Raw genomic sequence first — 114094 nt, forward strand, 5'->3', positions numbered from 1 at the left:
CGGCTCGGGCCCGGCCGGACCGGCCGGCGTGACCGGCGCGAGCGGCCCGACTGGGGCGACCGGCCCGACCGGTCCCGCCGGCCCGGCCGGCGCGCGCGGCCTCCGCGGCCGCGACGCGAAGCCGAGACGGGCGAAGCCGAGAGCGAAGGCGAAGACCAGACGGGCGAAGGCGAAGCGCGCGAAGCAGCCCAGACGAGCCCGCCGCGCGCACGCCAGACGCACGAGCGCCCGCCGCGCGGCGCGCTGAGGAAGAGCTTGCCAACCAACGAAGGGGGACTCATGTCCAGCTGGAACGGCGCGCGCGGGGCGCGCACACTGCTGACCGCCGCGCTTGCCGCCTCGGCGTGCGCGATCGCGGCGCCGTCGGCGCTCGCCGCCAACGTGACGGTGCGGGTCGAGGGCAGAAGCGGCACGCTGCTGTCGCAGACGACCGTCACGATCGGTGACGGGACGAGAACGGCGCACACGTGGAACAACGTCGGCTCGCTGCCGTACAGATGCGCCGACGACACCGCCTATCAGGCGACCGAGCTGGCGCTGAGAGGCAACTGGGACAAGCAGACGTACGTCGAGACGCTCGCCGGCGAGTCGCACACCTGGTCGCCGAACAGCGAGTACTGGATCCTCTACGACAACAACAACTACGCCGACTGGGGCGGCTGCGACCTGCACCTCGCCGACGGCGACACGGTGCTGTGGCAGGCCGGCGTGTCGGGCGCCTCGCCGGACTTCATACCGGACTCGATCCCGGTCTTCCTGAACCGGGTGACGCCGGCGACGGGCAGCGTCAGACTCGGCAGAACGCTGACGGTGAGACTGACGGCCTACCGTCCGACCGACATCTTCGGCACGCAGGACCCCAACGATCCCAACCACTGGATCATCCCGCCGAGCCCCGCGACCAACCCGGCCGGCTACACGGTCAGCATCGGCGGCGCGACCGCGGTCACCAACTCCAGTGGCGAGGCGACCGTGACGGTGCCGTCGACGAGAGGCGTCTACGACGTCCAGGCGAGCGTGCCGGGCAGCTCGACGAACTGGAGCCGTTCGATCCCGATCCCGATCTGCGTCAGCAACACGACCTGCTGATCGGCTGAGCTGGCGCCGGTGCCGCCGCGACCCGCGGTGGCACCGGCGCCGCTCATCTCGTCACCTTCAGTCTCAGCGTCACGACCGCGCTCCTGGCTCTGGCCGCGTTCGTCAGCCGCAGCTGCAGGCGGTAGTCGCCGCGGGGGAGCGGGTGTCCTTTCGCGCGGCCGCTCAGCAGCAGCGTCACGACGCCCGCTCTGACCCGCTTGGAGTCGCGCGCGATCGTTCTCGTGACCGTGCAGCGTCTGCCGCTGCGGGCGCGGGTCGAGCAGCGATGCGCTCTGCCCGTGCGGCGGCCGGGCAGCACGCGCACGAGCGTCAGCGCGACGGTGCCGGGGTCGCTCGTGCGGAAGCGCAGCCGCGTGCCCGTTCTGCCCGCGCGTCTGGCGATCAGCAGGCCGCCGCGATGGGCCGGTCGCACGCGTCTGGGCGACAGCGACGCGCGCGTGATCCGCGGCGCCGGCCGTCTCGCTCTGCCGCCGCCCGGCTGGCCTCTGCCGGGCTCGACCGGCGGCGCGACGATCGCGATCGTGCGCGTGAAGGAGGCGCCGTTGCCGAGCACGTCGGCGACGGTCACCGTCACCCGCTTCAGGCCCGGCTCGGCGTAGGCGTGCGAGGCGGTGTCGCCGCTCGCGCCGGCGCCGTCGCCGAACTCCCAGGCGGTGGGGGCCAGCGGCGAGAGGCGGTCGTGCGGCAGCACCGACACGGTCACCGGCTCGCCGGCGAAGGCGCGCTCGGGCACCTGCAGCCCGTCCGCCGTCGGCGCGGTCGCGTCGGCGTCGGCGATGTAGGGGACTCTGTCTCTCGTCCAGGCGATTGTCGCGTCGCCGTCGGGCCCGACCGCAAGCTGCGGGTTGTAGGCCGTGACGAGCGTGCGGACCGGCCCGAAGCGCGAGTCGGGACCAGGGCCGCGCGTCGTCAGCTCGGCCAGCGTCTCCGGCTCGGCGTTGAACTCCATCACGAAGCCGCCGCGCGGATTGGCTGTGAGGTGCGGATGGTCGGAGTAGTGGCTCGGGTCGCTGACGTCGACCGCGCCGCCGAAGCTCGCCGCGCCGGCGGCGGCGAAGGCCGTCTGGACCCGTCGCGGCGGGGGCGGTGCGGCGGCGGGCTGGGCGGCGCCGGCCCGCGGCGCCGCGCCGGCTTGCGCTGACGTGCCCGCGCGCACCGCGGTTATGACCAGGCTGCCGATCGTGATGTCGGCGAGCGCGACGTCCCACGCGACGACGGCGTCGCCGTCGGGGTCGACCGCCAGCTCGGCGTTCGCCGCGCCGTTGTCGGCTCTCGGGTCGGAGAGCGTCTGCGCCGGGCCGAACGCGCCGCGCCGGGCAGCCGCCGCGCGACCTGGACGATGTCGGCGAGGCCGCTCGTCAGCTCGATCCAGGCGACCGTCACGCCGCCCTCAGGGCCCGCCGCGATGCGCGGGTGCTCGGCCGTGTCGGTCGTGGAGCTGCCGCCGCTGCCGTCGGCGGAGAGATTCTGCGGCGCCGACCAGGCGCTCTCGCCGGCGTCGCGGTGGGAGGCCTGGACGACGTCTCTGACCGGCTGGTTGGCACCGCCGAGGTCGCGGATCCAGGTCGCGGTCGCGGCGCCGGCCGCGTCGACGGCGACATGCACCTCGTTCGCGTGGCCGCCGTACGGCGCGACGGTCACCGGCGCGGAGAAGGCCGTCGCGCCGGCCGGCAGCGTCGCGGCGAGGACGGTCGACCTGGTGTCTCTGAGGCGGACCTCCTGCCAGACGACCGTGACGTCGCCGCGCGCGTCGACCGCGAGCGCCTCGGAGGCGATGAACTGGCCGGCCGCCTCGGGCGCGGCGGTGATCGGCAGGCCGTACGCCGCCGCGCCGGCCGGCTTCACCCGCACCGCCTCGTCGCCGCTCAGGTACCCCTTGCGGAAGAGGATCGCGCTGTCGCCGCCTGTGCCGGCCGCGAGCGCCTTGAACAGCCCCTGCTGGTCGGCCGGCAGCAGCGTGATCGGCGGCGCGAACGCGGCCGAGCCGGGCGAGCGCACCGTCGCGCTGCCGATCCACGGCGCGCTCAGGTGCGTCCAGGCGACGGTCGTCCCGCCGGCGCCGTCGATCGCGAGCGCGAGCGGGCTGGCGGCGTCGGCGTCGGCCGGCCCGATCGCGACCGGCTCGGCCTGAGCGGCCGGCGCGGCGAAGGCGAGGGCTGCGGCGGCGGCGAGCAGCGGCACGAACGCGGCGCGGCGGGCCGGCGTCGCGTCGCTGGCGGCGGGCGTCGCGCGGGGGCGGGCCGGCGTCGCGCGGCTGGCGGCGGGCATCGCGCGGGGGCGGGCCGGCGTCGCGCGGCTGGCGGGCGTCCGCCGCATCATGCGTCCGGGAAGGTCGGCGTGATCGCGAAGGCGCGCGCGGCGTGGTGGCCGGCGTCGTCGTGGGCGCGCACGTGGACGGTCAGGCGCGTCTGGACGCCGCCCGCGAAGCGGCCGGCGAGCGCGCGCAGCTGCGGCTCGCTCAGCGGCAGTCGCAGCGTGCGCGGCACGTCGCTCCCCAAGCGCACGGTCCGCGCGGGGGTCTGGATCGTGATCGCCGGCAGGCCGAGCCCGGCGCGCGGCAGTCTCGCGCGGGCGCTCGCGACGGCGGTGCACGCCGTCAGCGGGCAGCGCACCCGCACGACCAGCGCCCGCGTCTTCAGCACCGCCTGCCGCGGCGCGCCGCTCACCTCCAGCGACAGCGGCCCGTCTGCCGCCGGGGCCGCCGCCGCGCTCGCGGCCGTCGCGCTCGCGCCCGACCCGGTGCCCGCGGCTCGCGTCGCCGCGTCGGCCGCCGTCATCCCCGCCAGCGCGACGCCGGCGGCCACCGCCGTCGCCACGCACGCGCCCCTGCTCGCAGATCCCATCCGCTCAGCCTCTCAGCGGCGCGGCGGCGGCACATCGGGTGCTTCCCTGAAATCGTCCGCCGCCGCGGGGGCGAGCGGGCGGCGCGTCAGCCCTGCTCGGCGCGCGTCTTCAGCTCTTCGGCGGCCCGCTCGATCAGCACCTCTCTGACGCGATCGACCGCGGGACCTCGCAGCAGCATCCCGAGCATCCGCCCCGGATCGACCTCGAGCGCGTACGTCGCGCGCGTGCGGTCGGGGCCGATCGCCTCGAACGTCCAGCGGCCGACGAGCGCCTTCAGCTCGCCCTTCTCCTGCACCGTGTCGATCCGCTCCGGCGGCGCGTAGCTGAAGCGCAGCACCGCTCTGATCGTCTTCATCTTCGCGTCGGAGACGGTCTCGACCAGCGTCGGGCGGCCCTCGCCGTCGCGCTCCAGCACGTCGACCGAGACGAGCGACGACTGCCACTCGGGCGCCCGCTCCAGGTCGGCGGCGATCTCGTAGCAGCGCTCGCGCGGCGCCGCCACCTCGACGGTGTGCTCTCCAGTCAGGGACATGCGCGGGAGCTTACGACCTCACCCCGCCGCGACCGCGAACCGCTCCGCCAAGGTCGCGAACGCGGCTCTCAGCTCGGGCGGCTCGACGACCTCGAACGGCACCCCGAGCATCACGATCCGCACCGCCAGCCAGTCCAGCTCGTCGCCGCTGGTGCGGAACTCGCAGCCGTCGGCGACGCCCTCGAAGCTGCCCCAGATCGTCGGGAAGCGGGCGTTCATCTCGGCCGTGGTCGCGCGCAGGCGCACGCGCGCCTGCCAGCGCTGCTGGCCCGCCGCGAACCGCTTCGCGGCGCTGAACCCCTCGGTCACATAGGCCGCCGGATCGCCGCCGGGCAGCTCGCGCGGGGCGAAGCGGGCGCCGGCCGGCGCGGGCCGCTCCAGCCGGTCGAGGCGGAAGCTGCGCCAGTCTCTGCGCTCGCAGTCCCAGGCGACCAGGTACCAGCGGCGGCCGAGGTTGACGAGGCTGTGCGGCTCGACTTGGCGGCGGCTCTCTGCCCCGTCGCGGCTGACGTACCTGAAGCGCAGCCGCTCGCGGTCGCGGCAGGCGGCGGCGAGCACGGTCAGCAGGTCGGGGTCGACGGTCGGCCCGGTCACGGCCGGGGTCGCGGTCGCCGAGCGCAGCGCGGTCACGCGCCGGCGCAGGTGCGACGGCAGCACCTGCTCGAGCTTCAGCAGCGCGCGCACCGACGTCTCCTCGATCCCCGCGACCGACGTGGAGGCGGCGGCGCTCAACCCCACCGCGACCGCGACCGTCTCGTCGTCGTCGAGCACCAGCGGCGGCATCGCCGTGCCGGCGCGCAGGCGGTAGCCGCCGGTCGGCCCGGTCAGCGCGTCGACCGGGTAGCCCAGCTCGCGCAGCCGCTCGACGTCGCGGCGGATCGTGCGGCAGGAGACGCCGAGCCGGTCTGCCAGCTCCTGACCGGCCCAGTCGCGCCTCGCCTGCAGCAGCGCGAGCAGCTTCAGCAGTCGTCCCGAGGTCTCCGTCATCCTGCGCCGAACGATGTCAGGTATTGCGGTCACGATCTGGCCTAAACCGGTCATACGATGCGGCGCATGCCATCGCAAGCGCAGAATCAGAAGATGGAGAACCCACCCGTGACGGCCCACTCGGGAGACCTCGCGATCAGCGTCAGAGGTCTTGTCAAGTCGTTCGGGGAGGTGCGCGCGGTCGACGGCGTGGACTTGTCGGTCGAGACCGGCACCGTCCTCGGCCTGCTCGGCCCCAACGGCGCCGGCAAGACGACGACGGTGCGGATGCTGACGACGCTGCTGAAGCCGGACGCGGGCGAGATCCGCGTCGCCGGGCTCGACGCCGTCCGCGACGCGGCCGCGCTGCGCGAGCGGATCGGCCTCGCCGGCCAGTACGCGGCCGTCGACGAGAACCTGACCGGGGCCGAGAATCTGACGATGGTCGGCCGCCTCTACGGCATGTCGCGCGCGCAGGCGAAGGAGCGCGCGGCGGAGCTGCTGGCGCGCTTCGACCTGACCGACGCCGCCAAGCGCGTCGCCAGAACCTACTCCGGCGGCATGCGCCGCCGGCTCGACCTCGCGGCCGCGCTCGTCGCGAGACCGCAGATCGTCTTCCTCGACGAGCCGACGACGGGGCTGGACCCGCGCAGCCGCCTCGGCCTGTGGGGGACGATCGAGGAGCTGGTCGCCGACGGCACGACCGTGCTGCTGACGACCCAGTACCTCGACGAGGCCGACCGCCTCGCCGACAAGATCGCGGTGATCGACCGCGGCACGGTGATCGCCGAGGGCACCTCGGACGAGCTGAAGGACCGCGTCGGCGGCGAGCGGCTGGAGGTGACGCTGGACGACCCGGCTCAGGTCGAGGCGGCGGTCGCGGCGCTGACGCCGCTGGCGGCCGAGCGGCCGGTGGTCGAGGACGGCATCGTGAAGCTGACCGTGCGCGAGCGGCGCGGTGTGATCGTGGACGCGGTCGAGCGGTTGAAGGCCGCCGGCCTCGGCGTCGACGACCTCGGCCTGCGCCGCCCGACGCTCGACGACGTGTTCCTGACGCTCACCGGCCACGCGGCCGAGGCGGCCGACGACGAGGAGAAGCAGCAATGAGGCGGCTCGTTTCCGACACGCTCGTGATCGCCGAGCGCAACCTGGTGCGGCTGCCGCGCTCGCCCGACCTGCTGCTGGCGTTCACCGTCCAGCCGGTCATGTTCGTGCTGCTGTTCGTCTACGTCTTCGGCGGCGCGATCACGACGCCGGGCTACGACTACGTCGACTTCCTGATCCCCGGCATCATCGTCCAGAACATCGCCTTCGGCGGCTTCGTGACGGCGCTCGGGCTGTCGGAGGACCTCAGCAAGGGGCTGATCGACCGCTTCCGCTCGCTGCCGATGGCGCGCGCGGCGGTGCTCGCCGGCCGCACGCTGGCTGACGTCGTCACGAACGCGCTGTCGGTGCTGGTGCTGCTCGTGACCGGCCTGATCATCGGCTTCTCGTTCCACTCCAGCATCGGCGAGGTGCTGCTCGGCTTCCTGCTGCTGCTCGCCTTCGGCTACGCCTTCTCGTGGATCTTCGCGCTGCTGGGCCTGGTCGTCTCCTCGCCGGAGGCGGCCAACTCGCTCGGCTTCATCGCGGTCTTCCCGCTGACCTTCATCTCGTCGGCGTTCGTCCCGGTCGACTCGATGCCGGCGGCGCTGAAGTGGTTCGCGGACGTCAACCCGTTCACGATCGTCGTCGACGCGATGCGCTCGCTGTGGCTCGGCGCACCGGCCGGGAACAGCGTCTGGGGCGGGTTCGTGTGGTCCGCGGTGCTGATCGCGATCTTCGCTCCGCTGGCGGTCGCGCGCTACCGCCGCGCGGCCGGCAGAGCCTAGAAAGCTGGCGCATGGACGCGGCGGCGACTGGCCGCCGCGTCCAACGACCGGGACAAATGTGCAATCAGCGGGACTGGAAGTGCAGTGGCCGTTCTGTTTACGGTCGGGGGATGAGGAGATGTCCCCCCGCGGGGCGCGTGCTCGCATTGAGCGCCGCTGCCCTGCTGTCGCTGCCGGCCGTCGCGTCCGCCAAGGACTACGCCGGCACAGCGTTGAACGTGATCCCGTCGGGCCAGTGGGGCGGGATCGGCGCGCCGCCGGCCTCGTCTGACCAGGCGAGAATGTACGACGGCCTCACGCCGTTGTTCGACCAGGTCACCGACGGCGACCTGACGAAGTACTTCAAGCCGGAGACCTTCGGCACCGCGGGCCAGTGCCCGTGCACGGAGGAGAAGGTGCCGCGCAAGGGCGTCAGAATCGTCCGCGACGCGCAGAACGTCCCGCACGTCACCGGCCGCAACCGGATCGACCTCGACTGGGCCGCCGGCTGGATCCTCGTGCAGGACCGCGCGCTGCTGCTGGCCGCCGGCCGCTACCCGGCCCGCTTCGCCGCGCTCGACGCGCCCGGCATCAGCGCCTTCGGGCTCGTGACGACGCTGACGGCGGTCAAGCCGAGCGCGCAGGCCGACAAGATCATCGACAGAGAGCAGACCTCCGCGCTGCTCAGACGCGGCGCCGAGGGCAGAGCGCTGCTGAGAGACGTCGACGCCTACGTCGCCGGCATGAACGCCCGGCTCAGATTCGAGGGCTCGTCGGTCGAGCCGTACACGCGCGTCGACGTCTACTCGCTCAACGCGCTCGCCGGCCAGATCTTCGGCCAGGGCGGCGGCGACGAGACGCGCCGCGCGATGCTGCTCGACGGCCTGCGCAAGAAGCTCGGGACCGAGAAGGGTACGCAGGTGTGGAACGACCTCAGCGAGCACGTCGACGACGACACGCCGGTGACGATCTCCAAGCGCTTCCCGTACGAGCAGGTGCCGGCCGGCAGAACGCCCGGCAGCGTCGTCGTCGACAACGGCTCGATGACGCAGGCCGGCGTCGCCGCGACCGCCAACGCGACGCGCGCGCACAGAAACATGTCGAACTTCCTGATCCTGTCCGCGAACCGCTCCACGACCGGCCACCCGCTGTTCGTCGGCGGCCCGCAGATCGGCTACTTCTACCCGGGCCTGACGCTGGAGATGGACCTGAAGGCGCCGGGGATCGAGGCGCGCGGCGCGGCGATGCCCGGCGGCGCCGGCAACATCCTGATCGGCCGCGGGCAGGACTTCGCCTGGTCGCTGACCTCGGCCGGCTCGGACACGAACGACCAGTTCGTCGAGACGCTCTGCGGCGGCTCGGACACGAAGTACCGCTACAAGGGCAGATGCCGCGCGATGGAGCGGATCAACGCCGGCACGATCCTGACCAGAGGGCCGGTCGTCTTCTACCGCACCGTCCACGGCCCGGTGCTCGGCTACGCGAGAGCCGGCGGCAAGCGCGTCGCGATCTCGTTCAAGCGCTCCAGCTACGGCCAGGACATCGCCTGGCAGATCGCCTTCAAGCGCTTCACCGACGGCACGGTGACGGGCGTCAGATCGTTCTACGACGCGGCCGCGACCTCGCCGTTCACGTTCAACGTCGGCTACGCCGACGACAAGGACATCGCGATGTACTCGACCGGCGCGCTGCCGCTGCGCGACAAGCGCGTCGACCCGCGCCTGCCGACGAAGGGCACCGGCGAGTACGAGTGGAAGGGCTGGCTGGCCGCGAAGGACCATCCGCACGTCGCGAACCCGAAGTCGGGCGCGCTGATCAACTGGAACAACAAGCCGGCGGCCGGCTTCGGCTCCGCCGACGACAACTGGGAGCAGGGCTCGACCCAGCGCGTCGCGATGCTGCGGGCCGGGATCGCGAAGAGAGAGAAGCACGACCTCGCCTCCGTCACGTCGGCGATGAACGCGGCGGCGACGCAGGACCTGCGCGTCCAGGGCCCGCTGCTCGACGGCGTCCACGCGCTGCTGGCGAACACGCCGGCCCCGAGCTGGCGGGCGCAGCGGATGTACGACCTGCTGCGCGCCTGGCGCGCGTCCGGCTCCAGCCGCCTCGACCGCGACCTCAACGGCCTGATGGACGCCGGCGCGGCGCCGGTGATCATGGACACGTTCTATCCGCTGCTGGCCGACGCGGTCCTGACGCCGGTGCTCGGCGCCGACCTCAACACGCAGCTGATCGGCCTCGCGGGCAGAACGAACGCGACCACCAGCGGCTTCACCGGTGGCCGCATCAACTACGTCGACAAGGACCTGCGCGCGCTGACGGGGACGAGATTCCGCTCGCCGTTCGCGACCAGATTCTGCGGTGGGGGCGATCTCGCCGCCTGCCGCGCCTCCGTCTGGAGCGCGCTCGACCAGGCCGGCGCCGCGCTCGCCGCCGCCAGAGGCAGCGAGGATCCGGACACGTGGACCTCGGACGCGACCGCCGAGCGGATCAGATTCGCGCCCGGGATCTTCACGACGACGATCCGCTACACGAACCGCCCGAGCGGGATCCAGCAGGTGATCTCCTTCGACGGTCACCGCAAGCAGCGCAAGTAGGTACGCGCGTACGCGCCCGCCCTGCACGGGCGGGCGCGCCCGGCGCGGCGCCGCGGGGCGGCTGACCGGCTCCTGACGCGAAGCCGTGCAGCCGCGCGCGCACGGGAGTAGGGTCGGCCGATGAGCCGCACCGCATTCCGGACCTGCCCGCTGTGCGAGGCGACCTGCGGGCTGGAGCTGACGGTCGAGGACGACGGCGCCGTCACGCGCGTGCGCGGTGACGAGCAGGACGTCTTCTCGCACGGCTACGTCTGCCCGAAGGCGCTGTCGCTGCCGCAGCTGCACGACGACCCCGACCGGCTGCGCACGCCGCTGCGGCGCAACGACGCCGGCGAGCTGGAGCCGTGCACGTGGGAGCAGGCGCTCGCCGCGATCGACGCCGGCCTGCGCGGCGTGCAGGAGCGCGGCGGCCGCGACGCGGTCGCGCTCTACATCGGCAACCCGAGCGTCCACAACCTGTCGGCGCCGCTCTACGGCCGCGTGCTGGCGAAGGCGCTCGGGAGCAGAAACGTCTACTCCGCCAGCACCGTCGACCAGTACCCGAAGCAGCTCGCCTCGGCGCTGCTGTTCGGCGGCGGGCTGACGGTCGCCGTCCCCGACCTCGACCGCACCGACCACCTGCTGCTGCTCGGCGCCAACCCGCTCGTCTCCAACGGCTCGCTGATGACCGCGCCGGACGTGCGCGGCCGGCTGCGCGCGATCCAGCGCCGCGGCGGGCGCGTCGTCGTGGTCGACCCGCGCCGCTCCCGCACCGCCGAGGTCGCCGACGAGCACCTCCCGATCCGCCCCGGCGGCGACGCGCTGCTGCTGGCGGCGATGGCGGCGACGCTGTTCGCGGAGCGGCTGGTGAGACCCGGGCGGCTGACGCCGCACCTCAGCGGGCTCGACGAGCTGCGCGAGCTGCTGCAGCCGTTCACGCCCGAGCTGGTCGCGCCGGCGGTCGGGATCGACGCGGCGACGATCCGCCGCCTCGCGCGCGAGCTGGCCGCCGCCGAGCGGGCCGTCGTCTACGGCCGCATGGGCACGACGACGCAGACGTTCGGCACGACCGCCTCGTGGCTGATCGACGTCCTCAACGTGCTGACGGGCAACCTCGACGAGCCCGGCGGCGCGATGTTCCCGCTGCCGGCGACCGGCGGCGCCAACGTCCGCGGCACGCCCGGCAGCGGCCGCGGCGCGCGCGTCGGGCGCTGGGCCAGCCGCGTGCGCGGGCTGGAGGAGGTCTTCGGCGAGCTGCCGGTCGCCTGCCTGGCGGAGGAGATCGAGACGCCCGGCGAGGGCCAGGTGCGCGCGCTGATCACGCTCGCCGGCAACCCGGTCGTCTCGACGCCCAACAGCGCCCGCCTCGACGCGGCGCTCGCGTCGCTGGACTTCGTCGTCTCGCTCGACCTCTACGTGACCGAGACGAGCCGCCACGCCGACGTGATCCTGCCGGCGCCCTCGCCGCTGGAGCGCTCCCACTACGACATCGCGCTGTACGGCTTCGCGGTCCGCAACGTCGCCAACTACTCGCCGCCGCTGCTGCCGCTGCCCGCCGGGCTGCAGGACGAGTGGCGGACGCTGCTGGCGCTGACCGGGATCGTCACCGGCCAGGGGCCGGCGATCGACGTCGACGCGCTCGACGACTTCGTCGCGCTGGAGCTGGTGCGGCGCGACGCGGCCGACCCCTCCTCGCCGGTCGCCGGCCGCGACCCGCAGCAGCTGCTGGCCGCGCTGGCGCCGCGCCGCGGCCCCGAGCGGCTGCTCGACGCGATGCTGCGGACGGGGCCCTACGGCGACCACTTCGGCGCGGCACCGGGCGGCCTGTCGCTGGCGGCGCTGGAGGCGGCGCCGCACGGGATCGACCTCGGTCCGCTGGAGCCGCGGCTGCCGGCGGCGCTGCGGACGGCGAGCGGGACGGTCGAGCTGGCGCCGCAGCGGGTCGTCGCCGACCTGCCGCGGCTGGAGCAGGCGCTCGCCGAGGCGGAGGCCGAGGCCGGCGGCGCGGAGCGCCCGATGGTGCTCGTCGGCCGTCGCGACCTGCGCTCGAACAACTCGTGGATGCACAACCTGCCGCTGCTGGCCGGCGGCCCCGGCCGCTGCACCGCGCTGCTGCACCCCGACGACGCCGCCCGCCTCGGCCTGCGCGACGGCGCCCCGGTGCGCGTGCGCTCGCGCGTGGGGGAGATCGAGCTGCCGGCGCAGCTGGACGACGGCATCATGCCCGGCGTCGTCTCGATCCCGCACGGCTGGGGCCACGGCGTCGACGGCGTCGGCTGGCGCCGCGCCGCGGCCGCCGGCGGCGTCAACGCCAACCTGCTCGCCGACGAGCTGCTGGTCGACCCGCTCTCCGGCAACGCCGTCCTCAACGGCATCCCGGTGGCTCTCGCGCCGGTCGCGGTGGAGCCCGTCGGCTCGGCGGGGTAGGCTGACGAACAGTGGAAGGCGGCACGCTCCAGACCACGCCGGACTTCGCGGCGCTCGAACGCCACCGGCGCGAGCTGACGGCCTACTGCTACCGGATGCTCGGCTCGCCGTTCGAGGCCGAGGACGCGGTGCAGGAGACACTGCTGCGCGCGTGGAGAGCGCTCGACCGCTTCGAGGGGCGGGCGCAGCTGCGCTCGTGGCTCTACCGGATCGCGACGAACGTCTGCCTCGACATGCTCGACGGGCGCAAGCGGCGGGCGCGGCCGATGGATCTCGGCCCGGCCTACAACCCGGAGGGCCCGATCGGCGGGCAGCGCTCCGCGATCGAGTGGGTCGAGCCGGTCCCCGACAGCCTCGTCACCAGCGCCGAGGACGATCCGGCCGCCGTCGCCGAGTCGCGTGAGACGCTGCGACTCGCCTTCGTCGCCGCGCTCCAGCACCTGCCGCCGCGCCAGCGCGCCGCGCTGATCCTCTGCGAGGTGCTGCGCTGGAAGGCGGCCGAGGCGGCCGAGCTGCTGGACACCAGCGTCGCCTCGGTCAACAGCGCGCTGCAGCGGGCGCGCGCGACGATCGACGCGAACGAGCTGCAGCCCGGCAAGGCCGCCGCCGACCTCGACGACGACGATCGCAGGCTGCTGGCCGACTACGTGCAGGCGTTCGAGGCCTACGACATCGAGCAGCTGACCGCGCTGATCCAGGAGGACGCGGCGCAGTCGATGCCGCCGTACGAGCTGTGGCTGCGCGGCCGCGCCGACATCATGACGTGGTGGTTCGGCCCGGGGCTCGGCTGCGTCGGCTCGCGGATGGTCGCGCTGCCGCCGGTCAACGGCTCGCCGGCCTTCGCGCAGTACCGCAGAGCGAGCGACGGCGACGGTCACGCGGCGTGGGGCCTGCAGGTGCTCGAGCTGAAGGACGGCCGCATCGGCGAGTTCGCGATCTTCCTCGACGTCGCCTCGCTGTTCCCGCTGCTCGGGCTGCCGCTGCGGCTGCCGGCCGGCGCGCCCGACCCGGCCCTCTAGGGCGGCCGCGGCTCGGCGGGCGGGCGCGGCTCGCTCACGAGCACGTTCGTCAGCCCCATCAGCGCGACCAGCGCCCGCAGCTCGCCCTCCATCCCCGTCAGCGTGACGGTGCAGTTCGCGCGGCGGGCGGCGAGCTGCATCCGCGCGAGCGCGTCGACCGCGACCGCGTCGGGCGCGACGCCGGCGACGTCGCAGAGGACCCGCGCCGGGGCGTGCTCGCCGACGAGCGCGCAGAAGCGGTCGTAGAGCGCCGGCAGGTCGTCGCGTGCGAGCGGCCCGCGGATCGAGAAGCGCATCGTGCCGGGGGATGCGGGGCCTGTCATCGCAACTAGGACGGCCCCGGCGCGAGAAACTCATCGCCGGGGCCGTCGCGGTCGGGTGCGGCTGATTCAGAGCTGCTGCCACTGCACGTTGACGAAGACGGCGCTGCCGTTGGTGCCGGCGCAGGCGAGGAAGGGGATCCGCTGCGTCAGGCTCGGGCGCGTCGAGCCGTAGAGCGCCGTCATCTGGTCGGCGGTCATCGTCTTGCCGGGGGCGAGCGTGGTGACGGCGTTGTCGCTGCCGCACTCGCTCGTCGAGTGGCCGGGCTTGACGAACGCCAGCGGCGTGCCGTTGGCCGGGTTGCTGACCTTCGTCAGGACGGCGTTGAAGCCGGGGCCGCCGCCGAAGTAGCCGAGGAACGGCACGAAGCCCTGCACGACCGGCTGCGCGCTCATCGTGACGCTCGCGTCGTGGAGCGAGCCGGGCGCGTTCTGCTGCGCGTCTCTGCGGACGTCCTTCAGCCAGCGCAGGTTGATCCCGAGCGGCCGCTGGCCGTAGGCGACGTAGTCGTTCTCGACCGTGTTGAAGAGCGCGGCGTTGCCGGTCGCCGGGTCGCTGCCGATCTTCCACTGGTAGGAGGGGCGGCTGGACCAGGTCAGGTTGATGCCGAACGTCTGGCTGCCGTAGACGAGGTAGCGGCGCGTGCTGCTGTTGTAGATCGCGACCTTCTCGCCGGGGTTCATCGCGCGTCTGCGGTGGTCGCGGATGTTCGGGGAGCCGGTGTCGGGCAGGAAGGTCCACTGCGCCGAGGAGGAGCCCCAGACGAGGTCGACGCCCCAGGTTCGCTTGCCGTAGTCGACGTAGCTGTTGTTGATCAGGTTCTTGAACGAGTAGCTGACGTTGACCGACGGTCTGCTCGTGCCGAGCGACCACTGCGCCGCGTCGGTGGTGGAGACCGCACCAGCGGCGGAGGGCAGGGCCGCCGCGAGCAGGGCGGCGACGACGACGGCGAGCAGGGCGGTGAGGCGGGTGGGGCGCATGAGCTGTCTCCTTGTGCGATTCGGAGGGGCCTTGGACTGCGCTCCACTCTGCTCTCGCCCCGCCCGCCGGTCGTTCGCCTCCGCGACGCTCGCTGTGTCGACTGCGCGACAGTTCGAGTCAGGCCGGCGCGGTCGTCATGCCGAGGCCGTCGAAGGAGGCCAGCTCCTGCTCGACCGCGGCGCGGATCGCTCGCAGCGCCGGCTGGCGTGCGCGCAGCTTGGTCGCGTGGTGGGCGGCCATGTTGAGCTGCTTCAGCTCGCTCGCGGCGGCGAGCGCCTCGGCGCGGACCTGCTCGGGCGCGACGATCCGGTCGAGGAAGCCGGCGGCGACGGCGGCGGCCGGGTCGTAGCCGTGCCCGAGCACGACGGCGCGGTCGAAGTCGGCGGTCGTGAGCCGCTGGCGCGCGAGCGCGATCGCCCACCACGGCACGGTCAGGCCGATCTTGACCTCGTTCATGCCGAGCTGGAAGGCGCCGTCGGCGCCGATGCGGACGTCGGCGGCGAGCGCCAGGAACGAGCCGGCGGCGATCGCGTGGCCGGTGCAGCCGATCACGACCGGGGTGGGGAAGGAGAGGATCCGCTCCGCCAGCGTCGCGCCGAGCCGCAGCATCTCCAGCACCGCCTCGCCGTCGCCGGCCTGGAAGACCTTCAGGTCGAAGCCGGCCGAGAAGCGGCCCTCGCGACCGGTCAGCAGCACGATCGCGCCGTCGCGCTCGGCCGCGTCGAACAGCTCGTGCAGCCGCGTCAGCATCGCGATCGAGAGCGCGTTCGCCTTGCCGTCGTCGAGCGCGATCGTCGCGATCCCGTCGTCGAGCGTGTAGGTCGCCAGCTCGGTCATCGGTTCTCCTCAGGATCGGAGCCCGCCGCGCGGCGGGCCCGGGTCTGCGCCCACGCGGCTCGCGCTCCGCGGGCTCGGGTCGATTTCGTGACAAGGTTACGGAACGCTGTCACGGAATGCGCTAGCCTGCCGCCATGCCGCGCGCCAAACAGCGCACGCCGGAGCTGCGCGAGCGGCTGCTGGCGGCCGCGATCGAGCTGCTCGCCAGCGACGGCCCCGCCGCGCTGACCGCGCGTGCCGTCGCCGCCGCCGCCGGCACCTCGACGCCGGCCGTCTACGAGCTGTTCGGCGACAAGGGCGGGCTCGTGCGGGCGGTCTTCTTCGCCGGCTTCGGCCGCCTGCACGCGCTGCTCGACGCGGTCCCGCTGACCGACGACCCGCGCGCCGACGCGCTCGCGACCGCGCGCGCCTACCGCGCCTTCGTCGTCGCCAACCCGGCGCTGGCGGAGGTGATGCTGTCGCGCCCGTTCACCGACTTCGCGCCTGGGCCGCAGGAGCTGAAGCGCAGCGGCTCGGTGCGGACGCTGATCGTCGCGCGCTGCCAGCGGGCGATCGACGCCGGCCTGATCGCGGGCGACGCGGCCGACGTCGCGCACGCCTTCGTCGCGCTGCTGCAAGGCCTCGCCGCGGCCGAGAACGGCCGCCGCCTCGGCACGTCGAGCGCCTCGATCGACCGCCGCTGGGAGCTGGCCGTCGGCGCGCTGCTCGACGGCCTGGCGCCGCGCTGAGGCCGCCGCGCGCGTCGCGCCGCCGCCCGCCGCCGCGCTGACGCTAGGCCCGCATCCCGCGCAGCACCAGCTCCGCGAGCCGGTGCGCGGCGGGGGCGCCGGTCGGCGACAGCTCGCGCAGGGAGCAGAAGAGGATCCGCAGATCCTCGTGCGTGGTGTCGGCGGCGAGCAGGTCGGCCTCGCGTGCGCGGGCGACCATCAGCGCCAGCGCGGAGGTCGCGCCGGCGCGCGCGGCGGCGACCGCCTCGCTCGCGAAGGCCGCCTCGTCCCAGGCGGTCTGCGTGACGGCGTCGGCGAGGCAGTCGTCGACGGTCGCGTGCGTCGCCGCGACCAGCGCCTCCCACGGATCGCCGGCGTCGAGCGCGGCGAGGAAGCGCTCGCGCAGGATCGTCGCGCGGGCGATCACGAGCGCGGCGATCACCTCGTCCTTTCTGCCGACCTGCCGGTAGATCGAGCCGACGCCGACCCCGAGCGCCTCCGCCAGCGCCGGCATCGGCAGCCCGATCCCCTCGCGGGCGAACAGCTCGCCGGCGACCTCGAGCGCCCGCGAGCGCTTCTCGGACGCGCTCAGCCGCTCCCACGGGGTTGAGGCCGGAATGGGCATTCCGCTAGTCTACGCGGACCGCCCGAGCAGCACCACCAGCCACGAGCGGCCGCCGCGCCCACGGCGGTCACAGCCACAAGAGGAGCCTTGCGATGCCACCGTTGAAGTCCCGCACCGTCACCCACGGCCGCAACATGGCCGGCGCCCGCGCCCTCCTGCGCGCGGCCGGGGTAGCGCGCGAGGACTTCGGCAAGCCGATCGTCGCGATCGCGAACTCGTACACGCAGTTCGTGCCCGGCCACACGCACCTCGCGCCGGTCGGCGAGGTCGTCGCGGCGGCGGTGCAGGAGGCCGGCGGGATCCCGCGCGAGTTCAACACGATCGCCGTCGACGACGGCATCGCGATGGGCCACGGCGGCATGCTCTACTCGCTGCCCTCGCGCGAGCTGATCGCCGACAGCGTCGAGTACATGGTCAACGCCCACTGCGCCGACGCGCTCGTCTGCATCTCCAACTGCGACAAGATCACGCCGGGGATGCTGAACGCCGCGCTGCGGCTCAACATCCCGACCGTCTTCGTCTCCGGCGGCCCGATGGAGGGCGGCACCGCGACGCTCGTCGACGGCACCGTCCGCAAGGGCCTCAACCTGATCACCGCGATGGCGGAGGCCGTCTCGCCGTCGGTCAGCGACGACGACATGGCGCTGATCGAGGAGGCCGCCTGCCCGACCTGCGGCTCCTGCTCGGGCATGTTCACCGCCAACTCGATGAACTGCCTGACGGAGGCGCTCGGCCTGTCGCTGCCCGGCAACGGCTCGACGCTCGCGACGCACACGATGCGCAAGCGGCTGTACGAGGACGCCGGCCGCACCGCCGTCGAGATCGCGCTGCGCCACTACCACGAGGACGACGAGTCGGTGCTGCCGCGCGCGATCGCCACCCGCGAGGCGTTCGACAACGCGATGACGCTCGACATCGCGATGGGCGGCTCGACCAACACCGTGCTGCACCTGCTCGCCGCCGCGCAGGAGGCCGAGCTGGACTTCACGATGGCCGACATCGACGCGCTCAGCCGCAGAGTCCCGTGCCTGACGAAGGTCGCGCCCAACGGCGTCTACCTGATGGAGGACGTCCACCGCGCCGGCGGCATCCCCGCGATCCTCGGCGAGCTGCAGCGCGGCGGCCTGCTGCACGAGGACGTCCACACCGTCTTCGCGCGCACGATGGACGAGTGGCTCGGCGCCTGGGACATCCGCAGCCCGAAGCCCTCGGAGGCGGCGCTCGACCTGTTCCACGCCGCGCCCGGCTGCGTCCGCTCGGCGAGAGCGTTCTCGCAGTCGGAGCGGTGGGAGTCGCTCGACACCGACGCCGCCGACGGCTGCATCCACGACGTCGAGCACGCGCACTCGCTCGACGGCGGCCTGGCGATCCTCTACGGCAACATCGCCGAGCGCGGCTGCGTCGTGAAGACGGCCGGCGTCGACGACTCGATCCTCAGATTCAGCGGGCCGGCGGTCGTGTTCGAGTCGCAGGACGACGCGGTCGACGGGATCCTCAGAGGCGACGTCAGATCGGGCGACGTCGTCGTGATCCGCTACGAGGGGCCCAGAGGCGGGCCGGGCATGCAGGAGATGCTCTACCCGACCTCCTACCTGAAGGGCCGCGGCCTCGGCAAGGAGTGCGCGCTGCTGACCGACGGCCGCTTCTCCGGCGGTACCTCCGGCCTGTCGATCGGCCACGTCTCGCCCGAGGCGGCCTCCGGCGGCCTGATCGCGCTGGTCGAGAGCGGCGACACGGTCGCGATCGACATCCCCGGCCGCACGATCGAGCTGGAGGTCGGAGCCGACGAGCTGGCCTCGCGCCGCGCCGCGCTGGAGACCTCCGGCGGCTACCAGCCGGCCGCGCGCGAGCGCTACGTCTCGCAGGCGCTGCGCGCCTACGCCGCGATGGCGACCTCGGCCGACACCGGCGGCGTCCGCGACGTCGGCGCGATCGAGCGCGCTGCGGCGACGCTCAACAGCGCGACGGCGCAGCCGGCCTGAGCCCGCGCCGCGCCGCGCCCGCCGCTGCCGCGCGCGGCAGCGGGCGCGATCGTGCGGGCCGCGGCGCCGTACGGCGCTAGGGTGCCGTCCATGGCGGAGGAGCGCGAGGTCGAGCTGACCAACCTCGACCAGCCGTTGTTCGACGGCGCCGAGGCGACCAAGCGCGATCTCGTGACGTACCTGGAGGCGGTCCAGGAGCCGCTCCTGAACGGGCTGCGGGGACGGCCGCTGTCGGTGATGCGGGCGCTGCGCGGGCGCAGACCGTTCATGCAGAAGAACGTGCCGAGATACCTGCCGGAGTGGGTGCGGACGGCGACGATCTGGGCCGAGGCGAGCAGACGCGACGTCACCTACGCGCTCTGCGACGACTGGCCGACGCTGAAGTGGTTCGCCAACCAGCGCGCGATCGAGTACCACCCGGCGCTCGTGCGGATCGACGCCGAGCCGCCGCGGCAGACCCACCTCGTGCTCGACCTCGATCCGCCCGAGGGCGCGCCGTTCGCCGCCGTCGTCGCGGTCGCGGAGCTGGTGCGGCAGGCGCTGGCCGAGGCGGGGCTGAGCGGCGCGCTCAAGACGAGCGGCGCGAAGGGCGTCCACATCCTCGTGCCGATCGCGCAGCCGGCCAGCGGCGAGCAGATCGCCGCCGCGACGCGCGCGCTCGCCGCCCGCGCCGAGCGGCTGGACCGGTCGCTCGCGACGACCGCCTACGTGCTCGCCGAGCGCGGCGGGAGAGTGTTCGTCGACGCCACGCGCGCCTACGGCGCGACGATCGCCGCCGCCTACAGCCCGCGCCTGCGCCCCGGCGCGACCGTCTCCTTCCCGCTCGCCTGGGACGCGCTCGCGGACGCCGATCCGCACGAGTTCACGATCAAGACGGTGCCGGCGCTGCTCGACGGCGGCGACCCGTGGGCGGCGCTGCTGCCCGCGCCGCAGCCGCTGCCGGCGGAGCTGGTGGAGGAGGGGCGCGAGATCCCCGTCGCGCGCGTCGCGGCGATGCACGAGGGCAAGCGGCGCGCCCGCGCCAGACGCGAGGCGGCGGCGGACGCTCCCGCGAGAGACGCCTGACCCGCTCGCTAGGATCGCGCTCGTGGCCAGAAGCGAACACACGATGCTCGAGCTGGCGGGACGCGAGGTGCGCCTCTCCAACCCGGCGAAGGTCTATTTCCCGAAGCCCGGCTGGACGAAGCTCGACCTCGTCGAGTACTACGTCGCGGTCGCCGACGCCGCGCTGATCCACCTGCGCGAGCGGCCGACCGTGATGAAGCGGTTCGTCAACGGCATCAACGAGGACCCGATCTGGCAGAAGCGGGTGCCGTCGAGAGTGCCCGACTGGCTGGAGACGACGACCGTCGCCTTCCCCTCCGGCCGCACCGCCGAGGAGCTGGTCGCCAACGACGTCGCCCACCTCGCCTGGGCCGTCAACCTCGGCGTGATCGACTTCAACCCGTGGCCGGCCCGCCGCGCGGAGCTGGACGCGCCCGACGAGCTGCGCGTCGACCTCGACCCGGGCGAGGGCGTCGGCTGGGACGCGGTCCGCAGAACGGCGCTGGTCGTGCGCGACGTGCTGGAGGAGCACGGCCTGCGCGGCTACCCGAAGACGTCGGGCTCGAAGGGGATCCACGTGATGGTCCGGCTGGAGCCGGAGTGGGACTTCCTCGGCGTGCGCCGCGCGGCGCTGGCGCTGGCGCGCGAGGTCGAGCGGCGCGCGCCGGACCTCGCCACCAGCAAGTGGTGGAAGGAGGAGCGGCACGGCGTCTTCGTCGACTACAACCAGAACGCGCGCGACCGCACCGTCGCCTCCTGCTACTCGGTCCGCCCGACCGTCGACGCGCGCGTCTCCTGCGCGCTCGAATGGGACGAGGTCGCCGACGTCGAGCCCGGCGACCTGCGGCTCGACACCGTCCCCGAGCGGCTGAAGACGGTCGGCGACCCGGCCGCGACGATCGACGCGAACGCCGGCACGCTCGACGGCCTGCTCGAGCTCGCCCGCCGCGACGAGGAGGAGGGGATCGGCGACGCTCCCTGGCCGCCCCACTTCCCGAAGCAGAGAGGCGAGCCCAAGCGCGTCCAGCCGAGCCGCGACAAGGACCGCCCGACCCAGCGCGGCCGCGCCGGCGACCCCCAGCCCGGCGGCCCGCCGCCCGGCGTCAGAGGGGGACTCAACAAGGCCCCCAAACCCACCCAGTTCGGCGCCAAGCCCCGCACCGGCCAGGGCTACGCGCACGAGTTCGACGAGGAGTGAGACGGCCGCCGCGCCGCTTGCCTGGCCGCGAAGCCGACAGGGCGACCCGCTACGTTGAGCGGATGCAGGACGAGCTTCCGACCTTCTCGTACACGCTCGAACCGCTTCCGCCGAGCCGGCTCGGCCGCCGCTGGCGCTGGTCGCTCTACCGCGGCGAGCGGCTGCTCGCGGCCGGCTGGCACTACGGCCAGCGCCAGGCGATCGGCGCGCTGCGGACCGCGACCTCGCGAGCCGCGCACGAGCTCGCCGGCCTGACCGCGCTGCGCCCCGAGCGCGCCGCGACCGAGGGCCGCTTCATCGCCGGCGCGACCGTCCAGCTCGACTGCGGCGCGCTGCGCTGCGTGCTGGCGCCGCGCGTCGAGGCGGCCGAGTCGAGCGCGGCGTAGGCAGGTCCCGCGCAGCGCGCCTTCCGGTCGACGCCCGCCCGCCCGCCCGACGCCGCGTCCTACGCCTCCGCGATCGTGTACGCCCGCACGACCGCGAGGAACAGCTCCCGGCGACGCGACCGCACGGCGGGGTCGTCCGGCTCGATCAGGCACTGGATCGCGGTGCCGTCGTGGACGGCGACGAGCGCCGCCGCGAACGCCTCGCGGTCGACCACGCGCCGCCCGACGCGCGCGACCGCGCGGTCGATGAACGGCAGCAGCGCGGCCGCGATCTGCGCCTCGCGCGCCGCCATCGCGGCGCGCAGCGACGGCACCCGCAGCGCGTGCGCGGTGAACTCGGACTCGACCCGCTGCCAGTGGTCGTCGAGCGGCAGCAGCGCGAGCAGCTGGTCGATCCCGTCCTCCAGCGACACGAGCGCCTCGCCGGGGGTCGCGTCCAGCGCGGCCGCGAGCGCACCCAGCATCGCCGTCGAGCGCTGCTCCCACATCGCCAGGAACAGCTCGTCGAGCGAGCCGAAGTTGGAGTAGAAGGCGCCGCGCGTGTAGCCGGCCCGCTCGCAGACCTCCTCGACGCTGGCGCGGCCGAAGCCCTCCTCGGCGAAGACGTGCAGCGCGGCGTCGAGCAGCCGCTGACGCGTCTCGGCGCGCCGTCTGGTGACGCGCCGAGGTCTGGCAGGCGCGGCCTCGCTCACGCCGTCGCGGCTCCCGCGCGCGCCGCGCCCGCGTCGCCCAGCTCCCGTGCCAGCGCCAGCCCGGCCGCCCGCCCCGAGAAGATGCAGCCGCCGACGAACGTGCCCTCCAGCGCGTTGTAGCCGTGCACGCCGCCGCCGCCGAAGCCGGCGACCTCGCCGGCCGCGTAGAGGCCGGGGAAGGGAGAGCCGTCGGCGCGCATCACCTGCGAGTCGAGGTTGGTCTCCAGCCCGCCGAGCGTCTTGCGCGTGCAGACGTTCAGCCGCACGGCGATCAGCGGCCCGTGCTTGGGGTCGAGGATCCGGTGCGGCTTGGCGACGCGCATTCTGTCGCCGCGGATGCGGCGCGCGTTGGCGATCCCCATCAGCTGCGCGTCCTTGGAGTACTTGTTGTCGACCTCGCGGTCGCGCGCGACGACCTGGCGCTCGATCTGCGCGTAGTCCAGCGCGGGTCCGCGCGCGATCTCGTTCATGCCGGCGACCAAGTCGTGGAGATTGTCGCGCACGACGAAGTCGACGCCGTTGCGCTTGAACGCCTCGACCGGCCCGGTCGCGCCCTTCGCCAGCCGCGAGCGGATCAGCAGCTTGATGTCCTTGCCGGTCACGTCGGGGTTCTGCTCGGAGCCCGAGAGCGAGAACTCCTTGCCGATGATCGACTCGTTGAGGATGAACCAGGAGTAGTCGTGGCCGGTCTGGAGGATCCGTCTGAGCGTCGCGAGCGTGTCGAAGCCGGGGAAGCAGGGCGCCTCGAGCCGCTCGCCGAGCGCGTCGAACCACAGCGACGACGGCCCGGGGATGATCCGGATCGCGTGCTGCGGCCAGATCGGGTCCCAGTTGTGGATCCCCTCGGTGTAGTGCCACATGCGGTCGCGGTTGACGATGTTGCCGCCGGCCTCCTCGGCGATCCCGATCATCCGCCCGTCGACGTACGCGGGCACGCCCGAGATCATCGTCTGCGGCGGCTCGCCGAGCCGCTCGCGCGGCCAGTTGCGGCGGATCAGCTCGAAGTTGTGGCCGATCCCGCCGGAGCTGACGACGACCGCCTGCGCGCGCAGCTCGAACTCGCCGGCCGCCTCGCGCGGCGAGGCGACGCCGCGCTCCAGCTCGTCGCAGGCGACCAGCTCGGTGCCGCGCACGCCGACGACGGCGCCGTCCTCGACGACGAGGTCGTCGACCTGGTGGCGGAAGGCGAAGCTGACGAGCCCGCGCCGCTCGGCCTCGAGGATCGGCTCGAGGAAGACGCGCACCAGCTCGGGGCCGGTGCCCCAGGTGAGGTGGAAGCGGGGGACCGAGTTGCCGTGTCCCAGCGCGTCGCCGCCGCCGCGCTCGGCCCAGCCGACGGTCGGCACGACGCGCAGGCCGAGGTCGAACAGGTATCTGCGCTTCTCGGTCGCGGCGAAGCGGACGTACGCCTCGGCCCACTGGCGCGGCCAGTGGTCCTCGACGTCGCGGTCGAAGCCGGCCGAGCCGAGCCAGTCCTGCAGCGCCAGCTCGTAGGAGTCCTTGATCCCCATCCGCCGCTGCTCGGGGCTGTCGACGAAGAAGAGGCCGGCAAGCGACCAGAAGGCCTGGCCGCCGAGGTTTCTGCGGTTCTCCTGGTCGAGCACGAGCACCCGTCGCCCGGCCTTGACCAGTTCATGCGTGGCGACGAGGCCGGCGAGGCCCGCGCCGACGACGATCACATCGGGGTCGTTCATGATGCAAGAACGTATCCGATGCACTTCTGTATGCAAAGCGGGAACCGTCGCAAGGTCTGGCGCGCGCCCGTTCGGGTATGACCACAGGCGGATCGCGTTCCCGTCGCAAGGAGTCCCCGAAGTGAGAGCAGTTCGCTGGAGCCTGCCGATCGCGCTGGTCGCGGCAGTCGCCGTCGTGCCCGCGACAGCGACGGCGAAGTCGGCGGTGCGCGTCTCGGCGCAGCCGCTCGCCGCGAGACTGACGACGAGAGCGGCGAAGACGGCGATCGTCGTCAGCAACCCCGGCAGAGCGCGGCTGACCGGGCTGACGCTCGCGGTCGTCGCGCCGAAGGGCGTCAAGGTGACGCTCGCGGGCGCGAAGCGCGGGAAGACGAGCCGCGCGCTGCCGGCGCTGAAGGGGAGAGGATCGGCGCGCGTGACGGTCGCGCTCAGCCGCACCGCCAGAGGCCCGGCGAGAGGCCGGCTGACGGTCAAGGTGACGCGCGGGGGCAAGACGCTCGGCTCGGCCCGGCTCGCCTTCGGCAGCGGCAGAAGATCGGCCGGCAGAACCGGACCCGCGCAGCCGCCGGCCGACCCGAACGACCTCAGCGGCCGCTACTTCTGGGGCACGCAGTACACGATCAGCGGCATCCTCATGCACACGCTCTATTTCACGAGCAAGCAGTTCGTCTGGGTCGACGACGTCGAGGGCACGTGGCCGTCCTGCGCCGCCGCCAGCGAGCAGTGCAAGCCGTACACGTACGACGCCGCCAGCAACACGCTGACGATCGACGGCAGACCGGCGGCGCTGAAGCCCGACCACTCGATCGACTACGACGACGACAACTACGGCGAGTTCGGCTACCCGGCGCCGGGCACGCGCTGGACCACGTACGTCACCTACGCGAACTCCTCCGGCCTCTGCCCGCTGTACTGCAGCTACTACACGGAGAACCTCGAGTTCCGCCCGGACGGCACGTTCATCCGCGACGCCGTCGCCTCCGGCAGCGGGCCGATAAGCGACTACGCGATCGTCCCGGCCGACAGCAAGGGCACCTACGAGGTCCGCGCCGACAGAACGCTGCGGCTCGCGTTCGCCGACGGCAGAGAGCGGATCGAGACCGTCGCGCTCTACCTGACCGACGACGGCAGAGCGCTGAGACCGGTCGGCGACGGCCTGCTGCTCGACGGCGACGGCTACTTCGACATCCGCGACTAGCTCCCGCTCGTCTGCGCGGCGGCCGGCGCGAGCGTCAGCTCCTCGCCGGTCGCCAGCACGCGCGCCGCGACGCCGGCCTCCTGCGCGGCGGTGAGGAAGCGCTCGGCCGGCTGCTTCACCTGCTCGTAGCGCGGCGGGGAGTCGATCGTGTCGTAGTGGATCGGCACGGCCAGCCGCGCGCCGAGGACCGCGGCCGCGGCAGCCGCCTGCTCCGGCGTCATCGCGGCCGGGAGCGGGCTCGGCGGCTGGCGGTGGGGGAGGCTGACGCGTGGGCCGTTGGCCGGCAGGAAGACGGCGTCGAAGTCGCCCAGCCGCAGCTTCGCCAGCCACCACGCGCCGTGGAAGAGCGTGTCGCCGGCGTGCAGGATCCGCACGCCGCCGGCCGCGACCGCCCACGACACCTGCGGGTCGCCGAAGCCGTCGACGGCCGGCACGGCGGTGAACGTGAACGGCCCGCGCGTGACCGACTCCCACGGCGCGAGCACCTGCGTCGCGAGCCCGCGCTCGGCGATCCCCTGCTCGGCGTAGAGCAGCGCGCCGTCCTCCAGCACGCCGCCGTCGGGCGCCGGCGCGGGACGCAGCAGCAGGCCGTCGGGCGCCAGCGCGGCGGCGATCGCGCCCGGGTCGCAGTGGTCGGCGTGCAGGTGGGTGACGAGCGCGGTCGCGATCGCGCCCGCGCCGGCCGGCGGCGGCAGCGGCCCGTGCACCGGCCCGGTGAACGGCTCCAGCGGCTCGTTGTGCTGGAACAGGTCGACGACGACGTGCTCGCCCTCTGCCTCCAGCTCCAGCCCAGCCCAGCCCAGTCGGCGGATCCGCATCTCTCGCTCCTCGGTAGCCGGCGTCGCGCGGGCGGGTCGGGGCCGCCTCGGGAGCGCGCCCGCCGCGCCTCCGCGACGCCATTTAGCAAACGATCGTTCGTAATCTATACTGCTGCGCCATGAGCCCGCGCCGATCGGCCGCAGCAGCCCTCCAGACGCGCGGCGAGATCGTCGCCCGTGCCGTCGCCGTCGCCTCCACCGACGGTCTCGAAGGCCTCACGATCGGCCGCCTCGCCGGCGACCTGTCGATGAGCAAGGCCGGCGTGATCGGCCACTTCGGCAGCAAGCAGCAGCTGCAGCTGGATGCGCTGGAGGAGGCGATCGCGATCTTCACGCGCGAGGTCTGGCTGCCGATCGCCGACCGCCCCGCCGGGCGCGAGCGGCTGCTGGCGATCTGCGAGGCGTGGATCGCCCACCTGCAGAGCGGCGTCTTCCCCGGCGGCTGCTTCCTGACCGCGGCCTCGATGGAGTTCGACGGCCGCGACGGCCCGGTCCGCGACCGCGTCGTCGCCGCGCTGGAGCTGTGGCGCGATGTGATCGAGCACGACGTGCGCGTCGCGCTCGACGCCGGCGACCTCGCGCCCGACGTCGACCCGGCGCAGGTCGCGTTCGAGTGGAACGCGCTCGCGGTCGGCCTCAACCAGGCGATCCAGCTGTTCGGCGACCCCGCCGCGCCCGCCCGCGCACGCCGCGCGATGCACCGCTCGCTCGGCCTCTGAGCGCGTCTACGCGCCGGCACTCGCCAAAGCTCCATTTTCCGTTGACTCGTTTCCGGTCTCTGGCGTAGCATCGCCGCCGCCGGGGGCCGCTGGCGGCCTCACCTGACGAAGAAGGGGACCCGTGGCGAGAGTCGCGCGTGACGCGCTCGTCCGCAGCTGGACGCGCGCGCAGGAGGACGACAGCGAGGGCTGCCTCGTCTATCGCCCGTCCGACGCCGACCTGCCGCCGGCGCGCGCGCCGCGCAGCGGCCTCGAGCTGGGCGCCGACGGCGCGCTGCGCGAGCTGACGCCAGGCCCGGCCGACAAGCGGGAGGCGACCGGCGGCAGCTGGGAGCTGGACGGGGAGCAGCTGACGCTGCGGGTCGAGGGCGGCCCGTCACGCCGGTACGGAGTGGAGCGGGCCGACGAGCACGAGCTGCGCCTGCGCGAACTGGGCTGAATCGCGAAAGGGACGACCGCATGGCTGACGACGACCTGCCGAGAACACGCAGCTGCGGGACGATGCCGGTGCACGAGCGCCTGCTCCGCACCGACTCCTCCTACCTGCACGCGCGCGCACGCAGCGAGACCAACGCCTGGGAGGTGGAGGCGGCCGGCGGCGCCGTCGCGCGCAGAGGGATCACGGTGATCCCGACGGTCGTGCACGTCGTCTACAGAACGGCCGCGCAGAACATCTCCGACGCGCAGATCCAGAGCCAGATCGACGTCCTCAACAGAGACTTCCGCATGACCAACGCGGACGTCAGATCGCTCCCGGCGGTCTTCGCGCCGCTCGCGGCCGACGCGCGGATCGAGTTCGAGCTGGCCAGAAGAGACCCCAGCGGCAGAGCGACGAGCGGCATCACGCGCACGAGAACGTCGGCCGCGTCGTTCAGCGACGACGACAGAGTGAAGTCGTCGAGAACCGCCGGCGTCAACGCCTGGCCGAGCGACAGATATCTGAACCTGTGGGTCTGTCAGCTCGGCGGCGGCCTGCTCGGCTACGCCCAGTTCCCCGGCGGCGCGGCGGCGACCGACGGCGTCGTGATCCGGCAGAGCGCGTTCGGCACCACCGGCACCGCGGCGGCGCCGTTCAACCTCGGCCGCACCGCGACCCACGAGATCGGCCACTGGCTCAACCTGCGCCACGTCTGGGGCGACGACGGCACCGGCTGCAGCGGCGACGACTTCGTCGCCGACACGCCCAACTGCGCCGGCTCCAACGGCGGCATCCCGGCGTTCCCGCATGTCACCTGCAGAAACGGCCCCAATGGTGACTTGTTCATGAATTACATGGACTACACCGACGACGCCGGCATGTTCATGTTCACCGCCGGCCAGGTCGCGCGGATGCAGGCGTCGCTGGACGCCGACCGCCCGACGATCGGCTACCAGAAGGCCGGGCCGAAGTTCAAGATCGCCGACGACCCGATAACGCTGAAGTTCCGCGACGACATACCGAAGCTGCAGATACTCGACCAGGGGATACCGAAGCTCCCCGCCGCCGACATACCCAGAATACCGATAAGAAGACCGATACCCGAGATACTGATAAACCCGGTGGGCCCGGTCGCAGGCCGCGCCGCGACGCCGTTCGTGCTCTCGACGCCGCACCACTCGCAGGCGTGGAGCCGCTCGTTCCCGGGCGCCTTCCAGCAGCAGCTCGCCCAGCTCGCGGAGCAGATCGGCCAGTACGAGCAGGTGCTGGGGCAGTACCAGCAGGCGCATGCCGCCGGGCAGCTCGCGCCGGCCGACGTCGAGGCGTTCGGCCAGCTGTCGGCCGCGTACGGCCAGCTGGTCGAGGAGTACCAGCGGCTGGCGGCGGGCGGTTGACGCCGTGACCGTCCTGATCCTCGCGCCGGAGACCGACGAGCACGCGCTCGCGGTCGCCGGCCGCCTGCGCGACCTCGGCGGCGAGGTCACGATCGTCGACCTCGCCGACTTCCCCCAGCGGGCGAGCCTGTCGGCCAGCTACGCCTGCTGCGCCGACTGCGGCGGGCGCGGCTTCGCGCTCGAGCTGGAGCGCGGCCGGCTCGACCTCGGCGAGGTCGGGGCGGTCTGGTGGCGCCGGCCGCAGTGGCCGGAGCCGAGCCCGCAGATCGCCGACGACGGCCATCGCCTGTTCGCGGCCAACGAGGCGCAGGAGGCGCTGAGCGGGATGTGGCACTCGCTCGACGCCTTCTGGATCAACGACCCGGCGCGCGACCAGGTCGCGCACCGCAAGGCGTTCCAGCTGTCGGTCGCGCAGGACGTCGGCCTGCGGATCCCGCACACGCTGATCACCAACGACCCGGTGCGGGCGCGCGCCTTCGTCGACCAGCGCGGCTACCGCGCGGTGATCTACAAGTCGTTCTCCGCGACCGAGCGCGACTGGCGCGAGACGCGCCTGCTGCGGCCCGAGGAGCTGGAGCTGCTCGACAACGTCAAGTACGCGCCGGTGATCTTCCAGGAGTACGTCGAGGCGGTCTACGACCTGCGCGTCACCGTCGTCGGCGAGGAGCTGTACGCGGTCGCGATCCACTCCCAGGAGACCGACTACAAGGTCGACTTCCGCATGGACGTCGCGCGGGCGCGGATGGAGGCGGTCGAGCTGCCGGCCGAGGTCCAGCGCGGCCTCAGCGCGCTGATGGCCCGCCTCGGCCTCGTCTACGGCGCGATCGACATGCGCCTCACGCCGGACGGCAGACACGTCTTCCTGGAGGTCAACCCAGCGGGGCAGTGGCTGTTCGTCGAGGAGCCCTCCGGCCAGCCGATCGCCGACGCGATGGCGCGGCTGCTGCACGCGCGCGACCGAGCGAGGAGAGACGTGCGCGCGGTCGCGGTGCGGTAGCCGCCCGCCAGCCCGGTTGCGGCGACGGGCGCCGTCGCGGCATCGGGTCTGGCAGGATTGGCAGATCGTGCGGGTCGTGATCGGCGAGGACCAGGTGCTGATGCGCGAGGGGCTGCGGCTCGTGCTGGAGGGCGCCGGGTTCACGATCGAGGCGCTCGCGGAGGACGCGCGCGACCTCGTCCGCCGCGCGCTCGGCCTCAGGCCCGACCTCGTGATCGCCGACATCCGCATGCCGCCCGACCTGACCGACGACGGCCTGCGCGCGGTCCTGCAGCTGCGCGCCGAACGGCCTGAACAGCCGGTGATGGTGCTCTCCCAGCACGTCCACCGGCGCTACGCGGTCGAGCTGCTGCGCGGCGGCGACCGCGGCGTCGGCTACCTGCTGAAGGAGCGGATCGCCGACCTCGAGTCGTTCATCGCCGACCTCCACCGCGTGCTCGACGGCGGCACCGTCCTGGACCCGGTCGTCGTCGCCGCGATGATCGACCGGCCGCGCCCCGGCGACCCGCTGGCGGACCTCACGAGACGCCAGCGCGAGGTGCTCGCGCTGATGGCCGAGGGCCGCAGCAACGCGGCGATCGCGGGCCGGCTGCACATCACCGAGAAGTCGGTCGTCGGGCACATCTCGCTCGTCTACGACGCGCTCGGGATCGACCAGAGCAGCGACGACCACCGGCGCGTGCTGGCGGTCGTGCGGTACCTGTCGAGCTGAGGCGGCGCTCGCGCCGGCTACTGCGCGGCGTAGTGCGCGCGCGTGTCGCGGAAGAGCGAGCTGAGGATCCGCCGGTTGATCGGCGTCGTCAGCTTCGCCGGCGGCTGCGGCTCGAAGGCGATCGTCCACGTCACCCGCGCCGACCTCTCGCCGACCGGCTCGACCAGGCAGTCCTCCGCGAAGCGACGGAACAGCGGCCCGCTGCTGCGAACGGCGTAGAACGACTTGCGCCGCCGCGAGCGACTCGTCGCCGACCAGCTCCGCCCACACCTCCTGCGCCGCGTCCTGTGCGTGTCACCGTGACATTACTTGCTTAACCCGATCGGGTTAGTGTAGTTTCACGCGCTCTGGCGCGCCGACGGTCCACTGCGCACCCGCCACCGCTGATAGGAGACGGACGAGCAGCATGCGGTTCTATGAGATCACCACGCCCGACGGGTGGGGCATCCCGGGCATCCACGGCAACTGGGCCGAGGACGAGCTGGACGGCAACGTCCAGGGCGCCGTCTTCCTGATCCGCAGCGGCGACGAGGCGCTGCTGATCGACAGCGGCAACCGCGTCCCCGGCAGCGACGTCTCGATGGGGCCGACGATCGTCGAGAAGCTCGAACGCGACGGCGTCACGCTGAAGTACCTGCTGATCTCGCACTTCCACTACGACCACACCGGCAACGCCGCCGAGATCAAGCAGCGCTTCGGCCCGGAGGTGCTCGCGCACGCGCTCGACCGGCCGGTGATCGAGGACCCGCTGATCCTCGCCAGCCCAGAGAACGCGCTGCGCTTCGGCGTCACGCCCGAGCAGCTGCTGGCCGACTTCAACCTCGCGCCCGGCGAGAGCCTCGGCCTCTCCGACCCCGCGGTGATCGACAGATACTGGAACTTCCCCGTCGCGGTCGACAGAGAGGTCGCCGACGGCGACGTCCTGCACGTCGGCGAGCTGGAGCTGCAGGTCGTCCACCTGCCCGGCCACGCGCCCGGCCAGGTCGGGATCTGGAACCCCGCCACGCGCAGCCTCTACTGCGCCGACATCGTCCACTACCCGAGCCCGCTGTCGCCGTATCCGATCGGCAACGCCGCCGACCAGATCGCGACGCTGGAGAAGTGCCTCGCGTTCGGCGCCGAGTACCTGTGGGAGGGGCACTACCTCGGCGCCTACGACGCGCCGGCCGTCAAGCGGCGGCTCGAGCACCTGCTGCGCGCCCAGCACGACACCGCCGACCGGCTGCTGACGCTGCTGGGCCGCGGCGAGGGGCCGCAGACGATCCTCGAGCTGCTGCCGGAGGTCTTCCCGATCAAGACCGACCTCAACTACGAGGTCTCCAGCGGCCCGGGGCACCGCTGGGCGTACGCCGAGGCGTGCATCCAGACGCACCTGCAGCGGCTCGTCGAGCTGGGCCGCGTCCAGCGCGTCAGCGCGGCGGGCGTCGTCCGCTTCGCGCTCGTCTGAGCGGCGAGCAGCACAGCGCAGCGCAGCCAGCCGCGGCGAGCCGCGGCCTGTCACTCCCACCCATCCCGAAGAAAGGCCTCTCCATGTCCGGCAGATCGGACGCGGTCGACGACATCCTGTCGCGGCTCGACACGCGCGGCGTCAGCCGCCGCTCGCTGCTGAAGCTGATCGGCGCAGGCGCCACGGCGGCCGCCGCCGGCGGGCTGCTCGCCGCCTGCGGCGACGACGGCGCGACCGCCACCACCGGCGGCGCCGCGGCCACCGGCACCGGCACGACCGTCGTCGCCGACGGCTCGCTCGCGTTCCTGGTGATGACCAACCAGCTCGAGTACGACGTGCTGCTCGACAGAGCGGCGGCCGGCCTCGCCGAGCAGCTCGGCTTCGACTACGCCAGCTTCGACGGCAGACTCGACGCCAGCCTGCAGCTGACGCAGTTCCAGCAGGCGGCCGCGAGAGGCGTCAAGGGGATCCTGCTGCACTCTCCCGACGGCTCGAACGTCGAGAGCATCGCGAGAGCCTCCCAGCAGCAGAGAATCTGGCTCGCGAACGTCTGGAACACGCGCGCCTTCTACACCCCGTTCGACGTCGGCGACTACTGGACGCTGTACGCGCAGCCGGACGAGTACATGGTGCAGGGCAGAGTCACGCAGCTGCTGATCGACGCGCTCGACGGCAAGGGCGAGATCGTGCGCGTGACCGGCGTCGTCGGCTCCAGCGCCGACACGATCCGCACGGCCGGCGCCAACGCCGTGCTGAAGCGAAACCCCGGCGTCAGACTGGTCGGCGAGCAGACCGGCAGATGGAACCCGGAGGAGTCGCAGAAGGCGATGGAGAGCCTGCTGTCGCGCTTCCCCGGCACGAAGGGCGTGATCGCCCAGAACGACGACATCGCGACCGGCGTGATCGCGGCGATCAGAGCGGCCGGCAAGCGGCCGGGCGAGGACATCCTCGTCGTCGGCGCCGACGGCACCGACCTCGCCGCCGAGCGGATCAAGAGCGGCGAGCAGCTCGGCACGACGGCGAACGTCCCGTCCTACTCCGGCTACCTGCTGCTGGCGCGGCTGTACGACCTGCAGAACGGCTGGAGACCGCGCACGCCCGAGCGGATGCTGCAGTGGGAGTCGGTGATCCTGACGAGAGAGAACGTCGAGCCGTACCTCCAGCGGTACGTCGGCGACCCGAGCGTCGCGCCGTTCTCGATCGACCTGCTGTCGCACGTCAGAGCCGGCGACAGATGGGATCCGCAGGCGAGCCTCTACCCGATCTCCGACCTCGACCAGCTGTGGGAGGGCAACAGAAAGCCGTCCGGCTGGGAGCCGCCGAAGGAGTTCGTCGCGGCGCAGCAGAGCGGCGAGTTCGACGCCGTCAGAGCGGAGTACGTCGCCGCCTACAGAGCCGATGTCCTCGGTCCCTCGCCGGCCGCCTGAGGCGGGCGCCGCGCTCGCGGCGCGCGCCGTCGTCAAGCGCTATCCGGGTGTCGTCGCGCTCGACGGCGTGACCGTCGAGCTGCGCGACGGCGAGGTGCTCGGCGTCGTCGGCGAGAACGGCGCCGGCAAGTCGACGCTGCTCGACGTCCTCTCGGGCGTCGTCGCGCCCGACGCCGGCGCGGTCGAGCTGCACGGCGCGGAGGCCGCCTTCGGCTCGCATCGCGCGGCCAACGCGCGCGGCGTCTTCCGCGTCTTCCAGGAGCAGGCGCTGATCCCGAACCTGCGCGTCGACGAGAGCCTGCTGCTCGGCCACGAGCGGCGGCTGCGGCGCGGGCCGCTGCTGGCGCGCCGCGCGATCCAGCGGCGCGCGCAGACGCTGCTCGACGAGCTGGGCGTGCCGGTCGACGCGCGCGCCCGCGTCGAGACGCTCGACCTCGGCCACCGGCAGGCGGTCGAGATCGCGCGGGCGCTGCTGCTCGCCGAGCTGCTCGGGATCGAGCGCCCCGTCGTGCTGTTCGACGAGGCGACCGCGGCGCTCGACCGCGCGCAGGTCGCCGCCTTCCTCGGCTGGGTGCGCGCGCTGCGCGGGCGCGCCTCGGTCGTGCTCGTCTCGCACTTCCTGCCGGAGGTGCTCGCGACCGCCGACCGGATCGTCGTGCTGAAGGACGGCGCGGTCGTGACGCAGGCGCCGGCCGCGGAGCTGGACGAGCCGCGGCTGCACGCGCTGATGGTCGGCCGCGAGCGCGCCGCCGACCACCACCGCGAGGACCTGCAGCGGCCGGCCGGCGCGCAGCCGCTGCTGCGCGTGCGCGAGCTGTCGCTGCCCGGCGGATCGGTCGCCGGCGTCTCGCTCGACGTCCACGCCGGCGAGATCGTCGGCGTCGGCGGCCTGCTCGGCAGCGGCAAGTCCGACCTCGTGCGGGCGATCGCCGGCGCGCTGCCGGGCGCGACCGGGACGGTCCAGCTGGGGGAGGGTCCGCCGGCGCGCCCGCGGCTGCGGCGCCTGCTCGCCGCCGGCCTCGGCTTCGTGCCGGCCGAGCGCGGCACGGAGGGGCTGGTGCTCGACGCCTCGCTGCTGGCGAACCTGCAGCTGCCGTCGCTGCAGGACCGCTTCGCACCGCGCGGCTGGTGGCGGCGCGGGCGGGCGCGGGCGGCGACGCGCGCGTGGATCGAGCGGCTCGCGATCGCGGCGCCGGGGCCGGGCACGCTCGCCGGCGCGCTCAGCGGCGGCGGCCAGCAGAAGCTGGTGCTGGCGAAGTGGCTGGAGCGCTCGCCGCGCGTGCTGCTGCTCGACAGCCCGACGCGCGGCGTCGACACCGGTGCGCGCGAGGCGATCTACACGCTGCTGCGCGAGCAGTCGCAGCAGGGCCGCGCGGTGCTGCTCGCGAGCGACGACCTGACCGAGCTGATCGGCCTCTCGCACCGCGTCGTCGTGATGGCGCGCGGGCGCGTCGCGGCGGTCGTGGAGGCACCGGCGGAGGCGAAGCCGAGCGAGCAGCGGATCGTGACCCTGATGAGCGCAGCACCCGAGCAGGAGGTCGCCGCATGAGCGCCGAGACGGTCGAGCGACCCGTGCCGGAGCGGCTGGACGACGGCCGCCGTCGCGAGCTGGCGCGGTCGCTGCTGGCGCCGGCGGCGCTGGTGCTGCTGGTGGTCTACTTCTCGCTCCGCAGCGACACCTTCCTGTCGTGGGGCAACGTGACCGCGTTCAGCGGCCAGGCGGGGCCGCTGCTGTTCGTCGCGCTCGGCGCGACCTTCGTCGTCGTGATGGGGTCGATCGACCTCTCCGTCGGCGCCGTCGCGCTGTTCTGCGGCGCGGTCGCGGCGTGGCTGCTGTCGGACGGGGCGCTCGGCGGCTTCGCGGTCCCGGCCGCGATCCTCGCCGGGGCCGGCGTCGGCGCGATCAGCGGCGCCGTCGTCGCCTACGGCGGCGTGCCGTCGTTCGTCGCGACGCTCGGCGCGATGTCGATCCTCAGCGGCGTCGCGCTGAAGATCCTCAGAGGCAGCCCGCTGCCGTTCACGAGCCCCGCGACCTCCGACCTGGCGATCGGGCAGATCGTCCCGCACGTGCAGAACGCCGGCCTGTGGGCGCTGATCGCGTGGGCGCTGTTCGTCGTCGTCGGGCTGCGCACGCGCTTCGGCCTGTACGTCTATGCGATCGGCGGCGGCGAGCCGGTCGCGCGGCTGTCGGGCGTGCGCGTGCGCGCCGTCAAGGTCGCCGCCTTCGCGCTCTCGGGCGCGACCGCGGCGTGCGCCGGCGTGCTGCTGGTCGCGCAGCTCGGCTCGGGCGGCCCGACGGTCGGCTCGACGCTGCTGCTCGACTCGCTGGCGGCGATCGTCGTCGCCGGCACGTCGCTCTCCGGCGGCCGCGGCGGCGTCCATCGCACGCTGCTCGGCGTGCTGCTGATCAGCGTGCTCGCGAACGGGCTCAACCAGATCGGCGCCGACGACTACACCCAGCAGATCATCAAGGGCGCGGTGATCGTCGGAGCGGTCCTGCTCGCGACGGCGCGGCGCCGTGGAGAGGTGACGAAGTGAGCAGCGAGACGAACGAGCGCGACGCGGTGCGGACGACGGTCGAGCAGATCCTGGGGGAGGTGCGCGCGCAGGGCGAGCCGGCGATCCGGCGCTGGTCGCAGCGGTTCGACGGCTGGTCGCCGCCGAGCTTCCGGCTGACCGGCGAGCAGGCGCGCGAGCTGGCGGCGCGGGCGCCGGCCGACGTGCGCGCCGCGCTCGACGTCGCGGCCGCGAACGTGCGCCGCTTCGCCGAGGCGCAGCGGGCGGCGCTGCGCGACGTCGACGTCGAGGTCGCGCCCGGCCTCCATGCCGGTCACCGCCTGGTGCCGGTCGGGGCGGTCGGCGCGTACGTCCCGGGCGGGCGCTACCGGCTCGTCTCCTCGGCGCTGATGAGCGTGCTGACGGCGAAGGTCGCGGGCGTGCCGCGCGTCGTCGCGGTCTTCCCGCCGGCCGGCGCGGAGGGGCCGTCGCCGGCGACCGTCCACGCCGCGCTGCTGGCCGGCGCCGACGAGCTGGTCGTGCTCGGCGGCGTGCAGGCGATCGGCGCGCTCGCCTACGGCGGCCTGCCGGACGTCGCGCCGGTCGACATGGTCGTCGGCGCCGGCAACGCCTACGTCACCGAGGCCAAGCGCCAGGTCTTCGGCCAGGTCGGGATCGACCTGCTCGCCGGGCCGACCGAGATCCTCGTGATCGCCGACGAGACCGCGACGCCCGCGCTGGTCGCGATCGACCTGCTGAGCCAGGCCGAGCACGGCCCGACCTCGCCGGCGGTGCTGGTGAGCACGTCGGCCGCGCTCGCGGAGGCGGTCGTCGCGGAGGTCGAGCGGCGGCTGCCGGAGTTCCCCGACGACGGCACCGCCGCGACCGCCTGGCGCGAGCACGGCGAGGTCGTCGTCGTCGCGACGCCCGAGCAGGCGGTCGCCGCCGCCGACGCCCGCGCGCCCGAGCACCTCGAGGTCCACACCGCCGACCCCGGCTGGTACCACGCGCGGCTGCGCAACTACGGCGCGCTCTTCCTCGGCGAGCAGACGACCGTCACCTTCGGCGACAAGGCGGCAGGGCCGAACCACACCCTGCCGACCGGCCTCGCGGCGCGCTACACCGGAGGCCTCTGGGCCGGCTCGTTCCTGAAGGTCCTGACCTACCAGCGCGCGACCGCCGCCGGCGCCGCCGCGCTGGCCCCGGTCGCCGCCGGCATCTCACGCGCGGAGGGGCTGCTCGGCCACGCCGCGGCGGCGGAGGCGCGCGCAGCGTTCAGATGATTGCCATGTCCGTATTGCTTTTCGCGCTCTGTCCGGTTGCGGCGAGCGAAGATTCGCCGTGACAGCTTGGGTATGCCGAGAAATACACATCGATAACGGTCATACGATCCTGATCTAGCGGTGGTCGTGGACCCCGGAGAGCTGGCGTACCTGGATGGTCATTGGGACCTGCTGGCCGGGCTCACCGGAGCGTTCCGGACCGAGCCGAACGTCAGCCTCGCGGTGCTCTACGGATCCGCTGCGCGGGGCGACGATCGCGCCTCGTCAGACATCGATCTGCTCGTCAGCTTCCGTGACGACGTCGATGCGTCGAGCTCGTCACTGGCGCGGCGCCTCGAACGCCGCCTTCGCAGACCAGTCGACGTCGCTCGCTACTCGCGGGTGCGCAGGGAGGCGCCGTTCCTGCTGCTGCAAGCGGTTGACGAGGGCCGCGTGCTCGTTGACCGTGACGACACCTGGGCGTCATTGCGCGCCGCGCGGGAGACGATCGCCCGCGCGAGCCGCCGCCGGCAGGCCAGCAGCCGTGCGCAGGCTCGCGCCGCGCTCGACCTGCTCGGCGGCGAGGAGTGAGCGAGCGTCAGAGCCCCTCCGCCGGCCCGCGCCGTCGTGGCCACACACCTGTCAAGCAGGTCTGCGCCGCGCGGCTGCGGCGGCCGGTCAGGAGGAGACGACGAGCGGGAGCGAGACGAGCGCGGTGCCGACGCGGATGCGCACGATCGCGGAGCCCGTCCGCGGGCGGGCGACGGTCACCGCGATGCGGCGCGGGCCGCCGGCGCGCGCGGCGGCGGCGATGCGGGGGCGGGCGACCTGGCGCAGCAGTCCGCAGCCGACGCGGCGCTCGACGATCGCCGTGCTCGCGGAACGCCTCGCGCCGCCGCTCAGCGTCGCCTCGACGCGGACCTTGCCGCGGCCGATCGAGCGCACCCGCACGATCCGCAGCGGCTGAGCCAGCGAGACCGGCTCAGAGCGGGCGCTGCCGGCGGTCGCGACGTAGACGACGTCGGCGGGCTCCAGACCTCGAGGCCGGGCGACCGCGACCGACCAGCCGCCGTTCACGTTGACCCGCGGCCGGGCGACGGTGCGTCCCGCCTGCACGATCGCGATGCGCGTGCCGGCGAGGTCGGTGGCGGCGACGCCGCGCAGACGCACCCGCGCGCCGCTGACGGCCACCGAGGCGATCGCCAGCGAGCGCGTGCACAGCAGCGGCGAGCGCTCGGCGGCCGCGACCTGCCGCGGCGTCAGCACGGGCGGACGCGCGTCCGTTCCCGTCCCGGGGACGACGGCCGCGTCCGGGCCGGCGATCCACTGCGTCAGCTGCGCGTCGACGCGCGTGAAGCCGGGAGCGCCGAGGTATGAGGCGCGCACGAGGTGGGCGCCGGCGCGCAGGCCGGCGACCGGCGGGGAGACGGCCGTCGCGCCGGCGATCGCGACCGGCGGCCCGTACGGACGGCCGTCGACGGCGAACTGGACGCTGCCGCCGGGCGTGCCGAACGCGGGCGGGGCGATCCCCAGCTGCATCGTGAAGCGCGGCGCGCCGCCGAGTCTCGCGTCGGGCGCCGAGCTGCGGATCGTGCTCAGCGTCGCCGCCGGGTCGACGCCCTGCGTCGCGCCGGCAGCGTTCGCGAGGAAGCTGGCGTCGCCGCCGTAGCTGGCGCGCAGCACGTGCGGCCCGGCGGCGAGCGCCGGGATCGCGATCGAGTCGGCGCGGCCGTCGCGCAGCGGCACCGGCTGGCCGATCGCGATGCCGTCGACGGTGAAGCTGACGGCGCCGGTCGGCTCGCCGGTCGCGGCGCCGGCGGCGGCGACCTGCGCGTGCAGCTGCACCGGCTCGCCGAAGACGGACGGATCGGGCGTCGCCTCCAGCGTGACGGTCGTGCGGCCCTGGCCGACCAGCTGGGCGAGCGCGCCGCGCGAGGGCGAGAAGTCGAGGCTGCCCGGCTCGTAGCGGGCGGTGATCTGGTGGGCGCCCGGCAGCGACGGGGCCGTCACGGCGCAGGTCGCTCTCGCGGCGACGAGCGTGACGCCGTCGCAGACGACGATCCCGTCGACGAGCACGTCGACGCCGCCGCTCGGGACCGCGGCCGGGCTCGCCGACGGCGGCTTCACGGTCACGCGAATCAGCGACGCCTGTCCGACGACGGGGCTGCGCGGGTCGGCGGTCAGCTCGGTCGCGGTCGCCGTCGCGCCGACCGACTGGACCGCGTCCGCGGTGGCCGGCGCGTAGTGCGGCGAGCCGTCGTAGGTGACGGTCACGTCGTGGGTGCCGGCGGGCAGCGCGAGCGCGCTCGATCTCGCCGACCCGTCGGTCAGCGCGACCGGGCCGCCGAGCGGAGACCCGTCGACCACGAACGTGACGCTGCCCGTCGGCGTGCCGGCGCCGGGCGCGAGCGCCGCCACGTCGGCGGTGAAGCTGACCGGCTCGTCGTCCCCCGACGGGTTCGCCGAGGAGCGGACGTCGATCGCGGTGCCGGCGCGCAGCACGCGCTGCGTCATCGTCCCGCTGCTGCCGGCGAACTGGCCGTCGGAGCGGAAGCGGGCGGTGACGGTCGCGTCCTCGGACAGCTGGACCGGGATCGACAGCGCGGCGCCGTCGGCGTCGAGCGGCACCGCCGCGCCGACACGTCTGCCGTCGATCTCGTAGACGACCGTCCCGGCGGGCGTCGGCGCGCTCGACGGCGACTGCACGACCTGCGCGAGGAAGCGCACCTGCTCGCCCGTCACCGACGGGTTGCCGGGTGCGGTCGAGAGCGAGGTCGCCGTCACGGCCGGCTGGTTGGTGAGCGCGTAGCGGGCCGGCTGGGCGACGCCGGCGACCGCCGCGGTCGCGGAGAAGGCACCGGCGGCGGTGCCCGCGACCAGCGGCGGCGCGGTCGCGACGCCGGCGGCGTCGGTCGTCACCGTGACGCTGCGCGGGGCGGTGGCGCTGCCGTCGTCGAAGCTGCCGCTGGCGCCGCTCGCCGGCAGCGTGAAGGTGACCGACAGGCCCGGGATCGGCGCGTCGTTTGCGGCGGTCACGCGCGCCTGCAGCAGGCCCGGGTAGCGGGAGCCGATCGTCGTCTCCTGGACGGCGCCGCCGGCTGCGGTGACCGCGCCGACGTCGATCGACCAGTCCAGCTCGATCGCGCCCTCACAGGCGGGGAACTGGCCGCCGTTCGGCGGGCAGGTGCCCTGGTCGACGGTGAAGGCCGGGTCGACCGCGGACGGGTCGGCGAACGAGTCGCCGCCGGCTCCGCCACCGCCGCCGAAGCCGTAGGTGAGGTCGGCGCAGCCGGGCACGGCGGCCCGCAGCACGCCCTTCGCACGGGTCCAGCTGCGCGCGAAGTCGGGCGTGGCGGGGAAGTCTGGGTTCTGCCAGGTCGGGTCGACTCTGTCCTCGGTCGGGTCGAAGCGGCTGCCGGCGCCGCCGCCGGAGATGCCGCCGCCTCCTCCGCCGCCCCCGCCGGAGTTGAGACCGCAGTCGAACGGGGCGTAGCGGTCGGAGTCGCCGCCGTTGCTGCCGCTGCCGTGCTGGGGCAGCCCGAAGACGTCGCGCTCCGAGGTTCTCGACTGCGCGGTCGGCGGCTGCGATCCGGCACCGCCCTGCGGTGTGCCGGCCCCGCGCCCGCCGGCGCCGTCGCCGCCAGCGCCGCCCGGCAGCCCGTCTCTCTGGTCCTCCCAGCGGGCGCCGTTGCCGCCCGCGCCCCCGCCGCCGCCGGCGACGACCAGCGGCGTGCCGCCGTCAGGCCCGAAGGCGCTGCCGCCACCGCCGCGGTTGCCGTCGGACGCGAACGGGCCGCCCTTGCCCTGGCCGCCGCCGCTGCCGTAGCCGAAGCCGCCGTCATAGCCGCCGACGGTGACGCCGAGGCAGCCGCCGGCCGGGACCGGCACGACACCCGTCACGACGCCGGGCCGGCCGCCCGCGCCGGTCTTTCCGGCCGAGCTGCCGCCGTGCGCGCCGCGCACGCTGAAGCGGACCTTGTCGACGAACGCCGGGACCGCGAAGTGCTGCGTGAAGCCGGTGTAGCCGAAGCGCTGCGTCGTCTGGCTCGCGGGCGGCGCGTCCGGGCAGATGCCGGCGGCCGCGGCGCCGCCGGGCAGTGCGGCGACGGCGAGCGCGGCGAGGGCGGCCACGGAGCCTGCGAGCACGTGCGGGCGGCGGCGCCGGCCGCGTGGCGCGTGCTGCGCGTGGGCGGCGGCGGTGCGGCGAACGGCGCTCATCGGGTGCTCCTCGCGGACGCGCTGACGGTGACGGTGCGGCGCGTGGTCGTCGCGCGCCCGGCGGAGATCTCGGTCGTCGCCTGCAGCCGCAGCCGCTGTCGCCCGGATCTGGCGAGCGCGCGCCGCGCCGTCTCGCTCAGCCGCAGGCGCACCGTCCGCACGGCGCCGCCGCCGACGTCGAAGCGCGCGCGGGCGGCCGCAGGAGCGCCGCCGAGCGTCAGCTGTCCCGCGCAGCGCGCCCACGCCGGGCAGCGGACCCGGACCGCGAGCGACCCGTCGCGACCGGCGGGGAGCGCGGCGCCGCTGAGCCACAGCGCCGGCGCACGTCGCGCCACCACGCGCAGCGGCCGCGTCACGGTCGCCTCGGCGGCGTCGAGCGGCACCGCGGTCGCGGACAGCCGCAGGTCGCCCTGCGCGATCAGGACCCGCTCGGCCGCGCGGGTGAGCCGGATGCGGACCGCGCGCAGCTCGCCGGCGGCGACGCTGTAGCGCGCGGTGCCGAGCACGACGCCGGCACGGCGCCAGCCGCGCGCGCTCGCGCCGTCGAGCAGGCGGGCGGGAAGGCGGGTGCGGCTCGTCAGCGTGAGGCGGCCGGAGCAGCCCGCGCCGACCGGCGCGCGGCAGCCGATCACGACGTTCGCGACGCCGTCCGGCCCGGCCTCGACGAGCGCGGTCGTGAGCGAGGCGAGCGGCCGCTCGGCGGCATCCGCGGCGGCTGCGGCGGCGGCTTCGGCCGGCGTCACCGCGGGCGGCGGCGTGAACGGCGGCGGGGGCGAGACGTGCTGCGTGAAGGTGGCGACCGCGGGCGCGAAGCGGGTCCCGCCGTTGAGCTGGGCCACGACCGCGTGCGCGCCGGCCGCGAGCCGCAGCGGCGCCGACTGCGCGAGCCCGTCGCGCAACGGCACCGCGTCGCCGACGGCGGCGCCGTCGACGAGGAACTGGACGTTGCCGGAGACCGCGCCCGCGTCGCCGCCGGCCGCGGCGCGGGCCGTCAGCACGACGGGATGCGCGGCCGGGGCCGGCTGGGCGTCGGAGGCGATCGCGAGCGTCGTCGTCGCTCGCCCGACGGTGAAGCTGAGCGCGCCGCTGCTGGAGCGCATCGAGACCGGGTCGCCGTCGTCCTCGTAGGCGGCCTCGATCCGGTGCGCGCCGACCGTCAGCCCCGCGATCGGGTCCGAGGTCGCGACGCCGCGGACGACCTCGACGGGCAGCCCGACGGCGAGGTCGTCGACGAGGAACTGGACGGTGCCGTTGGCGAGGCCGGCGCCGGGCGCGACGGGAGCGACCCGCGCGCGCACGCGCACGTCGCTGCCGTAGACGCCGGTCGACGGGGTCGCGGTGAGCGTCGTCGCCGTTCGCGCCGCGACGACCTGCTGCGTCAGCGAGCCCTGGCTCGGGTCGTAGCCGCCGGCCGGATCGGGGTCGCTGAAGGCGACGGTGACGAGGTTCGGCCGGGCCTCCAGGCCGCCCGCGACGACGCAGGTCGCGACGCCGTCGCCGTCGTCGGGGTCGTCGTCCTCGCGGACCGGGGTGGCGGGGCAGAGCGCTCTGCCGCCGGCGCTGAAGGTGACGGTGCCGACCGGCGCGGAGCCGGCGTCGCTCGCGCGGCCGACGGTCGCGGTCAGCGTGAACGGCTCGCCCGAGACGGACGGGTTGACGCTGCTGGTGACGAGCGTGGAGGTCGCGGCCGGGCCGACGTTCTGCGTCGCGGTCCCGCTGCTGGCCGCGAAGCCGGCGCTGCCGGAGAACTCGACGCGGACGTCGTAGGAGCCGGGCGCGCCCAGCGGGCTCGTGACGAAGACGGCGCGGCCGGCTGCGTCCAGCTCGACGCCCTGGCGGGCCAGGACGGCCGGCGCGCCCGGCGCGGGGGAGACCCAGAAGTCGACCGCCCCGGACGGGATCGCCCCGCCGGCGGCGCTCTCCGCTCTGACCTGCGCCGTCAGCGTCACCGCCTCGCCGGTGTCCGAGACGCGCGGCGAGCTGGTGACCGCGGTCGCGGTGGCGGCGGGCACGACGGTCTGGGTGACGACGTTCGATCTGCTGCCGAGGTGGTTGCCGTCGCCGCCGTAGACGGCCTGGACGGTGTGGGTGCCGACGCTGGAGCCGTCGATCCCGAAGCGGGTCGAGAAGGTCGCGGCGTCGCCGTCGTCGCCGACGTGCACCGGTGCGCCGACGGGAGCGCCGTCGAGCAGGAACTGCACGCTGCCGGTCCAGTTGGCGTAGGGCGTGGTGGCGGTGGCGACCTTCGCGCTGAAGGTGACGGGCTCGCCGGCGACGGAGGTCGTCGCGGCGCTGCTGAGGTGGGTGACGCTCGGCGCGGGGGCGTTGGTCAGCTTGAAGGCGGTCGAGCCGATGTCGGCCGCGGCGGCGGTCGCGCGCCACGGCCCGGCGCTGCCGTTGGCCTCCAGCGAGGGCGAGACGGCGCGCCCGTCGGGACCGGTGAGCACGGTCGCGCTCGTCGCCGGCCCGTGCGCGAAGCGCGCGCCCGCGCCGGCGCCCGGAAGCGTGAAGGTGACGGCGACGCCGTCGACCGGCTGCTGCTCGGCGTTGGTGACGAGCGCGGTCAGCGGCAGCGGGAAGCTGCTGCCGGCCGTGACCTGCTGGCCGTCGCCGCTGACGACGGCGACGTCGGTCGGCCGGTTGTCCCAGGAGAGCGTGACGCGCCCGTCGCAGTCGGCGGCGGCGCCGTCGGGCCACGCGCAGGCGCGGTCGCTGGCGCCGATGCTGTCGACCGTCACGCCGGGAGCGGTGTAGGACTCGCCGGCCCCGCCGCCTCCGCCGCCGCCGAGCGGCGCGCCGTTGCCGCCGGCGCCGGAGTACGGATAGCCGCCGCCCCCGCCGCCGCCCGCGCCCGACGGGCTGACGGAGTCGCCGCCCGAGGTGCCGTTGGGGCCGACGCGGCAGCCGCTGCAGCCGCCGGAGCCGCCGCCGCTGCCGGCGAACGCGCCGGTGCCCGACGTGCCCGGCAGCAGCGACTTCCCGCCGTCCGCGCCCGGTCCGCCGGCATGCTGCCCGTTCCCGCCGCCGGCCCCGCCGCCGCCCGCGACGATCAGATACGAGATCGCGCCGCTTCTGCCGTCGTAGCTGGAGACGATCGTGCCGCTGCCGCCGCCGTACCCGTCGCGGCCGCTGCCGGAGCTGGCGTCGCCGCGCGCACCGCCGTGCGCGATCCCGCAGCCGCCGCTGGAGCTGGCGTTGCCCCACTGGCCGACGTTGATCGCGAGCTGGTCGCCGGGACTGACCTGGATATCGGCGACCACCGACGCCCCGAGCCCGCCGTGCCCCGTGTGCTTGCTGTGCCCGCCGGCCCCGCCGACGACCGTCGCGGTCACCAGCGTCACGTCGGCCGGCACGGTCCAGTAGCGGTAGGTGCAGCCGCCGTCGTTGCCGAACGCGACCGAGCCGGTCACGGCAGCCTGCGTGCTCGCGGCGGGCGCGGCCAGCAGCAGCGCGAGCGTCAGCGTCAGCGCCGCGAGCACGCCGACCGCATGCGCTCGAATCCCGCCGGCGACTGACCGTCCGTGGTCAGGTCGTCCCTCCATCGAGCGGGGGACTGTGACAGGCGGCGGCCGATCCTGCGCGGCGCCGACGGCAGCGATGACATCCCGGTCAACGGACCGGCGAAGCTGCCGATAACCGCGGGACGAGCGGCTCGCTGAGCGGCGTCTCAGCGCTCGTCCGCGCGCTCGCTGTCCGCGAGCAGCCTGCGCAGCGCGGCGAGCGCGGCGTCGCGCCGGTCGAGCAGCACGGCCAGCTCGTCGGGCGACGGCGCCGGCAGGAAGCCGCCGCCCCGCTTGACGCCGAGCCTGCCGGCGGCGACCAGGTCGCTGACGGCGCGCGGGACGGCGAACGCCTCCCCGTGCGCGGCGCAGAGCGCGCGCGACGGCTACGCGCTGGAGGACGAGGAGGAGTACGAGGAGATCGCCTGCGTCGCCGCGCCGGTCTTCGACGCGACCGGCCGCTGCTGCGGCGGGATCTCGGTCACCGGCTGCCGCGCCGACGTGCTCGGCGACGAGCGGCGGATGCGCGTGATCGAGGCCGTCTGCGCCACCGCCGCGGGCGTCTCGACCGCGATGGGCGCCCCGGCCCGCGTGCTCACGACCCTCACCGCCGTCGGCAGACGCGCCTGAGCGCTCCCGCCGCGCCGGCCGGTCAGCGCAGCGCCTGCCCGATCCCGAGCAGGTTGCCCTCGCTGTCGTGGAACCAGACGCCGCGCTCGCCGTGGGAGCGCTTGCTCGGGTAGTTGCCGGCGATCTCGGCGATGCCGGCGTCGTCGATCGGGACGCCGGGCAGCTCGTAGCGCTCGAAGACGACGCCGCGGGCGCGCAGCTCGTTGACGACCGCGTCGATGTCGTCGACCTCGAACCCCATCTGGGTGTGGTCGCCGGACGGTCTGCCGCTGGTCGCGAACAGCGCGAACTCCCCGCTCCCGGTCCGGTAGAGCAGCCCGCCGGGCCGCTCGTCGACCGGTTCGAGCCCGAGCTTCTCCGCATAGAACGCCCGCGCCCGCGCGAGATCCTGCGCCGGCAGCCGCGTCGCGACGCTGCTGTTGGAAAGGGTCATGTCAGAGAGGATCGCCGACGGCCGCCGCGCGCATGCGCCCCGGCGGCCTGGCCGCGCGGGGGAGGGTCGAGCTGCACCCGCAGCGTGTTGAGCGTCATCGCGAGCATCTCGTAGTGCCCGATGAGGAGGCACAGCTCGATCAGCTCCCGCTCGTCGAACGCCGCCGCCAGCTCCGCCCACAGCGCGTCCCCGATCACGCCGTCGGCGTGCAGCGCGTCGGCGGCCCGCAGCACGAGCCGCTTGCGCCCGCTCCAGTCCGCGCCGCCGGTCGCCTCGTTCCGCACCCGCTCGATCTCCGCGGCTGTGAGCCCGGCCCGCCGCCCGATCCGCTCGTGGTGGTCCCACTCGTACGCGCAATCGGTGTTGTGCGCGACCCGCAGGATCGCCAGCTCGGTCTCCTCCCGCAGCAGCTTCCCGCCCGGCATCAGCCCGCCGGCGAAGACGAGCCAGCGGCGGAAGAGCCCGGGGTGACGCGCGAGGGTCGTGAAGACGTTCGGCACCGGCCGCCCGATCACCGCCCCCGCAACGCGCACGACGGCGGTGTTGAGCAGGCCGATCTGGCGCCGGCCGCCGGGCGCGATCCGAGGTCCAGGAGCTGACATCGGACTACGGTATTCCGGTGTACCGACGGGTGTCAATCGGCACCTGTCGTCCGGGCGAGCAGTTGGAGCTCGCCCGCGCCGGCGCAGCCGCCGGGCAGGAGCACGAGCCGGGTTCTGGCGGAGGCGGGCTCCGTTACTCGTCCAGATAGTCGTGGTTCGGGAGCCCATGGTGGCGCGTGCGCGTTACCCTCGGCCGATGGACCCCCGCGCGACGCTCGTAGTGATTCGGGCGGCCAAGTCCGCGACATGGGAGGACAAGACGTCCGAGATCGCCGACATCGCCCACCTCGGCTCCCACGTGAAGGTCCGGTTCGTCAGACCCGCCAAGCAATACAGATACGGCGCAGACCGGATCCGCACGTTCGCCGATCCCGTGCTGGTGCCGATCCCACCAGAGGCGCGCCTGCGTGTCCGGGGCATCCTGTGGGGCCCGCGGGATCCGCTCGATCTCGAGCTGCGGGAGTTCGGCTGCCCGCCTGACGCGTGGCGCACGGTCACGTACCGCAACGGGCAGACCTACAAGCACCGGAGCTACCCGGCCGACGACGTCCAGGTGGTGCCGGACGCCGCGGGTGAGGGCGCTGCCAAGGAGGTCATGGACTACTGGCGCCGGCATGTCGAGAGCCGTGAGGGGGAGGACCCGCTCGTGGTCGCCTACGGCTCGCTGAGACACATCGACCCCGAGAGCGTGCTGGCGACGTATCTGAACGGTGAGGCTCCGGCACGTCGCAGCGCTCCCGACGCGCTCGTGTTCCCGTTCTCCTGCAACCTGAGCCAGCGCGACGCGGTCCGGTGCGGGCTGAGTCATGCGCTGTCGGTGATCGAGGGTCCTCCGGGCACCGGCAAGACGCAGACGATCTTGAACCTGGTGGCCAACATCGTCACGGCGGACCTGGGGAGCGTCGGCGTCGTCTCGCTCGGCAACAGCGCGGTCGACAACGTCGCCGACAAGCTGACGGCCGAGGGCTTCGGCCACATCTTCGCGCGATTGGGAAACCGCGAGATGATGCAGGCGTTCCGGGATGGGCGGGAGACGCGCGAAGCGCTGGTCGAGCAGTTCCTGGCCACCGCACCGGCCGAACCGGTGACGCCAGCGGAGCTGACCGCCGCCGCCCGGCGGCTGACGCGAGCGCTCGACGCCGAGCGCAGAGGCGCGCAGCTGCGCGCCCGCATCGACGCCTACGCGCTGGAGCAACGTCATTTCGAGCGCCACCTCGGCGCCGGCACCGTGCCCGAGCTGGGTGATCTGCCGCTGTTTCGTCGTTCTCCGCGCCGCATTCTCGAGTTGGTCGCCGAAACCCAGCTCGACCGGGAGACGAGGCCTCCCGGCTTGCTGCGCCGGATCCGGCGGTACCTTCGCTACGGCTCGTTGAGAGACCTGGACACTGCCGACTCCGAGGTCGTGCTGGCGTTGCAGCGGACGTTCTACGCGCGCCGGATCGCGGAGCTCGAACGCCAGCTCGCCGCTGTCGAGCGCGAACTCGATGCAGCGGACATCAAGGCACTCGCCGAAGCGAACCGCGAGCTGTCCGTGAAGGCGCTCGCGGCAGCGGTCGCGTCACGTCACCGGGACGCCCCGCGGGCGGTGCGATCCGGCGACGTTCCCCGCGACGCCGCGAGATTCGCCGCGTTCTGCAGAACCCATCCGGTGATCCTCAGCACCTGCCATTCGCTGCGCCGACAGCTTCCGGACGGCTACCTGCTGGACTACCTGATCATCGACGAGGCGTCGCAGGTCGACCTGTTGACGGCGAGCCTCGCGATGGCGTCGTGCCGCAACCTGATCGTGGTCGGAGACCGGCGCCAGCTGCCGCACATCCCCGGCAAGCCTGTCGATGGCGTCACCGCTCCGGCACCGGCCTACGACTGCCAGCAGCACAGCGTGCTCACGTCGGTCGGCGAGCTGTACGGCGACGACGTCCCGGTGACGCTGTTGCGCGAGCACTACCGCTGCCATCCGGCGATCATCGGCTTCTGCAACACGGCCTTCTACGGCGACGAGCTGATCCCTTACACGGAGACGGAGGGCCGGTCAGAGCCGGCGATGTGGGTGCATGCCACCGTCGCCGGCAACCACATGCGCAGGCTCAGCGGTCGCGGCCGCTTCAATCAGCGCGAGCTCGAGGTCATCGAGCAGGAGGTGATCGACCAGGCGCCGGTCAAGGTCGATGCGGCTGACGTCGCCGTCGCGGCTCCTTTCCGGCTCCAGGCCGACAAGGCAGCGGAGGCGCTGAAGGAGGTCGCCGGGAGCGCCGACACCGTGCACAAGCTTCAGGGCCGCGAGCGGCGGATGGTCATCATGACGACGGTGCTCTCCGAGAACGCCGAGGGACGCCGCGGGCTGCGGTTCGTCGACGACCCGCGGCTCGTCAACGTCGCGGTCTCGCGGGCGACCGATCACTTCGTGCTGGTGACCAATCACGAGAAGCTCGCCAACAGCCGTCACCTGCGAGACCTGATCGGCTACATCGAGCACCGCTACCCCGACCACCAGCCGGATGCCAGCCGGATCGTCTCGGTCTTCGACCTGCTCTATGCCGAGTACGACGACGTCTTGAGAACGCTGGCGGCGCGGCTGCCCGGCCGTGACGGGTCTCCGGCCGAGCAGATCGTCGACGCCGTTCTCGACGACGTCCTGGCGGAGCCCGCGCATGCGCATCTGCGCGTCGAGCGCCAGGTGCTCCTGCGCAACCTCGTGCCCGATCCGGACGCGCTCGGCGACGCGCAGCGCGCGTTCGTCCGGAGGCGGTCCTCGATCGACTTCGTCATCGCCAACCGCATCACGCGACGGCCGCTGCTCGCGATCGAGGTCGACGGGTTCGAGTTCCACGAGAACCGCCCTGAGCAGCGGCGACGCGACGCGCTCAAGGACGGCGTTCTCGAGCACGTCGGCATTCCGCTGCTGCGCCTCGCTACGACCGACAGCGACGAGGAGCGGCGAATCCGCGAGGCGCTGACGAGCGCCGAGCGCGTTCCGCTGTAGGGCGTCGTCGCGGCCGCCGGTCCTCGCGCGCCCTGCGCCTCGCCGTTCAGCCGGAGACGAACAGCGAGCGGGCGACCTCGATGGCGGCTCGGCCGGTTCCGAGCTGCGCGCTGAGGTCGAGCATCGTGTCGATCGGGCCGCCGTGGCGGCCGCCGGGGATGATCGTCCCGTGGACGACCGGGCCGCCGAGGTTGTCGAGCAGGTCGCCCCAGTCGTGGCCGCCCGTGCCGGTCAGCGGCGGTGGGTGGATCCCCGCGCCGAGCGTGTCGAGCACCTCGCCCGCGCCGCCGATCGGCTGGCCGGCGGCGATCGCGGCGGCGATGCGGTCCAGCCACGGGCCGAGCCGGCCCGCGGCGTCGCCGAGGGCGTCCAGCTCCTCGTTGTCGTGGCCGCCGGCGGCGCGCAGCAGGCGGCGCACGAGGTCGCGGTCGAGCACGCCGTCGGGATTGCCCTCGACGGTGCCGGGTGTGTCGTCGCCGACGGGTGAGGAGGTGGGGTGGGGATGCTCGGGGTCTTCCTCGCCCGAGGGGCCGGCGCCGCCGCTGGACGCGGGCCCGTGAACCTCCTTCGTGTAGTCGTCGGTGACCGTCCCGTCCTTCTTGCCGGCGGTGACGTGGTCCGTGCCGTTGCCGTCCTTGTCGACCGTGAGCGTATGGTCCTCCCAGCTGCCGTCCTGCGACGTCACCCGGTAGGACTCGGAGTGGTTGCCCGCGGCGTCCCGCGCGCCGTAGCCCTCGATGTCGTGACCGTCGCTGTAGTGCTCCTCGCGCCACCACGTCGAGGAGCCGTCCGGCTTGTAATCGACGCCGGTCGTGTACTGCGACGACACGCCGTTGGAGAACTTCATGCTGCCGTACTCGATCGTGCCGCGGCCCCCGTCCTTGGGCCCGATCGCGTTGCGCCCGTCGTGGGGCACGTAGATCTTCAGCCAGTCGTACGCCGGGTCCAGCGGGCTCGTCGGCACGCTGTGGCCGACTTCGTGGAAGTGCCCCGCGCCGTCGTTGTAGCGGGTGACGTCGATCGTGTCGCCGCTGCTCCCCGGCCGGTGGATGACGATCGGCGGCGTAGCGGCGGCAGGCGGGGCCAGGTCGACCCCCACGCCGTTGACGCCCACCTGGAGCGTGCCGGTGCCGTCGCCGGCGATGGTCACCGTCCCGCCCTCGCTGACGATGACCCCCTGAAACCGGTCCGAGGCAGTGGAGATCGTGACCGGATGGGCGTGCGCGGGCGGCTGGTAGAGATACGTCGTCTCGCCCTCCTCGTCCGTCATGGACATCAGGTAGCGGCCACCGCCGCCCCACATGAGGGTCTCGATTCCGTCAGCCATCGTGCGACGCTATCGAAGGTCCGGAACGCGGTGCAACTCCTGCTTGGCGTTCGCCCGCCCCCCCCAATACGACGGAACCCCCGCATCTGCGAGGGTTTCGTTCCGGTGGAGCTAGTCGGGCTCGAACCGACGACCTTTGCGCTGACAGGCGACGATCGTGCTCGCACGGCACCTCGCCGAGCGGACCGGGCCGTTCAGTGCATGCGCTGTGGTGCGGAAACGCGGATGAGGTCCTCGATGATCTTGAAGTCCTTCAGGTTGTGCGTGACGAGCAGCGCGTCGTGGACGTTCGCGGTCGCTGCGATCGCGAGGTCGGCGTTTCGGCCACGGGGGCTTCCGCCTCGTCTTGCGACCGCGGCCTGCAGTCGTCCCCATTCGCGTGCGACGCGATCGTCGACCGGCAGCGGATCGGGATAGCGTGCCTCGAGCAGGCCGAGCCGCGCTGCGCGCAGCGCTCGCGTCTGGTCGTCAGCGGCGACGAGCAGGCCGAAGTGCAACTCGGCGATCGAGACGGTGCTGATCGCTGATTGAAGGCCGGGCGCAAGCGCCTCGCCGCCGATCAGCACCGAGGTGTCGAGCAGAACGTGCACCGCGGCTAGCCAGCCCACGGGTCACGCAGACCTGCGTCGAACGCCTGCACATCCTGTGCGAGCGCCGGGTCCGGTGGCAGGTCCCAGAGATCACCGAGGCTCGCAGTGTCGACCCAGCGGCGGCTGCGCACTGGACCGAGCTCCGCGACGGGCCGCCCCGAGACCGTGATCGTGATGTGCTCGCCAGCCTCGGCGCGGCGGAGCACGTCACCGACGTTGTTGCGCAGCTCTCTTTGGGGGACTGTTGCCATGAGGCCACCGTAGCAGTTCTGCTACTGGCCGTGTCAGAGCGTGTCGTCTGTCCACTCGCCGGCGATCTCCGGATAACGGCGGTAGAGCACCCTGGCCTGCTGGAACACCCGCTCCGCGACGCCCTCGATGCCACCGTTGCGTTCGGGCACCGCGAATCTGTGCCTCCGCAGGAGGCGCTTGATGCTCGCACGGACCCTGGCCTCGAGGTTCGCGCGCTCGGTCCAGTCGACGGCGAGCTCGCGCCGAACCTGCTCGACGATCGCTCTTGCGAGGTCCCTGAGCCGCGGATCATCGACCCAGTCGTCGCCGGCGCTGACGATCGCGTCGTAGAAGGCGGTCTCCTCGCGAGACAGGCCCAAGGCGTCGTTCCGAAGCGTCTGGCTGCGGATGCTCTTGGCGAGGTCGACCATTCCCTTGATGACCTCGGCTGAGCTGAGCTGCTGCTCGTTGTAGCGGGACAGCAGTGCGCCCAGCTCGTCGCTGAAGCGCTTGTGCTGCGTGCGGTTCGTGGAGAGCCGAGCTCTGATCTGCCCCGCAAGGAGCTTCTTGAGCAGGGCGATCTGCAGCTCCGGCCGTCTGACCTTCGCGCCGAGGTCATCGAGGAACTCGTCCGACAGGACGGATATCTCGGGACGCTCCTCGCCAGCCACGGCGAAGACGTCGATGATCTCGCCGCCCGAGAGGCCATCTGAGAAGAACTGCTCCACCGCCCGTCGCGCCTCCGGCGAGGCGCCGTCGCCACCATCGGACCCGTCGGTCCGTGCGAGCCGCAGGTACTTGGCGACCGTCGCGAAGAAGTCATGGTCGTACCGCTGCGCGGTCGACGGCTCGTTCGGAGAGACGAGCGCGAACCACTTGGCGTACTGCGCTTGCTCATCGAGGAAGCGTCTGCTGGCGTCGTCGTCCAGGACGGAGCGCGCGACCGACTCCTGCGTCGCGAGCGCAAGGACGGTCGCCCGTTGGGCGTGACTCGCGTCCTCTGGCGGGCGAAACGCAATGCCGTGGAGAAGGTCGCACATAACCTCGTGTCTCTCGACGAGGTGGCGGCGTGCGACATCGAGCGGGATGACTACGTCGTCGACGTCACCCTGGGCGTAGGCCTTCAGCCCCGCGCGCAGGTCGTCGCCGATGCCGATGTAGTCGACGACCAGTCCTCCGGGCTTCGCTTCGAAGACGCGATTGACGCGGGCGATCGCCTGGAGGAGCCCGTGGTCGCGCATCGGCTTGTCGATGTACAGCGTGTGCAGGACGGGAGCGTCGAAGCCGGTCAGCCACATGTTCTTGACGACGATGACGCGAAGCGGCGACTCCGGGTCCTTGAACCGCTTTTCCAACGCCTTCAGCTGCTGCTTGGACTTACGGAAGTCGCTGATCGGGCTCCCGTCAGTGGCTGACGCGTTCATCACCGCGTCGACGGCGTTGTCACCCAGCCGCCCGCGCAGCCGCAGCGCGTACTCGCAGGCTGCGCGGCGGCTGTACGCGACGAGCATCGCCTTCCCCGGGAGGGTGCGGCAGCGGTCTTCGAAGTGAGCGACGAGGTCGTCGACGACACGATCGATGCGATCCGGCGCGCCGATGATCGCGTCCATGCGGGCGAACTCGCTCGTCGCCTCGGTCTGCCCTTCGTCGGTCTCCTGATCGAGGATGGCCTGGACGCGCTCCATCTCCTCGCGGTTGGCGGCGATAGGCACCTGGCGCGAGTCGTAATAGATGGGGACGGTCGCGCCATCCTCCTGAGCCTGCGCCATTCGGTACACGGAGATGTAGTCGCCGAAGGCGTTTCTCGTCGACCGGTCGGCGCGCTCGATCGGCGTCCCAGTGAAGCCGATGCGCGTCGCGTTGGGCAGCGCTCGCGTGATGTTCTGGGCGAGTGATCTGTACTGGCTGCGGTGTGCCTCGTCGGCGATGACGATCACGTTTTCACGAGCGGAGATGATCGGCATCGGGCCGTCCTCTCTCTCGCGCCGGCCGAACTTCTGGATCGTCGTGAACACGATGCCGTTGGCCGGGACGTCGAGCAGCCTGTAGAGGCTCTTCGGGTCGCGCTCGCCATCGATGCTCTCCGCCTGGTCGACCGCCGCCCGCAGGTGCTCCTGGCGGCTGAACGTCTCCGAGAGCTGATTGTCCAGGTCGTTCGTGTCCGTGACACAGACGATCGTGGGATTGGCGAAGCGCCGGTCGCGGCGCAGTTTTGTGACGTAGAAGACCATCGAGTAGCTCTTGCCGGCACCCTGGGTGTGCCAGACCACTCCGGCCCGGCGAGTCTTGTCGGCCATCGCTTCGGCGGTCGCCTCCACCGCCCGATTCACGGCGTCGACCTGGTGGTACTTCGCCATCACCTTCCACGTCTTCGCGCCAGAGCTCTCGAAGAGCACGAAGTTGCGGATCAGGTCGAGCAGGCCGGCGGGCGAGAAGACGCTGCGGATGAGGATCTCGAGCTGCGAGCGCTGTCTTGACTCCTCGGGGTCCATCGACTTCCACTCGGCGAAATGCGCGGCGGGCGTCGTCACCGTGCCCACTCGCGCGTGAAGGAGGTCGGAAACGCCGATCACCTCGACGTAGCGGTAGAGCCCGGGGATCGTCTTGCTGTAGTGGTGGACCTGGTTGACGGCCTTCGTCGGTCCATCCTCGTTCAGCGCCGGATTCTTCAGCTCGAGTTGCCCGAGCGGAAGCCCGTTGACGTAGAGCAGAACATCTGGCCGCCGGTTGTGTCCACCCTGCACGATCGTCAGCTGGTTGATGGCCGTGAACTCGTTGTTCCACGGCGTCTCCCAGTCGATGAGCTTCGCTCTCGTCGACCGCTCACCGTCCTCGTCGATCCAGGTGACGGGAATGCCGGACAGCAGCATGTCGTGAAACCGCTTGTGATCGACGATTGGCGTCGGGTGCTCCGACGTCATCGCCAGCTCGACGACCCGCCGCACGGCGGCGGCCGGAAGCTCCGGGTTGAGCCGAGCGACCGACCGCTCGAGCGTCGCGCGCAACACCACGTCGCTATCGAGCTGCCGCTCCGGTGCGCCCGGCGCTGCGATCAGTCCGGTGCCGTGGAGGTAACCCCATCCGACCTCCTGCAACCACTCGAGTGCCGGCTGTTCCGCGTACGCGTCCTCCGACACCCCGCCGTTCATGCCAGCGCCTCGATCGCCGCCCCGACCTGCTCCTCGGGATCGTTGGACAGCGGGACGCGAAGCTGGCCGGAGACGAGCTTGGCGAGGAGGGCGTGCCGGATCTTGGTGAGGGTGCGGCTCTCGCACGCCAGTGCAGCGATGTGTGTGATGATCGGTTCCGCCATGGCATCATGCGCTTTAAGTGCAGCGGGGCCCGGCAGCGAGCACTCAACGCCCTTGAAGTTCGTTTTGTTCACCTCGGGAAACGTTGAGCCACCAGCTCTCGCGTTAATTCTGTTCCGGCACCGCATGAGAGTTGAATATACAAACGAAGAACTCAATCTTGGTCGCGGAACTATGGAAATAAAGCCCTGGTTGGTCGCAAGCGGCTGCTGGGCGATTGCGATGATTCCAAGTGTGGCTCGCGACGTGTAAAGAACTGTTCCCGCTGGGAGCAGCTTCGCCGACGATCTAGCGAGCCCAGAACGAGAGATTCCGCGCTCGCCAGACCATACGCACGGCACGCCGCGCAATGCCGTCATGTCCTTCGGAGTGAGCCACGGAACGTCGGGTGGTTGCCAGTATTCCGCAACGGACGTCTTAGGCGTTCCACCTCCGGAAATCTCACCAAGGTCTCCGAGTGATACTTGATCGGCGTCTATAATCGCATGGTCGTGTACCCGATCAAGGGCGAGTGAGTAAGCGTCAATGAGTCTGACGTTGCTCTGGATCTTGCCGTCGATTGAACCCAGGATCGCGATGATCTGTGTTTGTGCCTCGAGCGGGGGGAGCCGTACCTTCATGTGTCGAAGGTGAGAGGGGCCAAGATGTTGCATTACGCTCCCGGCGCCCATCGCGCTTACCTGTGAGGTGAATCCGGGGTCTTCCAACAAGTACTGGACATAGTCCGGGAGCAGCGACGAGCTCCGCGGACGCATGCGGATGATGCCGGTGTACGGGATTGCTCCCTCGGCCGAAGCGTCGACACGCGCTACTCGCCCGAGTGACGCAGAAGTGCTCAGCAAGGTGTCCCCTATCTCCAGGCGGAAGTGGGACCATCTCGTCTCAACCTTCGCGGCATCGAGATAGTTGCAGCCGTCGAGCAACGACCGCCCAGTCAGCCCTGCCAGCCGCAGTAAGGGCACGCCTTCGTCACGAAAGTCTCTGGCCAGAATGCCGGGACCTTCACGAAAGTCGATCACATCAGGGAGAGGAGTCTCCGTCCAATACCGGCGGTCGTTAGCCATACTGCACTCGCCTAAGCGCGCGGCGGACCTCGTTCGTCAACCGCTCATTCTCCGCCATCTCACCCTCGAGTCTCTCGACCAGTTCAGCCATCCGCTCCTCGAACGCGATCTCGTCTTCCTCCTCCTCGGGCGCGCCGACGTAGCGGCCGGGGGAGAGGATAAAGCTGGCGGCCTCGATGTCGGCGAGCTTCACGGCGGCTGCGAACCCGGGCTCATCCTCGTACTCGCCGGCGCCGTCGTGGCCACGCCAGGCGTGGTAGGTATCCACGATCAGCCGGAGTTCTTCGTCGCCGAGCTCGATCTGCGTGCGGCTGATTCTCTGGCCCATAGAGCGAGCGTCGATGAAGAGGGTCTCGCCCCGACGGGCGCGCTCGCCGCTGGACGTCTTGTTGCGGTCGAGGAACCACAGGCAGACTGGGATTCCCGTGGTGTAGAAGAGGCCGGGCGGGAGGGCGACGATGCAGTCGACAAGATCGTCTCTGATGAGCGCCTCACGGATCGCTCCCTCACCGGACTGTGTCGACGTCAGCGAGCCGTTCGCAAGCACGAAACCGGCGCGGCCGTCCGGTGCCAGGTGGGAGGCGAAGTGCTGGATCCACGCGTAGTTGGCGTTGCCGTCGGGGGGCAAACCCCACTTCCAGCGCACATCGTCCTTGACGCTCGACGCGCCCCATCTCTTCTGGTTGAAAGGCGGGTTCGCGATCACAAAGTCCGCCTTGAGCGTCTGATGCTGGTCGTCGAGCAAGGAGTTCGCCAGCTTGACGTCGCCGCCGAGACCGTGGATCGCAAGGTTCATCCGGCCGATGCGCCAGGTTGCCTGGTTCATCTCCTGTCCGTAGATCGACAGCTCCTCGGGGCGCCCGGCGTGGGCCTTGATGAACGCGGCGGACTGGATGAACATGCCGCACGATCCGCATGCCGGGTCGAAGATGCGGCCCCTGTATGGCTCGAGCATCTCGACGAGCAGTTGCACGACGTTGGCGGGCGTGTAGAACTCTCCGCCGCGGTGGCCCTCTCTGCGGGCGAACTCCTTAATGAAATATTCGTAGACCCGTCCGAGGACGTCACGGGCCTTGTCGGGATCGTCGCCAAAGCCGATCTGAGCGATCGTCGAGACGAGCGTGCCCAGCGTCTCGGGACTCATCGCCGCACGGGCGTAGATCTTCGGGAGAGCGTCTCTGAGCGGAACGTTCTCACGTTCGATGAGTTCGAGCGCTCTGTCGATCTGCACACCGAGGTCCGGCAACGAGCCGAGCGCGAGGATGGCGTCCCAGCGTGCCTCGCGCGGGATCCAGAACACGTTCTCCGCCTCGTACTCGTCGCGCTCTTCGAGCAGCGCAATGCGGTCGGTGTCGTCCTCGAGGAACCACTCGGACTCCGGATCACGGCTGAGCCGGTCCAGCTCGCCCCGGCGGACCGCAAAGGTGTCCGACACGTACTTCAGGAAGACGAGGCCGAGCACGAGGTGCTTGTACTCCGCTGACTCCACGCTGCCGCGCAGCGCGTCCGCGGCTTCGAACAAAATCTTCTCTTCGGGTAAGTCAGCGTGCTTCACGTGCGTTCCTGGTCGTTGACCGCCGCATTCTCGCGCTTGCGTGAGGATCGCCGCTCCGCCACGACGGCGAGGCGGTTCGCCACCCCAATGCCCCGCGAGCAGGCTGATAGTGCGGGGCGGCGCCGGAGGCGGGATCCCGCGTTTGTATTGTCGGCTCTATTCGCGATGGAGGACGAGGGCCCGTCGTGGATGTTTGACTCCCGGCCATGCGTGTCGATCAATGACATCCCCTTCTGTCGCTTGCTGCAACTACTTCTCCGGTCGCCACTGCCGCCGGCAGCCCTCGGAAGCGTGCCAGATCTGAGGGCCGTGGGCCAACATGACGTGGCGTGCAGCGGAACGAACGCACGTCCTGGCGGTAGGACAGCCGTCTGGTACTCCCTGGTGGTACCCCCGCCGCCGAACCCACCCAAGTTCGCTTCCCCCTAAAACGACGAAACCCCCGCATGTGCGGGGGTTTCGTGTGAATGGAGCTAGTCGGGCTCGAACCGACGACCTTCGCGCTGCCAGCGCGACGCTCTCCCAGCTGAGCTATAGCCCCGGGGAAGGAGAAGTGTACAACGCCCGCGCGCGAGATGCCGGCTGACCTGCGGCACCCGCTGGGACCGGGCGGAATCCCCTATCGCTGCGGGATGAACTCGGGTACGTCGAGGTCGTCGTCGGCCCGTCGGCGGGTGCCGTTGCGGGGTGCGGAGTCGCGCGACGAACGGGGGAGATCACGCTCCCGTTCGCGGCGGCGCGGCGACGAATCAACCGCGGCCGGGCCCGGGTCGACGTGGTCGATGTGGGCGGCGAGCTGGTGGTGGACCTTGACGATGTCGCGCATCAGGCGCTCGGCGTTCGATCTGAGCGAGCCGCCCAGCTCGCGCAGGTTCTCGGTCAGCTCGAGGCCCTCGGCGCGGACCTCGCCGGCGACGACGCGGGCCTCGCTGGCCAGGTCGCGGGCGCGGCGCTCGCCGTCGGCGCGTCTCTCGGCCGCCCAGGCCTCGGCCTCGCGTCTGATCTCGCGGGCCTCCTGCTCGGCCACTGCTCTGATCTCGCCGGACTCGGCGCCGGCGAGCGTCTTCATCCGTGCGGCCTCACCTCTCGCCTCCAGGACCAGCCGCTCGGCGATTCTTCTCGCCTCGGCGATGATCTCCGCCGCCTCGTCCTCCGCCGCCGTCACGCGGTTGTCGGCCGCGCGGTCGGCCTCGGCGATCCGCTCGCGCAGCCGCTGCTCGGCGTCCTCGCGCAGCCTCGCCGCGGTGTCCTCGGCGGCCGAGATGATCGCGGCGACGCGGTTGGCGGAGACGGAGGCCGGGCCGCGCTGCTGAGGTTTGGCGGCCTGCTCGGTGGGGGAAGACTCGTCGGCCATCGTCGGGATGGTAATCGGCCAGGCGTCCAGGTTCCCTGATCGTGACACCGGAATGACCTGGACAGCTCTGGACGCCGACGCGCCAGACTCTGGGTGATCAGGCCGTCGCGACCGGCGCTCGCCGCGCCACCGTCAGCACCGCCAGCGCGCCGCCGAGCAGCGCCGCCAGCAGCAGCCACGTGACGGCTTCCGACCACGCGTCGGCGATCCCCGACCCGGCCACCGCGCCGACCACCTGGCCGCCGGCCCACACCAGGTTCACGAGCGCGAACGCCATCCCCTGCGCCAGCCCGGCCGCCGCCGCGCCGTCGGACAGCAGCGCCATCGCGGGCGTGTACAACGACCCGACGACCACGAACGACAGGACGATCGCCGGCACCAGCGCCACCACCGACCCGGGCAGCGTCAGCAGCAGCATGCAGAGGCACGATCCCGCCAGGCTCACGCGCAGGAACAGCACCCGCCCGTGCCGGTCCGACGCTCGCCCGACGACCAGCTGCACCGCCGCCTCGATCGCCGCCGCCACCAGATAGACGGCGCCGACGAGCAGCCCGCCCGCGCCGAGCCGGTCCAGCTCCAGCGGCGTCAGCACGTTCATCGCGCCGAACGCGAGCGCCGGCAGCAGCACGAACGCCATCCCGCCGCGCACCCGTCGCGTGCGCCAGGCATCTCGCACGCGCGCGCCCGCGAGGCCCGCGCCCGCCTCGGCGCCCGCCAGCGCAAGCGGCGTCCGCATCGCCACCGCCATCAGCACGACGCCGATCACCGCGATCGACGCGAACGGCACCTCCGGCCCGAGCGCCCGCGCCAGCGTCCCCAGCACCGGCCCGAGCAGGATCCCGACGACGCCGGCGACCATCGCCGCGCCGATCGTCTCCCCGCGCCGCTCAGGCGCGGTCGACGACAGCAGCCAGCCCATCCCGCCCGCGTACGAGCAGGCCCCGCCGACACCCTGCAGGAAGCGGGTCGCGTCGAGCAGCAGCACCGTTCTGCCGAACGCGAAGCCGAGGCTCGCGACGGCCATCAGCGCCAGCCCGAGCAGCACCGTCCGGCGCGGTCCCCAGCGCACCGCGAGCAGCCCGCTCGGCAGCGCGGCGATCAGCGTTCCGGCCGCATAGGCGGCGCCGAGCAGGCCGGCCTGCGACGTCGACAGGCCGTAGCGGTCGGCGTAGTCGGGCAGCAGCGGCGTGATCGCCGCATAGAAGGTCATGTCGACGAGGACGATCGTCCCGACGAGGAGCAGCAGCCGACGCACCGGCTCACGGTAGCCTGTCGTGCACCGATGAGCGATTTGCGCGAGCTGAGATACGAGCCGAAGGCGATCGAGCCGAAGTGGCAGCAGGTGTGGGCGGACGAGCACACCTGGGAGGTCTCCAACGAGGACGACGGCCGCGAGGCCTACTACGTGCTCGAGATGCTGCCCTACCCGAGCGGCGAGCCGCACATGGGCCATCTGAAGAACTACGCCCTCGGCGACGCGGTCGCGCACTTCAGCCGCCGCAGCGGCAAGCGGGTCCTGCACCCGATGGGCTACGACGCCTTCGGCCTGCCGGCCGAGAACAACGCGATCAAGACCGGCGTCCATCCGCGCGACGCGACGGCCGCCTCGATCGCCTCCTTCCAGCGCCAGTTCCGCGAGTGGGGCATCTCGATCGACTGGACGCGCGAGTTCGGCACGCACGAGCCGCGCTACTACAGATGGACCCAGTGGCTGTTCCTGCAGCTGTTCAAGCGCGGGCTCGCCTACAAGAGAGAGGGCTCGGTCAACTGGGACCCGGTCGAGGAGACCGTGCTCGCGAACGAGCAGGTGATCGACGGCCGCGGCGAGCGCTCCGGCGCGCTGGTCGAGATCCGCCAGCTCGAGCAGTGGTACTTCCGCATCACCGACTACGCCGACCGGCTGCTCGACGACCTCGACAAGATCCAGTGGCCGGATCACGTCAAGACGATGCAGCGCAACTGGATCGGCCGCTCGGTCGGCGCGCACGTCACCTTCCGCAACGAGGAGCTGGGCAAGGACTACGAGGTCTTCACGACCCGTCCCGACACGCTCTTCGGCGCCACCTTCTTCGTCATGTCGCCCGAGCACCCGGACGTGCTCGCGCTCGCCGAGGGCACCTCGCAGGAGGAGGCGGTCCGCGACTACGTCAGAAGAGCGCTGCTGGAGTCCAACGAGGACCGCGGCGCCGCCGACAAGGCGAAGACCGGCGTCCCGCTCGGCCGCAGCGTCGTCAACCCGGTCAACGGCGAGGCGATCCCGATGTACGTCGCCGACTACGTGCTGATGGAGTACGGCACCGGCGCGATCATGGCCGTCCCCGCCCACGACGAGCGCGACTTCGAGTTCGCGACCGTGCACGGCCTCCCGATCCGCCAGGTGATCGCCTCCGCGCCCGGCGCCGAGGACGAGCTGCCGCTGTCTGCCGACGGCGTGCTCGTCAACTCCGACGCCCGCTTCGACGGCAAGCCCAACCGCGAGGCGCTGGAGCAGATCGTCGCCTGGCTCGACGGCGAGGGCAGAGGCAGAAGAGCGATCAACTACCGCCTGCGCGACTGGCTCGTCTCACGCCAGCGCTACTGGGGCTGCCCGATCCCGATCGTCTACTGCGAGCAGCACGGCGCGGTGGCGGTGCCAGAGGACCAGCTGCCGGTCGAGCTGCCCGACGTCACCGACTACAAGCCGAGAGGCCGCTCGCCGCTCGCGGCCGTCGAGGAGTGGGTCGCGACGACCTGCCCGGAGTGCGGCGGCCCCGCCCGCCGCGAGACCGACACGATGGACACGTTCGTCGACTCCTCCTGGTACTTCCTGCGCTACACCGACGCGTCGAACGACACGGCGCCGTGGGATCGCGCCGTCGCCGACAGCTGGATGCCGGTCGACCAGTACATCGGCGGCGTCGAGCACGCGATCCTGCACCTGCTCTACGCGCGCTTCTTCACGAAGGCCTTCCACGACATCGGCCTGCTGAGCGCCGACGAGCCGTTCCAGGCGCTCTTCACGCAGGGGATGATCACGCGCGACGGCGCGAAGATGTCGAAGTCGAAGGGCAACGTGATCGCGCCCTCCGCCTACGTCGACAGATACGGCGCCGACACGGCCCGCTGCTACATCCTCTTCATCGGCCCGCCCGACCAGGACGCCGACTGGTCCGACGAGGGCGTCGAGGGCGTCCACCGCTTCCTCGCGCGCCTCTGGCGGCTGGGGATCGAGGTCGGCCGCGGCCCGGCTGACTCGCCGCACGCCGGCGACTTCGCCAACGACGCCGACGCCGTGCTGACGCGCAAGGCGCACTGGGCGATCGACAAGGTCACGCACGACCTCGGCGACCGCCGCTTCGCCTTCAACACGGCGATCTCGGCCGTGATGGAGCTGGTCAACGAGGCCTACCGCCAGCGCGAGAGCGCCTCTCCCGAGGTGCTCCGCTTCGCCGCCGCGACCGGCGCGTCGCTGATCTTCCCGTTCGCGCCGCACACCGCCTCCGAGGTCTACGAGAACGCGACCGGCGCGCGCGTGTGGGAGACGCCGTGGCCCGCCGCCGACCCGGCGATGCTGGTCGCGGACACGTTCGAGCTGGTGGCGCAGGTCAACGGCAAGGTGCGCGACCGCCTGACGGCGCCGGCCGACGCCTCGCGTGAGGACCTGGAGGCGCTGGCGCGCTCGGCTCCGAACGTGCAGGCCCATCTCGAGGGCAGACAGGTCGTGAAGGTGATCGTCGTGCCGGGCAAGCTCGTCAACATCGTCGTCCGGTAGGGCGATTTGCGGTGACCGTGTCGGGCGACGGCGGGGGCGACGGGGGCGTGCGCGTCGTCGCGCGCCCGCACGTCGCCGTGATCGGCGCCTCGCAGGCGGGGCCGGTCGAGTCGGCGCTCGCATTCACGGTCGGCGACCTGCTCGTGCGCGCGGGCGCGGTGATCGTCTGCGGCGGCGGGGGCGGCGTGATGGAGGCCGCCTGTCGCGGCGCCCAGCTCGCGGCGGAGGGCCTCTCGCGCGGCGGGCATCCCGAGCCGGAGAGCGGCCGCGCGCCGTTGGATCGCGCGGCGGAGATCGTCACGATCGGGATCCTCCCGGGCCTCGACCGCGCCGCCGCCAACCCCTACGTCGACGTCGCGATCCCGACCGGCATGGGCGAGCTGCGCAACGGCCTGATCGTCCGCGCCGTCGACGCGGTCGTCGCGGTCGGCGGCGCCTACGGGACGCTGTCGGAGATCGCGCTGGCGCTGCGCGCCGGCAAGCGGGTCGTCGGCCTGCAGACGTGGGAGCTGTCGCCCGAGCAGCTGCCCGACGACGGCTTCGTCGTGGCCGCGGAGGCGGAGGAGGCGGTCGCGATCGCCCTCGACGCCGCCCGCTCGGCGAAGCTCTGAGCGACATCGGATGTGACAGGCGTCGCGCGCTTTGCGACGTCCTGCGCAGTCTCCGCACTCTTGTCGCAGAGCCTGCGCTGAATCGGCACTGATCGCGTCTAGCGCTGTCACAGCGGCCGGCCATAGCTTGCGGGACATGCCGCAGCCGACCCGTCCCCAGCTCGCCCTCTATGCCGCATTCGCGATCGCCGTCCTCCTGATCGGCGGTCGGTTCCTGCGGTCGGGCGATGCGGGGACGGCCGGCAGCGGCCCAGACGGCGGCGCTTCCCCCGGCGTCGTCGCTCCGGATGGCGCCGGCGGACCTCGTGCCGCCGGCGCCTCCGGAGATCCCTCTGCTGGCGGAGGCGCCGCCGGCGACGGCTCGGCCGATGCTGGCGCGGCGGCCGGCGGCGCTGGCGCCGGTGGCGCGGCGCGTGGCGATGGCGCGGCGGGCGCCGGCGGCGACGCGGCGCTTGGCGCTGCCGGTGCGGGCGGCGCGGTCGTGGACGTGAAGGGCGCGGTGCGCCATCCGGGCGTCTACCGCGTCGCCGACGGGGCGCGCGTCCTCGACGCGGTCGACCGTGCCGGCGGTCTCACGGCCCGCGCCGACCGCCGCGGCGTCAACCTCGCGGCGAGAGTGACCGACGGCGGCGAGGTCGTCGTGCCGCGGCGGGGCGAGCGGGCCGGCGCGATGGCGCCGGCGGGCGCGGGCGGGACGTCGGCCGCGGCGGCGGACGGGACTGCCGCGGCCGATGTGCCGCTCGCACTCGACATCAACACCGCCTCCGCAACCGAGCTGGAGCAGCTCGACGGCGTCGGCCCGGCGACAGCGGCGAAGATCGTCTCCTACCGCGAGCAGAACGGCCCGTTCAGCTCGATCGAGGAGCTGGACGCCGTCTCCGGCATCGGCGAGGCGAAGCTGGCCGCGATCCGCGCCCAGCTCGGCAGATGAGCGCGGCGGCCCGCGCGGTCGGTGTCGTCGAGGAGGCGCTGGACCAGCTCCGCGCCCATCCCCGCCACCTCGTGCTCGGCGCGCTCGTCGCCGGCCTGCTCGCGATCAGAGTCGGGTCCGGCGGCGTGCTGCTGCTGGCGCTGACGGCGGGGGCGCTGGCCGGCCGTCCGGTGGTCGCCGTCGCTGCGCTCGCGGCGGTGCTGATCGGCGCGATCGGCGGCCAGGCGCGCCTCGCCGCGCTCGACCGCACCGCGCTCACCCCGCTGCTCTACACGCAGGTCACTGCCGAGGTGACGCTGCTGGAGCAGCCGCGCCCGGTCCAGTTCGGCAGCACCGCGCTCGCCTCGCTGCGTACGCTCGTACACGATGATGCGGGTGCGGGCGGTGCGGTGGAGGCGGCGGGTTCGGCGGGCGCGGGGAGAGCGGCGGGCGCGGCGGGTGCGACGACGACAGGGGCGGGGGAGCGGGTGATGCTCCGCATCCGCCAGGCGACGGTGTGGCCGGCGGTCGCGACCGGCGGCGTCGTGCGGGTGAGCGGGCGGCTGCGGCGGCTGGGCCCGTTCGAGCAGCACTACGTGCGCAAGGGCGCGCACGCGGCGATCACGGTCGACGCCGCCACCGCGACCGGGGCTCGGCGCGGCGGGCTCTGGCGTCTGGTCGATCTCATCCGCGGCCGTGCGGAGGCTGCCCTGGGCGTCGGGCTCGCGCCGCCGCAGGCCGCGCTCCTGCGCGGCATGGCGCTCGGCCAGGACGAGGCGCTGAGCGAGCAGACCCGCGACGAGTTCCGCACCTCCGGGCTCAGCCACCTGACGGCCGCGAGCGGCGCCAATGTCGCGCTGCTGCTGGCGCTCGCGCTGCCGCTGCTGACGGCGCTCGGGCTCGGGCTGCGGCAGCGGCTCACCGCCGCGCTGGCGCTGATCGCGCTCTACGTCCCCCTCGCCGGCGGCGGTCCCTCGATCCAGCGGGCTGGCGCGATGGGCGCCGCGACGACCGCCGCCGCGCTCGCCGGTCGTGCCGCCTCGCGCTGGTACGCGCTGCTGCTCGCCGCGGCGGTGACGCTCGCCGTCAATCCCCGCTTCAGCGCCGATCCCGGCTGGCAGCTGAGCTTCGCGGCCGTCGTCGCGATCGCGCTCGCGACGCCCGCCGTCGCCACGCGGCTGCGGCGCCGGCGCGTGCCCGGCCCGCTCGCCGACGCGGCGGCGATGACCTTCGCCGCGACGCTCGGGACGGCGCCGCTGCTGGCGTTCCATTTCGAGGAGCTGTCGCTCGTCTCGCTGCCCGCGAACGTGCTCGCCGCCCCGGCGGTCGCGCCGATCATGTGGCTCGGCATGCTCGCCGCCGCCGTCGGCCAGTTCGCCGCTCCGCTGGCGCTGCCGCTCAACACGCTCAACGCCAGCCTGCTCGGCTACGTCGGCGCGATCGCCCACACGGCCGCGACCGTTCCGCACGCCGAGGTGAGATGGCGGCTCCCCGGCCCGCTCGCGCTGGCAGGCCTCTATGCCGCCGTCGCCGCGCTGGTCGCACTGATCCGCTGGCGGGCTCCGCCAGCCGGCGATCGGTGGTGACGGGCCTCAGCCCGCGGGCGCCGGCTCGGCGTCAGCGGCCGGTGCGGTCGCGTCGCCTTCGAGGAACGGCGCCAGCAGGCCCGGGACGGCCGCCTCAGCGAAGGCGAGCCCGTCGCCCGCGGCGATGTCGACGACCTCGTAGCCGCCCTTGCCGGCGGCGGTCGTCGCGGTCAGCGTCACGAGGCCGGAGCGGCGCTGGAAGGGGGAGCGGCGCACGTTCCAGCCGATCACTCCGTCGCGACGGAGGGCGGTCGTGTGCCGCGACAGGAGTCCGTGGCGCGTGACGACGTACTCGCTCGTGAGCCGATGGCCGAGCGCGCGGTAGGCGTCGTGGGCCAGCAGCAGGAACAGCGGCGCGAGCGCCAGCGGCAGCAGCCACAGCCAGCTCGGAAGCCACCCCGCGACCGGCCCGGCCAGCAGCAGCGCCAGCAGCGGAACGCCCGCCGCCGCCACCGCCCGCGTCAGCCGCCGCCGCAACGCGGCACGCGGATGCGCGACGAGGCCGGCGACCAGCGCGAAGCTGTTCGCCGCGTCGCCCGGCATCGCGCCGCCGCCCGCCGGGGCGTGCTCCTGCAGCACCTCGGCTGCGATCGCCTCGGCCTCGGCGCGGCCGACGTGCGGCAGCAGCGTGTCGGCGCCGCCCTCGGGTCTGTCATGGCCGCTGGAGCGCAGGCCGCTGACGATCGCGCGCAGCCCGGCGCCGCCGACCAGCCGCTGCAACGGCGGCTCCGACAGCTGGACGCCGCGCAGGCGGCGCTGCTCGATCGTCACCGAGCGCGACGTCAGCAGGCCGCGGCTGAGGTGGAGCGTGCCGCTCGGCTCGCGCGTGAGGCGGAAGCGCCACCAGCTCTCGCCGAACTGCAGGCCCGCGCCGACCGCGCCCACCAGCGACAGCACGACCAGCGCCAACAGCACCAGCAGCACGAACGCCCACCACGGCTCGGTGTCGGCGCGCTGGAGCCCGTCCTCCGCGGCGTTGCCGACTATCCGCCCGAACCGCTGCTCGAGCCCGATCTGGTCGAGCAGGTTGAACAGCGCCCCGAACGCCGCGACCGGCAGCAGCAGCGTCCACGGCGACAGCAGGTGGTACGGCAGCCAGCGCCAGCGCAGCCGCGCGATCTCGACCTCCGGTGGGGCGTCAAGGTCGAACGCCTCCGCCGCGCCGTTCGCGCCGGCCGCGCCGCCGGCGGCGGACTGCGAGGCGGCGGTCGCGCCGCCCGCGGCAGATGGCGAAGCGCCGGCCGCGCTGCCGGCTGCGGACGACGAAGCGCCGGCCGCGACCGCGGGCGCCCCGCCGGCCACCGCGCCCCGCCGCAGCAGCTCCGCGCGCAGGCGGCGGGCCTCGTCGGCGGCGACGGCGTCGAGGCGCAGCTGGCCCTGCTCGTGCGTGCCGGTGCCGATCTCGACCGTCGTGATGCGGAACACGCGGTGGAGCGGCTTCGCGGTCAGGTTGACCGTGCGGACGCGGTCGCGCGGGACCGACAGCGCTCTTCTGCGCAGCAGCCCCGATCTCAGCTCGACCAGCTCGTCGCCGACGCGGTACCGGGTCGTCGCCCAGGTGACCGCGTCGCCGAGCGCCCGCAGCGCCCCGCCGCCGAAGACGAACGCGACCGGGATCAGCACCGTCCGGTCGATCGCGCCGCCGAACACGAGCAGGAAGGCGATCGGCGCCAGCGACCCCGCCACCCGCGCCACGTGCACCGCCAGCACCCGCACGTCGAGCTGGCGCCAGGCGGCGGCGTCGGAAGGGGGCGCGGCGGCGGCGTCCGCGGGCGGCGGGGCGGCGGCGCCTGACGCCGAGGGCGAGTTGGAGGCGCTTGGGGGCGGGACGGTCTCGTCCGGCGCGGAGGGCGGGGCGGCGTCGTCCAGCGGGGGCGTGGCGACAGCGTCGGAGGCGGGCGGCTGCGAGTCGGGCGCGTCGGCGCTCATGTGGCGTCGCCGGGGATCGCCTGGGTCGTCTCCGTCAGGCGGCCGACCAGCTCGACCGCCTCGGTGTGGTCGAGGCCTTCGATCACGATCGCGCCGCTCGCGGACGCCGTCGTGACCGTCACCGAGGCGAGGCCGAACAGCTGCTGCAGCGGGCCGCGCTGGGTGTCGACCGTCTGCACGCGCGAGAGCGGCGCGACGCGCCACTCCTGCAGCAGCCAGCCGGACGCGGCGTAGACCGCCTCGGGCGTCGTCTCCCAGCGGTGCACCCGATACCGCCAGCGCGGCATCACGACCACATACGCCGCGCCGACCAGCGCGCCGACCGCGAGCGCCACCAGCAGCCAGTCGCGCAGGCTCTCCCACAGCACGGCCGCGACGGCCAGCGCGGCAAGCGCCGGCACGACCGTCGTCAGCGCCTGCGCCGTCCACCACCGCACCGCGCGCGGGTCGACGCGGTGGCGCGGCGGGCGCAGGCGGAGGTCGGTCTCCATGCCGCCACGCTACCGCGCCGGCCGCATCGGCTCGGTGCGGCCAGCACCCGCCCGGCGCCTCGGACCCGGGAGGCGGCTGACCCGCGGCCGCTCGCACGGCGGGGCAGCGGCGGGGAGTCGCGGCTCGCGCGCGGGCTGGCGGCGCCACGCCCGGCGCTCGTCGTAGACTCGCGAGCCGATGGCGCCCTCGTTCAAGCCCGCGTATCTGATCTACGGCGACGACCACGGCCGCCTCGGCGAGCGGCGCGCGAGACTGCGCGCGCTGGCTGAGCGGGAGAGCGGGTCGCAGGGGATCGAGGTGTTCGAGGGCGACGCGGCGACGGTCGAGTCGGTCGCGGCCGCGCTGTCGGCGATGACGTTCGCGATCGGCCGCCGCTTCCTGATCGTCGACGGCGTCGAGCGCTGGAAGGCGGCCGACATGAGAGTGATCGAGCCGGTCGTGAAGTCGCTCCCGCCCGACACGACAGTCGTCTTCTTCGGTCGCGAGGAAGGCCGCATGAAGGTCCCCGACAGACTGATCGCCGCGGTCAGAACGGCCGGCGGCGACATCAGCACCGAGATGACCGTCAAGCCGTGGGAGCTGCCGAGATGGGCGGTCGGGCAGGCGAGAGCGCTCGGGCTGGAGCTGCACCCGTCGGCCGCGAGAGCGCTCGTCAACCACGTCGGCGAGCGGCAGCAGCGGCTGCTGCGCGAGCTGGAGAAGCTGGCGCTCGAACTCGGCGACGGCGCGCGCGTCGGCCTCGAGCAGATCGAGGAGATCACCGCCAACTCGTCCGAGCGCAAGTCGTGGACGCTCGCCGACGCGCTCGTCGCGCGTGACGGCGCCTCCGCCACGCGCGCCTACCTGGAGCTGCGCCAGCAGGGCGAGCGGCTCGCCGGCCTGCTGTTCACGATCGCGCGCCGCCTGCGCGACGCGCTCGAAGTCGCCGAGCGGCTGGAGGCGGGGGAGCCGGCCGCGTCCGTCAAGCGCGGGCTGCGGATGCCGCCGAAGGCCGCGGAGCGGTTCGTCGCCGACGTGCAGCGCAACGACGTCGCCGGCTTGCGCGCCGCGATCGAGATCGTCGCCGACCTCGAGCTGGCCTCGCGCGGCGGCGCCGGCTCGAAGCTCGGCGAGGACACGCTCGCCGTCAGAGCGATCGCTCGCATCGCCGCCTGAGCGCCAGCTTCCCGTGGGGGTGGGCGCAATCTGTGGGTCTGTGGGACCCGGAGATTGCACGTCCGCTCGCCCGGCGGCGCCGCCCAGCGCCGCACAGGCGCCCAAGAACGACGAAAGACCCGCTTGCGCGGGCCGATCGGCGTACTGCTCAGCTATGTGAGTGGAAGAAGCGGGTCCTACGCGTCGGTGCCGCTACCCGCAAGAATGCGGGCGGCACGCGACTTCTTGCGCGCGCCGTTGTTGCGGTGGAGCGCGCCGCGCTTGACGGCCTTGTCGATCGTCTGGACCAGCTCGCGGTGCACAGGGGCGGCATCCGCTCTTTCCTCGCCCGAGGTGATGGCCTCGAGACGACGGAAGTAGGTCTTGATCTTCGACGTGTAGCGGCGGTTCTCGGACCGCTCGCGCTCAGCGCGGAGGATGCGCTTCTTCTGAGAATGAATGTTGGCCATAAGAAAAGGGCCACGGTCATGGCCGCGGCGGCGTCGTACTATAGCGCGCTCGTGACTGCCGAGACAGCTGACGACAGGACCACCGCCGAGGCGGGTGCCGACGGCGGGGGCCGCGGGCGCCGTGCGCGCAACACGCTGATCTTCTCGGCGGCGACCGGCCTGTCGCGAATAGCCGGCCTGATCCGCGAGATCGTCGCCTCCAGCTACTTCGGCACCAGCGGCGCCTTCTCGGCCTTCACGATCGCCTTCCAGGTCCCCAACCTGGTCCGCAGCCTCTTCGCCGACGCCGCGCTCAGCGCCGCCTTTGTGCCGGTCTTCACCGAGCTGCTGGAGAGAAGACAGCAGAAGGAGGCGTTCCGGCTCGCCTCGACGCTGTGCCTGATCATCATCGCCGCGCTCGGGGCGATCACCGCCTTCTTCATCCTCGGCGCCGGCGTGATCATGCCGCTGTTCACCAGCGACAAGTTCGACGCGCACCTCGACCACCTGACGGTCGGCCTCGCGCAGGTGCTGTTCCCGATCGTCGTATTGCTCGGGATCAACGGCCTCGTCGTCGGCATCCTCAACACCTACGACCACTTCTCGATCCCAGCGATCGCGCCGTTGGTCTGGAACGTCGTGATCATCGCCGTGCTGGTCATCAGCAAGCCGATGTTCAGAGGCGACAACGCGATGTACGCCTACGCGCTCGGCGTGCTCCTCGGAACGATCGTCCAGTTGGCGATGTCGATCGCGGTGCTGCCGCGTGTCGGCTTCAGATTCCAGTTCGCCTTCAACTGGCGCGACGCCCGCATCGCCCAGGTCTTCCGGCTGATGCTGCCGGTCACGATCAGCCTCGGGATCATCAACTTCGACCTGCTGATCAACTCCTCGCTCGGAACGCTCGTGAGCGAGCAGGCGCCGCGCGCGATCGACGCCGCCTTCCGCATCTACATGCTGCCGCAGGGCATGTTCAGCGTCGCGGTCGCGACCGTGCTGTTCCCGGTGCTGTCCCGCTACGCCGCCCGCCGCGACCTGCCCGGCCTGCGTCACACGATGGCCGACGGCATGCGCCTGATCTGGATGCTGCTGACGCCGGCGGCCGCGGCCACGATGGTGCTGTCGGTGCCGATCACGCGGCTCGTCTACCAGCGCGGCGCGTTCGACGCCGAGTCGACCGAGCTGGTCTCGACGGCGCTCTTCTGGTTCTCCTTCAGCCTCCCGTTCTCGGGCCTCAACCTGCTGCTGTCGCGGACCTTCTTCTCGCTTCAGAGACCGTGGATCCCGACCGCCCTCTCGCTCGGCTCGCTGGTCGTCAACGCCGCCGTCAGCCTCGCGCTCTACAAGCCCTACGGCGTCGCCGGCCTCGTGCTCGGCACCGTCGTCTCCAACCTCGCGATGGCGGCCGGCCAGTGGCTGGGCGTGCGCAGACTGCTGCACGGCTCGCTGGAGGGGAGAGAGACGCTCTTCTCCTTCAGCCGCGTCCTGTTCGCCTCCGCGATCCTCGGCGCGAGCGCCTGGTTCGTCTGGTGGGGGCTCGACGGCGCGCTCGGCCGCTCGCTGCCGGCGCAGATCATCAGCGTCGGCACCGCGATCGCGACCGGCAGCGCCTTCTACGTCGCCGCGATCCTGCACTGGCGCGTGCCGGAAGGGCAGCAGATCTACACGATGGTCAACAGCCGTCTCGCCGGCCGGCGCAGAAAGCCGAAGCGGCGCGTGCCGCCGCCGCGCCCGCGCGAGCCGCGCACCGCCGCCGCGCGCGGAGCCGCCCCGCGCCGCGCGCCGAGACGGCGGCCGCCGGGCAGACGCCCGCCGCGCGGGCGGTAAGGGAATGCCTTACACGGCTCCTCAACGCAACGCGCCCGCCCGCTCAGCTCCGACGAGGAGGAAGAGGACGGGCGGGCTTTCGTTGCGTTCTCGGGCTTCCGCGCATCGGACAAGCCGCTGCGCGTGGAGTTCATCGGTGCTGGCCGATGCGCTCCATGGCACCCAAGCTGGTGAAACGGGCTAGGCGGCGGAGCCGTGCTCGCGGCCGAAGAAGCCGTGGCCGAGGAACAGCGCGCCGAAGGCCGGCGCGTGCGCGGCGCGCTGTGCGTCGCGCACCTCCGCGGCGGTGGCGCTGCTGCTCCGGCGCGACAGCCGCGTGCTGCGCTGGCGCTCGGCGCGGTCGCGCAGGTCGGCCGCCCGGACGTCGTTCTGGATGGTGGTGAGGGCGGGGTTCATGGTCAGCTCCTGGGTCGTTTCTGACCGTTAGGACGGTACGGCTGAGACAGAGCGGACACATCGGGCGGATGCAGCCATTTCACGGGCGAAATGCCTTACCCGAGAGGGGGGAGGGCCTTACAGTCGCCAAGGCGCCTAACCTGTACCGGCCCATGGCCGACCAGTCCAAGATCCGCAACTTCTCGATCATCGCCCACATCGACCACGGGAAGTCGACCCTGGCCGACCGCATCCTCGAGGTCACCAAGACCGTCGAGCAGCGCGACATGAGAGCGCAGCTGCTCGACTCGATGGACCTCGAGCGCGAGCGCGGCATCACGATCAAGGCGCAGGCCGTGCGCGTGCTGTTCGAGGCCTCCGACGGCGAGACCTACCAGCTGCACCTGATCGACACGCCCGGCCACGTCGACTTCTCCTACGAGGTCTCGCGCTCGCTCGCCGCCTGCGAGGGCGCGCTGCTGGTCGTCGACGCCTCGCAGGGCGTCGAGGCGCAGACGCTCGCCAACACCTACCTGGCGATCGACGGCGGGCTGGAGCTGGTCCCCGTGCTCAACAAGATCGACCTGCCGGGCGCCGAGCCCGAGCGCGTCGCGGGCGAGGTCTCCGACCTCCTCGGCGAGGACCCCGACGACGTGCTGCGGATCTCCGCCAAGACCGGCATGGGCGTCAGAGACGTGCTCGACATGGTCGTGCAGAAGGTGCCGGCGCCCTCCGGCGACCCGGACGCGGCGCCGCGCGCGCTGATCTTCGACTCCGAGTTCGACCAGTACCGCGGCGTCGTCGCCTACATCCGCGTCGTCGACGGCACCTTCAGAAAGGGCGACGGGATCCGCGCGATGGCGGCCGGGACCGAGGCGGAGATCGACGAGATCGGCTACTTCAACCCGCGCATGACGGCCACGACGGACCTCGGTCCGGGCGAGGTCGGCTACCTGATCACCGGCATCAAGGACGTCACGCTGCTGCGCGTCGGCGACACGCTGACGACGAGACGCAACACGGCGGTCGAGGCGCTGCCCGGCTATCAGGACGTCAAGCCGATGGTCTTCTGCGGCCTCTTCCCGATCGACTCCGACGACTACCCGGACCTGCGCGACGCGCTCGAGAAGCTGACGCTGAACGACGCGGCGCTGGTGTGGGAGCCGGAGACCTCGGAGGCGCTCGGCTTCGGCTTCCGCTGCGGCTTCCTCGGCCTGCTGCACATGGACATCGTGCGCGAGCGGCTGGAGCGCGAGTACGACCTCGAGCTGATGACGACGATGCCGTCGGTCGAGTTCGAGGTCGAGCTGCAGGCCGGCGAGATCGTGCCGGTCCACAACCCGTCGGACATGCCCGACCCGACGAAGATCAGAGAGATCCGCGAGCCGTACATCCGCGCCAGCATCCTCACGCCGAAGGAGTTCGTCGGCACGATCATGGAGCTGTGCCAGGACAAGCGCGGCACGCACGCCGGCATGACGTACCTGTCGTCGGATCGCGTGCAGCTGGAGTACGACCTGCCGCTGGCCGAGATCGTGCTCGACTTCTTCGACCAGCTGAAGTCGCGCACGCGCGGCTACGCCTCGCTCGACTACGAGCTGACCGGTCTCAGACCGAGCGACCTCGTCAAGCTCGACATCCTGCTGTCGGGCGATCCGGTCGACGCGCTGTCGATGGTCGTCCACCGCACGAAGGCGCACGACGTCGGCCGCGTGCTGGCGGAGAAGCTGAAGGAGAAGATCCCGCGGCAGCAGTTCGACGTGCCGATCCAGGCCGCGATAGGCGCTCGCGTCGTCGCGCGCGAGACCGTCAAGGCGTATCGCAAGGACGTCGTCGCGAAGTGCTACGGCGGCGACATCTCGCGCAAGCGCAAGCTGCTGGAGAAGCAGAAGAAGGGCAAGGCGCGGATGAAGCAGGTCGGCCGTGTCGAGGTGCCGCAGGAGGCGTTCCTGGCGGTGCTGGAGCTCGGCGACACGAGATGATCCGCGGGCGGTGCCGCCGCTCGCGGCGCCGCTCTGACAGGATGCCGGCGCGATGACGCGCCTCAGCGACGAGCAACGGCGCGCGCGGCGGGAGCAGGCCCGCCGGGCGGTGCGGCGGCGACGGCAGGCCGTCGGCGGCATGCTGCTCGCGGTCGCCGTGCTGGTCGCCGGCGTGGTGCTGGTCGCCTCCCGCGGCGGCGGCGATCCGACGGTCGCCGGTGCCGACACGACGGCGGCGGGCGCCGACGCCGCGCGCGCGGTGTCGACCGCCGACGCGCAGCGCAGAGCCCAGCGAGCCAGAGCGAGAGCGGACGCCGCGCAGCGGATCAGACTCGGCCCGATCCCGCCGGCCAGAGCGGGCACCGCGGTCGTCTCGCAGAGCGGCCCGACCGCCCAGCGCCAGATCGCGCTCACCTTCGACGACGGCTTCTGCGGCGACTGCATCGCCAAGCTCGTGCGCGGCCTGGAGAAGAGCGGCGCGCACGCGACCTTCTTCCCCAACGGCACCTACGACGCCGAGTGGAGACCGCACGTCAAGGCGATCCGCAGACTGGTCGAGGCCGGCCAGCTGACGGTCGGCAGCCACACCTTCAGCCACGTCAACGCGCCGGCCGTCGGCGCCGCCGCCTTCGGCAGCGACCTCGACCGCAACGAGCAGTGGATCGAGCAGACCTTCGGCATGACCGGCCGGCCGTACCTGCGGCCGCCGTACGGCGCCTACGACGCCGGCACGCTCGCCGCCGCCGGCGAGCGCGGCTACACGAGAGTCGTGATGTGGAACGGCACCGTCGCCGACTCCAACCTGCGCACGAAGGCCTACATCCTCAACGCGATCAGATACTGGGCGAGACCGGGCGCGATCATCCTGCTGCACGCCAACTACCCGCCGACGGCGGAGGCGCTGCCGGAGATCCTCCAGATCCTCAGAAGAAAGCGGCTCAGAACCGCGACGATCGCGGAGCTGCTCGGCGGCTCGCCCTACACGTCCGCCCGCTGACCGCAGCGGCCAACGGCAACGCGCCAAACGGCGGAAGGCGCGACAATCGCGCGGTCGCTCGATCAGGAGACATGGATGTCGAAGAACACGCTCGCCCGCCTGCCGGGGGTCGTCGCGACCGCCGCCGCGGCGCTCGCCTGCACCGCCGCCCCGGCTGCCGCGACCACCTTTGCGGTCACGACCCCGGCGGACGCGGGCGCCGGCTCGCTGCGCGCCGCGATCGCGCAGGCGCAGGCGCTGCCCGGCGACCACGAGATCGTCTTCGCCCCGGCGCTGGCCGGCGCTGAAGTCGCGCTCGCGACGCCGCTCTCGGTCGATGCTCCGGGCGTCAGGCTGACGATCGACGGCGCCGCGGCGCCAGGACTGGCCGTCAGCGGCGGCGACAGCGTCGCGCTGCTGGAGGTGCGGGCCGGCGAGCTGACGGTCGCGCGCCTGACGCTGCGGGACGGCGTCGGCGCCGCCGGCGCGTCCGGCGCCGTGCAGGGCCGCGGAGGCGACGGCGCCGACGGGGCGATCGTCACCCGCGCCGGCGCGACGCTGCGGCTGGTCGAGAGCGTCGTCGCCGACAACAGCGGCGGCGACGGCGGCGCGGGCGGCTTTGGCAACACGACCGCCTCCGGCGGCGGCGGGGGTGGCGGCGGTGCGGTCGTCAACGCCGGCACGATGACGATCGAGTCCTCGACGCTGACCGGCAACAGCGGTGGAGCCGGCGGCGCGGGCGGCACCGGCGGGCGCTCCGGCGGCGGAGGCGGCGCGGGCGCGGGCGCGATCACCAACGCCTCCGGCGCGGCGCTCGTGATCGTCAACAGCACGTTCGTCGCAAACCGCGGCGGCGACGGCGGCGTGGGCGGCGCCGGCTCCGCGGCACGCGCGGGCGGCGGCGGCGCGGGCGGCGCCGCCTTGGTCGCCGTCTCGGGCGGGACCGTCACGATCGCGAACAGCACCTTTGCGGCGAACGTCGCCGGCAGGGGCGGGAGCGTCGGCGGCAGCAACCCGTTCAACAACATGGGCGCCGGCGGCGGCGCCGGGCCGGGCGGCGGGGGCGGCGGGGGCGCAAGCCCGCCGTGCTGCTCCACGGCCGGGGGCACCGGACCGCTCGGCGACGGCGGCGCCGGCAGCACCGAAGGTCTTGGCAGACCGGACGTGCAGGCGACCGCCGGCAGCGGCTCCGGGGGCGGCGGCGGCGCGACGGCCGGGCTCGACGGCGCGGCCGGCGGTCCCGGCGACGGCGGTGGCGGCGGCGCCGGCGGCAGCAACGAGCAGGACAGAGTCGCGGCCGGAGCCGGCGGCGGCGGCGCGGGCGACGGCGGCTACTTCTACGGCGGCGGCGGGGGCGGCGGCTACGGCGGCGGTGACGGCGGCTACGGCAGCAACAGCGGCCCGGCCAGCCCCGGCCAGCCGGGGGCCGGCGGGGCCGGCGCGCTCGTCGGCGTCGTCGTGACGGTCGACAGCACGATCGCCGCGGGCAGCGCCGACGGCGGCCAGACGACCGGCGACTGCCGCGGCGAGATCGTCGCGGGCGCGGCGAACCTGCTGCAGGACGCGGCCGGCTGCGTGCGCCCGGCGGGCGACACGCTCGCCGGCGATCCGCTGCTCGGTCCGCTCGGCGACCACGGCGGGCCGACGCCGACGGTCGTCCCCGGCGCGGGCAGCCCGGCGCTCGACGCGGGCGCCAACCCGTTCGCGCTCGCGTTCGACCAGCGCGGCGCCGGCCATCCGCGGACGGTCGGCGCGAGAACCGACGTCGGCGCCGTCGAGGTGGCGGCAAGAGTCGATCCAGACCCGGATCCCGATCCAGACCCAGACCCCGACCCGGAGCCGAGACCGGACCCGGATCCGGTGCCGAGACCCGACCCGCAGCCGCAGCCCGACGCGCCCGCGATCGGCGCCGTCGTCGTGACCGACCCGGCCGGCGCGCGTCTTCCCACCCGCGACGCGCGGATCGCCTTCAGCGCGGTCGCTGGCGCGGTCGGCTATGAGTGCCGTCTCGACGGCGGTCCGTGGGCGCCGTGCGCGAGCCCGTGGTCGGGCAGCGGGCTGCGCGCGGGCGACCACCGGATCGAGGTGCGGGCGGTCGCGGCCGACGGCCGCCGCGGCCCGGTCGCCGCGCACGCCTTCCAGGTCGACGTCTATCCGCCCGGCCTGCGGATCGCCGCGACGACCCTGCGCGTCCGCGACGGGCGGACGGCGGCCGGCCTCGTCTGCTCGCCGCGCGAGGGCGAGGGGCGCGGCGCCTGCTCCGGCAGCCTCGTGCTGCGCCGCGCCGTCTCCGGCGTGCGCGCCCGCGTCCCGCAGCCGCTCGCGCGCGGTCGCTTCAAGGCGGCCGCCGGCAGACGCGCGACCGTCCGGCTGACGCTGACGCCGGCGGGCCGTCGCCTGCTGCAGCGGCAGCGAGCGGTGCGGACGACGCTGACCGTCGCGGCGACCGATCTCGCCGGTAACACGCGGACGTACCGCTTCCGCGTCCTGCTGCGCCGCTGAGCGCCCGCGCGCGATGCCGGCCGGGAGCGACCGGTCGGCATCGCGGCGCGCCGCGCGCGACAATGGCGCGATGGACCTCGGGCTCAACGGCAGGCGCTGCGTCGTCACCGGCGCGTCGAGCGGGATCGGCCGCGCGGTCGCCGCGGCGCTCACGGCCGAGGGAGCCCGGCTGCTGCTCGTCGCGCGCGGCGAGGCAGCTCTGCGCGACGCCGCTCCGGAGGGCGCTGAGGTGCTCGCCGCCGACGTCACCGATCCGGCCGCCGCAGAGCGGATCGTCGCGACCGCGCAGGAGCGGCTCGGCGGGCTCGACGTGCTCGTCAACAACGCCGGCAGCTCGGCGAACATCCCGCTCGGCCAGCTCAGCGAGGCCGACTGGGAGCTGCAGTGGCAGCTCAACGTGCGCGGGCCCGAGCGGCTGATGGCGGCCGCGGCACCGCTGATGGCGGAGGCCGGCTGGGGCCGGATCGTCAACGTCGCGTCGTCGTCCGGCAAGCGCTCCTCCGCCACCAACGTCGCCTATTCGGTCACCAAGAGCGCACAGCTCGCGCTCAGCCGCGCCTACGCGGAGGCGTGGGCGGCGCGCGGCGTGCTCGTCAACGCGGTCACGCCCGGCCCGACCGCGAGCGAGCTGTGGATTGCGCCCGGCGGCCTCGCCGACCAGGCCGCCGCCGCGCGCGGGATCACGCGCGCGCAGGCGTTGGAGGCCGCCGCCGCGAGAACGCCGCGCGGCCAGCTCGCCGATCCGCCCGAGATCGCCGACGTGGTCGTCTTCCTCTGCTCCGAGCGGGCCGCCAACGTCGTCGGCGCCGCCTGGTCGGCCGACGGCGGCGCGGTGCCGTCGATCCTCTGAAACGAAAGGAGTCAGGTGCCTGTCAACACCGACGCGATCGGGAAGCGCTACGACCCCGTCGTCTACGCCGTCGGCCGCGAGAAGATCAAGGAGTTCGCGGCCGCGACGGGGGAGACGAATCCGCTCCACCTCGACGTCGCCGCCGCGCGCGCGGCCGGCCACGCCGACGTCGTCGCGCCGCCGATGTTCGCGGTCGTCTACCAGCAGCCGTCGGTCGGGCCGGCGCTGTTCGACCCGGAAGTCGGGATCGACTTCGCGATGCTCGTCCACAGCGGGCAGGAGTTCCGCTGGGAGCGGCTGGTGATCGCCGGCGAGGAGCTGACGACGACCACCAGCGTCCAGGCGATCAGCGAGAAGGGCGGCCTCGGCTTCTACGACTTCGAGGTCGCGACCGTCGACGAGGCCGGCGAACCGGTCGTGACGGGCATCTGGAAGATGCTCGTGCGAGGAGCGTGAGCATGGCCGCCGAGTTCGAGCCGGGCGCTGAGCTGCCCGCCCTGAAGACCACGCCGGACCGCTTCCTGACGGTCCGCTACGCCGGCGCCTCCGGCGACTTCAACCCGATCCACATCGACGAGCAGTTCGCGCAGTCGGTCGGGCTGCCGGGGCGGATCCTGCACGGCCTCTGGTCGATGGCGCAGGTCGCCCGCGCGCAGACCGAGGCGGCCGGCGGGCCGCAGGCGCTGAGAGCGCTGTCGGTCCAGTTCCGCGGCATGGGCGTGCTGGAGCAGGAGGTCGTCGTGACCTCGAAGGTGAAGGCCGTCGCCGACGGCGTCGCGACCGTCTCAGCCGAGGCGAGACAGGGCGACACGCGGATCATCCGCAACGCCGTCGCGGAGATCGTCGTCCCGTAGGGCGGCCAGCGCGCGCCGGCCGGGCGCGCGCCGCGGCCTGGCGCAGAAGCTGGCGCCGCGCCCGGGTGGGGGAACCCGGGCGCGGCGTGATGCGCAGCGCGGTTCGCACGGTGGTTGGCCGCGCGCCGTGCGAACCCCCTGCTGCACTACGCGGCGTTGGTGCGGAAGATCACACGCACCGTCACCGCTCTGCCGGCGCGAGGGACCAACCGCGCCGTCAGCGTCTGCCGCCCGCCATCGGACCGCAGCTGCGCGGCGCGCAGCGTCGGTCCTCTCAGCGGCCGGCCGTTCAGCGTCCAGCGGACGGCGCGCAGCCGTCCGCCGCGTTGCCCGACGGCGAACGCGAGCGTGTTGGCGCCGCCGATCGTCGCCGGCACCTGCGCCCGCAGCGTCACCCGCACGCCGCCGACGGTGCGCCGCAGCGGCGCGATCCGCCCGATCACACGGCGGCCGGGGCAGATCCCCGCGTGCGCCGCGGGCCGGACCGAGCTGCCGGGCGTGATCGCGCAGCGGACGGTCGCGACGGCGAGCGGATACGGCATCACCGCGTTCGCTCTCTCCATCCCGTCGGTCCCGCCGCCGCCGCCCGCGCCGCCGCCTCTGGCGCTGTCGTCGGGCGTTCTCGTGCCGCCGCCACCGCCGCCGCCACCGTCGTCGGGCGGCTGCGTCACCGGCGCGGTCAGCTGCAGCGGCAGGCTGCGCACGCTGGCGCTGTTGCCGGCGGCGTCGGCGAAGGCGATCTCGACGCGGTAGCTGCCGACCGTCTCGGGCAGCGTCACCGCGGCCGACCCGTCGCTCCCGAGCGCGCCGGTCGCGCCGACCGCTCTGCCGTCCGCGTCGAGCGTCCGCACCTGCGCGCTGACGGCGTCCAGCGGCCGGCCCAGCACGGTCACCGTGCGCGCCCGCTCGGACGACGAGTAGGGCGAGACGATCACGAGCGTGCCGGCGACGCTCGGCGGCACGACGTCGACGTCCCAGACCGCCTCGACGGTCGGGCTGGCGGTCGCGCCGCCGCTGCGGGTGCGTCTGACGCGGACGCGGTAGACGCCCGGTCTGGTCGGCATCGAGATCGTCACCGAGCCGTCGAGGTCGCTGTCGGGGAAGCTGGAGAGGACGGTCCCGTCGTCTCTGTCGAGCACCTCGACGACGGCGCTCGTGACCGACGCGTCGAGGTCGAAGACGGCGATCCGCTGCTGGCTGGTGAAGCTGCCGATCAGCATCGGCGCGCCGTCCTGCGCCGGCGCGGCCGGCGAGGTGAAGCTGCCGTCGCCGCTCTGCAGCGCGCCGTCGGCGCTTCTGGCGCTGACGCGGTAGTGGTACTCGGTCGACGGTCTCAGCCCCGCAAGCGCCAGCGACCACGGCTGCGGGCCGCTGCCGTTGACGACGGCGCTGGTGGTCGCGCCGTAGGCGGTCGTCGGGCCGTAGTCGACGGTGACCGTCGTCGGCTGGCCGTGCGAGTCGACCGCGCCGTGGACGCGCACGCCGACGGTGTCGGCGGCGACGGTCGCGCTGAGGTCGGTCGGCGGCGCCAGGTCGGTCAGCTGGAGCGCGACGTCGTCCAGCTCGACCGCTCCCGAGACGGCCAGCCCGACCGGTGTCGGCAGCGTCAGGCGGATGCGGATCGCGTAGCTGTGCCCGGCCTGCAGCAGCGCGGGGGAGACGCTCCCGCCGGCGCCGACGAAGACGCTGGAGAGCGGCGGCGGGGCCGCTCTGGCCAGCGGCGCGGTCGTTCTCGTGCCGAGGTCGACGAGGTCGGCGCCGACGGTCGCGGTGCCGAGGTCGAGCAGCGTGCCGCTGGAGCCGCGCAGCTCATAGCCGAGGCTGGCGAGGTCGGGTGCGGCGGCGACCGTGAAGCTGGGGCTGGTCCAGTCGACGGTCGTGGTCGACAGCAGGCCGACGGTCGTCGCGACGTTCGTTCTGAGGAATCCGTCGCCGCCGCCGGCCTGCCATGAGTTCGAGACGACGGGGCAGGTCACCCCTGGGATGTGGAGCAGCCCCGAGCAGGTCAGTCCGTTGCCGTCCTGTCTCACCGTCGCCGTCCAGCCGGCGGCGCCACCCTCGAAGGTGCGCGCCGCGGCCGGATGCGGCTCACTGCTCGTGGTCGCCGCGGCCGCTCCCGACGGCACGGCGCCCAGCAGCGCGAGCGCGCACGCGGCGCTCGCTGGTCCCTTCCACGCTCTCCCAAGCGTCATCCCAGTGGTCCCTTCCCCGTCGTCCCTGTCTCTCTCGGGCCGTTCCCCTGCCCGATGGACATGTTCTCGGGTTGTCGATGAACAACCTTGAGCAATAAAGCGAAGCTGGCCGATGGGCGCTTTTCGATCGAAAGGGTGAGGAAAAGCACCGGAGCCCTTCCGTGGCAGGCCCCTCCTAGAATGAGAGGGATGCTCACCCCGCGTCAGGAGCTGATCCTCAGACTGGTCGTCGAGGGCTACCTCGCAGGCGGCCAGCCGGTCGGCTCCAAGGCGCTCGCGGCCGGGGTCGAATGGGGGCCCTCGACGGTCCGCAACGAGCTGGCGATGCTGGAGGAGCACGGGCTGCTGGCGCATCCGCACACCTCCGCCGGCCGCGTCCCGACCGACAGCGGCTACCGCTACTACGTCGACCGGCTGCTGAGCCAGCCGGCGCCGACGGCGGTCGTCGCGACCCCGCCGCTGGCGCTGTCGCTGGTGCGGCGCGAGGTCGACGAGGCGATGCGCGTCACGACCGAGACGCTGTCGCAGGTGACCAACCTGCTCGCGATCGTCTCCGCGCCGCCGATCGAGACGGCGACGATCCGCCACGTCGAGGTGCTGCTGCTGCAGCCGCAGGTGCTCGCGGTCGTCGTGATCACCTCGACCGGCGGCGTCACCAAGCGCGTCTTCGCCTTCGAGCAGCAGGTCGATCCCGGGCTCGCCGACTGGGGCGCCAGCTTCCTCAACGAGCAGCTGATCGGGATGGGCCTCGGCGCGCACAAGCTGCGCCAGCGGCTCGCCGACCCGTCGCTGGGGATCCGCGAGCGCGGCTTCATCGACGCGATATCGCCCGTCTTCACCGAGCTGGCCGACACCACCGAGCAGACGCTCTACGTCGACGGCTCGGCCCGCGTCGTGAGCGACTTCGGCCTCACCGACGTCGCCCAGCTGAACGCGGTGATGGAACTGCTCGAGCGGCGCGTGACGCTGCTGGGCGTGCTCGGCCACGCGCTCGGCGAGCGCGACGTCTACGTCCGCATCGGCAGCGAGAACGAGGCGCCGGCGCTGCGCTCGCTGGCGCTCGTGGCGGCCAGCTACGGCCTGCCGCGGCGGTCGCTGGGCACCGTCTCGGTGCTCGGTCCGCTGCGAATGGACTACGACCACGCGATCCGCTCCGTGCGCGCCGCCGCGCACCAGCTGTCGCGCTTCGTCGAGGACGTCTACGAAGGCTGATCCGCGCGCGGTCACATACCATTGAGGGGTGCCCACCGCGAGCGATTACTACGAGCGGCTCGGCGTCGAGCGTGACGCCGACGCCGACCAGATCAAGAAGGCGTTCCGCCGCCTCGCGCGCGAGCTGCACCCGGACGTCAACAGTCACGACCCCGAGGCCGAGTCGAAGTTCAAGGAAGCGGCCGAGGCGTACGAGGTGCTGTCGGACCCCGAGCGCCGCGCGACCTATGACCGCTATGGCGCCGACGGCCTCAGAAACGGCGGCTTCCAGCCGAGCGGCTTCGGCTCCTTCTCCGACATCTTCGACGCCTTCTTCGGCGGTGACGTCTTCGGCGGCGCCGGTGGCCGCGGCGGCCCGGCGCAGGGCGGCGACGTCGCCGTCACCGCGACGATCGACCTCGCCGCGGCGGCGACCGGCACACCGGTCGAGGTCTCCTACGAGGCGGTCGCCCGTTGTGAGACCTGCCACGGCAACGGCGCCGAGCCGGGCACGCCGATCGAGACCTGCGAGCGCTGCGGCGGCTCCGGTCAGCTGCGCGCCGTCACGCGCACCCCGTTCGGCCAGGTCGTGCGCGCGACCGCGTGCGACGTCTGCGGCGGCGACGGCCGCGTGCCGAAGTCGCCCTGCAAGACCTGTCAGGGGCGCGGCCGTGTCGTGCAGAAGCTGACGGTCAGCGTCGACGTCCCCGCCGGCATCGCCGACGGCCAGCGGATCCGCCTCTCCGGCCGCGGTCACGCCGGCGAGCACGGCGGCCCCTCCGGCGACCTCTACGTGCTGATCCGCGTCAAGCAGGACGAGCGCTTCGTGCGCGACGGCGACGACCTCGTGACCGTGCTCGACGTGGCGGCGCCGCTGGCCGCGCTCGGCACGACGCTCGACGTGCCGACGCTCGACGGCCCGGTCGCGTTGGAGATCCCCGCCGGCACGCAGCCGCACGAGCAGCTGACGCTGCGCGGCAAGGGCATGCCCGCGCTGCGACGCGGCCGCAGAGGCGACCTGCGCGTCGTCGTCAACGTCGTCATCCCGCGCAGGCTCTCGCATGCGCAGAAGGAGCTGATGCAGCAGCTCGCCGACTCGCTCGGCGAGGAGAACCTGCGCTCCGACGAAGGCGTCTTCTCGAAGCTCAAGCGGGCCTTCGGCGCATGATCCGGCTCGCCCTGAGAGTCGCGCGCGAGGACGCGGAGATCGCGCTCGCGCAGCTGCTGGAGCTGGCCCCGAGCGGCGTCGAGGAGGTCGACGCCGGCGACTGGGTCGAGTACGCCGTCTACGGCTCGCCGGGCGAGCTGCCCGACCTGCCGGACCTGAGAGCGGCCGTCGGCGGCGCGCTCGTCGAGGTCACCACCAGCGAGCTGCCCGACGACTGGAGCGAGCGCTGGAAGGACTTCCACAAGCCGCTCGTGCTCGGCGACCGGCTCGCCGTGCGGCCGCCGTGGGAGCCGTCGCAGGGGACCGCGATCGAGCTGGTGATCGACCCGGCGCAGGCGTTCGGGACCGGCTCGCACGCGACCACCCGCCTGTGCCTGGAGCTGCTGCTGGAGCTGGCCGACAGCTCGCCTGAGCGCGGCCCGGCGGTCGACGTCGGCTGCGGCTCGGGCGTGCTCGCGATCGCCGCCGCCAAGCTCGGCTGGGAGCCGGTCGTGGCGGTCGACTACGACCAGCTCAGCGTCGACGCGACGATCGAGAACGCAGCCGTCAACGACGTCACGCTCGACGTCCGCAGAGGCGACCTGCGCAGCGAGACGATGCCGGCCGCGCCGACGGTGCTGGCGAACCTGCTGCGGCCGCTGCTGCTGGAGTACGCCGCCGACCTGCCCGAGCCGCCGCGGCGGCTGATCGCCTCCGGGCTGCTCGTCCACGAGGGCGACGAGATCGCGGCCGCGTTCGCGCCCCACGGCCTGCGCGAGCGCGCGCGGGTCGAGCGCGGGGAATGGTGCGCGCTGCTGCTCGCGGCTGACTGAGCGGGCCGCGGGCGCGCGGGAGCCGGCGTCACGCGCGGGCGCGCCGCCGCGTTCAGAAGCCGCGGATCCAGTCGCCGATGCCGCCGGCGAGCACGAGCGCGGCGAGCGCGTCGTAGCCGCCCTCGGCGGGGTGGGCGCCGTCGCCGGCGGCCGCCTCGGCCAGCCACGTGCCGTCGCGCAGCAGCGCCTCGGCGACCGGCACGTACGGCGTGTCGCGCGCCGCGCACAGCTCGCCGAAGCGCTCGCTCAGCTCGCGCACGCGCGCGTCGGCGGCCGCGTCGCCGACCGGCGGCGGGCCGACGACGAAGGCTGGCAGCTCCAGCAGCGCGGCGGCGTCGAGCAGCTCGGTGAGGGCGCCGCGCGAGCGCTCCGGCGAGACCCGCGGCGGCTCGCCCGGCTGCTCGCTGCAGGCGTCGTTGGCGCCGACGCCGAAGACGACGCCGCTGCGCGCGCCGGACCGCAGCCGCGGCCACGCCTCCGCCTGCCAGCGGGCGGCGACCTGGACCGAGGTCTCGCCGCGCACGCCGAGGTTGTAGGGCGTCAGCGGCCAGCAGGCCTCGGTCACGCGGCCGACCCAGCCGCAGCCGCGCGGATCGCCCGCGCCGGCGACGAAGGAGTCGCCGAAGAAGAGCACCCGCCGGTCGTCCATCGCGCCGTAGCCAACCAGATTCGGCGCGCGCGAGGCGGCACGCTCGGCGCGCGCGAGGCGGCACGCGCCGGATCGCTTGGCGCGATCGCGATCCGGGCATAGCCTTCCGACATGGCTTGGGACATCGTCATCGCCGGCGGCGGCTTCGGCGGCTACTACGCGGCCCGCGGGCTGGAGCGCCGGCTGCCGCATCACGCCGCACGCGTCACGCTCGTCAACGACGTCAACTTCATGCTCTACACGCCGTTGCTGCCGGGCGCGGCGGCGGGCACGCTGGAGCCGCGCCACGTCGTCGTGCCGCTGCGCGAGCAGCTCAGAAGAACCGACCTCTGGCTCGGGCACGTGACCGGCGCCGACCCGGGCCGCAACGCGCTCACGGTCGCCTCGCTCGACGGCCGCAGCCACGACCTCCACTACGACCAGCTGATCGTCGCGCTCGGCTCGATCTCGCGCACGCTGCCGATCCCCGGCCTGGCCGAGCACGCGGTCGGCTTCAAGACGCTGTCGGAGGCGATCGCGCTGCGCAACCGCGCCGTCACGATGCTGGAGATCGCGGAGACGATCCACGACGCCGAGCAGCGCGCCGAGTACCTCACCTTCATGTTCGTCGGCGCCGGCTACGCCGGCCTGGAGGGGATCGCCGAGCTGCAGGACTTCGTCACCGACGTGATCGACCTCTACCCGCGCTGCCGCGTGCAGGGCGTCCGCTTCGTGCTGGTCGAGGCGCGCGAGCGCGTGATGCCGGAGGTCGCGCCGCGGCTGGCCGCCTTCGCCGAACGCGAGCTGCGCGGGCGCGGGATGGAGATCCGCACCAACACGACCGTCGAGGCCGTCACCGACCGCACCGTCACGCTCAAGGGCGGCGAGCTGATCCCCTGCCGCACCTTCGCCTGGACGGCCGGCGTCAAGCCGTCGCCGGTCGTCTCCAGACTGGGCCTGCCGCTGCACGGCAGAAGCGGCCGCATAGAGGTCGACCAGACGATGCGCGTCAACGGCCACCGCAACGTCTGGGCGATCGGCGACGCCGCCGCCGTCGGCGACCCGGCGCGCAAGGGCGAGCTGTCGCCGCCGACGGCGCAGCACGCGATCCGCCAGGGCAGACGCGTCGCCCGCAACGTCGCCGCCGAGCTGGGCGCCTCCGGCAGCGTGCGCCCGTTCCGCTACAAGACGAAGGGCGTCTTCGTCGACATGGGCCGCCACCAGGCCGTGGCGAGCGCGATGGGGATCAGACTGCGCGGCTTCCCGGCCTGGTTCCTCGCCCGCACCTACCACCTCGCGAACATGCCCGGCTGGCACCGCAAGTCGCGCCTGCTGGTCGACTGGACCGTCTCGCTGCTGTTCCCACGCGACACCTCAGAGCTGGGTCAGATCGGCAACCCGCCGGAGCTGGAGCGCGTCGGCTCGACGAACGGGGGTGACGCCGCGCGCGCGGCTATCCTTGATGAACCGTGACCGTCGCCGAACAACTGAGAACTGACATCACCGCCGCGATGAAGGCGGGCGACCGTGAGCGCGTCGGCGCGCTCCGTCTCGTCCTGTCCGAGCTGCAGAAGTCGGAGAAGGAAGGCGATGGGGACGAGCTGGCCGTGCTGCGCCGTGAGCGCAAGCGCCGGCTCGACGCCGCCGAGCAGTTTCAGGGCGGCGGTCGCGAAGAGCTTGCGGCGAGAGAGTCGGCCGAGGCCGAGCTGATCGCCGCGTATCTGCCGGCAGAGCTGTCGGACGCCGAGATCGACGTGCTCGTCGCCGAGGCGGTCGCCGAGACCGGCGCCAGCTCGCCGAAGGACATGGGCGGCGTGATGAAGGCGACGATGGGCCGCATCGCGGGCCGGGCGGACGGCAAGCGTGTCTCCGCGCGCGTCCGGGAGGCGCTGCAGAGCTAGTGCCGGGCACGAGCACATCCGCAGAGGACGGCACGGCGGTGCGGCGCAGGCTGGAGCTTGACAACGCCGTCGCGGCCGAGCTGTCGGGCACCCAGGACGAGGTCCTGCGCACGCTCGAGGACGATCTCGACTGCCGCGTCTGGCTGCGCGGCAACGTCCTGACGCTGGAGGGCGAGCCGGACGCCGTCGAGGCCGCCGAGCAGGTCGTGCGCGAGGTCGCCGACCTCGTCGGGCGCGGTCACGAGATCGCGCCGGGCACGATCCAGGCGATCCGCGGCGCGCTGCGCCAGCACGAGTCGCCCAGCAGGGTGCTCGAGGACGTCATCTGGCGCCACCGCTCGATCAAGGTCGCGCCGAAGACCGTCAACCAGAAGCGCTACGTCGACTCGATCCGCAGAAACACGATCACGTTCGGCGTCGGCCCGGCCGGCACCGGCAAGACGTGGCTCGCGGTCGCGATGGCGGCGGCGGCGCTGAGCCGGCGCGAGGTCAACCGCATCATCCTCACGCGCCCGGCCGTCGAGGCCGGCGAGCGGCTCGGCTTCCTGCCCGGCGACCTGATGGCGAAGGTCGACCCGTACCTGCGGCCGCTGTTCGACGCGCTCCACGACATGCTCGATCCCGAGAGAGTGATCGCGCATCTGGAGCACAACGTGATCGAGGTCGCGCCGCTGGCGTTCATGCGCGGCCGCACGCTCAACGACTCCTTCATCATCCTCGACGAGGCGCAGAACACGACGCCCGAGCAGATGAAGATGTTCCTCACGCGCCTGGGCTTCAACTCGAAGATCGTCGTCACCGGCGACGTGACGCAGATCGATCTCCCCAACGACCAGCGCTCCGGCCTCGTCACCGTCGGCGAGATCCTGCACGACGTCAGAGGGATCGACTTCGTCCGCTTCGGCGGCGAGGACGTGGTGCGCCACAAGCTGGTGCAGAGGATCGTCGAGGCCTACGACGAGCACCAGCAGCGGTCGGCGCCGGAGCTGCGCCCCGCTTCGGACCGGCGCTCCGCGTAGTCTTGCCGGCGATGTTGGAAGTCGAAGTCATCGGGCTCGATGACGCGGAGATCGACGGGCTGACCGCGATCGACGTCGAAGAGCTGTGCGGCCTGGCGTTCTCCTCCGCCGGGATCGAGGACGGCCACGTCGCCGTCGCGTTCGTCGATCCGGAAACGATCCGCGTGCTCAACCGCGACCATCGCGGCAAGGACAAGCCGACCGACGTGCTGTCGTTCCCGATCGACGGCGAGGACGGCTGGGAGCAGGTCCCGCCGGATCAGCGCGAGCTGGGCGACGTCGTGATCTGCCCGCCGCACACCGAGGACCTCAGCGAGGCCGTCGTCCACGGCGCGCTGCACCTGACCGGGATGGACCACGAGGTCGACGACGGCGAGATGCTCGCGCTGCAGGCCGAGCTGCTGCGATGGGTGCGGCCCTGACGATGAGCGCCCTGCCCGACTTCTCCAGAACCCGCAGCGGCTTCGTCGTGCTGGCCGGCCGGCCGAACGTCGGCAAGTCGACGCTCACGAACGCGATCGTCGGCGCGAAGGTCGCGATCGTCTCCGACAAGCCGCAGACGACCCGCCGCGCGATCCGCGGCGTCCGCACGACGCCCGACCATCAGCTCGTGCTCGTCGACCTGCCGGGCGTCCAGCGCCCGCGCGACGTGCTGACCGAGCGGATGCAGCGGCGCGTCGAGAGCGAGCTGCGCGACGCCGACGCGGCGCTGATGCTGCTCAACGCCGAGCAGGGGATCGGCCCCGGCGACCGCTTCATCGCGGCGCTGCTGAAGCAGGCGCCGCTGCCGGTCGTGATCGCCGTCAACAAGATCGACCGCGTCAGCAAGCACCAGACCGCGGTGGTCCTGCAGGCCGCCGCCGAGCTCGACGTCGCCGACGAGATCTTCCCGATCTCGGCGAGCGGCGGCCAGGGCGTGCAGACGCTCGTCGACCACCTCGCGCAGATGCTGCCGATCGGACCCTTCTTCTTCCCGCCCGAGGACAGATCCGACCAGGAGGAGCACGTCCTGCTGGCCGAGCTGGTGCGCGAGCAGGTGCTGCGCCGCACCCGCCAGGAGGTGCCGCACGCGGTCGAGGTCGAGGTCGGCGAGATCGAGCAGCGCGAGGACGACCTGATGTACGTGCGCGCCGTCGCCTGGGTCGAGACCGACTCGCAGAAGGGCATCCTGATCGGTGCCGGCGGCAGGATGATCAGAGCGATCGGCACCGCCGCGCGCAAGGAGCTGGAACGCGAGCTGGGCAGCCGCGTCCACCTCGACCTGACGGTGCGCGTCCGCAAGAGCTGGCGCACCGACGAGCGCCTGCTCGACCGCCTCGGGATCGAGTAGCTCAGCCGCGCGCGGGCGTCAGCCGCGCGCGAGCCCGAGCCGGCGTGCCAGCGGCAGCAGCTGCGCTCGCAGCCGCCACCAGCGGCCCTGCTCGATCCGCGCGAGCCTCGAGCCGAGCCGCGCCGCCTCCGTCTCGGCGCCGGCCACCCGCAGCTCCAGCTCCTGCACGCGCGTGTCACGCTGCTCCAGCACCGTGCGCGCGTCCGCGAGCGCCGCGTCCAGCTCGGCGACGCGCTGCCAGGCGTGGTCGCGCTCGGCCTCGGTCCGGCGGGCCCAGGCGGTGTTGTCGTCCGCGCAGCGCCACGCCTCGTCGACGCGGTCGCGCGTCTCCGCCTCCAGCGCGTCGCGCACCCGCCGCAGCTCGATCCGCAGCTGCGCCAGCCGCGCCGGATCGCCGAGCCGCTCCAGCCAGGCGCTGTTCTGCGCGATCCGCTCCTCCCACGCCTGCACGCGGCCGGTGCCCTTGAAGTAGAGGTGGGTCGGCTCGGGGCTGGCGACGCTGCGCGCGCCGGCGGCGAGCATCCGCTTCCACAGATCCCAGTCGGCCGAGCGCGGCAGCGTCCCGTCCCAGCCGCCGACGTCGAGCACGAGCGATCTGCGCACGCTGATGGAGGCCATCGGATTGCTGTTGACCCCCTCCAGCCGTCTGCGCAGCGATGGCACGCTCCAGTCGTTGTGGACCCAGCTCAAGCTGTCGTCGGGGGCGACCTGGACGGAGCCGGTCTGGACCAGGTCGAAGGCGCCCGTGTCCCAGAACGCGCCGATCCGCTCGAGGTGGTCGGGCAGCAGCAGATCGTCGTCGGCGAGCCACAGCACGACCTCGCTGTCGGTCTCCAGCGCGCGATCGCGGCAGGCGTAGCTGTAGCCGGGGCCCTTCGGCAGATCGAGCGCGGTCACGCGCGCGTCGCCGAGCGCGCGCACGGCCTCGGCGGTGCCGTCGCTGCAGCCGTCGCAGAGGACGATCACCCGGGCGGCCTGGCGTGTCTGAGCGAGTACGCTGCGAACCGCGAGCAGCGCGGTCTCGCGCCGGTCGTGAGTCGGGACCGCGATCGTGAAGTCGACCCCCATCGTGGACCGGAAGGATGACAGCGATGCCGATCGCCCGTGACGTGCAGACGGTGACCTCAGACGGGAAGCCGCTGTTGACGCTGCCGGAGGGGATGGTCGTGCGCGACCTCGTCACCCACGTCGACGAGCGCGGCAGCGTGATCGAGCTGTACGACCCGCGCTGGGGCGTCAGCCCCGATGAACTCGTCTTCGCCTACCAGTTCACGATCAGGACGGGGAGGGCGAAGGGGTGGGGGATCCATCGCCAGCACGAGGACCGCTACGCCTTCCTCGACGGCGAGCTGGAGCTGGTCTTCTACGACGCCCGCGAGGGCGTCTCCACGAGCGGCCAGGAGTCGCGCCTGATCCTCTCGCCCCACCATCGCAAGCTGGTGACGATCCCGCGCGGCGTCTGGCACGCCGAGCGCAACATCGGCGACAGCGACGTCCGCGTCGTCAACTTCCCGACGATCATGTACGACCACTCCAACCCGGACAAGTACCGGCTGCCGCTCGACACCGACGAGCTGCCGGTCACGCTCGGGCCGGAGTGGGTCGGCTGGTGACCGTCACGCCGCGAGCGTGAACTGGTCGACCAGCCGCTCCAGCTCGGCCGAGGTGCCGGCGAGCTGCTGCGCGGAGGCGGCGATCTGCTGAGAGGCGGCGGCGGTCTGCTCGGTCGAGGCGGAGACCTCCTCGGTCGCCGACGACGACTGGCCGGCGATCGCGGCGACGTCGCTCATGCGCGAGTCCATCTCCGACGCGCGCTCGGCGATCGCGCCGATCGCGGCGGCGATCCGCTCGATCCGGTCGCTCATCTCGCCGATCGCGCCGCCGATCGCGGCGAACGCCTCGTCGGTCGCCATCACCGAGGCGGCGCCGGCCTCGATCTGCTCGGCGCTGGCGGCGACCTGCGCGACGGCAGCGTCGGTCTCGCTGGTGATCTCGCCGACGATCCCGGAGATCGAGGTCGCGGCCTGCTGCGACTCCTCGGCGAGCTTGCGGACCTCTTCGGCGACGACGGCGAAGCCGCGGCCCTGCTCGCCGGCGCGGGCGGCCTCGATCGCGGCATTCAACGCCAGCAGGTTGGTCTGCTCGGCGATGCCGGTGATCGTGCCGACGATCCCGCCGATCCGCTCCGACTTCGCGTTCAGCGCCTGCATCGCGGAGGTGACCTGCGTCGACATCGCGGCCAGCTCGCGCATCCCGTCGGTGGCCTCGGCGACGACCTCGCCGCCGCGCGCGGCGGCGGCGCCGGCGCGGGCCGCGGCGGCGACCGTCTCGTCGGCGTCGGCGCGCGAGTCGGTGACGGTCGCGACGACCGCGCGCGTCAGCTCGCGTGCGACGCCGACCGAGCGGACCTGGCGCTCGGCGCCGGCGGCGACCTCGCCGACGGTCATCGCGATCTCGTCGACCGCGCGGCCGGACTCGGCCGAGGCGGTCGCGACCTCGTCGGACGCGGAGGAGACGGTCTGCGACCGTTCGCTGATCTCCAGCAGCATCGCGGTCACCCTCGCGCGCATGCCGTTGTAGGCGACGACCGATCTCTGCGTGCGGTCGAGCGCGACGTTGAAGCTGTCGGCGAGCGCGCCGGCGCGCATGCCGGGCGCGGCCTCGACCGGCGTCGTGACGGGCGTCACCTCGCGCGTCAGGTCGCCGTCGGCGAAGGCGGCGAGCGCCCGTTCGAGGTCGGTCAGGCAGTTGCCGCTGAGCGAGGCGAGGCGCGACTGCAGCGCGTCGAGGCAGGAGTCGTCGCCGAGCCCGTCGCGCAGCGCGACGGCGTGGGCGCCGAGCGCGTCCGCAAGCGGGTCGGCGTTGCCGTGCTCGCCGGCGGCGGTGGCGTCGGCGGCGGCGGCGGCGAAGCGGCCGTCGCGCAGCGCGACGGCGGTGGCGGTCGCGGCGTCGAGACGGGCGGAGAGGAGGTCGGCGCGGGCGCCGGCGGCGGCGCCGCGGGCGCGCTCAGCGCGCAGCAGCAGGGCGGCGCCGGCGATCGTCGCCGCGAGCAGGATCGGGAACAGCACGAGCATCGGGGAGGGGGCCTTCCATGGCGGGGAGAGAAGCGTGGTGGTCACTTCAGGTTCGGCTGCATGCGCATGCATGGATGACAGCTCCGGACACTTTTGGACACATTTGGGTCAATCTGGTGAGGTTTGGTCGAAATCCCAGGGTGGGCAGGCAGCCTGCGCGTCCGCCAGCGGGAGCCCTACAATCTCTCGACCGATGCCCGATCTAGACGTCGCGTTCGACGACAGCGGCCTCGCCCCATGCGTCATGCAGGACTGGCGCACCGGTGAGGTCCTCACGCTCGCCTACATGAACGCGGAGGCGCTCCGCCTCACGCGTGAGACCGGCGAGATCCACTTCTGGAGTCGATCGCGTGACGAGCTGTGGCACAAGGGCGCCACCTCGGGCAACACGCAGAAGGTCAAGGCGCTGCGGCTCGACTGCGACCGCGACGCGATCGTCGCGCTCGTCGAGCCCTCCGGTCCCGCCTGCCACACCGGCGAGCGGACCTGCTTCCACACCGGCGACCTGACGCCGAAGGCGCCGTACGAGGTGCTGCCGGAGCTGCAGCGGACGATCTCCGCGCGCGCCGCCGAGCGCCCCGACGGCTCCTGGACGGCGAAGCTGCTGGCCGACCCGGCGCTGGCCGGCGAGAAGGTCGAGGAGGAGGCCGAGGAGGTCGTGCGCGCGGTCCGCGAGGAAACCGACGAGCGCGTCGCCAACGAGGCGGCCGACGTCCTCTACCACCTCGCCGTGCTGCTCAACACGCGCGGCCTCACGCTCGCCGACGCCGAGCGGATCCTCGACGAGCGCAGCCGCTGACGATGGCGACCGACCACCGCTCCACGACCGCAGCGCGCGTCACCCCGTCGCTCGACGAGGTGCGCGAGCTGGCGCGCGAGCACACGCTCGTGCCGCTGATCCACACCTTCGTCGACGACATCGAGACGCCCGTCTCCGCCTTCCTCAAGCTGCGCGGCGAGGGTCCGTCGTTCCTGCTGGAGTCGGCCGAGCAGGGCCGCCAGGGGCGCTGGTCGTTCATCGGCTTCAAGCCGCGCGAGGTGCTGCGCTGGTCGCTCGGCGACGAGGGCGACCCGTATGCGCTCGCGGGCGCCGCGGCGGCACGCGTCAAGCAGGCGCAGGTGCCGGGGCTGCCGCCGTTCTCGGGCGGCGCGGTCGGCCTCTTCGGCTACGACCTCGTGCGCACCGTCGAGCCGCTCGGCGAGCCGAACCCGGACCCGGTCGGCCTGCCCGACATGGCGCTGATGCTGACGGACGCGATCGTCGCCTTCGACCACTTCAGACACGAGCTGCACATCCTCGCCAACGTCGACGCCGAGGCCGACGACCTCGACGCCGCCTACGCCGCCGCGATCGAGGCGATCGACGAGGTGCGCTGGAAGCTGTCGGGCCCGGTCCCGCGTCCCGACCGGCCGCCGGCGCCCGGTCGCGACCGCTCGGTCGAGCTGACCAGCAACATGCCGCGCGAGCAGTTCGAGGGCATGGTCACGCGGATCGTCGAGTACATCCACGCCGGCGACGCATACCAGGTGGTGCCGTCGCAGCGCTGGTCGGCCGAGGTCGGGATCGAGGCGTTCTCGATCTACCGCGGCCTGCGCGCCGTCAACCCCAGCCCGTACATGTACTTCCTCGACTTCGGCGACTTCGAGATCGCCGGTGCCAGCCCCGAGCCGCTGCTGACCTTCAGAGACGGGATCGTGCGCACGCGGCCGATCGCCGGCACGCGCCCGCGCGGCGCGAACGCCGAGGAGGACGCGCAGCTGGCCGAGGACCTGCTCGCGGACACGAAGGAGACCTCCGAGCACGTGATGCTGGTCGACCTCGCCCGCAACGACGTCGGCCGCGTCAGCGAGTACGGCAGCGTCAGCGTCGACGGCTACATGGAGATCGAGCTGTACAGCCACGTGATGCACATCGTCTCGCGCGTCTCCGGGCGGCTGCGCGAGGGCATCGGCCCGCTCGACGCGCTCCGCTCGATCCTGCCGGCGGGGACGCTCTCGGGCGCGCCGAAGGTCCGCGCGATGCAGATCATCGACGAGCTGGAGCCGGTCAAGCGCGGCGGCTACGGCGGCGCGATCGGCTACCTCTCCTACACGGGCGACCTCGACACCTGCATCCACATCCGCACCGTCGTCGTCAAGGACGGCGTCGCGCACGTGCAGGCCGGCGGCGGCACCGTCGCCGACGCGAAGCCCGACTACGAGTTTCGCGAGTCGGAGGCGAAGGCGCGCGCGGTGCGCCAGGCGATCGCCCTCGCGGCGGCACAACCGGAGTGGCCCTGATGCGCGTCCTCGTCGTCGACAACTATGACTCCTTCACCTACAACCTCGTCCAGTACCTGGGCGAGCTGGGCGCCGAGGTCGAGGTCGTGCGCAACGACCACGCCTCCGTCGAGGAGCTGCTGCTGCGCGGCTACGACCGCGTGATCGTCTCGCCCGGCCCCTGCACGCCCGACGAGGCCGGCATCTCGCTGGAGGTGCTGAGACGCTTCCCGGCGGCCGGCATCCCGGTGCTCGGCGTCTGCCTCGGCCACCAGGCGCTCGGCCAGGCCTACGGCGGGAAGGTCGTCCGCCACAAGCCGATCCACGGCAAGACCGAGCCGATCGAGCACGACGGCCGCACGCTCTTCAGCGACCTGCCGTCCCCGCTGACGGTCGGCCGCTACCACTCGCTCGTCGTCGAGGAGTCGTCGCTGCCCGACGTGCTCGAGGTGACCGCGAGGGGCGGCGGCGTGATCATGGCGCTGCGCCACAAGACGCTGCCGGCCGAGGGGATCCAGTTCCACCCCGAGTCGGTGCTGACCGAGCAGGGCCACGCGATGCTGCGCAACTTCCTCGACGGCGCCCGCGCGGGCGCCGGGACGGCGGCCGCCTGATGGCGCCGCGCGACCTGCTGACGCGCGCGATCGACGCGCTCGCCTCGGGTGAGGACCTGTCGGCCGACACGGCCGCCGCCGTGCTGGCCGAGATCATGAGCGGCAACGCGACCGACGTGCAGATCGCCGCCGTGCTGATCTCGCTGCGCACGAAGGGGGAGACGGTCGACGAGCTGGCCGGCCTCGCGCGCACGATGCGCGAGCTCGCGACCCACGTCGAGATCGCCCGCGACGACCTCGTCGACGTCGTCGGCACCGGCGGCGGCAGACAGACCTTCAACGTCTCCACGACCGCCGCGCTGATCGCCGCCGGGGCCGGCTGCGCGGTCGCCAAGCACGGCAACCGCTCGGCGACCGGCAAGTCCGGCGCCGCCGACGTGCTGGAGGCGCTCGGCGCCAGAATCGACCTCGACCCGGCCGCCGTCGCCCGCTGCGTCGAGCAGATCGGCTTCGGCTTCATGTTCGCGCCCTACCATCACGCGGCGATGCGGTACGTGATCCCGGTGCGCAGAGAGCTGGCCGTCCGCACGGTGATGAACTTCCTCGGCCCGCTGACCAGCCCGGCCGGCGTCACGCGCCAGCTGACCGGCGTCGCCGACCGCCGCTACCACGACACGATCGCCGGCGCCTTCGCGCGGCTGGGCGCCAAGCACGCGCTGATCGTCTCCTCCGAGGACGGGCTCGACGAGCTGTCGACGGTCGCGCCGACGCGCGTGCTGGAGGTGCGCGACGGCGCGATCTCCGAGTGGACCGTCAGCGCCGCCGACGTCGGCCTCGACAGCGCCCGCTACGAGCAGCTGACCGGCGGCGGCCCGCAGGACAACGCGGCGATCGCGCGCCGCATCATCGACGGCGAGCGCGGCGCCCCGCGCGACATCGCCGTCCTCAACGCCGGCGCCGGCATCTACGTGAGCGGCCGCGCCGACACGCTGGAGGCCGGCGTGCGGCTCGCGGAGGCCGCGATCGACAGCGGCGACGCGCGCAACGTCTTGGAGCGGTACGTCACAGCAACAGAGGAGCTTGCACCCGCATGAGCAACGTGCTCGAACGGATCGTCGACGCCACCCGACGCGACGTGGAGCAGCGGCGCAGCGAGGTGCCGATCGCCGAGCTGGAGCGCTCGCTGCTGGGCCGCGGCGAGGATCGTCCCTTCGCCGAGGCGCTCGTCCATCCGGGCATCTCCGTGATCGCGGAGCACAAGCGGCGCTCGCCGTCGGCCGGCGCGATCCGCGAGGGCGCGACGGTCGAGGAGGTCGTGAAGGCCTACGAGCGGGCCGGCGCCGCCGCGCTGTCGGTGCTGACCGAGGTCCACCACTTCGGCGGCTCGCTCGACGACCTGCGCGCCGCGAAGGCGGCCGTCGGCCTGCCGATCCTGCGCAAGGACTTCGTCGTCGACACCTACCAGGTCTACGAGTCTGCCGCCGTCGGCGCCGACGCGATCCTGCTGATCGTCGCGGCGCTGGAGCCGAAGGAGCTGGCGCGGCTGCACCGCGAGGCGGTCTCGCTCGACCTCGACGTGCTGGTCGAGGTCCACGACGAGCGGGAGCTGGAGATTGCGCTGGAGCGCGTCGACGCCGACGTGATCGGCATCAACAACCGCGACCTGACCGACTTCACCGTCGACCTGCAGCGGACGTTCGAGCTGCTGGCCGACGTGCCGGCCGGCAAGACGGTCGTGTCCGAGTCGGGGATCGTCCACCGCGACCAGCTCGACGAGCTGGAGCGGGTCGGCGTCGACGCGGTGCTGGTCGGCGAGGCGCTGATGCGCTCCGACGACATGGAAGCGGCCTGCCGCGCGCTGACGCGCCTCGACGACGACCTCGTCTGACCTCGTGGCCGTGGCCGCGCGGGCGCTTTAGGGCAGCTTCAGAGCGGCTCGCGACACTCGGATGCGGATGAGAGCGCTCGCACGTTCGCCCCTTGCCGCCGCGGTCGTCGGCGGCGCCGTCGTCGCCGTCACGCTGGTCGCCCTCGGCGTCAGCGGCCGCAGCTCGACGACGACGATCGTGCAGCAGGCGACGATGGCGGGGGAGACGCTGCCGCCGTCGGCGTCGCCCTCGACCGACGCGCTCACCGTCCACGACATCTACACGCGCGCCGCGCCGGGCGTCGTCTACGTGAGAGCGCCCGACGGCGAGACCGGCACCGCCTTCTGCATCGACGACGCGGGCCACCTGCTGACCAACCAGCACGTCGTCGGCGACGCGGAGACGGTCCGCGTCCGCTTCGGCGAGCACCGCGGCGCGACCGCGACCGTGCTCGGCCGCGACCCCTCCGACGACCTCGCGCTGCTGAAGCTCCAAGCCGGCGCCGAGAAGCTGCCGGCGCTGCCGCTCGGCAGCTCCGCGGCGGCCCGCGTCGGCGACACGGTCGTCGCGATCGGCAACCCGTACGGCCTCCAGCGCACGCTCGCGACCGGCGTCGTCTCCGCGCTCGGGCGCCAGCTGCTGGCGTCCAACGGCTTCACGATCGGGCAGGCGATCCAGACCGACGCCGCGATCCAGCCCGGCAGCTCCGGCGGCCCGCTGCTCGACACCTCCGGCCGCGTGATCGGGATCGCCACGCGCGGCAACGACGGCGGCGCCGCCGGGATCGGCTTCGCAGTCCCGATCGACACCGCCAAGCAGCGGCTGAAGGAGCTGAAGAAGACCGGCAGCGTGCGCCACGCCTGGCTCGGCGTCACCGCCGTCACGATCGACGACCGGCTCGCGACCGTGCAGCTGCGGACGAAGGCCGGCGTGCTCGTGCAGACGGTCACGCCCGGCTCGCCGGCCCAGGCCGCCGGCCTGCGCGGCGGCTCGATCGAGAGCCAGGCCGACGGCGAGACGCTGCTGCTCGGCGGCGACGTGATCACCTCGCTCGACGGGGTGACGGTCCGCTCGGTCGAGCAGCTGACGGACGCGATCGACACGCTCAAGCCCGGCCGCAGAGTGCGGCTCGGCGTGCTGCGCGGCAAGCAGTCGCTGGAGCTGCGGCTGACGCTCGGCACCGCGCCCGCCAGAGCGCCCTGAACGGCCGCCCCGAGCGGCCGCCCGCCGCGCCCCGCACCTCCTAGGATGTGGTGATGGCCACGAAGATCAAGTTCTGCGGGATCACCCGCCTCGAAGACGCCGAACGAGCTGTCGAGCTCGACGCCTGGGCTGTCGGCTTGATCCTCTGGCCCGGCTCCCCGCGCTACTGCAGACTGCCGCGCGCGGTCGAGATCGGCAGCGCGCTGCAGCGTCGTGCCGAGGTCGCCGGCGTCTTCGTCAACGCCCACCTCGACCACATCGTCCGGCGCGCCGACGAGATCGGCCTGACGCTGATCCAGCTGCACGGCGACGAGGGGCCGTCGTTCTGCACCGAGGTCGCCCGCCGCACGGGCGCGAGAGTGATCAAGGTCGCGCGCGTCCAGCAGCGCGCCGACGTGCAGGCGCTGCGCGCCTTCCAGACCGACTACCACCTGCTCGACACGTTCGTGAAGGACCAGCCCGGCGGCACCGGGGCGACCTTCTCGTGGGAGCTGGTGAGAGAGCACAGACGCGACCGGCCGCTGATCCTCAGCGGCGGGCTGACGCCGGAGAACGTCGGCGACGCGATCGACGCGACGCACCCGTATGCGGTCGACGTCTCCAGCGGTGTCGAGCTGTCACCGGGCATCAAGGACAAGGGGCGGATGGAGGCATTCTCCGCCGCCGTGAGAGCGGCCGACGCGGCCGCGGACGAGGAAGGACAGGCGGCATGATCACCTCCGTCGAGCACCGCTACGGGCCCTATGGCGGCCAGTACGTGCCTGAGACGCTGATGCCGGCGCTGGCGGAGCTGGAGGCGGCCTGGCTGGAGGCCAACCGCGATCCCGCCTACACGACCCGCCTGCGCGAGCTGCTGACCGACTACGTCGGCCGCGCGACGCCGCTCTACCTCGCCGAGCGCATCAGCGAGCGGGCGGGCCGGCCGGTCTACCTCAAGCGCGAGGACCTCAACCACACCGGCGCGCACAAGATCAACAACGCGCTCGGGCAGGCGCTGCTGGCGAAGCGGATGGGCAAGCCGCGGATCATCGCCGAGACCGGCGCCGGCCAGCACGGCGTCGCGACCGCGACCGCCTGCGCGCTGCTCGACCTCGAGTGCGTCGTCTACATGGGCACCGAGGACATGCGGCGGCAGAAGCCGAACGTCGAGCGGATGCGCCTGCTGGGCGCGACCGTCTCGCCGGTCGACGCCGGCACGCGCACGCTCAAGGAGGCGACCTCGGCCGCGATCCGCGACTGGGTCACGAACGTCGCCGACACCCACTACATCCTCGGCAGCGCCGCCGGGCCGGCGCCGTTCCCGGCGCTCGTGCGCAGCCTCCAGCGCGTGATCGGCGACGAGGCGCGCGAGCAGATCCTGCAGAAGGAGGGCCGCCTGCCGGACCGCGTGATCGCCTGCGTCGGCGGCGGCTCCAACGCGATCGGCATGTTCACGGCCTTCGTCGAGGACAGAGACGTGAAGCTGGTCGGCGTCGAGGCGGCCGGCGACGGGCTCGACACGCCCCGTCACGGCGCGCCGCTGACGAAGAACGCCCGCCCGGGGATCCTCCACGGCGCCTACTCGGCGCTGATGCAGGACGAGGAGGGCCAGATCCTCGAGGCGCACTCGATCTCCGCAGGGCTCGACTACCCCGGCGTCGGACCCGAGCACGCCTGGCTGCGCGACAGCGGCCGCGCGACCTACGACGCGATCACCGACCTGGAGGCGCTCGACGCCTTCCAGACGCTGACGCGGCTGGAGGGGATCATCCCGGCGCTGGAGTCCTCGCACGCGCTCGCGTGGGTGCTGAAGCACGGTGGCGACAGCGAGCTGGACGTCGTCTGCCTCTCCGGCCGCGGCGACAAGGATCTCGGACAGGTGATCGAACGGCTCGGCGGCGTCGACGACGCTGCCAAGCCGGCCGGCGACGACACGGAGGCGGCGGCGCGATGAGCACGGACACGCAGACGGGCGTCGAGCGGATCGCCGCCGCGTTCGCCGACAGCGGCAAGCGGGCGGCGCTGATGCCGTACCTGATGGGCGGCTTCCCGACGCTGGAGGCGTCGCTGGCGATCGGCCACGCGTACGCCGACGGCGGCGCCGACCTGGTCGAGCTGGGCGTGCCGTTCTCCGACCCGCTCGCCGACGGCCCCGTGATCCACGAGGCGGGCACGAAGGCGCTGGAGGCGGGCGCGACGCTCGCGAGCACGCTGGAGGTCGCGCGCGAGCTGTCGCAGCGGCTGCCGGTCGTGCTGATGACCTACGCCAACATCGTCTACGGGCCGGGCTTCGAGGCGTTCGCCGACAAGCTCGTCGCGCACGGCGTCAGCGGCCTGATCGTGCCCGACCTGCCGCTGGAGGAGCAGCCGGCGCTGCTGGAGGTGCTCGACTCGCGCGGGCTCGCGCTCGTGCCGCTGGTCGCGCCGACGACGCCGGACGAGCGGCTCGCGCGCATCGGCGCGAGCGCCCGCGGCTTCCTCTACACCGTCTCGGTGACCGGCACGACCGGCGAGCGCAGCGGCCTCTCCGCCGGCATCGGCGGCGTGCTGACGCGAGCGAAGGAGGCGACGCCGGTGCCGGTCGCGATCGGCTTCGGCATCAGCACGCCCGAGCACGCCCGCGCCGCCGCCGACGCCGGCGCGGCCGGCGTGATCGTCGGCACGCGGCTGGTGCGCGCGGCCGCCGAGGCCGACGACCCGGCCGCCGCGGTCCGCGAGCTGGTGGCGGCGATGGCGGAGGCGCTGCGGTGAGCGCTCCGCTGACGGCGTCGTCCGAGGCGCTCCAGTAGGATTCGCCGCCTTATGCCTCTCGCAATCGCCTCCACCGTCGCGTTCTGCCTGTGGATCGTCCTGTGGGCGATCGGGCTGGGCGGCTTCGACAGCTTGCTGATCTCCGTGCTGGTCGTCCTGATCGTCGGCGGCGTCAGAGCCCTCGGTCAGTTCATCCCGAACAGAAGACGGCTCCCCGGCCGCGGCAACGCGCCCCAGGGCGGCTGGTAGCTCAGCCGAAGAAGGTTCTCGCCAGTTCCATGTGGCGCAGGTCGAGGGTCTTGATCCCCTCGACCTCGCCGAGCGGGACGGCGACCATCTCGGTGCCCTTGAGCGCCGACATCGTGCCCGTCTCGCCGGCCATCACCAGGTCGGCGGCGTGGGCGCCGTAGCGGGTCGCCAGCAGACGGTCGGTCGCGGTCGGCGTGCCGCCGCGCTGGACGTGGCCGAGTGAGGTGACGCGCGTCTCGTAGCCGGTCCGCTGCTCCAGCTCGACCGCGAGCGCGGCGCCGATCCCGCCGAGGCGCGGGTAGCCGTACTGGTCGACCTCCTCGGAGGCGCGCACCAGCTGGCGCTCGCCGCCCTCGAAGGCGAGCTGCGCGCCCTCGGCGACGACGATGATCGAGAAGTCCTTGCCGCGCTCGTGACGGCGCGCGATCGCCGCCGCTATCTCCTCGACGGTCAGCTCCAGCTCCGGGATCAGGATCGCGTCGGCGCCGCCGGCGATCCCCGCGTAGACGGCGATCCAGCCGGTGTTGCGGCCCATCACCTCGAGGATCATCACGCGGTCGTGCGACTGCGCGGTCGTGTGGAGGCGGTCGATCGCGTCGGTCGCGACCTGGACGGCGGTGTCGAAGCCGAACGTGTAGTCGGTGTGGGTGACGTCGTTGTCGATCGTCTTCGGCACGCCGACGACCGGGATCCCCAGCTCCTCCTGGACCCTGCGCGTGATCATCATCGTGTGCTCGCCGCCGATCGCGATCACCGCGTCGAGCGGGTCCTGCGTCTGCTGGCTCAGGACCTTCTCTACGCCCTGCTCCTCACGGAACGGGTTGTAGTTCGAGGTGCCGAGGATCGTGCCGCCGAGGTGGAGGATGCCGGAGACGCTGCGCTGGTCGAGCTCGATCCAGTCGTGCTCGGCGAGACCGCGATAGCCGCGGCGCAGGCCGATCGCCTCGTGTCCGTGGGTCATCAGGCGCCGCGCGGCGGCGCGGATGACCGCGTTGAGGCCGGGGCAGTCGCCGCCGGCGGTGAGGATGCCGACTCGCATGGGCGGCAGGCTAGCGCGCCCGCCTCGGCGCACGCCGACGCGCCAGCGCGGCTCCCGACGAACGGGGGGTGCGGCTGTCACCACCGCGCGCCGACTCGTCCATTCGTAGAATCTCCGGCGCTTGCCTCGTCCCATCGCCTCCCCATCGCATCGCAGTCGCCCGCGGCTCCTCTGGAGCCTGCTGGTGTGCCTGCTCGCGACGGCGGCCTCGCTGGTCGTCGCCGGCTGCGGTGACGGCGGCGATCCGGCCGAGACCGCGACGGTCGCCGGCCCGACGCTGACGATCTACACCTCGATGCCGTTCGAGGGACCGGACAGCGCCGCCGCGCGCGACGTGCTGCGCGGCGAGCAGCTGGCGCTGAGAGAGGCCGGCGGCCGCGTCGGCCGCTACGGCGTCGAGCTGGTCCCGCTCGACGCGGCGACGGAGAAGGAGAACCGCTGGGATCCGGCGCAGATCTCCGAGAACGCGCGCAGAGCGGCGAAGGACGACAGCGCGATCGGCTACATCGGCGAGTTCCACTCCGGCTCCTCGGCGATCTCGATCCCGCTGCTGAACGAGGTCGGCCTGCTCGAGATCAGCCCGACCGACAGCGCCGAGGCGCTGACGCAGAGAACGCTCGCCGTGCCCGACTCGCCGGTCAAGTACTACCCGAAGGCGAGAGACCTCGGGCGCACCTTCGGGCGCGTCGTCGGCAACGACCGCGGCCAGGCCGCCGCGCAGGTCGCCTGGATGCGCAGAGAGGGCGTCAGACGGCTGTTCGAGGTGACCGACGAGGATCCGGTCGGCGCCGGCTTCCTGATGGCGATGAGACCGCTGCTGAGAGCGGCCGGGATCACGACCGTCGGCCGCGAGGACGTCGACCCGCATCAGCCCGATCCGCGCGACCTGGTCGAGAAGATCGCCAGAGCGGACCCCGACGCGGTCTTCTACGCCGGCGACTCGCACGAGGCGGTCGTGCGGCTGTGGCAGGACCTGTCGGTCGCCGACACGGGGCTGAAGCTGTTCGTGCCCGGCTCGATCGCCGACCCGACCTTCATCGAGCAGATCGGCGCGGCCGCCGCCAGCACCTACGTGACGCGGCCGCTGCTGGGGCTGCGCGCCTATCCGCCGGAGGCGCAGAGGCTCGCGCAGCGGTTCGCGAAGGAGTACGGCGCGGCGCCGCTGCCGGAGGCGCTCTACGGCTACGAGGCGATGAGAGCGCTGCTGGCCGCCGCCCAGCAGGCCGAGGAGGCCGCCGGCGAAGGTCCGCTGGAGCGGGTCGCGGTGCGCAAGGCCTTCTTCGGCCTCAGACGCGACGGGACCGTGCTCGGCGACTACGAGATCCTGCCCAGCGGCGACACCTCGCTGCAGCGCTTCGGCGCCTTCCGCATCGCCGACGGCAGACTGCGCTACGTCGCGCCGCTGCTCGGCGACAGCTGAGCGGCGCCCAACGCGTCGCGCCGCCCGCGCGCTCACCCGGCGCCGCCGTGCGCCCTTCAGCCGACCGCGTCGCGCAGCGCCGCGTCGAGGTCGGCGTGGCGCCACGTGTGGCCCTGCTCCTGCGCCCGTCTCGGCACCGCCCGCTGGCCGGTCGTGACGATCTGCTCCATCTCGCCGTAGAGCAGCTTCAGCGCCACGCGCGGCACCGGCGCGACCGCCGGCCGGTGCAGCGCCCGCCCGAGCGCCTTCGAGAAGGCGGCGTTGGTGACCGGCTCCGGCGCGCTGCCGTTGAACGGCCCGCTCCAGTCGTCGCCGTCGAGCGCGGCGAGGTAGATGCCGACGAGGTCGTCGGCGTGGATCCACGGCATGTACTGCTTGCCGCCCGCGACCGGGCCGCCGGCGCCGAGCTTGAACGGCGGCAGCATCTTCGCCAGCGCGCCGCCGTCGGGGTCGAGCACGACGCCGGTGCGGATCCGTGCGACGCGCAGCCCGTGCTGCTCGGCCGCCTCCGCCTCGCGCTCCCAGACGACGCAGACGCCGGCGAGGAAGTCGCTGCCGGCGGGCGTCTGCTCGTCGACCCGCTCGTCGCCGTGGGGGCCGTAGTAGCCGACCGCGGAGGCGGAGACGAGCACGCGCGGCCGCGGCTCGGCCGCCGCGATCCCGGCGACGAGGTTGCGCGTGCCGGTCGCGCGCGAATCGCGGATGCGCGCTCTGACCTCGTCGTTCCAGCGTTGCGCGACCGGCTCTCCGGCGAGGTGGACCACGCCGTCACGGCCCTCCAGCGCCCTCTCCGGCGCCGGCCCGGCGGCGGGATCCCAGGCGACCGCGCGGACCGCGCCGCCGAGGCGGGCGCGGGCGCGGTCTGGATCGCGGCTCAGCACCGTCACCTCGTCGCCGCGCGTGCAGAGCGCGTCGACCAGCTTCGCGCCGATCAGACCCGTCGCGCCCGTCACCGTCACCCGCATGTTCCGCCTCCTGCGCTGGTTCGCTCCATCACCGGGGCTACGGGCGGCGAGGCCGCCGCGGTTCACCCCGCGGCGGCGACGCGGACCTCGTCGTAGCCGACCGCGTGCTGCTCGACGTGCGTCTCGCCCTCGGCGCGCGCCGCCCGCTCGACCGCCTCGGCGACCGCCGGCGCGACGTCGCGGTTGAAGACCGACGGGATGATGTAGTCCTCGCGCAGCTCGTCGTCGCGCACGATCGCCGCGATCGCGTCGGCCGCGGCGACCTTCATCTCCTCGGTGATGCGCCCGGCGCGCACGTCGAGCGCGCCGCGGAAGATCCCCGGGAAGCAGAGCACGTTGTTGATCTGGTTGGGGTAGTCGGAGCGGCCGGTCGCCATGATCCGCACGTACGGCGCGGCCTCCTCCGGCGTCACCTCGGGGTTCGGGTTGGCCATCGCGAAGACGATCGGGTCGGGCGCCATCCGCGCCAGCGCGCTCGCCGGCATCACGCGCGCTCCCGAGACGCCGACGAACAGGTCGGCGCCGTCGATCACGTCGCCGGGAGCGCCGGCGCGGCGCTCGCGGTTGGTCGTCTCCGCGTACCAGCGCTTGACCGCGTTCATCGTGCCGTCGAGGTAGTCGGCGCGGTCGACGTGGACGGCGCCCTTGGAGTCGCAGCCGATGATGTCGGTGACGCCCGCCGACTGGAGGATCTTCGTGACGGCGACGCCGGCCGCGCCGAGCCCGGTCACGAGCACGCGCATGTCGGAGAGGCGGCGGCCGGTCAGCTTGGCGGCGTTGATCAGCGCCGCCAGCGTCACGACGGCGGTGCCGTGCTGGTCGTCGTGGAAGACGGGGATGTCGAGCTCGGCGGCGAGCCGGTCCTCGATCTCGAAGCAGCGCGGCGCGCTGATGTCCTCCAGGTTGATGCCGCCGAAGCCGGGCGCGATCGCCTTCACGATCGCGACGATCTCGTCCGGGTCCTGCGTGTCGAGGCAGATCGGGAAGGCGTCGACGCCCGCGAACTCCTTGAAGAGGACGGCCTTGCCCTCCATCACCGGCAGCGCGGCGGCGGGGCCGATGTCGCCGAGCCCCAGCACGGCCGAGCCGTCGGTGACGACGGCGACCGTGTTGCGCTTGATCGTGTACTGGAAGGCCTTGTCGGGGTCCTCCTCGATCGCCTTGCAGACGCGCGCGACGCCAGGCGTGTACGCCATCGAGAGGTCGTCGCGCGTCTTCAGCGGGAACTTGCTGTGCTGCTCGATCTTGCCGCCGAGGTGCATCTGGAAGGTGCGGTCGGTCGTGTCGACGACGCGCGTGCCGTCGACGCCGGCGATCGCGGCCGTGATCCCGTCCCACTCCGACTGGTCGGCGCAGATCGCGGTGATGTCGCGCACCGTCAGCCCGTCCTCCGCCGAGACCAGGTCTACCGCCCCGATCGTCCCGCCTGCCTCGCCGATTGCGGAGGCTACGCGCCCGAGCATCCCGGGACGGTCCGCGATCTCGACGCGGATCGTGAGGGAGAACTGGGCGCTCGGCTGGGTCGGCATGGTGGAGGGGCCTCCGTCGGTCGTAGGACCGCACGATCATACCGTGATTCGGTTGCCGGGTTCCGCATTGCGGAACCCGTGGTCAGAGGGTTTCAGCGCCGCCCCAACGCATACCCTTGTGGCCGTGGCAACCCATGACGACCTCTTCCTGATCGACGGAAACTCGCTCGCCTACCGCGCCTTCTTCGCGCTGCCCGAATCGATCGCGACGTCGACCGGCTTTCCGACCAACGCGATCTTCGGCTTCGCCTCGATGCTCGTGAAGCTGATGACCGACTACGGCGCCAGAGCGACGATCGTCGCCTGGGACCGCGGCCACTCCGGCCGCAGAGAGGTCTATCCCGAGTACAAGGCGCAGCGCTCCTCGCGGCCGGACCTGTTCAAGCAGCAGTGGCCGCACCTCGAGCCGCTCGTCGACGCCTTCGGCTACGCGAACGTCTCGCTGGAGGGCTTCGAGGCCGACGACGTGATCGCCTCGCTCGCCGAGCGCGCGAAGAGAGCCGGCATCCCGGTCAAGATCATCACCGGCGACCGCGACTCGTTCCAGCTCGTCGACAGAGGCGTCGAGATCATGGCGACGGCCCGCGGCATCACCGAGACGAGAACGTACGACCGCCAGGGCGTGATCGACCGCTACGGGATTCCGCCGGAGCTGGTGCCGGACTTCATCGGCCTCAAGGGCGACACCTCGGACAACATCCCCGGCGTCCCCGGGATCGGCGACAAGACCGCTGCGCAGCTGCTGCAGGAGTTCGGCGACCTCGAGGGCGTGCTCGCGGGGGCTGAGACCATCAGAGCGAGAAGACGGCGCGAGAACCTGATCGCCCACGCGCAGGACGCACGCGTCTCGAAGCAGCTCGCGACGATGCGCCGCGACCTCGAGATCGACGTCGACCTGGAGACGATCGCCGGCGCAAGACCGGACCGCTCGCGCCTGCGCGAGGTCTTCCGCGAGTTCGAGCTGCGCGACCCGTTGCGGCGGCTGGAGGAGGCGTTCGCCGACGACGAGGGCGAGGAGGCGGCGCCGCGGCCCGAGGCCGAGCGCGCGATCGAGGCTGCCGTGCGCGACGGGGCAGCCCCTGCTGACCTCGCCGGTTTGGATCCGGCCGGCGCGGAGATCGCTGTGGCTGTGCGTGCCCCCGAGAAGCCCGACGACGCGCTCTTCGGCGAGAGCGAGGCGTGGCGCTTCGGCGCGTACGCCGGCGGCGCCGACGTGCTCGCGGGCGAGTGCGGGCCCGACGGCGCCGGACCTGACGTGCTGTCGGGCGCGCTCGGCGCCCGGCCCGCGCTGGCGCACGACGCGAAGGCGCTCGGCGCGGTCCCCGAGCAGCTCGTCTTCGACACGCTGATCGCCGCCTACCTGCTCGATCCGGCGCGCCGCTCCTATCCGCTCGACGAGCTGACCGAGGAGCGCGGGATCGCCGCCGCCGTCGAGGACCCGGCGGCCGCCGACGCGATCCTCGTGCACGCGCTCGCCGCCGCGCAGCGGCCGCAGCTGGAGGAGCGCGAGCTGGTGCGGCTGATGGACGAGATCGAGCTGCCGCTCGTGCGCGTGCTGCGGCAGATGGAGGTCGCCGGCCTCAAGCTCGACAAGGCGCTGCTGGAGTCGATCCGCGAGCGCGTCAGAGACGAGGTCGTCGGCCTCGAACGGGAGATCTTCGCGCTGACCGGCGAGGAGTTCGTGATCGGCTCGCCGCAGCAGCTCGGCGCGATCCTGTTCGAGAAGCTCGAGCTGTCGAGAAAGAGACGCGGCAAGACCGGCTACTCGACCGACGCGCGCGTGCTGCAGTCGATCCGGCACGAGCATCCGGTGGTCGAGAAGATCGAGCGCTGGCGCGAGCTGACGAAGCTGGAGTCGACCTACCTCGCCGCGCTGCCGCTGCTGGCCGACGCCGGCGACCGGATCCACACGACCTTCGGGCAGGTGACGGCGGCGACCGGCCGGCTCTCCTCGACCAACCCGAACCTGCAGAACATCCCGATCCGCACCCCGCTCGGGCGCGAGATCCGCGCCTGCTTCGTCGCTGAGCCCGGCAACGTGCTGATCTCGGCCGACTACTCGCAGGTCGAGCTGCGCGTGCTCGCGCACATCGCCGGCGAGGAGGTGCTGAAGGAAATCTTCCGGCGCGGCGAGGACGTCCACACCGCGACCGCGGCCTCGATCCTCGGCGTCGACCCCGAGCAGCTCGACGCCGGCTCGCGCTCGAAGGCGAAGATGGTCAACTACGGGATCGTCTACGGCCTCTCCGCGTTCGGCCTCGCCGACCGCCTGCAGATCCCGCGCGAGGAGGCGCAGGAGTTCATCGACCGCTACCTCGATGGCTTCCCGGCCGTGCGCGAGTTCATCAGAGCGACGGTCGAGCAGGCGACCGACCAGGGCTACGTGACGACGCTGATGGGCCGTCGGCGGCAGATCCCGGAGCTGCGCGCGCGCAACTTCCAGATGCGCCAGCTGGGCGAGCGGCTCGCGGTCAACACGATCATCCAGGGCACCGCGGCCGACGTGATCAAGCTCGCGATGGTGCGTGCCGACGCGGCGCTGCGCTCCTCCGGCCTCGCCACCAGATTGATCTTGCAGATCCACGACGAGCTGCTGTTCGAGGGGCCGGCCGCCGAGGCCGAGCAGGCCCGCGACCTGGTCGTGCCGGAGATGGTGAACGCCTTGGAGCTGGACCCGCCGCTCGTCGTCGACGCCGGCATCGGCCCGAACTGGCTGGACGCGAAGTGAGCGGCTCGCCGCCGATCCTGCAGCCGCCGCAACCGCCCGACAGAGTCCCGCCTGGCCCGCCACTGCTCCCGCCGGGCGCGGGCGGGGCCGCGCCACCGCCGCCTCCGCCGAGCGGGTTCGACATCGGCGTCCGCACGATCGTCCGCACGGTCATCACCGTGCTCGTGATCCTCGGCTTCCTGTGGCTGATCTGGAAGCTGCGCAAGCCGGTCTCGTGGATCGTGATCGCGATGTTCATCGCGGTCGCGCTGTCGGGGCCGGTCAACCTGATGAGCCGCAAGCTGCCGCGCGGGCTGGCGATCCTGTTCGCCTACCTCGGGCTGGTGCTGATCCCGGCCGGCATCGTCGCGATCGTCGTGCCGCCACTGGTGCGGGAGGGGACCAATCTCGCCAACGACCTGCCCGACTACGTGCAGGACCTGCAGAGATGGGTCAACAACAACCAGAAGCTGAAGGACCTCGACAGACAGTACGACATCGTCGGGAAGCTGAGAGAGCGGGCCGAGGACCTGCCGAACCACGTCGACGACGCCGCCTCGACGCTCTCGAACGTCGGCGGGACGATCGTCAGCTCGCTGTTCGCCGCCTTCAACATCCTGATCCTGTCGATCTTCATGGTCGCCGGCGGGCGAAGATGGGTCGACCGCGCGATCGACTTCGCCAGGCCGGAGCACGCCCCGCGGATCAGACGCGCCGTCGACAGAATCGCGATAGCGGTCGGCAACTACGTCGGCGGGGCGCTGCTGCAGGCGACGATCGCCGGCATCACGACCTTCATCGTCCTGACGATCCTCGGCGTGCCGTTCGCAGCGCCGCTGGCGGTGCTGACGGCGATCTTCGACCTGATCCCGCTCATCGGCGCGACGATCGGCGCGATCCTCGTCGGGATCGTGACGGTCTTCCACGACTTCCCGGTCGCGACGATCGTCTGGCTGATCTGGGCGGTCGTCTACCAGCAGATCGAGAACACGATGATCCAGCCGCAGATCCAGAGACGCGCGGTCGAGGTCCACGCCTTCGTCGTCCTGGTGTCGGTCCTGTTCGGCGCGACCCTCTTCGGCGTCCTCGGCGCCCTGCTGGCGATCCCCGTGGCCGCCTCGATCCAGATCGCGGTGCGCGAGTGGTGGGACTACCGCCGCGCCCTGGTCGTCGAGCTCCCGCCCGGCGTCGACCGCCCCGTCCCGCAGCCACCCCCCGACGAACCACCGGCGAAGCTGGCGTAAGCCGCCTGCAGACGCCCGCCCGCCGACCCCCACCAGGCGACGCCCCTCGCCGCCGCCCGCCCGCCCGCCGCGCGCCCGCCGCCCCGCTCGCCGCCTCCTGCCGGCCGCGCCGTGACGTCTCCCCGGGCGATGCGTGCTGCACGAAGCGGCGCCACCGGCAGGCGGCGAGGCCTACGATCGGCGCGTGGATGCGGGCCGGATCGGAAGCGCGGCGGAGCGAGCGGCCCTCGTGGCCGACGAGGGCTCGCTGCGCGTCTGGGACGCGGAGGTCGTCTCGCGCGATCCCCTGCGGTTTCAAGATGTACGACCGTACATGGAGCGGTTGCAGGAGGCGCGCGAGCGGACCGGCCTGGGCGAGTCGGTCCTGACCGGCGCCGCGACGGTTCACGGCCGCCCGGTCGCGCTCGTAGCCGGCGAGTTCGGCTTCCTCGGCGGCTCGATCGGCGTCGCGACGGGAGAGCGGATCGCACGCGCCTTCGAGCGAGCGCGCGAGCAGCGGCTGCCGCTGATCGCGCTGCCCGCGTCGGGCGGCTCGCGAATGCAGGAGGGCACGCTGGCGCTGGTGCAGATGGCGAAGCTGGCAACCGCCGCCCGCTCGTTCCGCGCCGAAGGGCTCCCGTACGTCGTCTGTCTGACCGATCCGACGACCGGCGGCGTGCTCGCCTCCTGGGGCTCGCTCGGCACCGTCACCTTCGCCCTCCCCGGGGCCCTGCTCGGCTTCGCCGGCCCGCGCGTCGTCGAGCTGACGACCGGCAGAGCGCTGCCCGACGGCGTCCAGCGCGCCGAGACCCTGCTCACCGACGGCCTGATCGACGCCATCGTCCAACCCGCCGACCTCCGCACCGCCGTCGCCCGCATCCTCGCCGTCACCGCGCCGCCCGCCTCCGCGCCCGCATCTGCGTCATCCGCGCCGCCATTTGCCCCATCCGCGCCAGCATCTGCGGCATCCGAACCCGGGTCTGCGCCAGCATCTGCGGCATTCGAGCCCGGGTCTGCGCCATCCGCGCCAGCATCTGCGGCATCCGCTCCCGGGTCTGCGCCACCCGCGCCCGCGCCTGACGCCCCCAGGCACGAGCGGGATGCGTGGCAGGCGCTGCGGCATGCGCGTGATCCGCGGCGGCCTGGAGCGGAGGCGGTGCTGGCGGCGCTTGGCGCCGAGGTGACCGAGCTGCGAGGCGACCGCGCCGGGCGCCCCGACGATCCTGGCTGCCTGACAGCACTCGCGACGATCTGCGGGTGTTCAGCGATGGTCGTCGCGCAGCGCCGCGACGCTGACGGGCGCGCTCCTGCGCTCGGCCCGGCCGGCTATCGGAAGGCGCGGCGGGCGTTCGCGCTCGCGGCCGAGCTGCGGCTCCCGGTCGTGACGATCGTCGACACGCCGGGCGCTGAGCTGAGCGCGGCGGCGGAGCACGGCGGGCTCGCGGCCGAGATCGCCGGCTGCCTCGCGGAGCTGGGCGCGCTGCCGGTGCCGACGCTGGCGCTGCTGCTGGGGGAGGGCGGCAGCGGCGGCGCGCTCGCCTTCCTGCACGCCGATCGCGTCGTCTGCGCCGAGAACGCCTCGCTGGCCGTGATCGCGCCCGAGGGCGCGTCCGCGATCCTCCGCCGCGACCTCGACCACGCCCCTGCGCTCGCCGCGAGCCAGGGCGGTGCCGCCTGGGAGCTGCTGCGCGAAGGCATCGCCGACCGCCTCGTCCCCGAGCCGCTGCCCGCCCACGAGCAGCCCGACGCCTTCCTCGCCCGCCTCGCCACGATCGTCGCCGGCGAGCTGGCCGCTCTCACTGCCGCAGACCCCGCCATCCGCCTCGCCGCCCGCACCGCCCGCTGGCGTCATCTCGGCGCCCCACTCGCTTGACGCCGCCCGCGCCGCACGATCGCGCCGCCTGAACCGCTCGGGCGACGCCGCTTTGCATCAACCGTCGCGCAAGTTCCCACGCCGTGCACATTTTCTGTGGAGACGTCGCCACTTCTGCGCAAAGGGCCGAATCGCAGGGCGTAGCGTGGATGACGTGCCTCGCCTGGAGCAGATCGCCTACGACGCCGGCCGCCATGCGCTCGCCGACCAGGAAGCGCAGGTCGCCGGCATCCGCCAGCGCGCCGGCACGCTGCTCGCGGCCCACGCGCTCGTCGCCTCCTTCCTCGGCGCCGGCGCCCTGCGCGAGGCCGGCGCGACCCCGCTCGCCTGGTTCGCGCTCGCCGCGCTCGGCGGCGGTCTGCTCGTCGCCGCGCTCCTGCTGGCGCCCTGGAGAATGCGCTTCAGTCTTACCCTCGAGGAGGTCCACACGGCAGCGACGAGCGCGAGATGGCGGACCGTCTATGACCCGTCCGACTGGCTGATGGCCGTCGCGTTGGCATACGAGAACGCCTGCGCATGCAACAAGCAAATGGTGAGCTGGATGACACGTCTGTCAACAACGTTCGCGGTCCTCGTGGTCGTCCACGCGGCGCTTTGGATCGCAGTGCTCGTGGGAGTAGAGTGACCGCCATGCCGGAAAAGCGCAGAGTGATGTTCCACGGAATGGATGTGGACAGAGACTTCGGAATCGACTTCTCGCAGAGCGTCAGCGAACCCGAAGCCTGGTGGGAGTGGCCGGGCATGTTCTGGCGCTGGAGCACCGGACCGATCCGGCGGCTCGTCGCTCGTCTCGATCGCGACGCCTGAGCCCGGCTCCTCCGCCGCCGGTGTTGCCGCCCGCGTGAGCGGGTAAGCAACGATTGTCACGAAGCAGGGCGGAGGAGAGAGGAGAGGCCGTGGGTCAGTTGCACATCCGCGGTGAGCATCCGCGCGCGAGCGCCGCGGGACGGGTGCTGTCGCAGGGGTTCTGGGCGTTGATCGCCGGCGTCGTCGTCGCGTACGTCTTCTTCCTCGCGCTCGGCGCCTTCGGCTCCTCGGAGGCGGGGCTGGCGACGGCAGTCGTGATCGCGCTGGCGCTGCTGTGGATCGGGCACATCCTCTACGTAGCCCGGCACCGGCCGCAGCGCGAGCGGCTCGCGCGCGAGCACGAGCGTGGCCAGCGCGGCTTCTGACGCGAGGGCGCCTACGCGCCCGCAGCGACCGGCGTGACGCGAGGGCGCCTACGCGCTCGCGGCGACCGGTGTCGCGCCCGCGGCACCCGCCGCGGCGCCACCGCCACCGCCGGCCCGCGACGCGGCGAAGCGCGCGCCGTGCGGCCCGCCGAGCGCGTACTCGGGCGGCGCGATCTTCAGGTAGTGGCCGAACGACCAGTCGACGAACCGCTTCGTGCCCATCGCGCCCAGCGCCGGCGCCAATGCGCGCGGGTGGATCCGCGGGATCAGCCGCTGGACCTTCAGCATCGAGTCGAAGGCGAATCTGTGCCCGGCGCTGAAGGCGTGGTAGCGACCGAGCGCCGCCTCGCGCGTCTGCGTGCCCTCGACGACCGCGCGCAGCTCGCGCCCGCACGCCAGTCCGAAGTACAGCGCCGTGCGGATCCCCTCGGCCGTCAGCGGCAGGCAGTGCCCGGCCGAGTCGCCGACCATGAAGACGCCGTCGTCGGTCGCCGGTCGCAGCGCGTGCGGGATCCAGTTGCCCTGGAAGCCGTCCGGCCCCTTGCCGAGGTCCTCCGCCAACTTCACCGTCGGGTCCTTGACGTGGTGGTGCGGGTCGAACGAGCCGACGCCGATTCGCAGCTCGTCGCGCGCGGGGAAGCTCCAGCCGTAGCCCGCCGGCACGATCGTGCGGTCGATCCAGATCTCGAGGTCCTCGTTCTCGCCCCTCGGGTGGACCTCCAGCCCGCGCGACAGCAGCGCGTCCGGCGGCTGGATGTTCTCGCCGGCGCCGAGGATCCGCCGCCAGCCGAGTCCGTCGACGATCAGCGGCGCCGTCAGGTCGCCGCGATCGGTGTGGACCGTGTCGCCGGTGCGCCCGTCGACCTTCGCGATCTCGAACTCGGCGTCGCCCTGCTGCTGCAGCAGCGCGCAGATCTCTCTGTAGTCGAACGTCGAGAACGACCACGGCAGGGCGTATCTGACCGACGTGTGCGGCGTGTGGATCACCAGCTCCTGGAAGGTCTGCCGGTGCGCGTCCATCAGGCCGAGGTTGATCAGCCAGTCGGTCGGCGCCGCGCAGGCCGAGGTCTGTCGCTCACCGACCTCGTAGCGGTCGATCATCAGCACGCGCGCGCCCGATCCGGCCAGCTCGCGTGCGACCGCGAGTCCGGCGAAGCTGGCGCCGCAGATCAGGACGTCGGCGTCGCGGGAGAGGGGGGTCCGCTCCGCGCCGCGCTTCGTTGCACGCTTCGGCATAGCGGCAGATTCTACGGACGAGCAGGCTGACCACCGGCGGCCCCATCTCTCCGGTACCC

At 73.0% G+C, this 114094-nt stretch carries 99 protein-coding genes, 1 tRNA gene and 1 pseudogene; 64 read left to right on the forward strand and 37 right to left on the reverse strand.

The features are described 5' to 3' along the window. Positions 1 to 247, forward strand: a pseudogene (locus Q7L73_RS00005) (hypothetical protein); the annotation flags it as partial. A 32-nt stretch (positions 248 to 279) separates the two neighbouring features. Continuing rightward, positions 280 to 1089, forward strand: a complete 810-nt coding sequence (locus tag Q7L73_RS00010) for a hypothetical protein (RefSeq protein WP_304696288.1) — start codon at positions 280 to 282, stop codon at positions 1087 to 1089. A gap of 52 nt (positions 1090 to 1141) precedes the next feature. Here the strand turns inward: Q7L73_RS00010 and Q7L73_RS00015 are convergent, their stop codons facing one another. The 5 genes from Q7L73_RS00015 to Q7L73_RS00035 form a co-directional block, all read right to left on the reverse strand. After that, complete coding sequence (locus tag Q7L73_RS00015; protein WP_304696287.1) at positions 1142 to 2254, reverse strand: PKD domain-containing protein; 1113 nt, start codon at positions 2252 to 2254, stop codon at positions 1142 to 1144. A gap of 5 nt (positions 2255 to 2259) precedes the next feature. Then, positions 2260 to 3417, reverse strand: a complete 1158-nt coding sequence (locus Q7L73_RS00020) for a hypothetical protein (RefSeq protein ID WP_304715468.1) — start codon at positions 3415 to 3417, stop codon at positions 2260 to 2262. Continuing rightward, positions 3414 to 3914, reverse strand: a complete 501-nt coding sequence (locus Q7L73_RS00025) for a hypothetical protein (protein ID WP_304687887.1) — start codon at positions 3912 to 3914, stop codon at positions 3414 to 3416. The genes Q7L73_RS00020 and Q7L73_RS00025 overlap by 4 nt, the downstream gene beginning before the upstream one ends. A 113-nt stretch (positions 3915 to 4027) precedes the next feature. Next, positions 4028 to 4474, reverse strand: coding sequence for a type II toxin-antitoxin system RatA family toxin (locus Q7L73_RS00030; RefSeq protein ID WP_304687889.1), 447 nt, complete (start codon positions 4472 to 4474; stop codon positions 4028 to 4030). An 18-nt stretch (positions 4475 to 4492) separates the two neighbouring features. After that, positions 4493 to 5461: a YafY family protein gene (locus tag Q7L73_RS00035; protein ID WP_304687891.1), complete on the reverse strand. Its 969-nt coding sequence runs from the start codon at positions 5459 to 5461 to the stop codon at positions 4493 to 4495. A 93-nt stretch (positions 5462 to 5554) separates the two neighbouring features. Here Q7L73_RS00035 and Q7L73_RS00040 point away from each other — a divergent pair, with 93 nt between their 5' ends. The 5 genes from Q7L73_RS00040 (at position 5555) to Q7L73_RS00060 (ending at position 13312) form a co-directional block, all read left to right on the forward strand. Further along, complete coding sequence (locus Q7L73_RS00040) at positions 5555 to 6547, forward strand: ATP-binding cassette domain-containing protein (protein WP_304687892.1); 993 nt, start codon at positions 5555 to 5557, stop codon at positions 6545 to 6547. Continuing rightward, entirely contained in the window at positions 6544 to 7311 is a 768-nt protein-coding gene (locus Q7L73_RS00045; RefSeq protein ID WP_304687894.1) for an ABC transporter permease, read from the forward strand. The genes Q7L73_RS00040 and Q7L73_RS00045 overlap by 4 nt, the downstream gene beginning before the upstream one ends. A 110-nt stretch (positions 7312 to 7421) precedes the next feature. Continuing rightward, positions 7422 to 9887 (forward strand): penicillin acylase family protein, encoded by a 2466-nt coding sequence (locus Q7L73_RS00050; protein ID WP_304687896.1) that lies wholly within the window; start codon positions 7422 to 7424, stop codon positions 9885 to 9887. Between the two features lie 120 nt (positions 9888 to 10007). After that, a complete protein-coding gene (locus Q7L73_RS00055) occupies positions 10008 to 12293 on the forward strand; it encodes a molybdopterin-dependent oxidoreductase (RefSeq protein ID WP_304687898.1) in 2286 nt (761 codons plus the stop codon). 11 nt (positions 12294 to 12304) lie between these two features. After that, positions 12305 to 13312 carry a sigma-70 family RNA polymerase sigma factor gene (locus Q7L73_RS00060; protein ID WP_304687900.1) on the forward strand — a complete coding sequence of 336 codons (1008 nt, stop codon included), beginning with the start codon at positions 12305 to 12307 and terminating at the stop codon, positions 13310 to 13312. On the opposite strand, the gene Q7L73_RS00065 is transcribed toward Q7L73_RS00060, so the two are convergent. The 3 genes from Q7L73_RS00065 to Q7L73_RS00075 all read right to left on the reverse strand — a co-directional run bounded on the left by Q7L73_RS00065 (position 13309) and on the right by Q7L73_RS00075 (position 15451). Then, the gene (locus Q7L73_RS00065; protein ID WP_304687902.1) at positions 13309 to 13635 is read right to left on the reverse strand and encodes an STAS domain-containing protein; all 327 of its coding nucleotides are present in this window, start codon (positions 13633 to 13635) and stop codon (positions 13309 to 13311) included. The genes Q7L73_RS00060 and Q7L73_RS00065 overlap by 4 nt on opposite strands. Positions 13636 to 13701: 66 nt before the next feature. Beyond that, positions 13702 to 14613: a hypothetical protein gene (locus Q7L73_RS00070; protein WP_304687904.1), complete on the reverse strand. Its 912-nt coding sequence runs from the start codon at positions 14611 to 14613 to the stop codon at positions 13702 to 13704. A 118-nt stretch (positions 14614 to 14731) separates the two neighbouring features. After that, positions 14732 to 15451: a crotonase/enoyl-CoA hydratase family protein gene (locus Q7L73_RS00075; RefSeq protein WP_304687906.1), complete on the reverse strand. Its 720-nt coding sequence runs from the start codon at positions 15449 to 15451 to the stop codon at positions 14732 to 14734. A gap of 134 nt (positions 15452 to 15585) precedes the next feature. On the opposite strand from Q7L73_RS00075, the gene Q7L73_RS00080 reads away from it, so the two are divergent. Beyond that, positions 15586 to 16179 (forward strand): TetR/AcrR family transcriptional regulator, encoded by a 594-nt coding sequence (locus tag Q7L73_RS00080; protein WP_304687907.1) that lies wholly within the window; start codon positions 15586 to 15588, stop codon positions 16177 to 16179. 43 nt (positions 16180 to 16222) lie between these two features. Here the strand turns inward: Q7L73_RS00080 and Q7L73_RS00085 are convergent, their stop codons facing one another. Further along, a complete protein-coding gene (locus tag Q7L73_RS00085; protein WP_304687909.1) occupies positions 16223 to 16783 on the reverse strand; it encodes a TetR/AcrR family transcriptional regulator in 561 nt (186 codons plus the stop codon). A 92-nt stretch (positions 16784 to 16875) separates the two neighbouring features. On the opposite strand from Q7L73_RS00085, the gene ilvD reads away from it, so the two are divergent. The 4 genes from ilvD to Q7L73_RS00105 all read left to right on the forward strand — a co-directional run bounded on the left by ilvD (position 16876) and on the right by Q7L73_RS00105 (position 21393). Then, positions 16876 to 18765, forward strand: coding sequence for a dihydroxy-acid dehydratase (gene ilvD / locus Q7L73_RS00090; RefSeq protein ID WP_304687911.1), 1890 nt, complete (start codon positions 16876 to 16878; stop codon positions 18763 to 18765). A 90-nt stretch (positions 18766 to 18855) separates the two neighbouring features. Continuing rightward, a complete protein-coding gene (locus tag Q7L73_RS00095; protein WP_304687913.1) occupies positions 18856 to 19830 on the forward strand; it encodes a DNA polymerase domain-containing protein in 975 nt (324 codons plus the stop codon). Between the two features lie 22 nt (positions 19831 to 19852). Then, complete coding sequence (locus Q7L73_RS00100) at positions 19853 to 21007, forward strand: DNA polymerase domain-containing protein (RefSeq protein ID WP_304687915.1); 1155 nt, start codon at positions 19853 to 19855, stop codon at positions 21005 to 21007. A 62-nt stretch (positions 21008 to 21069) separates the two neighbouring features. Further along, the gene (locus Q7L73_RS00105; RefSeq protein ID WP_304687916.1) at positions 21070 to 21393 is read left to right on the forward strand and encodes a hypothetical protein; all 324 of its coding nucleotides are present in this window, start codon (positions 21070 to 21072) and stop codon (positions 21391 to 21393) included. A 59-nt stretch (positions 21394 to 21452) separates the two neighbouring features. On the opposite strand, the gene Q7L73_RS00110 is transcribed toward Q7L73_RS00105, so the two are convergent. Both Q7L73_RS00110 and Q7L73_RS00115 read right to left on the reverse strand, forming a co-directional pair. Beyond that, positions 21453 to 22085, reverse strand: coding sequence for a TetR/AcrR family transcriptional regulator (locus Q7L73_RS00110; RefSeq protein WP_304687918.1), 633 nt, complete (start codon positions 22083 to 22085; stop codon positions 21453 to 21455). Next, entirely contained in the window at positions 22082 to 23779 is a 1698-nt protein-coding gene (locus Q7L73_RS00115; RefSeq protein WP_304687920.1) for an FAD-binding dehydrogenase, read from the reverse strand. Before Q7L73_RS00115 ends, Q7L73_RS00110 begins: the two co-directional genes overlap by 4 nt. Positions 23780 to 23900: 121 nt before the next feature. Between Q7L73_RS00115 and Q7L73_RS00120 the strand changes: the two genes are divergently transcribed. Beyond that, positions 23901 to 24977, forward strand: coding sequence for a hypothetical protein (locus Q7L73_RS00120; RefSeq protein WP_304687921.1), 1077 nt, complete (start codon positions 23901 to 23903; stop codon positions 24975 to 24977). Here the strand turns inward: Q7L73_RS00120 and Q7L73_RS00125 are convergent. Then, positions 24974 to 25795, reverse strand: a complete 822-nt coding sequence (locus tag Q7L73_RS00125; protein WP_304687923.1) for an MBL fold metallo-hydrolase — start codon at positions 25793 to 25795, stop codon at positions 24974 to 24976. The two genes, Q7L73_RS00120 and Q7L73_RS00125, sit on opposite strands and share 4 nt — an antisense overlap. A 119-nt stretch (positions 25796 to 25914) precedes the next feature. Between Q7L73_RS00125 and Q7L73_RS00130 the strand changes: the two genes are divergently transcribed. The 11 genes from Q7L73_RS00130 to Q7L73_RS00180 all read left to right on the forward strand — a co-directional run bounded on the left by Q7L73_RS00130 (position 25915) and on the right by Q7L73_RS00180 (position 37258). Further along, positions 25915 to 26514: a TetR/AcrR family transcriptional regulator gene (locus Q7L73_RS00130; protein ID WP_304687924.1), complete on the forward strand. Its 600-nt coding sequence runs from the start codon at positions 25915 to 25917 to the stop codon at positions 26512 to 26514. 121 nt (positions 26515 to 26635) lie between these two features. After that, a complete protein-coding gene (locus Q7L73_RS00135) occupies positions 26636 to 26953 on the forward strand; it encodes a hypothetical protein (protein WP_304687926.1) in 318 nt (105 codons plus the stop codon). Positions 26954 to 26973: 20 nt separating this feature from the next. After that, positions 26974 to 28326 carry a zinc metalloprotease gene (locus Q7L73_RS00140; protein WP_304687928.1) on the forward strand — a complete coding sequence of 451 codons (1353 nt, stop codon included), beginning with the start codon at positions 26974 to 26976 and terminating at the stop codon, positions 28324 to 28326. Between the two features lie 4 nt (positions 28327 to 28330). Next, the gene (locus Q7L73_RS00145) at positions 28331 to 29323 is read left to right on the forward strand and encodes an MvdC/MvdD family ATP grasp protein (protein ID WP_304687930.1); all 993 of its coding nucleotides are present in this window, start codon (positions 28331 to 28333) and stop codon (positions 29321 to 29323) included. A 67-nt stretch (positions 29324 to 29390) separates the two neighbouring features. Then, a complete protein-coding gene (locus Q7L73_RS00150; protein ID WP_304687931.1) occupies positions 29391 to 30035 on the forward strand; it encodes a response regulator transcription factor in 645 nt (214 codons plus the stop codon). Between the two features lie 406 nt (positions 30036 to 30441). Beyond that, positions 30442 to 31482 carry an MBL fold metallo-hydrolase gene (locus tag Q7L73_RS00155; RefSeq protein WP_304687933.1) on the forward strand — a complete coding sequence of 347 codons (1041 nt, stop codon included), beginning with the start codon at positions 30442 to 30444 and terminating at the stop codon, positions 31480 to 31482. An 83-nt stretch (positions 31483 to 31565) separates the two neighbouring features. Beyond that, entirely contained in the window at positions 31566 to 32909 is a 1344-nt protein-coding gene (locus Q7L73_RS00160) for a sugar ABC transporter substrate-binding protein (RefSeq protein WP_304687934.1), read from the forward strand. Then, on the forward strand, positions 32881 to 34458 hold the full coding sequence (locus Q7L73_RS00165; protein ID WP_304687935.1) for a sugar ABC transporter ATP-binding protein: 1578 nt from the start codon (positions 32881 to 32883) through the stop codon (positions 34456 to 34458). Before Q7L73_RS00160 ends, Q7L73_RS00165 begins: the two co-directional genes overlap by 29 nt. Continuing rightward, positions 34455 to 35447 (forward strand): ABC transporter permease, encoded by a 993-nt coding sequence (locus Q7L73_RS00170; protein ID WP_304687937.1) that lies wholly within the window; start codon positions 34455 to 34457, stop codon positions 35445 to 35447. The genes Q7L73_RS00165 and Q7L73_RS00170 overlap by 4 nt, the downstream gene beginning before the upstream one ends. Continuing rightward, positions 35444 to 36688 carry a histidinol dehydrogenase gene (gene hisD, locus Q7L73_RS00175; RefSeq protein ID WP_304687939.1) on the forward strand — a complete coding sequence of 415 codons (1245 nt, stop codon included), beginning with the start codon at positions 35444 to 35446 and terminating at the stop codon, positions 36686 to 36688. Before Q7L73_RS00170 ends, hisD begins: the two co-directional genes overlap by 4 nt. Positions 36689 to 36808: 120 nt before the next feature. Beyond that, positions 36809 to 37258 carry a nucleotidyltransferase domain-containing protein gene (locus tag Q7L73_RS00180; protein WP_304687942.1) on the forward strand — a complete coding sequence of 150 codons (450 nt, stop codon included), beginning with the start codon at positions 36809 to 36811 and terminating at the stop codon, positions 37256 to 37258. 87 nt (positions 37259 to 37345) lie between these two features. On the opposite strand, the gene Q7L73_RS00185 is transcribed toward Q7L73_RS00180, so the two are convergent. After that, entirely contained in the window at positions 37346 to 40885 is a 3540-nt protein-coding gene (locus Q7L73_RS00185) for an Ig-like domain repeat protein (RefSeq protein ID WP_304687944.1), read from the reverse strand. Beyond that, positions 40882 to 44427, reverse strand: a complete 3546-nt coding sequence (locus Q7L73_RS00190) for an Ig-like domain-containing protein (protein WP_304687946.1) — start codon at positions 44425 to 44427, stop codon at positions 40882 to 40884. Before Q7L73_RS00190 ends, Q7L73_RS00185 begins: the two co-directional genes overlap by 4 nt. Positions 44428 to 44679: 252 nt before the next feature. On the opposite strand from Q7L73_RS00190, the gene Q7L73_RS00195 reads away from it, so the two are divergent. Then, complete coding sequence (locus tag Q7L73_RS00195) at positions 44680 to 45015, forward strand: IclR family transcriptional regulator C-terminal domain-containing protein (RefSeq protein ID WP_304687948.1); 336 nt, start codon at positions 44680 to 44682, stop codon at positions 45013 to 45015. 22 nt (positions 45016 to 45037) lie between these two features. On the opposite strand, the gene Q7L73_RS00200 is transcribed toward Q7L73_RS00195, so the two are convergent. Both Q7L73_RS00200 and Q7L73_RS00205 read right to left on the reverse strand, forming a co-directional pair. Beyond that, positions 45038 to 45448, reverse strand: a complete 411-nt coding sequence (locus Q7L73_RS00200) for a VOC family protein (RefSeq protein ID WP_304687950.1) — start codon at positions 45446 to 45448, stop codon at positions 45038 to 45040. Continuing rightward, a complete protein-coding gene (locus Q7L73_RS00205) occupies positions 45445 to 46050 on the reverse strand; it encodes a carboxymuconolactone decarboxylase family protein (protein WP_304687952.1) in 606 nt (201 codons plus the stop codon). The genes Q7L73_RS00200 and Q7L73_RS00205 overlap by 4 nt, the downstream gene beginning before the upstream one ends. A gap of 196 nt (positions 46051 to 46246) precedes the next feature. On the opposite strand from Q7L73_RS00205, the gene Q7L73_RS00210 reads away from it, so the two are divergent. Continuing rightward, positions 46247 to 49033 carry an AAA domain-containing protein gene (locus Q7L73_RS00210; protein WP_304687953.1) on the forward strand — a complete coding sequence of 929 codons (2787 nt, stop codon included), beginning with the start codon at positions 46247 to 46249 and terminating at the stop codon, positions 49031 to 49033. Positions 49034 to 49079: 46 nt separating this feature from the next. On the opposite strand, the gene Q7L73_RS00215 is transcribed toward Q7L73_RS00210, so the two are convergent. From Q7L73_RS00215 to Q7L73_RS00255, 9 genes are all read right to left on the reverse strand, one after another. After that, positions 49080 to 50360: a hypothetical protein gene (locus Q7L73_RS00215; protein WP_304687955.1), complete on the reverse strand. Its 1281-nt coding sequence runs from the start codon at positions 50358 to 50360 to the stop codon at positions 49080 to 49082. Between the two features lie 194 nt (positions 50361 to 50554). Continuing rightward, positions 50555 to 50950: a PIN domain-containing protein gene (locus Q7L73_RS00220; RefSeq protein ID WP_304687957.1), complete on the reverse strand. Its 396-nt coding sequence runs from the start codon at positions 50948 to 50950 to the stop codon at positions 50555 to 50557. Positions 50951 to 50955: 5 nt separating this feature from the next. After that, positions 50956 to 51201, reverse strand: coding sequence for a type II toxin-antitoxin system Phd/YefM family antitoxin (locus tag Q7L73_RS00225; protein WP_304687959.1), 246 nt, complete (start codon positions 51199 to 51201; stop codon positions 50956 to 50958). 33 nt (positions 51202 to 51234) lie between these two features. Next, positions 51235 to 54330: a type I restriction endonuclease subunit R gene (locus Q7L73_RS00230; protein ID WP_304687962.1), complete on the reverse strand. Its 3096-nt coding sequence runs from the start codon at positions 54328 to 54330 to the stop codon at positions 51235 to 51237. Continuing rightward, positions 54327 to 55556: a restriction endonuclease subunit S gene (locus Q7L73_RS28665; RefSeq protein WP_310720048.1), complete on the reverse strand. Its 1230-nt coding sequence runs from the start codon at positions 55554 to 55556 to the stop codon at positions 54327 to 54329. Before Q7L73_RS28665 ends, Q7L73_RS00230 begins: the two co-directional genes overlap by 4 nt. After that, positions 55549 to 57111, reverse strand: coding sequence for a type I restriction-modification system subunit M (locus Q7L73_RS00240; protein WP_304687966.1), 1563 nt, complete (start codon positions 57109 to 57111; stop codon positions 55549 to 55551). Before Q7L73_RS00240 ends, Q7L73_RS28665 begins: the two co-directional genes overlap by 8 nt. 468 nt (positions 57112 to 57579) lie before the next feature. Then, a tRNA-Ala gene (locus Q7L73_RS00245) sits at positions 57580 to 57652 on the reverse strand. 78 nt (positions 57653 to 57730) lie between these two features. After that, a complete protein-coding gene (locus tag Q7L73_RS00250; RefSeq protein ID WP_304687968.1) occupies positions 57731 to 58465 on the reverse strand; it encodes a hypothetical protein in 735 nt (244 codons plus the stop codon). Positions 58466 to 58562: 97 nt separating this feature from the next. Then, on the reverse strand, positions 58563 to 59720 hold the full coding sequence (locus Q7L73_RS00255; RefSeq protein WP_304687970.1) for an MFS transporter: 1158 nt from the start codon (positions 59718 to 59720) through the stop codon (positions 58563 to 58565). A gap of 27 nt (positions 59721 to 59747) precedes the next feature. On the opposite strand from Q7L73_RS00255, the gene leuS reads away from it, so the two are divergent. The 4 genes from leuS to Q7L73_RS00275 all read left to right on the forward strand — a co-directional run bounded on the left by leuS (position 59748) and on the right by Q7L73_RS00275 (position 65323). Next, entirely contained in the window at positions 59748 to 62216 is a 2469-nt protein-coding gene (gene leuS / locus Q7L73_RS00260; RefSeq protein ID WP_304687972.1) for a leucine--tRNA ligase, read from the forward strand. A gap of 11 nt (positions 62217 to 62227) precedes the next feature. Further along, positions 62228 to 62827 carry a hypothetical protein gene (locus Q7L73_RS00265; RefSeq protein ID WP_304687974.1) on the forward strand — a complete coding sequence of 200 codons (600 nt, stop codon included), beginning with the start codon at positions 62228 to 62230 and terminating at the stop codon, positions 62825 to 62827. Positions 62828 to 62963: 136 nt separating this feature from the next. Further along, a complete protein-coding gene (locus tag Q7L73_RS00270) occupies positions 62964 to 63758 on the forward strand; it encodes a helix-hairpin-helix domain-containing protein (protein WP_304687976.1) in 795 nt (264 codons plus the stop codon). Continuing rightward, positions 63755 to 65323 carry a ComEC/Rec2 family competence protein gene (locus Q7L73_RS00275; RefSeq protein ID WP_304687978.1) on the forward strand — a complete coding sequence of 523 codons (1569 nt, stop codon included), beginning with the start codon at positions 63755 to 63757 and terminating at the stop codon, positions 65321 to 65323. The genes Q7L73_RS00270 and Q7L73_RS00275 overlap by 4 nt, the downstream gene beginning before the upstream one ends. Positions 65324 to 65329: 6 nt before the next feature. Here the strand turns inward: Q7L73_RS00275 and Q7L73_RS00280 are convergent, their stop codons facing one another. Next, positions 65330 to 67252 carry a PH domain-containing protein gene (locus Q7L73_RS00280; protein WP_304687979.1) on the reverse strand — a complete coding sequence of 641 codons (1923 nt, stop codon included), beginning with the start codon at positions 67250 to 67252 and terminating at the stop codon, positions 65330 to 65332. Then, on the reverse strand, positions 67249 to 67743 hold the full coding sequence (locus tag Q7L73_RS00285) for a PH domain-containing protein (RefSeq protein ID WP_304687981.1): 495 nt from the start codon (positions 67741 to 67743) through the stop codon (positions 67249 to 67251). Before Q7L73_RS00285 ends, Q7L73_RS00280 begins: the two co-directional genes overlap by 4 nt. A 178-nt stretch (positions 67744 to 67921) precedes the next feature. Between Q7L73_RS00285 and holA the strand changes: the two genes are divergently transcribed. Continuing rightward, entirely contained in the window at positions 67922 to 68899 is a 978-nt protein-coding gene (gene holA, locus Q7L73_RS00290) for a DNA polymerase III subunit delta (protein ID WP_304687984.1), read from the forward strand. A 176-nt stretch (positions 68900 to 69075) separates the two neighbouring features. Here the strand turns inward: holA and rpsT are convergent, their stop codons facing one another. Continuing rightward, the gene (gene rpsT / locus Q7L73_RS00295) at positions 69076 to 69348 is read right to left on the reverse strand and encodes a 30S ribosomal protein S20 (RefSeq protein WP_304687986.1); all 273 of its coding nucleotides are present in this window, start codon (positions 69346 to 69348) and stop codon (positions 69076 to 69078) included. 51 nt (positions 69349 to 69399) lie between these two features. Between rpsT and murJ the strand changes: the two genes are divergently transcribed. After that, positions 69400 to 71154 carry a murein biosynthesis integral membrane protein MurJ gene (murJ, locus tag Q7L73_RS00300; RefSeq protein ID WP_304687988.1) on the forward strand — a complete coding sequence of 585 codons (1755 nt, stop codon included), beginning with the start codon at positions 69400 to 69402 and terminating at the stop codon, positions 71152 to 71154. Positions 71155 to 71334: 180 nt separating this feature from the next. Here the strand turns inward: murJ and Q7L73_RS00305 are convergent, their stop codons facing one another. After that, positions 71335 to 71550, reverse strand: coding sequence for a hypothetical protein (locus Q7L73_RS00305; RefSeq protein ID WP_304687989.1), 216 nt, complete (start codon positions 71548 to 71550; stop codon positions 71335 to 71337). 152 nt (positions 71551 to 71702) lie between these two features. Between Q7L73_RS00305 and lepA the strand changes: the two genes are divergently transcribed. The 6 genes from lepA (at position 71703) to Q7L73_RS00335 (ending at position 78693) form a co-directional block, all read left to right on the forward strand. Further along, a complete protein-coding gene (lepA, locus tag Q7L73_RS00310) occupies positions 71703 to 73511 on the forward strand; it encodes a translation elongation factor 4 (protein ID WP_304687990.1) in 1809 nt (602 codons plus the stop codon). A gap of 52 nt (positions 73512 to 73563) precedes the next feature. Then, complete coding sequence (locus Q7L73_RS00315; RefSeq protein WP_304687992.1) at positions 73564 to 74508, forward strand: polysaccharide deacetylase family protein; 945 nt, start codon at positions 73564 to 73566, stop codon at positions 74506 to 74508. A gap of 75 nt (positions 74509 to 74583) precedes the next feature. Then, positions 74584 to 76989 (forward strand): choice-of-anchor Q domain-containing protein, encoded by a 2406-nt coding sequence (locus tag Q7L73_RS00320; RefSeq protein ID WP_304687994.1) that lies wholly within the window; start codon positions 74584 to 74586, stop codon positions 76987 to 76989. A gap of 70 nt (positions 76990 to 77059) precedes the next feature. Next, positions 77060 to 77839 (forward strand): SDR family NAD(P)-dependent oxidoreductase, encoded by a 780-nt coding sequence (locus tag Q7L73_RS00325; RefSeq protein ID WP_304687996.1) that lies wholly within the window; start codon positions 77060 to 77062, stop codon positions 77837 to 77839. A gap of 15 nt (positions 77840 to 77854) precedes the next feature. Beyond that, positions 77855 to 78295, forward strand: coding sequence for a MaoC family dehydratase N-terminal domain-containing protein (locus tag Q7L73_RS00330; protein ID WP_304687998.1), 441 nt, complete (start codon positions 77855 to 77857; stop codon positions 78293 to 78295). 2 nt (positions 78296 to 78297) lie between these two features. Then, positions 78298 to 78693 carry a MaoC/PaaZ C-terminal domain-containing protein gene (locus Q7L73_RS00335; protein WP_304688000.1) on the forward strand — a complete coding sequence of 132 codons (396 nt, stop codon included), beginning with the start codon at positions 78298 to 78300 and terminating at the stop codon, positions 78691 to 78693. A gap of 146 nt (positions 78694 to 78839) precedes the next feature. Here Q7L73_RS00335 and Q7L73_RS00340 read toward each other — a convergent pair whose 3' ends face one another. Beyond that, positions 78840 to 80885 carry a hypothetical protein gene (locus Q7L73_RS00340; RefSeq protein WP_304688002.1) on the reverse strand — a complete coding sequence of 682 codons (2046 nt, stop codon included), beginning with the start codon at positions 80883 to 80885 and terminating at the stop codon, positions 78840 to 78842. 189 nt (positions 80886 to 81074) lie between these two features. Between Q7L73_RS00340 and hrcA the strand changes: the two genes are divergently transcribed. Genes hrcA through Q7L73_RS00355 form a run of 3 tightly spaced genes read left to right on the forward strand, consistent with a single transcriptional unit; the run spans position 81075 to position 84056 of the window. Then, a complete protein-coding gene (gene hrcA, locus Q7L73_RS00345; RefSeq protein ID WP_304688004.1) occupies positions 81075 to 82097 on the forward strand; it encodes a heat-inducible transcriptional repressor HrcA in 1023 nt (340 codons plus the stop codon). 28 nt (positions 82098 to 82125) lie between these two features. Then, the gene (dnaJ, locus tag Q7L73_RS00350; protein WP_304688006.1) at positions 82126 to 83244 is read left to right on the forward strand and encodes a molecular chaperone DnaJ; all 1119 of its coding nucleotides are present in this window, start codon (positions 82126 to 82128) and stop codon (positions 83242 to 83244) included. Further along, positions 83241 to 84056: a 50S ribosomal protein L11 methyltransferase gene (locus tag Q7L73_RS00355; protein WP_304688008.1), complete on the forward strand. Its 816-nt coding sequence runs from the start codon at positions 83241 to 83243 to the stop codon at positions 84054 to 84056. The genes dnaJ and Q7L73_RS00355 overlap by 4 nt, the downstream gene beginning before the upstream one ends. A gap of 52 nt (positions 84057 to 84108) precedes the next feature. Here the strand turns inward: Q7L73_RS00355 and Q7L73_RS00360 are convergent, their stop codons facing one another. Next, positions 84109 to 84705, reverse strand: coding sequence for a GDSL-type esterase/lipase family protein (locus tag Q7L73_RS00360; protein ID WP_304688010.1), 597 nt, complete (start codon positions 84703 to 84705; stop codon positions 84109 to 84111). A 111-nt stretch (positions 84706 to 84816) separates the two neighbouring features. Between Q7L73_RS00360 and Q7L73_RS00365 the strand changes: the two genes are divergently transcribed. The 5 genes from Q7L73_RS00365 to era are packed head-to-tail and all read left to right on the forward strand — an operon-like array spanning position 84817 to position 88934. After that, on the forward strand, positions 84817 to 86157 hold the full coding sequence (locus Q7L73_RS00365; protein WP_304688012.1) for an NAD(P)/FAD-dependent oxidoreductase: 1341 nt from the start codon (positions 84817 to 84819) through the stop codon (positions 86155 to 86157). After that, a complete protein-coding gene (locus tag Q7L73_RS00370; protein WP_304688014.1) occupies positions 86154 to 86585 on the forward strand; it encodes a GatB/YqeY domain-containing protein in 432 nt (143 codons plus the stop codon). The genes Q7L73_RS00365 and Q7L73_RS00370 overlap by 4 nt, the downstream gene beginning before the upstream one ends. 38 nt (positions 86586 to 86623) lie before the next feature. Continuing rightward, a complete protein-coding gene (locus Q7L73_RS00375; RefSeq protein ID WP_304688016.1) occupies positions 86624 to 87604 on the forward strand; it encodes a PhoH family protein in 981 nt (326 codons plus the stop codon). Positions 87605 to 87615: 11 nt separating this feature from the next. Beyond that, a complete protein-coding gene (gene ybeY, locus Q7L73_RS00380; protein WP_304688018.1) occupies positions 87616 to 88026 on the forward strand; it encodes an rRNA maturation RNase YbeY in 411 nt (136 codons plus the stop codon). After that, complete coding sequence (era, locus tag Q7L73_RS00385) at positions 88011 to 88934, forward strand: GTPase Era (RefSeq protein ID WP_304688020.1); 924 nt, start codon at positions 88011 to 88013, stop codon at positions 88932 to 88934. The genes ybeY and era overlap by 16 nt, the downstream gene beginning before the upstream one ends. 18 nt (positions 88935 to 88952) lie before the next feature. On the opposite strand, the gene Q7L73_RS00390 is transcribed toward era, so the two are convergent. Beyond that, positions 88953 to 90002, reverse strand: coding sequence for a glycosyltransferase family 2 protein (locus Q7L73_RS00390; RefSeq protein WP_304688022.1), 1050 nt, complete (start codon positions 90000 to 90002; stop codon positions 88953 to 88955). Between the two features lie 23 nt (positions 90003 to 90025). Between Q7L73_RS00390 and Q7L73_RS00395 the strand changes: the two genes are divergently transcribed. Further along, on the forward strand, positions 90026 to 90547 hold the full coding sequence (locus tag Q7L73_RS00395) for a cupin domain-containing protein (RefSeq protein ID WP_304688024.1): 522 nt from the start codon (positions 90026 to 90028) through the stop codon (positions 90545 to 90547). Positions 90548 to 90550: 3 nt separating this feature from the next. Here the strand turns inward: Q7L73_RS00395 and Q7L73_RS00400 are convergent, their stop codons facing one another. Beyond that, positions 90551 to 92008 (reverse strand): methyl-accepting chemotaxis protein, encoded by a 1458-nt coding sequence (locus Q7L73_RS00400; protein ID WP_304688026.1) that lies wholly within the window; start codon positions 92006 to 92008, stop codon positions 90551 to 90553. 193 nt (positions 92009 to 92201) lie between these two features. Between Q7L73_RS00400 and hisIE the strand changes: the two genes are divergently transcribed. From hisIE to Q7L73_RS00450, 10 genes are all read left to right on the forward strand, one after another. Then, positions 92202 to 92807, forward strand: coding sequence for a bifunctional phosphoribosyl-AMP cyclohydrolase/phosphoribosyl-ATP diphosphatase HisIE (gene hisIE / locus Q7L73_RS00405; protein WP_304688027.1), 606 nt, complete (start codon positions 92202 to 92204; stop codon positions 92805 to 92807). Positions 92808 to 92809: 2 nt separating this feature from the next. Next, positions 92810 to 94288 carry an anthranilate synthase component I family protein gene (locus Q7L73_RS00410; protein ID WP_304688029.1) on the forward strand — a complete coding sequence of 493 codons (1479 nt, stop codon included), beginning with the start codon at positions 92810 to 92812 and terminating at the stop codon, positions 94286 to 94288. Continuing rightward, positions 94288 to 94881 carry an aminodeoxychorismate/anthranilate synthase component II gene (locus Q7L73_RS00415; protein WP_304688031.1) on the forward strand — a complete coding sequence of 198 codons (594 nt, stop codon included), beginning with the start codon at positions 94288 to 94290 and terminating at the stop codon, positions 94879 to 94881. The genes Q7L73_RS00410 and Q7L73_RS00415 overlap by 1 nt, the downstream gene beginning before the upstream one ends. Beyond that, positions 94881 to 95915: an anthranilate phosphoribosyltransferase gene (gene trpD, locus Q7L73_RS00420; RefSeq protein ID WP_304688033.1), complete on the forward strand. Its 1035-nt coding sequence runs from the start codon at positions 94881 to 94883 to the stop codon at positions 95913 to 95915. Before Q7L73_RS00415 ends, trpD begins: the two co-directional genes overlap by 1 nt. Further along, on the forward strand, positions 95912 to 96709 hold the full coding sequence (gene trpC, locus Q7L73_RS00425; RefSeq protein WP_304688035.1) for an indole-3-glycerol phosphate synthase TrpC: 798 nt from the start codon (positions 95912 to 95914) through the stop codon (positions 96707 to 96709). Before trpD ends, trpC begins: the two co-directional genes overlap by 4 nt. Positions 96710 to 96776: 67 nt before the next feature. After that, complete coding sequence (locus tag Q7L73_RS00430) at positions 96777 to 97892, forward strand: S1C family serine protease (protein WP_304688037.1); 1116 nt, start codon at positions 96777 to 96779, stop codon at positions 97890 to 97892. Between the two features lie 53 nt (positions 97893 to 97945). Then, positions 97946 to 98605 (forward strand): phosphoribosylanthranilate isomerase, encoded by a 660-nt coding sequence (locus Q7L73_RS00435; RefSeq protein WP_304688039.1) that lies wholly within the window; start codon positions 97946 to 97948, stop codon positions 98603 to 98605. Beyond that, positions 98602 to 99825, forward strand: a complete 1224-nt coding sequence (gene trpB, locus Q7L73_RS00440) for a tryptophan synthase subunit beta (protein WP_304688041.1) — start codon at positions 98602 to 98604, stop codon at positions 99823 to 99825. Before Q7L73_RS00435 ends, trpB begins: the two co-directional genes overlap by 4 nt. Continuing rightward, positions 99822 to 100622, forward strand: coding sequence for a tryptophan synthase subunit alpha (gene trpA, locus Q7L73_RS00445; protein WP_304688043.1), 801 nt, complete (start codon positions 99822 to 99824; stop codon positions 100620 to 100622). The genes trpB and trpA overlap by 4 nt, the downstream gene beginning before the upstream one ends. Positions 100623 to 100673: 51 nt before the next feature. Continuing rightward, a complete protein-coding gene (locus Q7L73_RS00450; RefSeq protein WP_304688046.1) occupies positions 100674 to 100871 on the forward strand; it encodes a hypothetical protein in 198 nt (65 codons plus the stop codon). A gap of 1 nt (position 100872) precedes the next feature. Here Q7L73_RS00450 and Q7L73_RS00455 read toward each other — a convergent pair whose 3' ends face one another. Further along, a complete protein-coding gene (locus tag Q7L73_RS00455) occupies positions 100873 to 101910 on the reverse strand; it encodes a 6-phosphofructokinase (RefSeq protein ID WP_304688048.1) in 1038 nt (345 codons plus the stop codon). Between the two features lie 184 nt (positions 101911 to 102094). Here Q7L73_RS00455 and Q7L73_RS00460 point away from each other — a divergent pair, with 184 nt between their 5' ends. Further along, a complete protein-coding gene (locus Q7L73_RS00460) occupies positions 102095 to 103330 on the forward strand; it encodes a branched-chain amino acid ABC transporter substrate-binding protein (protein WP_304688050.1) in 1236 nt (411 codons plus the stop codon). Between the two features lie 56 nt (positions 103331 to 103386). Here the strand turns inward: Q7L73_RS00460 and Q7L73_RS00465 are convergent, their stop codons facing one another. Further along, positions 103387 to 104295, reverse strand: a complete 909-nt coding sequence (locus Q7L73_RS00465) for a TIGR01777 family oxidoreductase (protein WP_304688052.1) — start codon at positions 104293 to 104295, stop codon at positions 103387 to 103389. Positions 104296 to 104357: 62 nt separating this feature from the next. Further along, the gene (locus tag Q7L73_RS00470; RefSeq protein WP_304688054.1) at positions 104358 to 105824 is read right to left on the reverse strand and encodes an NAD-dependent malic enzyme; all 1467 of its coding nucleotides are present in this window, start codon (positions 105822 to 105824) and stop codon (positions 104358 to 104360) included. A gap of 124 nt (positions 105825 to 105948) precedes the next feature. Between Q7L73_RS00470 and polA the strand changes: the two genes are divergently transcribed. From polA to Q7L73_RS00500, 6 genes are all read left to right on the forward strand, one after another. Continuing rightward, complete coding sequence (polA, locus tag Q7L73_RS00475; protein ID WP_304688056.1) at positions 105949 to 108552, forward strand: DNA polymerase I; 2604 nt, start codon at positions 105949 to 105951, stop codon at positions 108550 to 108552. Beyond that, a complete protein-coding gene (locus tag Q7L73_RS00480; protein WP_304688058.1) occupies positions 108549 to 109775 on the forward strand; it encodes an AI-2E family transporter in 1227 nt (408 codons plus the stop codon). The genes polA and Q7L73_RS00480 overlap by 4 nt, the downstream gene beginning before the upstream one ends. Positions 109776 to 109959: 184 nt before the next feature. Beyond that, positions 109960 to 111627, forward strand: coding sequence for a carboxyl transferase domain-containing protein (locus Q7L73_RS00485; RefSeq protein ID WP_304688060.1), 1668 nt, complete (start codon positions 109960 to 109962; stop codon positions 111625 to 111627). 154 nt (positions 111628 to 111781) lie between these two features. Beyond that, entirely contained in the window at positions 111782 to 112252 is a 471-nt protein-coding gene (locus Q7L73_RS00490) for a hypothetical protein (protein ID WP_304688062.1), read from the forward strand. A 5-nt stretch (positions 112253 to 112257) separates the two neighbouring features. Beyond that, the gene (locus Q7L73_RS00495) at positions 112258 to 112434 is read left to right on the forward strand and encodes a hypothetical protein (RefSeq protein ID WP_304688067.1); all 177 of its coding nucleotides are present in this window, start codon (positions 112258 to 112260) and stop codon (positions 112432 to 112434) included. A gap of 89 nt (positions 112435 to 112523) precedes the next feature. Beyond that, a complete protein-coding gene (locus Q7L73_RS00500; RefSeq protein ID WP_304688070.1) occupies positions 112524 to 112799 on the forward strand; it encodes a hypothetical protein in 276 nt (91 codons plus the stop codon). A 48-nt stretch (positions 112800 to 112847) separates the two neighbouring features. Here the strand turns inward: Q7L73_RS00500 and Q7L73_RS00505 are convergent, their stop codons facing one another. Continuing rightward, complete coding sequence (locus tag Q7L73_RS00505; RefSeq protein ID WP_304688072.1) at positions 112848 to 114035, reverse strand: FAD-dependent monooxygenase; 1188 nt, start codon at positions 114033 to 114035, stop codon at positions 112848 to 112850. Positions 114036 to 114094 lie beyond the last annotated feature (59 nt).

Source organism: Conexibacter sp. CPCC 205762 (genome assembly GCF_030646155.1).
Taxonomy (GTDB): Bacteria; Actinomycetota; Thermoleophilia; order Solirubrobacterales; family Solirubrobacteraceae; genus Conexibacter.

Coding starts and splice junctions, on each gene's coding strand:
- Q7L73_RS00415 (WP_304688031.1), top strand. CDS start 94,288: ATGCGCGTCCTCGTCGTCGACAACTATGACTCCTTCACCTACAACCTC.
- Q7L73_RS00065 (WP_304687902.1), bottom strand. CDS start 13,635: ATGACAGGCCCCGCATCCCCCGGCACGATGCGCTTCTCGATCCGCGGG.
- Q7L73_RS00095 (WP_304687913.1), top strand. CDS start 18,856: ATGGCGGAGGAGCGCGAGGTCGAGCTGACCAACCTCGACCAGCCGTTG.
- Q7L73_RS00225 (WP_304687959.1), bottom strand. CDS start 51,201: ATGGCAACAGTCCCCCAAAGAGAGCTGCGCAACAACGTCGGTGACGTG.
- hisIE (WP_304688027.1), top strand. CDS start 92,202: ATGCCCGATCTAGACGTCGCGTTCGACGACAGCGGCCTCGCCCCATGC.
- Q7L73_RS00390 (WP_304688022.1), bottom strand. CDS start 90,002: ATGGGGGTCGACTTCACGATCGCGGTCCCGACTCACGACCGGCGCGAG.
- Q7L73_RS00210 (WP_304687953.1), top strand. CDS start 46,247: ATGGACCCCCGCGCGACGCTCGTAGTGATTCGGGCGGCCAAGTCCGCG.
- Q7L73_RS00355 (WP_304688008.1), top strand. CDS start 83,241: ATGATCCGGCTCGCCCTGAGAGTCGCGCGCGAGGACGCGGAGATCGCG.
- Q7L73_RS00115 (WP_304687920.1), bottom strand. CDS start 23,779: ATGAACGACCCCGATGTGATCGTCGTCGGCGCGGGCCTCGCCGGCCTC.
- Q7L73_RS28665 (WP_310720048.1), bottom strand. CDS start 55,556: ATGGCTAACGACCGCCGGTATTGGACGGAGACTCCTCTCCCTGATGTG.
- Q7L73_RS00130 (WP_304687924.1), top strand. CDS start 25,915: ATGAGCCCGCGCCGATCGGCCGCAGCAGCCCTCCAGACGCGCGGCGAG.
- Q7L73_RS00040 (WP_304687892.1), top strand. CDS start 5,555: ATGGAGAACCCACCCGTGACGGCCCACTCGGGAGACCTCGCGATCAGC.
- Q7L73_RS00125 (WP_304687923.1), bottom strand. CDS start 25,795: ATGCGGATCCGCCGACTGGGCTGGGCTGGGCTGGAGCTGGAGGCAGAG.
- Q7L73_RS00080 (WP_304687907.1), top strand. CDS start 15,586: ATGCCGCGCGCCAAACAGCGCACGCCGGAGCTGCGCGAGCGGCTGCTG.
- Q7L73_RS00205 (WP_304687952.1), bottom strand. CDS start 46,050: ATGTCAGCTCCTGGACCTCGGATCGCGCCCGGCGGCCGGCGCCAGATC.
- ilvD (WP_304687911.1), top strand. CDS start 16,876: ATGCCACCGTTGAAGTCCCGCACCGTCACCCACGGCCGCAACATGGCC.
- hrcA (WP_304688004.1), top strand. CDS start 81,075: ATGCTCACCCCGCGTCAGGAGCTGATCCTCAGACTGGTCGTCGAGGGC.
- Q7L73_RS00285 (WP_304687981.1), bottom strand. CDS start 67,743: ATGGAGACCGACCTCCGCCTGCGCCCGCCGCGCCACCGCGTCGACCCG.
- Q7L73_RS00365 (WP_304688012.1), top strand. CDS start 84,817: ATGGCTTGGGACATCGTCATCGCCGGCGGCGGCTTCGGCGGCTACTAC.
- Q7L73_RS00200 (WP_304687950.1), bottom strand. CDS start 45,448: ATGACCCTTTCCAACAGCAGCGTCGCGACGCGGCTGCCGGCGCAGGAT.
- Q7L73_RS00280 (WP_304687979.1), bottom strand. CDS start 67,252: ATGAGCGCCGACGCGCCCGACTCGCAGCCGCCCGCCTCCGACGCTGTC.
- Q7L73_RS00075 (WP_304687906.1), bottom strand. CDS start 15,451: ATGACCGAGCTGGCGACCTACACGCTCGACGACGGGATCGCGACGATC.
- rpsT (WP_304687986.1), bottom strand. CDS start 69,348: ATGGCCAACATTCATTCTCAGAAGAAGCGCATCCTCCGCGCTGAGCGC.
- Q7L73_RS00020 (WP_304715468.1), bottom strand. CDS start 3,417: ATGATGCGGCGGACGCCCGCCAGCCGCGCGACGCCGGCCCGCCCCCGC.
- Q7L73_RS00155 (WP_304687933.1), top strand. CDS start 30,442: ATGCGGTTCTATGAGATCACCACGCCCGACGGGTGGGGCATCCCGGGC.
- trpB (WP_304688041.1), top strand. CDS start 98,602: ATGATCACCTCCGTCGAGCACCGCTACGGGCCCTATGGCGGCCAGTAC.
- Q7L73_RS00455 (WP_304688048.1), bottom strand. CDS start 101,910: ATGCGAGTCGGCATCCTCACCGCCGGCGGCGACTGCCCCGGCCTCAAC.
- Q7L73_RS00395 (WP_304688024.1), top strand. CDS start 90,026: ATGCCGATCGCCCGTGACGTGCAGACGGTGACCTCAGACGGGAAGCCG.
- Q7L73_RS00320 (WP_304687994.1), top strand. CDS start 74,584: ATGTCGAAGAACACGCTCGCCCGCCTGCCGGGGGTCGTCGCGACCGCC.
- Q7L73_RS00190 (WP_304687946.1), bottom strand. CDS start 44,427: ATGGAGGGACGACCTGACCACGGACGGTCAGTCGCCGGCGGGATTCGA.
- Q7L73_RS00010 (WP_304696288.1), top strand. CDS start 280: ATGTCCAGCTGGAACGGCGCGCGCGGGGCGCGCACACTGCTGACCGCC.
- Q7L73_RS00035 (WP_304687891.1), bottom strand. CDS start 5,461: ATGACGGAGACCTCGGGACGACTGCTGAAGCTGCTCGCGCTGCTGCAG.
- lepA (WP_304687990.1), top strand. CDS start 71,703: ATGGCCGACCAGTCCAAGATCCGCAACTTCTCGATCATCGCCCACATC.
- trpA (WP_304688043.1), top strand. CDS start 99,822: ATGAGCACGGACACGCAGACGGGCGTCGAGCGGATCGCCGCCGCGTTC.
- Q7L73_RS00170 (WP_304687937.1), top strand. CDS start 34,455: ATGAGCGCCGAGACGGTCGAGCGACCCGTGCCGGAGCGGCTGGACGAC.
- Q7L73_RS00305 (WP_304687989.1), bottom strand. CDS start 71,550: ATGAACCCCGCCCTCACCACCATCCAGAACGACGTCCGGGCGGCCGAC.
- Q7L73_RS00315 (WP_304687992.1), top strand. CDS start 73,564: ATGACGCGCCTCAGCGACGAGCAACGGCGCGCGCGGCGGGAGCAGGCC.
- Q7L73_RS00270 (WP_304687976.1), top strand. CDS start 62,964: ATGCCGCAGCCGACCCGTCCCCAGCTCGCCCTCTATGCCGCATTCGCG.
- Q7L73_RS00325 (WP_304687996.1), top strand. CDS start 77,060: ATGGACCTCGGGCTCAACGGCAGGCGCTGCGTCGTCACCGGCGCGTCG.
- Q7L73_RS00360 (WP_304688010.1), bottom strand. CDS start 84,705: ATGGACGACCGGCGGGTGCTCTTCTTCGGCGACTCCTTCGTCGCCGGC.
- Q7L73_RS00085 (WP_304687909.1), bottom strand. CDS start 16,783: ATGCCCATTCCGGCCTCAACCCCGTGGGAGCGGCTGAGCGCGTCCGAG.
- Q7L73_RS00450 (WP_304688046.1), top strand. CDS start 100,674: ATGCCTCTCGCAATCGCCTCCACCGTCGCGTTCTGCCTGTGGATCGTC.
- Q7L73_RS00470 (WP_304688054.1), bottom strand. CDS start 105,824: ATGCCGACCCAGCCGAGCGCCCAGTTCTCCCTCACGATCCGCGTCGAG.
- Q7L73_RS00410 (WP_304688029.1), top strand. CDS start 92,810: ATGGCGACCGACCACCGCTCCACGACCGCAGCGCGCGTCACCCCGTCG.
- Q7L73_RS00030 (WP_304687889.1), bottom strand. CDS start 4,474: ATGTCCCTGACTGGAGAGCACACCGTCGAGGTGGCGGCGCCGCGCGAG.
- leuS (WP_304687972.1), top strand. CDS start 59,748: ATGAGCGATTTGCGCGAGCTGAGATACGAGCCGAAGGCGATCGAGCCG.
- era (WP_304688020.1), top strand. CDS start 88,011: ATGGGTGCGGCCCTGACGATGAGCGCCCTGCCCGACTTCTCCAGAACC.
- Q7L73_RS00335 (WP_304688000.1), top strand. CDS start 78,298: ATGGCCGCCGAGTTCGAGCCGGGCGCTGAGCTGCCCGCCCTGAAGACC.
- Q7L73_RS00055 (WP_304687898.1), top strand. CDS start 10,008: ATGAGCCGCACCGCATTCCGGACCTGCCCGCTGTGCGAGGCGACCTGC.
- Q7L73_RS00045 (WP_304687894.1), top strand. CDS start 6,544: ATGAGGCGGCTCGTTTCCGACACGCTCGTGATCGCCGAGCGCAACCTG.
- Q7L73_RS00275 (WP_304687978.1), top strand. CDS start 63,755: ATGAGCGCGGCGGCCCGCGCGGTCGGTGTCGTCGAGGAGGCGCTGGAC.
- Q7L73_RS00495 (WP_304688067.1), top strand. CDS start 112,258: ATGCCGGAAAAGCGCAGAGTGATGTTCCACGGAATGGATGTGGACAGA.
- Q7L73_RS00050 (WP_304687896.1), top strand. CDS start 7,422: ATGAGGAGATGTCCCCCCGCGGGGCGCGTGCTCGCATTGAGCGCCGCT.
- Q7L73_RS00340 (WP_304688002.1), bottom strand. CDS start 80,885: ATGACGCTTGGGAGAGCGTGGAAGGGACCAGCGAGCGCCGCGTGCGCG.
- Q7L73_RS00505 (WP_304688072.1), bottom strand. CDS start 114,035: ATGCCGAAGCGTGCAACGAAGCGCGGCGCGGAGCGGACCCCCCTCTCC.
- Q7L73_RS00465 (WP_304688052.1), bottom strand. CDS start 104,295: ATGCGGGTGACGGTGACGGGCGCGACGGGTCTGATCGGCGCGAAGCTG.
- Q7L73_RS00105 (WP_304687916.1), top strand. CDS start 21,070: ATGCAGGACGAGCTTCCGACCTTCTCGTACACGCTCGAACCGCTTCCG.
- trpC (WP_304688035.1), top strand. CDS start 95,912: ATGAGCAACGTGCTCGAACGGATCGTCGACGCCACCCGACGCGACGTG.
- Q7L73_RS00140 (WP_304687928.1), top strand. CDS start 26,974: ATGGCTGACGACGACCTGCCGAGAACACGCAGCTGCGGGACGATGCCG.
- holA (WP_304687984.1), top strand. CDS start 67,922: ATGGCGCCCTCGTTCAAGCCCGCGTATCTGATCTACGGCGACGACCAC.
- Q7L73_RS00185 (WP_304687944.1), bottom strand. CDS start 40,885: ATGAGCGCCGTTCGCCGCACCGCCGCCGCCCACGCGCAGCACGCGCCA.
- Q7L73_RS00250 (WP_304687968.1), bottom strand. CDS start 58,465: ATGGCCGACGAGTCTTCCCCCACCGAGCAGGCCGCCAAACCTCAGCAG.
- Q7L73_RS00215 (WP_304687955.1), bottom strand. CDS start 50,360: ATGGCTGACGGAATCGAGACCCTCATGTGGGGCGGCGGTGGCCGCTAC.
- Q7L73_RS00230 (WP_304687962.1), bottom strand. CDS start 54,330: ATGAACGGCGGGGTGTCGGAGGACGCGTACGCGGAACAGCCGGCACTC.
- Q7L73_RS00400 (WP_304688026.1), bottom strand. CDS start 92,008: ATGCTCGTGCTGTTCCCGATCCTGCTCGCGGCGACGATCGCCGGCGCC.
- Q7L73_RS00165 (WP_304687935.1), top strand. CDS start 32,881: ATGTCCTCGGTCCCTCGCCGGCCGCCTGAGGCGGGCGCCGCGCTCGCG.
- ybeY (WP_304688018.1), top strand. CDS start 87,616: ATGTTGGAAGTCGAAGTCATCGGGCTCGATGACGCGGAGATCGACGGG.
- trpD (WP_304688033.1), top strand. CDS start 94,881: ATGGCGCCGCGCGACCTGCTGACGCGCGCGATCGACGCGCTCGCCTCG.
- Q7L73_RS00435 (WP_304688039.1), top strand. CDS start 97,946: ATGGCCACGAAGATCAAGTTCTGCGGGATCACCCGCCTCGAAGACGCC.
- Q7L73_RS00430 (WP_304688037.1), top strand. CDS start 96,777: ATGAGAGCGCTCGCACGTTCGCCCCTTGCCGCCGCGGTCGTCGGCGGC.
- Q7L73_RS00070 (WP_304687904.1), bottom strand. CDS start 14,613: ATGCGCCCCACCCGCCTCACCGCCCTGCTCGCCGTCGTCGTCGCCGCC.
- Q7L73_RS00160 (WP_304687934.1), top strand. CDS start 31,566: ATGTCCGGCAGATCGGACGCGGTCGACGACATCCTGTCGCGGCTCGAC.